General features: G+C 57.2%; 105 protein-coding genes and 3 tRNA genes (2 of these 108 only partly in view). 60 read left to right on the top strand and 48 right to left on the bottom strand.

The genetic code is table 11. The features are described from left to right. Positions 1-785: the 3' portion of a YncE family protein gene (locus ACNY69_RS15200; protein ID WP_418799060.1), read on the top strand. It extends 310 nt beyond the left edge of the window; 785 of the gene's 1,095 nt are visible here — the last part of the coding sequence; the start codon falls outside the window, past its left edge; the stop codon is at positions 783-785. 30 nt (positions 786-815) lie between these two features. Here ACNY69_RS15200 and ACNY69_RS15205 read toward each other — a convergent pair whose 3' ends face one another. The 3 genes from ACNY69_RS15205 to ACNY69_RS15215 all read right to left on the bottom strand — a co-directional run bounded on the left by ACNY69_RS15205 (position 816) and on the right by ACNY69_RS15215 (position 3,070). Continuing rightward, positions 816-1,109, bottom strand: a complete 294-nt coding sequence (locus tag ACNY69_RS15205; protein ID WP_111141339.1) for a DUF1330 domain-containing protein — start codon at positions 1,107-1,109, stop codon at positions 816-818. 10 nt (positions 1,110-1,119) lie between these two features. Next, complete coding sequence (yghU, locus tag ACNY69_RS15210; protein WP_111141340.1) at positions 1,120-1,983, bottom strand: glutathione-dependent disulfide-bond oxidoreductase; 864 nt, start codon at positions 1,981-1,983, stop codon at positions 1,120-1,122. Positions 1,984-2,191: 208 nt separating this feature from the next. Beyond that, positions 2,192-3,070, bottom strand: coding sequence for a sugar phosphate isomerase/epimerase family protein (locus ACNY69_RS15215; RefSeq protein WP_418799063.1), 879 nt, complete (start codon positions 3,068-3,070; stop codon positions 2,192-2,194). 341 nt (positions 3,071-3,411) lie between these two features. On the opposite strand from ACNY69_RS15215, the gene ACNY69_RS15220 reads away from it, so the two are divergent. Then, positions 3,412-4,437: a LacI family DNA-binding transcriptional regulator gene (locus ACNY69_RS15220; RefSeq protein WP_111141342.1), complete on the top strand. Its 1,026-nt coding sequence runs from the start codon at positions 3,412-3,414 to the stop codon at positions 4,435-4,437. 296 nt (positions 4,438-4,733) lie between these two features. Here ACNY69_RS15220 and ACNY69_RS15225 read toward each other — a convergent pair. The 6 genes from ACNY69_RS15225 to aspA all read right to left on the bottom strand — a co-directional run bounded on the left by ACNY69_RS15225 (position 4,734) and on the right by aspA (position 10,485). Beyond that, a tRNA-Phe gene (locus ACNY69_RS15225) sits at positions 4,734-4,809 on the bottom strand. A gap of 107 nt (positions 4,810-4,916) precedes the next feature. Then, positions 4,917-5,492 (bottom strand): division control transcriptional repressor DicD, encoded by a 576-nt coding sequence (dicD, locus tag ACNY69_RS15230; RefSeq protein ID WP_111141343.1) that lies wholly within the window; start codon positions 5,490-5,492, stop codon positions 4,917-4,919. A 63-nt stretch (positions 5,493-5,555) separates the two neighbouring features. Then, entirely contained in the window at positions 5,556-7,283 is a 1,728-nt protein-coding gene (locus tag ACNY69_RS15235; protein ID WP_418799065.1) for a protein-disulfide reductase DsbD, read from the bottom strand. Next, complete coding sequence (cutA, locus tag ACNY69_RS15240; protein ID WP_293774240.1) at positions 7,259-7,573, bottom strand: divalent cation tolerance protein CutA; 315 nt, start codon at positions 7,571-7,573, stop codon at positions 7,259-7,261. The genes ACNY69_RS15235 and cutA overlap by 25 nt, the downstream gene beginning before the upstream one ends. 64 nt (positions 7,574-7,637) lie before the next feature. Further along, positions 7,638-8,939 carry an anaerobic C4-dicarboxylate transporter gene (locus ACNY69_RS15245; RefSeq protein WP_111142143.1) on the bottom strand — a complete coding sequence of 434 codons (1,302 nt, stop codon included), beginning with the start codon at positions 8,937-8,939 and terminating at the stop codon, positions 7,638-7,640. A 109-nt stretch (positions 8,940-9,048) separates the two neighbouring features. Further along, positions 9,049-10,485, bottom strand: a complete 1,437-nt coding sequence (gene aspA, locus ACNY69_RS15250; protein WP_293774236.1) for an aspartate ammonia-lyase — start codon at positions 10,483-10,485, stop codon at positions 9,049-9,051. Positions 10,486-10,813: 328 nt separating this feature from the next. Between aspA and ACNY69_RS15255 the strand changes: the two genes are divergently transcribed. The 4 genes from ACNY69_RS15255 to ACNY69_RS15270 all read left to right on the top strand — a co-directional run bounded on the left by ACNY69_RS15255 (position 10,814) and on the right by ACNY69_RS15270 (position 14,164). Further along, entirely contained in the window at positions 10,814-11,275 is a 462-nt protein-coding gene (locus tag ACNY69_RS15255) for an FxsA family protein (protein WP_111142142.1), read from the top strand. 226 nt (positions 11,276-11,501) lie between these two features. Next, positions 11,502-11,795 (top strand): co-chaperone GroES, encoded by a 294-nt coding sequence (locus ACNY69_RS15260; RefSeq protein ID WP_009092502.1) that lies wholly within the window; start codon positions 11,502-11,504, stop codon positions 11,793-11,795. A 49-nt stretch (positions 11,796-11,844) separates the two neighbouring features. Then, positions 11,845-13,494 carry a chaperonin GroEL gene (gene groL / locus ACNY69_RS15265; protein WP_293774233.1) on the top strand — a complete coding sequence of 550 codons (1,650 nt, stop codon included), beginning with the start codon at positions 11,845-11,847 and terminating at the stop codon, positions 13,492-13,494. 322 nt (positions 13,495-13,816) lie between these two features. Further along, positions 13,817-14,164: a DUF4156 domain-containing protein gene (locus tag ACNY69_RS15270; RefSeq protein ID WP_111142265.1), complete on the top strand. Its 348-nt coding sequence runs from the start codon at positions 13,817-13,819 to the stop codon at positions 14,162-14,164. Between the two features lie 48 nt (positions 14,165-14,212). On the opposite strand, the gene epmB is transcribed toward ACNY69_RS15270, so the two are convergent. Beyond that, positions 14,213-15,241 carry an EF-P beta-lysylation protein EpmB gene (gene epmB, locus ACNY69_RS15275; protein ID WP_111142264.1) on the bottom strand — a complete coding sequence of 343 codons (1,029 nt, stop codon included), beginning with the start codon at positions 15,239-15,241 and terminating at the stop codon, positions 14,213-14,215. 43 nt (positions 15,242-15,284) lie between these two features. On the opposite strand from epmB, the gene efp reads away from it, so the two are divergent. From efp to ACNY69_RS15290, 3 genes are all read left to right on the top strand, one after another. Further along, complete coding sequence (efp, locus tag ACNY69_RS15280) at positions 15,285-15,851, top strand: elongation factor P (protein WP_111142263.1); 567 nt, start codon at positions 15,285-15,287, stop codon at positions 15,849-15,851. Between the two features lie 51 nt (positions 15,852-15,902). Next, positions 15,903-16,034, top strand: a complete 132-nt coding sequence (locus tag ACNY69_RS15285) for an entericidin A/B family lipoprotein (protein ID WP_111142262.1) — start codon at positions 15,903-15,905, stop codon at positions 16,032-16,034. A gap of 102 nt (positions 16,035-16,136) precedes the next feature. After that, positions 16,137-16,271: an entericidin A/B family lipoprotein gene (locus tag ACNY69_RS15290; RefSeq protein ID WP_003848302.1), complete on the top strand. Its 135-nt coding sequence runs from the start codon at positions 16,137-16,139 to the stop codon at positions 16,269-16,271. Between the two features lie 52 nt (positions 16,272-16,323). Here ACNY69_RS15290 and ACNY69_RS15295 read toward each other — a convergent pair whose 3' ends face one another. Further along, positions 16,324-16,851: a lipocalin family protein gene (locus ACNY69_RS15295; protein WP_111142161.1), complete on the bottom strand. Its 528-nt coding sequence runs from the start codon at positions 16,849-16,851 to the stop codon at positions 16,324-16,326. A 135-nt stretch (positions 16,852-16,986) separates the two neighbouring features. Between ACNY69_RS15295 and epmA the strand changes: the two genes are divergently transcribed. Then, a complete protein-coding gene (gene epmA / locus ACNY69_RS15300) occupies positions 16,987-17,964 on the top strand; it encodes an elongation factor P--(R)-beta-lysine ligase (RefSeq protein WP_111142162.1) in 978 nt (325 codons plus the stop codon). A gap of 180 nt (positions 17,965-18,144) precedes the next feature. Here epmA and degS read toward each other — a convergent pair whose 3' ends face one another. The 3 genes from degS to zapG form a co-directional block, all read right to left on the bottom strand. Then, positions 18,145-19,206: an outer membrane-stress sensor serine endopeptidase DegS gene (gene degS / locus ACNY69_RS15305; protein ID WP_111142163.1), complete on the bottom strand. Its 1,062-nt coding sequence runs from the start codon at positions 19,204-19,206 to the stop codon at positions 18,145-18,147. 89 nt (positions 19,207-19,295) lie between these two features. Beyond that, positions 19,296-20,669, bottom strand: a complete 1,374-nt coding sequence (gene degQ, locus ACNY69_RS15310) for a serine endoprotease DegQ (protein ID WP_111142164.1) — start codon at positions 20,667-20,669, stop codon at positions 19,296-19,298. A gap of 110 nt (positions 20,670-20,779) precedes the next feature. Beyond that, positions 20,780-21,181 (bottom strand): Z-ring associated protein ZapG, encoded by a 402-nt coding sequence (zapG, locus tag ACNY69_RS15315; protein ID WP_111142165.1) that lies wholly within the window; start codon positions 21,179-21,181, stop codon positions 20,780-20,782. Between the two features lie 178 nt (positions 21,182-21,359). On the opposite strand from zapG, the gene zapE reads away from it, so the two are divergent. The 5 genes from zapE to sspB all read left to right on the top strand — a co-directional run bounded on the left by zapE (position 21,360) and on the right by sspB (position 25,013). Next, on the top strand, positions 21,360-22,487 hold the full coding sequence (gene zapE, locus ACNY69_RS15320; RefSeq protein ID WP_111142166.1) for a cell division protein ZapE: 1,128 nt from the start codon (positions 21,360-21,362) through the stop codon (positions 22,485-22,487). A gap of 227 nt (positions 22,488-22,714) precedes the next feature. Beyond that, entirely contained in the window at positions 22,715-23,143 is a 429-nt protein-coding gene (rplM, locus tag ACNY69_RS15325; protein ID WP_111142167.1) for a 50S ribosomal protein L13, read from the top strand. Between the two features lie 15 nt (positions 23,144-23,158). Next, the gene (gene rpsI, locus ACNY69_RS15330; RefSeq protein ID WP_008925401.1) at positions 23,159-23,551 is read left to right on the top strand and encodes a 30S ribosomal protein S9; all 393 of its coding nucleotides are present in this window, start codon (positions 23,159-23,161) and stop codon (positions 23,549-23,551) included. Positions 23,552-23,882: 331 nt separating this feature from the next. After that, positions 23,883-24,524: a stringent starvation protein SspA gene (gene sspA, locus ACNY69_RS15335; RefSeq protein ID WP_009092481.1), complete on the top strand. Its 642-nt coding sequence runs from the start codon at positions 23,883-23,885 to the stop codon at positions 24,522-24,524. A gap of 3 nt (positions 24,525-24,527) precedes the next feature. Further along, complete coding sequence (gene sspB / locus ACNY69_RS15340; protein WP_293774222.1) at positions 24,528-25,013, top strand: ClpXP protease specificity-enhancing factor; 486 nt, start codon at positions 24,528-24,530, stop codon at positions 25,011-25,013. A 110-nt stretch (positions 25,014-25,123) separates the two neighbouring features. Here the strand turns inward: sspB and ACNY69_RS15345 are convergent, their stop codons facing one another. Continuing rightward, positions 25,124-26,881: a sulfite reductase subunit alpha gene (locus ACNY69_RS15345; protein ID WP_293774220.1), complete on the bottom strand. Its 1,758-nt coding sequence runs from the start codon at positions 26,879-26,881 to the stop codon at positions 25,124-25,126. Between the two features lie 184 nt (positions 26,882-27,065). Next, positions 27,066-32,597, bottom strand: coding sequence for a glutamate synthase-related protein (locus ACNY69_RS15350; RefSeq protein WP_293774218.1), 5,532 nt, complete (start codon positions 32,595-32,597; stop codon positions 27,066-27,068). 890 nt (positions 32,598-33,487) lie between these two features. On the opposite strand from ACNY69_RS15350, the gene arcB reads away from it, so the two are divergent. Both arcB and mtgA read left to right on the top strand, forming a co-directional pair. Further along, complete coding sequence (gene arcB, locus ACNY69_RS15355) at positions 33,488-35,821, top strand: aerobic respiration two-component sensor histidine kinase ArcB (protein ID WP_367396018.1); 2,334 nt, start codon at positions 33,488-33,490, stop codon at positions 35,819-35,821. Between the two features lie 887 nt (positions 35,822-36,708). Next, positions 36,709-37,428, top strand: a complete 720-nt coding sequence (gene mtgA / locus ACNY69_RS15360; protein WP_111142245.1) for a monofunctional biosynthetic peptidoglycan transglycosylase — start codon at positions 36,709-36,711, stop codon at positions 37,426-37,428. A 3-nt stretch (positions 37,429-37,431) separates the two neighbouring features. Here the strand turns inward: mtgA and npr are convergent, their stop codons facing one another. From npr to ACNY69_RS15415, 11 genes are all read right to left on the bottom strand, one after another. Further along, positions 37,432-37,704, bottom strand: coding sequence for a PTS phosphocarrier protein NPr (gene npr, locus ACNY69_RS15365; RefSeq protein ID WP_003851116.1), 273 nt, complete (start codon positions 37,702-37,704; stop codon positions 37,432-37,434). Beyond that, a complete protein-coding gene (gene rapZ / locus ACNY69_RS15370) occupies positions 37,701-38,555 on the bottom strand; it encodes an RNase adapter RapZ (RefSeq protein WP_111142246.1) in 855 nt (284 codons plus the stop codon). Before rapZ ends, npr begins: the two co-directional genes overlap by 4 nt. Before the next feature lie 47 nt (positions 38,556-38,602). After that, positions 38,603-39,082, bottom strand: coding sequence for a PTS IIA-like nitrogen regulatory protein PtsN (ptsN, locus tag ACNY69_RS15375; protein WP_418799074.1), 480 nt, complete (start codon positions 39,080-39,082; stop codon positions 38,603-38,605). 154 nt (positions 39,083-39,236) lie between these two features. Then, positions 39,237-39,524 (bottom strand): ribosome hibernation promoting factor, encoded by a 288-nt coding sequence (hpf, locus tag ACNY69_RS15380; RefSeq protein ID WP_013359877.1) that lies wholly within the window; start codon positions 39,522-39,524, stop codon positions 39,237-39,239. A 21-nt stretch (positions 39,525-39,545) separates the two neighbouring features. Next, positions 39,546-40,979 (bottom strand): RNA polymerase factor sigma-54, encoded by a 1,434-nt coding sequence (gene rpoN / locus ACNY69_RS15385; protein ID WP_111139602.1) that lies wholly within the window; start codon positions 40,977-40,979, stop codon positions 39,546-39,548. A gap of 48 nt (positions 40,980-41,027) precedes the next feature. Continuing rightward, entirely contained in the window at positions 41,028-41,753 is a 726-nt protein-coding gene (gene lptB, locus ACNY69_RS15390; protein ID WP_009092467.1) for an LPS export ABC transporter ATP-binding protein, read from the bottom strand. A 5-nt stretch (positions 41,754-41,758) separates the two neighbouring features. After that, positions 41,759-42,310 (bottom strand): lipopolysaccharide ABC transporter substrate-binding protein LptA, encoded by a 552-nt coding sequence (lptA, locus tag ACNY69_RS15395; protein WP_111139601.1) that lies wholly within the window; start codon positions 42,308-42,310, stop codon positions 41,759-41,761. After that, on the bottom strand, positions 42,285-42,857 hold the full coding sequence (gene lptC / locus ACNY69_RS15400) for an LPS export ABC transporter periplasmic protein LptC (RefSeq protein WP_111139600.1): 573 nt from the start codon (positions 42,855-42,857) through the stop codon (positions 42,285-42,287). Before lptC ends, lptA begins: the two co-directional genes overlap by 26 nt. Then, positions 42,854-43,420: a 3-deoxy-manno-octulosonate-8-phosphatase KdsC gene (kdsC, locus tag ACNY69_RS15405; RefSeq protein WP_111139599.1), complete on the bottom strand. Its 567-nt coding sequence runs from the start codon at positions 43,418-43,420 to the stop codon at positions 42,854-42,856. Before kdsC ends, lptC begins: the two co-directional genes overlap by 4 nt. Before the next feature lie 13 nt (positions 43,421-43,433). Further along, a complete protein-coding gene (gene kdsD, locus ACNY69_RS15410) occupies positions 43,434-44,417 on the bottom strand; it encodes an arabinose-5-phosphate isomerase KdsD (protein WP_111139598.1) in 984 nt (327 codons plus the stop codon). A 16-nt stretch (positions 44,418-44,433) separates the two neighbouring features. Next, entirely contained in the window at positions 44,434-45,414 is a 981-nt protein-coding gene (locus tag ACNY69_RS15415) for a calcium/sodium antiporter (RefSeq protein ID WP_293774208.1), read from the bottom strand. A 226-nt stretch (positions 45,415-45,640) separates the two neighbouring features. Between ACNY69_RS15415 and mlaF the strand changes: the two genes are divergently transcribed. From mlaF to murA, 7 genes are all read left to right on the top strand, one after another. Next, a complete protein-coding gene (mlaF, locus tag ACNY69_RS15420; RefSeq protein ID WP_111139597.1) occupies positions 45,641-46,456 on the top strand; it encodes a phospholipid ABC transporter ATP-binding protein MlaF in 816 nt (271 codons plus the stop codon). Positions 46,457-46,460: 4 nt separating this feature from the next. Further along, the gene (gene mlaE / locus ACNY69_RS15425) at positions 46,461-47,243 is read left to right on the top strand and encodes a lipid asymmetry maintenance ABC transporter permease subunit MlaE (protein ID WP_111139596.1); all 783 of its coding nucleotides are present in this window, start codon (positions 46,461-46,463) and stop codon (positions 47,241-47,243) included. A 4-nt stretch (positions 47,244-47,247) separates the two neighbouring features. Further along, positions 47,248-47,793 carry an outer membrane lipid asymmetry maintenance protein MlaD gene (mlaD, locus tag ACNY69_RS15430; RefSeq protein WP_111139595.1) on the top strand — a complete coding sequence of 182 codons (546 nt, stop codon included), beginning with the start codon at positions 47,248-47,250 and terminating at the stop codon, positions 47,791-47,793. A 15-nt stretch (positions 47,794-47,808) separates the two neighbouring features. Then, entirely contained in the window at positions 47,809-48,444 is a 636-nt protein-coding gene (mlaC, locus tag ACNY69_RS15435) for a phospholipid-binding protein MlaC (RefSeq protein ID WP_111139594.1), read from the top strand. Further along, positions 48,444-48,749, top strand: a complete 306-nt coding sequence (gene mlaB / locus ACNY69_RS15440; RefSeq protein WP_111139593.1) for a lipid asymmetry maintenance protein MlaB — start codon at positions 48,444-48,446, stop codon at positions 48,747-48,749. Before mlaC ends, mlaB begins: the two co-directional genes overlap by 1 nt. A 113-nt stretch (positions 48,750-48,862) precedes the next feature. Continuing rightward, positions 48,863-49,120: a BolA family iron metabolism protein IbaG gene (gene ibaG, locus ACNY69_RS15445; protein ID WP_003851098.1), complete on the top strand. Its 258-nt coding sequence runs from the start codon at positions 48,863-48,865 to the stop codon at positions 49,118-49,120. A gap of 66 nt (positions 49,121-49,186) precedes the next feature. After that, positions 49,187-50,446, top strand: a complete 1,260-nt coding sequence (murA, locus tag ACNY69_RS15450; RefSeq protein ID WP_111139592.1) for a UDP-N-acetylglucosamine 1-carboxyvinyltransferase — start codon at positions 49,187-49,189, stop codon at positions 50,444-50,446. Between the two features lie 67 nt (positions 50,447-50,513). On the opposite strand, the gene ACNY69_RS15455 is transcribed toward murA, so the two are convergent. Further along, entirely contained in the window at positions 50,514-50,798 is a 285-nt protein-coding gene (locus tag ACNY69_RS15455; protein WP_111139591.1) for a helix-turn-helix domain-containing protein, read from the bottom strand. Between the two features lie 235 nt (positions 50,799-51,033). After that, positions 51,034-52,005 (bottom strand): octaprenyl diphosphate synthase, encoded by a 972-nt coding sequence (ispB, locus tag ACNY69_RS15460; protein WP_293774202.1) that lies wholly within the window; start codon positions 52,003-52,005, stop codon positions 51,034-51,036. A 258-nt stretch (positions 52,006-52,263) separates the two neighbouring features. Here ispB and rplU point away from each other — a divergent pair, with 258 nt between their 5' ends. The 3 genes from rplU to cgtA all read left to right on the top strand — a co-directional run bounded on the left by rplU (position 52,264) and on the right by cgtA (position 54,262). Continuing rightward, entirely contained in the window at positions 52,264-52,575 is a 312-nt protein-coding gene (rplU, locus tag ACNY69_RS15465) for a 50S ribosomal protein L21 (protein WP_008925416.1), read from the top strand. Positions 52,576-52,590: 15 nt separating this feature from the next. Continuing rightward, complete coding sequence (gene rpmA / locus ACNY69_RS15470) at positions 52,591-52,848, top strand: 50S ribosomal protein L27 (protein WP_111139589.1); 258 nt, start codon at positions 52,591-52,593, stop codon at positions 52,846-52,848. 241 nt (positions 52,849-53,089) lie between these two features. Further along, complete coding sequence (cgtA, locus tag ACNY69_RS15475) at positions 53,090-54,262, top strand: Obg family GTPase CgtA (RefSeq protein WP_111139588.1); 1,173 nt, start codon at positions 53,090-53,092, stop codon at positions 54,260-54,262. Positions 54,263-54,441: 179 nt separating this feature from the next. Here cgtA and dacB read toward each other — a convergent pair whose 3' ends face one another. Beyond that, positions 54,442-55,875, bottom strand: coding sequence for a serine-type D-Ala-D-Ala carboxypeptidase (gene dacB, locus ACNY69_RS15480; RefSeq protein WP_111139607.1), 1,434 nt, complete (start codon positions 55,873-55,875; stop codon positions 54,442-54,444). 246 nt (positions 55,876-56,121) lie between these two features. On the opposite strand from dacB, the gene greA reads away from it, so the two are divergent. After that, positions 56,122-56,598, top strand: a complete 477-nt coding sequence (greA, locus tag ACNY69_RS15485; protein WP_128083995.1) for a transcription elongation factor GreA — start codon at positions 56,122-56,124, stop codon at positions 56,596-56,598. Positions 56,599-56,704: 106 nt separating this feature from the next. Here greA and yhbY read toward each other — a convergent pair whose 3' ends face one another. Beyond that, positions 56,705-56,998 (bottom strand): ribosome assembly RNA-binding protein YhbY, encoded by a 294-nt coding sequence (gene yhbY, locus ACNY69_RS15490; protein ID WP_010251809.1) that lies wholly within the window; start codon positions 56,996-56,998, stop codon positions 56,705-56,707. A 127-nt stretch (positions 56,999-57,125) separates the two neighbouring features. Between yhbY and rlmE the strand changes: the two genes are divergently transcribed. The 17 genes from rlmE (at position 57,126) to ACNY69_RS15575 (ending at position 75,095) form a co-directional block, all read left to right on the top strand. Further along, positions 57,126-57,755 (top strand): 23S rRNA (uridine(2552)-2'-O)-methyltransferase RlmE, encoded by a 630-nt coding sequence (rlmE, locus tag ACNY69_RS15495; protein WP_111139606.1) that lies wholly within the window; start codon positions 57,126-57,128, stop codon positions 57,753-57,755. A 113-nt stretch (positions 57,756-57,868) separates the two neighbouring features. Beyond that, on the top strand, positions 57,869-59,794 hold the full coding sequence (gene ftsH / locus ACNY69_RS15500) for an ATP-dependent zinc metalloprotease FtsH (RefSeq protein WP_111139586.1): 1,926 nt from the start codon (positions 57,869-57,871) through the stop codon (positions 59,792-59,794). Between the two features lie 78 nt (positions 59,795-59,872). Then, positions 59,873-60,706 (top strand): dihydropteroate synthase, encoded by an 834-nt coding sequence (folP, locus tag ACNY69_RS15505; protein ID WP_293774196.1) that lies wholly within the window; start codon positions 59,873-59,875, stop codon positions 60,704-60,706. 2 nt (positions 60,707-60,708) lie between these two features. After that, positions 60,709-62,043 carry a phosphoglucosamine mutase gene (gene glmM / locus ACNY69_RS15510; protein ID WP_418799083.1) on the top strand — a complete coding sequence of 445 codons (1,335 nt, stop codon included), beginning with the start codon at positions 60,709-60,711 and terminating at the stop codon, positions 62,041-62,043. A gap of 217 nt (positions 62,044-62,260) precedes the next feature. Continuing rightward, positions 62,261-62,599, top strand: coding sequence for a preprotein translocase subunit SecG (gene secG / locus ACNY69_RS15515; protein ID WP_128083998.1), 339 nt, complete (start codon positions 62,261-62,263; stop codon positions 62,597-62,599). A gap of 37 nt (positions 62,600-62,636) precedes the next feature. After that, positions 62,637-62,723, top strand: a tRNA-Leu gene (locus ACNY69_RS15520). A 59-nt stretch (positions 62,724-62,782) separates the two neighbouring features. Then, positions 62,783-62,859: transfer RNA gene (locus tag ACNY69_RS15525), tRNA-Met, on the top strand. A gap of 211 nt (positions 62,860-63,070) precedes the next feature. Beyond that, positions 63,071-63,523: a ribosome maturation factor RimP gene (rimP, locus tag ACNY69_RS15530; protein WP_146240840.1), complete on the top strand. Its 453-nt coding sequence runs from the start codon at positions 63,071-63,073 to the stop codon at positions 63,521-63,523. A gap of 24 nt (positions 63,524-63,547) precedes the next feature. Beyond that, complete coding sequence (nusA, locus tag ACNY69_RS15535; RefSeq protein WP_111139581.1) at positions 63,548-65,035, top strand: transcription termination factor NusA; 1,488 nt, start codon at positions 63,548-63,550, stop codon at positions 65,033-65,035. 17 nt (positions 65,036-65,052) lie between these two features. Then, positions 65,053-67,746, top strand: a complete 2,694-nt coding sequence (gene infB / locus ACNY69_RS15540) for a translation initiation factor IF-2 (RefSeq protein WP_111139580.1) — start codon at positions 65,053-65,055, stop codon at positions 67,744-67,746. 65 nt (positions 67,747-67,811) lie between these two features. Further along, a complete protein-coding gene (gene rbfA / locus ACNY69_RS15545; protein WP_111139579.1) occupies positions 67,812-68,219 on the top strand; it encodes a 30S ribosome-binding factor RbfA in 408 nt (135 codons plus the stop codon). Next, positions 68,219-69,163, top strand: coding sequence for a tRNA pseudouridine(55) synthase TruB (gene truB / locus ACNY69_RS15550; RefSeq protein WP_111139578.1), 945 nt, complete (start codon positions 68,219-68,221; stop codon positions 69,161-69,163). Before rbfA ends, truB begins: the two co-directional genes overlap by 1 nt. A gap of 131 nt (positions 69,164-69,294) precedes the next feature. Further along, positions 69,295-69,564, top strand: coding sequence for a 30S ribosomal protein S15 (gene rpsO, locus ACNY69_RS15555; RefSeq protein ID WP_003851063.1), 270 nt, complete (start codon positions 69,295-69,297; stop codon positions 69,562-69,564). 310 nt (positions 69,565-69,874) lie between these two features. Next, entirely contained in the window at positions 69,875-72,010 is a 2,136-nt protein-coding gene (pnp, locus tag ACNY69_RS15560; protein WP_111139577.1) for a polyribonucleotide nucleotidyltransferase, read from the top strand. Positions 72,011-72,139: 129 nt separating this feature from the next. Then, positions 72,140-73,024, top strand: coding sequence for a lipoprotein NlpI (gene nlpI / locus ACNY69_RS15565; RefSeq protein WP_111139576.1), 885 nt, complete (start codon positions 72,140-72,142; stop codon positions 73,022-73,024). Positions 73,025-73,129: 105 nt separating this feature from the next. After that, complete coding sequence (gene yrbN, locus ACNY69_RS15570) at positions 73,130-73,186, top strand: protein YrbN (RefSeq protein WP_111139605.1); 57 nt, start codon at positions 73,130-73,132, stop codon at positions 73,184-73,186. 16 nt (positions 73,187-73,202) lie between these two features. Next, positions 73,203-75,095, top strand: coding sequence for a DEAD/DEAH family ATP-dependent RNA helicase (locus ACNY69_RS15575; RefSeq protein ID WP_111139575.1), 1,893 nt, complete (start codon positions 73,203-73,205; stop codon positions 75,093-75,095). Positions 75,096-75,150: 55 nt separating this feature from the next. Here ACNY69_RS15575 and ACNY69_RS15580 read toward each other — a convergent pair whose 3' ends face one another. Continuing rightward, positions 75,151-75,897: an SDR family NAD(P)-dependent oxidoreductase gene (locus tag ACNY69_RS15580; RefSeq protein WP_111139574.1), complete on the bottom strand. Its 747-nt coding sequence runs from the start codon at positions 75,895-75,897 to the stop codon at positions 75,151-75,153. Between the two features lie 174 nt (positions 75,898-76,071). On the opposite strand from ACNY69_RS15580, the gene ACNY69_RS15585 reads away from it, so the two are divergent. Then, complete coding sequence (locus tag ACNY69_RS15585; protein ID WP_293774187.1) at positions 76,072-76,992, top strand: AraC family transcriptional regulator; 921 nt, start codon at positions 76,072-76,074, stop codon at positions 76,990-76,992. Here ACNY69_RS15585 and ACNY69_RS15590 read toward each other — a convergent pair whose 3' ends face one another. The 3 genes from ACNY69_RS15590 to ubiU all read right to left on the bottom strand — a co-directional run bounded on the left by ACNY69_RS15590 (position 76,993) and on the right by ubiU (position 80,002). After that, positions 76,993-78,003 carry a luciferase-like monooxygenase gene (locus ACNY69_RS15590; RefSeq protein ID WP_367396028.1) on the bottom strand — a complete coding sequence of 337 codons (1,011 nt, stop codon included), beginning with the start codon at positions 78,001-78,003 and terminating at the stop codon, positions 76,993-76,995. A 115-nt stretch (positions 78,004-78,118) separates the two neighbouring features. Beyond that, positions 78,119-78,997: a U32 family peptidase gene (locus tag ACNY69_RS15595; RefSeq protein ID WP_111139571.1), complete on the bottom strand. Its 879-nt coding sequence runs from the start codon at positions 78,995-78,997 to the stop codon at positions 78,119-78,121. Between the two features lie 9 nt (positions 78,998-79,006). Continuing rightward, positions 79,007-80,002: a ubiquinone anaerobic biosynthesis protein UbiU gene (gene ubiU, locus ACNY69_RS15600; protein ID WP_111139570.1), complete on the bottom strand. Its 996-nt coding sequence runs from the start codon at positions 80,000-80,002 to the stop codon at positions 79,007-79,009. A 200-nt stretch (positions 80,003-80,202) separates the two neighbouring features. Here ubiU and ubiT point away from each other — a divergent pair, with 200 nt between their 5' ends. Both ubiT and ACNY69_RS15610 read left to right on the top strand, forming a co-directional pair. Beyond that, the gene (ubiT, locus tag ACNY69_RS15605) at positions 80,203-80,733 is read left to right on the top strand and encodes a ubiquinone anaerobic biosynthesis accessory factor UbiT (protein ID WP_418799089.1); all 531 of its coding nucleotides are present in this window, start codon (positions 80,203-80,205) and stop codon (positions 80,731-80,733) included. After that, a complete protein-coding gene (locus ACNY69_RS15610) occupies positions 80,727-81,233 on the top strand; it encodes a GNAT family N-acetyltransferase (protein WP_293774181.1) in 507 nt (168 codons plus the stop codon). Before ubiT ends, ACNY69_RS15610 begins: the two co-directional genes overlap by 7 nt. On the opposite strand, the gene ACNY69_RS15615 is transcribed toward ACNY69_RS15610, so the two are convergent. Then, entirely contained in the window at positions 81,217-81,510 is a 294-nt protein-coding gene (locus ACNY69_RS15615; protein WP_199559997.1) for a GIY-YIG nuclease family protein, read from the bottom strand. The two genes, ACNY69_RS15610 and ACNY69_RS15615, sit on opposite strands and share 17 nt — an antisense overlap. Before the next feature lie 75 nt (positions 81,511-81,585). Here ACNY69_RS15615 and ACNY69_RS15620 point away from each other — a divergent pair, with 75 nt between their 5' ends. Then, positions 81,586-82,014 (top strand): YhbP family protein, encoded by a 429-nt coding sequence (locus tag ACNY69_RS15620; protein WP_293774178.1) that lies wholly within the window; start codon positions 81,586-81,588, stop codon positions 82,012-82,014. Between the two features lie 34 nt (positions 82,015-82,048). On the opposite strand, the gene ACNY69_RS15625 is transcribed toward ACNY69_RS15620, so the two are convergent. Next, on the bottom strand, positions 82,049-82,570 hold the full coding sequence (locus tag ACNY69_RS15625) for a type 1 glutamine amidotransferase domain-containing protein (protein WP_111139567.1): 522 nt from the start codon (positions 82,568-82,570) through the stop codon (positions 82,049-82,051). Between the two features lie 145 nt (positions 82,571-82,715). On the opposite strand from ACNY69_RS15625, the gene ACNY69_RS15630 reads away from it, so the two are divergent. Then, positions 82,716-83,351 carry an NAD-dependent epimerase/dehydratase family protein gene (locus ACNY69_RS15630; RefSeq protein WP_111139566.1) on the top strand — a complete coding sequence of 212 codons (636 nt, stop codon included), beginning with the start codon at positions 82,716-82,718 and terminating at the stop codon, positions 83,349-83,351. Here the strand turns inward: ACNY69_RS15630 and nrdG are convergent. From nrdG to galR, 3 genes are all read right to left on the bottom strand, one after another. Further along, complete coding sequence (gene nrdG / locus ACNY69_RS15635; protein ID WP_418799138.1) at positions 83,343-83,807, bottom strand: anaerobic ribonucleoside-triphosphate reductase-activating protein; 465 nt, start codon at positions 83,805-83,807, stop codon at positions 83,343-83,345. The genes ACNY69_RS15630 and nrdG overlap by 9 nt on opposite strands. Beyond that, positions 83,807-85,945 (bottom strand): anaerobic ribonucleoside-triphosphate reductase, encoded by a 2,139-nt coding sequence (gene nrdD / locus ACNY69_RS15640; protein WP_293774175.1) that lies wholly within the window; start codon positions 85,943-85,945, stop codon positions 83,807-83,809. The genes nrdG and nrdD overlap by 1 nt, the downstream gene beginning before the upstream one ends. Before the next feature lie 256 nt (positions 85,946-86,201). Beyond that, positions 86,202-87,203, bottom strand: a complete 1,002-nt coding sequence (galR, locus tag ACNY69_RS15645; RefSeq protein WP_111138561.1) for an HTH-type transcriptional regulator GalR — start codon at positions 87,201-87,203, stop codon at positions 86,202-86,204. A 190-nt stretch (positions 87,204-87,393) separates the two neighbouring features. Here galR and ACNY69_RS15650 point away from each other — a divergent pair, with 190 nt between their 5' ends. From ACNY69_RS15650 to lplT, 8 genes are all read left to right on the top strand, one after another. Then, the gene (locus ACNY69_RS15650; protein WP_418799092.1) at positions 87,394-89,667 is read left to right on the top strand and encodes a molybdopterin guanine dinucleotide-containing S/N-oxide reductase; all 2,274 of its coding nucleotides are present in this window, start codon (positions 87,394-87,396) and stop codon (positions 89,665-89,667) included. 278 nt (positions 89,668-89,945) lie between these two features. Continuing rightward, complete coding sequence (locus tag ACNY69_RS15655) at positions 89,946-91,685, top strand: penicillin-binding transpeptidase domain-containing protein (RefSeq protein ID WP_111138552.1); 1,740 nt, start codon at positions 89,946-89,948, stop codon at positions 91,683-91,685. Positions 91,686-92,110: 425 nt separating this feature from the next. Further along, the gene (locus ACNY69_RS15660) at positions 92,111-93,319 is read left to right on the top strand and encodes an efflux RND transporter periplasmic adaptor subunit (protein ID WP_293774170.1); all 1,209 of its coding nucleotides are present in this window, start codon (positions 92,111-92,113) and stop codon (positions 93,317-93,319) included. After that, positions 93,316-96,540: an efflux RND transporter permease subunit gene (locus ACNY69_RS15665; RefSeq protein WP_293774168.1), complete on the top strand. Its 3,225-nt coding sequence runs from the start codon at positions 93,316-93,318 to the stop codon at positions 96,538-96,540. The genes ACNY69_RS15660 and ACNY69_RS15665 overlap by 4 nt, the downstream gene beginning before the upstream one ends. After that, positions 96,537-99,638 (top strand): efflux RND transporter permease subunit, encoded by a 3,102-nt coding sequence (locus tag ACNY69_RS15670; protein ID WP_418799095.1) that lies wholly within the window; start codon positions 96,537-96,539, stop codon positions 99,636-99,638. The genes ACNY69_RS15665 and ACNY69_RS15670 overlap by 4 nt, the downstream gene beginning before the upstream one ends. 3 nt (positions 99,639-99,641) lie before the next feature. Beyond that, positions 99,642-101,009 (top strand): efflux transporter outer membrane subunit, encoded by a 1,368-nt coding sequence (locus ACNY69_RS15675; RefSeq protein WP_111138549.1) that lies wholly within the window; start codon positions 99,642-99,644, stop codon positions 101,007-101,009. Positions 101,010-101,098: 89 nt separating this feature from the next. Further along, the gene (aas, locus tag ACNY69_RS15680; RefSeq protein WP_367396034.1) at positions 101,099-103,246 is read left to right on the top strand and encodes a bifunctional acyl-ACP--phospholipid O-acyltransferase/long-chain-fatty-acid--ACP ligase; all 2,148 of its coding nucleotides are present in this window, start codon (positions 101,099-101,101) and stop codon (positions 103,244-103,246) included. Then, on the top strand, positions 103,246-104,436 hold the full coding sequence (gene lplT / locus ACNY69_RS15685; protein ID WP_111138547.1) for a lysophospholipid transporter LplT: 1,191 nt from the start codon (positions 103,246-103,248) through the stop codon (positions 104,434-104,436). Before aas ends, lplT begins: the two co-directional genes overlap by 1 nt. 49 nt (positions 104,437-104,485) lie before the next feature. On the opposite strand, the gene ridA is transcribed toward lplT, so the two are convergent. The 4 genes from ridA to argF form a co-directional block, all read right to left on the bottom strand. Beyond that, positions 104,486-104,872: a 2-iminobutanoate/2-iminopropanoate deaminase gene (ridA, locus tag ACNY69_RS15690; protein WP_111138546.1), complete on the bottom strand. Its 387-nt coding sequence runs from the start codon at positions 104,870-104,872 to the stop codon at positions 104,486-104,488. Positions 104,873-104,944: 72 nt separating this feature from the next. Then, the gene (gene pyrI / locus ACNY69_RS15695; RefSeq protein ID WP_010251684.1) at positions 104,945-105,409 is read right to left on the bottom strand and encodes an aspartate carbamoyltransferase regulatory subunit; all 465 of its coding nucleotides are present in this window, start codon (positions 105,407-105,409) and stop codon (positions 104,945-104,947) included. An 11-nt stretch (positions 105,410-105,420) separates the two neighbouring features. Beyond that, positions 105,421-106,356 (bottom strand): aspartate carbamoyltransferase, encoded by a 936-nt coding sequence (pyrB, locus tag ACNY69_RS15700; RefSeq protein WP_418799098.1) that lies wholly within the window; start codon positions 106,354-106,356, stop codon positions 105,421-105,423. A 304-nt stretch (positions 106,357-106,660) separates the two neighbouring features. Beyond that, positions 106,661-107,668 (bottom strand): ornithine carbamoyltransferase, encoded by a 1,008-nt coding sequence (gene argF, locus ACNY69_RS15705; protein ID WP_111138544.1) that lies wholly within the window; start codon positions 107,666-107,668, stop codon positions 106,661-106,663. Between the two features lie 161 nt (positions 107,669-107,829). Between argF and rraB the strand changes: the two genes are divergently transcribed. Next, positions 107,830-108,252 (top strand): ribonuclease E inhibitor RraB, encoded by a 423-nt coding sequence (gene rraB / locus ACNY69_RS15710; protein WP_111138543.1) that lies wholly within the window; start codon positions 107,830-107,832, stop codon positions 108,250-108,252. Positions 108,253-108,306: 54 nt separating this feature from the next. Next, complete coding sequence (gene miaE, locus ACNY69_RS15715; protein WP_111138542.1) at positions 108,307-109,068, top strand: tRNA isopentenyl-2-thiomethyl-A-37 hydroxylase MiaE; 762 nt, start codon at positions 108,307-108,309, stop codon at positions 109,066-109,068. Between the two features lie 34 nt (positions 109,069-109,102). On the opposite strand, the gene ACNY69_RS15720 is transcribed toward miaE, so the two are convergent. The 4 genes from ACNY69_RS15720 to pepA form a co-directional block, all read right to left on the bottom strand. Then, complete coding sequence (locus ACNY69_RS15720) at positions 109,103-109,612, bottom strand: GNAT family N-acetyltransferase (protein ID WP_111138541.1); 510 nt, start codon at positions 109,610-109,612, stop codon at positions 109,103-109,105. Positions 109,613-109,691: 79 nt separating this feature from the next. Beyond that, the gene (locus ACNY69_RS15725; protein WP_418799100.1) at positions 109,692-112,547 is read right to left on the bottom strand and encodes a valine--tRNA ligase; all 2,856 of its coding nucleotides are present in this window, start codon (positions 112,545-112,547) and stop codon (positions 109,692-109,694) included. A gap of 5 nt (positions 112,548-112,552) precedes the next feature. After that, entirely contained in the window at positions 112,553-113,011 is a 459-nt protein-coding gene (locus tag ACNY69_RS15730) for a DNA polymerase III subunit chi (RefSeq protein ID WP_111138539.1), read from the bottom strand. A 65-nt stretch (positions 113,012-113,076) separates the two neighbouring features. After that, positions 113,077-113,941, bottom strand: partial view of a leucyl aminopeptidase gene (gene pepA, locus ACNY69_RS15735; protein ID WP_111138538.1) — the 3' portion only. 647 nt of this gene lie beyond the right edge of the window; 865 of the gene's 1,512 nt are visible here — the last part of the coding sequence; the start codon falls outside the window, past its right edge; its stop codon occupies positions 113,077-113,079.

Raw genomic sequence — 113,941 nt, forward strand, 5'->3', positions numbered from 1 at the left:
AAAACGTGGGTCTGATCGGTGAGCCGGACGGCAGCGCGCTCTACGCTACCAACGCCTTCGATGGTGCAATCACTGAGATCGATCCGGAAAACGGCAGGGTGCTGAAACGGCTGATCCTGAATGAGAAAGATCAGAGTGGCCAGCCCGCTCATCCGCATGAAATCCTGCTGCATGACGGCCTGCTCTATGTGGGCGATGCCGGTGATTCGGGTGTGATCTGGGTCGTGCAGGCGAAAACCCTGAAGCTGAAAGCCCGGATGACCGGAGCCGGAAAAGCGATCGGCGGCCTGCTTTTCTCACCGGTCAGCGATCGGATTTATGCAACGAATGGCAGTGGCGAGATCCTGGTCATCAATCCGCGTAATCACAGGATCGAGCAGCGTCTGACCGCGGGAGACGGACAGAGCGATCCGTTGCTGAACATGGCGGAAGATCCGGCGACGGGTCGGTTGTTTGTCACGGCGCGTTCCCGGACGGGGCAGGCGTGGGTGTTTGATGAGCGGAGCGGCCGGGTGATCCAGAGTCTGGTGCCGGGCGATTCGCAGGGCATTAAATTCAATGGCAAGCGTAATGAAATCTACCTCAGCCAGCGCGAGTCAAAGAAGGTGCTGCAGCTGGATGGCACGACTTATGACGTTAAAAACAGCTGGTCATTTGGGGGGCATCCCGAAAATCTGCTGGTAACGCCGGATGGGCAGACGCTGTTTGTCACCCTGAAGCAGGGGAGCAAAGAGGATAGCAGCGGCCAGTCGCAGGATGGCGTGGCGCGCATCAATCTGCAGTAAAAAAAGGCGGCACGGCTGCCGCCCCGGGATTTATTTGCTGACACCCTCAACCAGCACCACGCGGTAGCTGGCACCTTTCAGGCGGTGCGCTTTGGCCGCCTGATATTCCGGGCTGTCATACCAGGCATGAGCGGCTTCGCGGCTCGCGAACTCCAGAATTACCACTCCTTCCGCTTCCTGACCTTCCAGCGTTTCCAGCTCACCATAAAAGGCGAGCGGGTTGATCTGATGATCGCCGCGTGCCTGGCCCGCTTTCTCGGCGTAGATCGCCATTTCATCCTGATTCAGGGTGTTATCACGAATAAAAACAACGTATGCACTCACAGGTTTCTCCTTAAGCTTTTTTATCCTGAGTCTGGGTATCGAAGTCAGCGGCATCATGACGCTCATGCAGCTGATCGGCCGGATCACCCATTACGCGGTTGACCTTGCGACCACGAATCACGGCCGGCCGCTGCGCGATCTCTTTCGCCCAGCGCACCACATTTTTATAGGACTGCACATCCAGGAATTCCGCCGCGCCATACTGATCGTTCAGCACCATATTGCCGTACCACGGCCAGGTGGCGATGTCGGCGATGGTGTAATCGTCACCGGCCAGATAGCGGTTATCGGCCAGCTGGCGATCCAGCACGTCGAGCTGACGCTTCGCTTCCAGCGTGAAGCGGTTGATGGCGTACTCAATTTTTTCCGGCGCATAGTGATAGAAATGGCCGAAACCGCCGCCCAGATAAGGCGCGGAGCCCTGCAGCCAGAACAGCCAGTTCAGGGTTTCGGTGCGGGTGGCGATATCTTTTGGCAGGAAGTAGCCATATTTTTCTGCCAGATAGAGCAGGATATTGCCCGACTCAAACACCCGGATCGGCGGCGTGGCCGAGTGGTCGCTCAGCGCCGGAATTTTCGAATTCGGATTCACGTCAACAAATCCGCTGGAGAACTGATCGCCGTCGCCGATACGAATCAGCCAGGCATCATATTCCGCATCCTGAACGTTCAGCGCCAGCAGCTCTTCCAGCAGGATGGTCACTTTCTGGCCGTTAGGCGTGCCCAGGGAGTAGAGCTGCAGAGGGTGTTTGCCGACCGGTAGCGCTTTTTCATGGGTAGGACCCGCAAATGGACGGTTCGTCTTCGCACCGTTGCCTTTGGCTTCAGGATCCCAGGTCCAGACTTTTGCAGGCTGATATGCATTTTCCGACATAATAAACGTTCGCCTTGTGATGTGATGTTCGTCAGGAGTGTAGCAGGTGCTGCGAAGGCGGTTTAACTCTGCTGGCTGCGCAAAGGCGTGCTGCCCCGCGCGGAGGTCAGGCGGGCTGCGGCGTCGGAGAAAAGTGCATAAAAGTGTGTCAGGCGGGGCGTTGGTGGTTTATACCGTGCAGCAGGCGACCACTGCACGGCAGGCAGGTTTACAGCAGTTCGCGCTCAATCCGTTCGCGGGTTTCGATAGCCTGAACCTTCATTTTTTCCGGGTAGCCAAACAGAGAGGTGGCGATAATCGATTCACCGCCCACTTTATGTGTCCGGGTGGCAAAGCCGGTGTCGCGCAGCGTTTTAAACAGGGTGTCGAAGTCCACTTCGCCTTCACCGACGCCAACGTGCTGGTGAATGGTGGCATCCACTCCCGGCGGGTTAACGATGTAGCGACAGTGTCTGGTGTGATTCATGGTGTCGGCGATCAGTACGTGGGAGAGATCGTCTCCGGCATACTCCAGCATCGGCTTCACATCGCCTTTACCTTTGTCATAAAAGAAGGTGTGAGGGGTGCTGTAAACATATTTGACGTTGTCGCTGCGGAACGATTTGACGATATCGACCGTTTCGTTGTTCTCTTCGCAAAAATCCCAGGGGTGAGCCTGGATTTCGACGCGGATGCCTTCACGTTCGATGATTGGCAGCAGCTCCTCCATCGAGCGATAGAACATCTCTTCGCAGATTTCCGGCTCGTTTGGCGTGCCGGAGAGTTCGGTGTTGATCACTGGCACCCCCATCTCAACCGCGATCTCAATCATCCGCTTCCAGTTTTTTACCGCCGCCTGACGGCGCAGCTCATCCGGGCCGGACCAGCGATAGACAGCGATAAACGAAGAGACCGCCAGCCCGGTGGCGCGCAGGGCATTTTTATACTCAGTGATGATTTCACGGCTGGCTTTAGGGTGCTTATAAAAGGGGTTGATCTGTGGATGCGGTGACTGTTCGATATATTTGTATCCCCACTCCGCCACCTGATGAACCATTCGGGTGATGCCCATATCTTTAATCACATCCACATCAAAAGCGATTTTCATCTTTCTGCTCCGGCGTTACTAAAGGGCTGTTGTTCATGGCCGACCGCATCAGGCTGCTGCGAGCTTAACGGCGCGGCGGACGGAGCGGGTCAGCAAGCCGGCCCGCTTCTGCCGCCGGACACGCTCTGGAATCGGGCCGGCAGCAGGATTTTCCCCTGTTTTATCAAATGAACGTTTTAAAAGGAATGAAGATAGAAATGAATGTTTCATTCTGAGAGGAGCGTCAAGGTTGTCGCATTTTTTCTATCAAAAAAATGAGAGGATTTTCCGGGCCACGTTAGAGTGAGAGGCGCAAAACCCGCAGAACAGGTCGTTTATCGATCCGAAAGAAGAGGGGCAGGATGGCAAAAGTAACGATGATCGCCATAGCACAGGCGGCGGGTGTAGGCGTAGCCACCGTAGACCGGGTGCTTAACCGTCGTGCGCCGGTGCGCAGCGTGACCACGCAGAAGGTGCTGAGTGCGGCCCGTGAGCTGGGCTACCGTCTGCCGGATGCGCATAGCCAGGCAATGGCATCGTTCGCTGCGGCCCCGATTCGCGTGAGTTTCATCCTGCTGCCTGCCCGTTACTCCTGTTACCAGCAACTGGGCGAGGCACTGAAACAGCAGCTTAAGATGCAGCAGCCCGCAGGCAATGAACCCGAATTCTGCTGGCATGATATTCATGAGGTGGAGGCAGTGGCGCGATCGTTACGTCAGCTGGCACAACGCAGCGAGGTGATTGCGCTGGTGGCACTGGATCATCCGCTGATTCGGCACGCTGTCCGCGACGTGTCGCGGCTGGGCGTGCGGGTCTACGCGCTGTTCTCCGACTTCTCGCCCTGTGAACATGCCGGTTTTATCGGCATCGATAACCAGAAAGCGGGCCGGACGGCGGCCTGGATGGCGCAGCATCTGCTCCGACAGCCGGGATCGGTCGGCGTGCTGCTCGGCGATCATCGCTTTACCTGTCAGGAGCGCAGCGAAATCAGTTTTCGATCCTGCCTGCGTGAAGCGGGCGTCAGCCAGCGGGTGCTGGAGCCGCTGAAAACGCATGAGTCCGCAGAAGGGGGCTATCAGGCGGCCCGGCAGTTGCTGGAGACACATAGGGATCTGGTGATGATTTATGCGCCCTGCGGCGGTATTGAAGGCGTGGTGCAGGCGCTGCGCGAGAGTGGCCGCCCCCGGATTGATCTGCTGTGCCACGGTCCGCTGCCGGGCGATGACCTGGCGCTGATTGACGGCACCATTACGCTGATGCTGCGCAACCGAATTGATGCGCTGGCCGCGGCTGCGATCGCAACATGCCTCAGCAGCCCGGCAGATCAGCATGATCATTTTGCTCAGGTCACTGTGCCGTTCGATATCGTCACGCGTGAAAACCTGTAGAGAGATCCGCTTAGTTATTTTTGACAGGAATCTCTCATTTACAGCGAGGTGCTGACAGGATCGCCTGGATAAAATTGAAAGTTTTCACGATTGTCCGGGATGAAACATATCGTTTGATATCACCTTTCAGAAACGGGCTACTGCCAGAAGGCAAAAACCCCCGCCGAAGCGAGGGTTTCAAATTCTGGTGCGCGACCCAGAGGGCAAGCCACAGGACGTGGCGAGTGAATCGAACCTGTCGATAACGGGTTTGCCTCAGAACGCAAAAACCCGCCAGAGGCGGGTTCTTTAAATTTTGGTGCCCGAACCCGGAATCGAACCAGGGACACGGGGATTTTCAATCCCCTGCTCTACCGACTGAGCTATTCGGGCAACGGGGCGCATTAAACCGTAAAGGCCGCGGGTCGTCAACGGCTTTCACTAAAAAACCCCTGAAAACGTGACTGATTGCCTGATTTTCAGTCAGGATCGATAAAACCTCAGGCCAGGGCACCCTGTTTGCGGCACAGCGCGATGCTGTAAACATCTTCCGCCAGGCGCTGAGCGGTGGCGACATCCTGTACATTACGTTTCACCAGCAGCTTACTGAGACAGCCCTCCAGAATCAGCTCCATCTGATCGGCTACCATGGAGGGGTTATCCAGCGCCTGATCCAGCAGAATGTCATGCGTGAACTGCCAGGAGCCACGTTTCTGTTGCTCGGCCAGTTGATGAATGGGCTGGTCAGGCTGCGGATAGAAGCTGCAGGCGGCAATAAACAGGCAGCCAGGGAAGCGGCCTTTACTGACCTGCTCAGCCAGGACGTCATAGCGTGCCATCAGCTTCTGCGCCGCTGACAGCGTTTCATCGAGCAGGATCTGACGTCGCCAGGTTTCAATCTGCTGCCCGTGATAGCGCAGCGCATCGTAGAGCAGGGCGTCACGGTCGGGCCAGAACAGCTGAAGCTGTTCTGAGGGTAATCCGGAACCCGCCAGGGTCTCCAGTGAGAGGGTGGCGGCGAGGCCGTTCTGTTCAAGCACATTCAAGGCATGCTCGAGTATCTGTTCACGCTGCAAGTGACTCTCCTCTGGTCTTCAGGCCCGGCTGATTACCGGGCAACAATCTGACTCCAGTGTTGTTTATGGGGTAAGTTTCTGCAAATGCGCCCGGAAGTCGGCGGCATTGAGAAACCCGGTGATACGCGATCCGGGGATTTCGCGGCCCTGCGCATCAAAGAACAATATGGTCGGTAATCCCAGCACCCGAAGATGTTGCAACAGCGCATTGTCGCAGGCGCTGTTGGCCGTGACATTGGCCTGCAGCAACTGAACCCGACTCAGGCTATCGCGCACGGTGCTATCGCTAAAGGTGTATTTTTCAAACTCCTTGCAGGCCACGCACCAGTCAGCATAGAGATCGACCAGGGTAATGCGGCCGTCGGCCTTCTGCAGCGCGCTGTCGAGCTGTTGCGGCGTCTGCACAGGCTGAAACGGCAGCGCGGTTACGGCCTGCTGCTCGGCAGAATGCCCGAAAGCCCACTCCTGCAACGGGCGGGCGCTGATCAGCGCGGCGGCCAGCATGACGATCTGCACCACCCGCCACCCGCCGCTGCGGGTATGCAGGCTGACACAGAACGCCCAGCCGAAAAAGGCCACACCCAGCAGGCTCCAGAGGCGTAATCCCCAGAGATCGCCGGTTATCCGCTCCAGCAGAAACACCGGCAGCGCCAGAATGACAAACCCAAAGCCCTCTTTAACGGTCTGCATCCACGGGCCGCTTTTCGGCAGCAGGCGATTCCCAAAGAGCGTCACGGCGATCAGAGGTAATCCCATGCCGACGGCATAAAGCCACAGCGTGCCCGCGCCAGCCCACAGATTTCCGCTCTGCGCGATATAAAGCAGAATGGCGCTGAGCGGGGCAGTGGTGCAGGGCGAGCAGATTAATCCGGCCAGTGCCCCCATCAGGAAGACACCAGGCAGCGATCCGCCCTGCTGGCGATTGCTCCACAGGGTCAGGCGCGTTTGCAGGCTGGCGGGCAGCTGCAGCGTAAAGAGGCCAAACATCGACAGGGCCAGCACGATAAACAGCACGGAGAGCGTCACCAGCACATAAGGGTGCTGGAGCACGGCCTGGAAACGCAGACCGGCGGCCGCGACGATCAGCCCCAGCAGCGTGTAGGTGAGCGCCATCCCCTGCACATAGACCATCGCCAGCGCAAACAGCCGGCCCAGCGAAGAGTGGCGCTGTCCGCCAAGAATAATGCCGGAGATCAGCGGATACATCGGCAGCACGCAGGGCGTAAACGCCACACCGATGCCGATCAGCAGCGCCCAGAGCGGGGAAAAGGGCAGCGGGCTGGCGGGGGCAGGCTGAGCGTCAGATCTGTTGGTGGCCGTCGCCGCCTGTGCGGGCGCGGACGCACTGCTGGCGGCCACCGCGTTCAGCGGAACGGTGCGGGTTTCCGGCGGATAACAGAACCCGGCGGCGGCACAGCCCTGATAGGTGACGCTGAGCGAGGCGCCGCGGGTGGCCTGCTGCAGCGTCACCGGCAGCGTCAGATTTTCAGGATAGATCTCACTTTTGCCAAAGAACTCATCTTCATGCGGCTGACCCGCAGGCAGCGTCAGCGGCGCAATCGTCGCGTTCTGGGGCGTGATGTGGATCTGCTGGCGATAGAGGTAATAACCCGATTTCACCTTCCAGTGCAGGTTGAGTTGCGCGCCCTGCTGGTCGAAGTCAAACGTAAACGCCTGGTCGACCGGCACGAAGCGGCGGGTCGATGGGTCTGAGAAAAGGGATGCGTGCGCCTGCAGGCAGATAAACAGCGCCAGCAGGATCGTTATTAAGCGAGAGATGCGTGCAGCCATGACAAGTATTCACTGTCTCCATATTGAACCGGCAGAGCCAGCAGTTCGGGTACGTCGTAAGGATGAGCCGCTTTGAGCAGGTCACACAGCGCCTGCTGGCGATCGCTGTCGCACTTCAGCAGCATCTGCACTTCGCTACTCTGCTCGATTTTCCCCTGCCAGCGATACCAGGAGGTCGCCCCCGGCAGCAGAGTCACGCAGGCCGCCAGTCTGGCTTCCAGCGCCAGAGCAGCGAGCTGCTGCGCTGTAGTCTGATCGGGCGCCGTACAGAGAATAACAACAGCCTTCATCCTGACACTCCTGTTTAAAAGAGCGCCGATGATAGCACGCTCCCCCGGTAAGATGATGCGGGCGCTACAGCAGCAGCCCGCCAAAGAGAAAGCCCGCCAGCACCGACAGCGCAATGGCGATCACGCCTGGAATAATAAAGGCGTGGTTGAAGACAAACTTGCCAATCCGGGTGGAGCCGGTGTCATCCATCTCCACCGCGGCCAGCAGAGTCGGGTAGGTGGGCAGGACGAACAGCGCCGACACGGCGGCGAAGGAGGCAATCGCCGTCAGCGGGCTGACACCCAGCAGCAGCGCGGCGGGCATGAGTGCTTTGGTGGTGGCAGCCTGCGAGTAGAGCAGCATGGAGGCGAAAAACAGAATCAGCGCCAGCATCCACGGGTAGGTTTTCAGCGTGTCGCCAGCCAGGGTCTGAATATCGGCCAGATGCGCTTTTACAAAGGTATCGCCCAGCCAGGCAACGCCCATTACGCAGATACAGGCACTCATACCCGATTTAAAGGTACTGGCACTGAGGATGTCGCCGGTGTCGAGTCTGCAGGTCAGGCTGATCAGCGTGGCGATGGTCAGCATAAACACGACAATAGCCTCATTGCGCGGCAGAGGTGGATTGACGATCAGGCCAACGCTGGCGCTGGTCGCGGTGGCATAGAGCACCACGGCCACAATCCCCGCCAGGAACAGCAGCACCGATCTTTTCGCGCCCGGTTTTGCCTGGTAGTGTGTGGCACCGCGCAGGGTGGTTTCCCCTTTGGCAAGACGGGCCTGATAAACCTCATCATCTTTTAACTCTTTGCCAAGAAAGTTCGTTACCAGCGCCGCCAGGAACAGGCCTGCCATCGTGGCGGGGATGGTGATCGCCAGCAGGGTGATGTAGCTGACGCCGCGCGGTTCAAGCAGCGTCGCGAAGAAGACCACTGCCGCAGAAATCGGTGAGGCGGTAATCGCAATCTGTGATGCCACGACCGCAATCGACAGCGGCCGGGAGGGGCGGACGCCTTGCTCTTTTGCCACTTCAGCAATCACCGGCAGCGTCGAAAATGCAGTGTGTCCGGTGCCGGCCAGCAGCGTCATCAGGTAGGTCACCAGCGGGGCCAGCAGGGTGACGTGACGCGGATGGCGACGCAGCAGGCGTTCCGCCAGGCTCACCAGATAATCCATTCCGCCCGCCACCTGCATGGCCGCTATCGCCGCGATCACCGCCATGATGATTTCGATAACGTCAAAGGGGATCGCGCCAGGTGCCATGCCAAATCCCAGCGTCAGGATCAGCACGCCCATTCCGCCTGCGAATCCGATCCCTATACCGCCAAGGCGGGCACCCAACCAGATCGCCATGAAGACGATCAGCAGCTCAACCACAAACATGAATCACTCCTAAAAGTAAACCGGCCATTACTGAGACGCTGTGTATCAAAAAAAAAGGCACACCGTGTTGATCGCGGTGTGCCTTTTGTTAACCAGCGCAGGTCAGGCCCTACTGCTCGTTTTCATCGGTATACCGTTTCGCTTTATAGACCGGATACATCAGGTTCTGCACTGAGAAGATATCGTCCAGCTCACTCTCCGTCAGCAGGCCACGCTCCAGCACCACTTCGCGCACGCTCTTGCCGGTTTCGGCACAGATTTTACCGACGATGTCGCCGTTGTGATGGCCGATGTAGGGGTTGAGGTAAGTCACGATACCAATGGAGTTGAAGACGTAGGCTTCGCACACTGCGCGGTTAGCGGTGATGCCGTTGACACACTTCTCCAGCAGGTTGTAGCAGGCGTTGGTCAGGATGCTGATCGACTCAAACAGCGCCTGGCCAATGACCGGCTCCATCACGTTAAGCTGCAACTGACCGGCTTCAGAGGCCATGGTGACCGTGATGTCGTTGCCAATAACTTTAAAGCAGACCTGGTTGACCACCTCCGGCACCACCGGATTGACCTTGGCGGGCATGATGGAGGAACCCGCCTGCAGCTCTGGCAGGTTGATTTCGTTCAGACCCGCGCGCGGACCGGAGGAGAGCAGCCGCAGATCGTTACAGATTTTAGAGAGCTTCACCGCCAGGCGTTTCAGCGAGGAGTGAACCATCACGTAGGCACCACAGTCAGAGGTCGCTTCGATCAGATCTTCTGCTGGCACCACCGGCAGGTTACTCACTTCCGCCAGACGCTGAACCGCCAGGTGCTGGTAGCCTTCCGGCGTATTGAGGCGGGTGCCGATGGCGGTCGCCCCCAGGTTCACTTCCAACAGCAGTTCGGCGGTGCGCAGAATGCTTTTCGTCTCTTCATTCAGCAGCACGCTGAAGGCGTGAAACTCCTGGCCGAGCGTCATCGGCACGGCATCCTGCAGCTGGGTGCGGCCCATCTTCAGGATGGTCTGAAACTCATCGGCCTTGTTCTGGAACCCTTCAGAGAGCTGGCTGATGCCATCCAGCAGCTTCAGCAGTGAGCTGTAGACCGCGATGCGGAAACCGGTCGGGTAGGCATCATTGGTGGACTGGCACTTATTCACATGATCGTTGGGATTGAGGTACTGATATTCCCCTTTCTGGTGGCCCATCAGCTCCAGGCCGATGTTCGCCAGCACCTCATTGGTGTTCATGTTGACCGAGGTTCCCGCACCGCCCTGATAGACATCCACGGGGAACTGGTCCATACAGCGGCCCTTGTTCAGCACTTCATCGCAGGCCTTAATGATGGTATCGGCAATGTTGCGCGGGATGGTCTGCAGCTCTTTGTTGGCCATCGCGGCCGCTTTTTTCACCATCACCATACCGCGGACAAACTCAGGTATGTCGCTGATTTTACTGTTGCTGATATAGAAATTCTCAATCGCACGCAGAGTATGAACGCCATAATAGGCATCCGCCGGAACTTCGCGCATACCTAACAGGTCTTCTTCGATACGAATGTTGTTCGCCATGATAACCTTCTTGTTGTTGCCGCTAACCATCACAAAGGATGTGTTTATTTTGTCGTGGTGTACCCGTGCCGACATATTATCCGTCTTCACAGGGGCGTGTGCGATCATATTCTGATGCCAGTGAAAATCATGCATGCAGATCACTTAATGCTGCAGCCTGGTTAACGATATGTGAAGTAGGTTACAAAATTAACCCCGCAGGATAAATTTGACAGAATCGGTTGAAAATGGCGGCGCGGGTGCCCATCTCTTTTCTTATCATCTGTAGGATGAACGCTTTCTGCTGAGCGGCACGCTGCCGTTCAGCCCCTAAATACAGGAGAGTTCGGTGCGCTGGATACCGTTATTAGTCTTTTTTGTTCTGGCCTGGATTGAGATTTCCCTCTTCATTCAGGTTGCACACGTCATGGGCGTGCTGCTGACCATGCTGCTGGTGATCTTCACCTCCTGCATCGGGGTCTCGCTGGTGAAAAACCAGGGCATGAAAAACTTTATGCTGATGCAGGAGAAGCTGGCGCGTAACGAAAGCCCGGCCAGCGAGATGATCAAAAGCGTGTCGCTAATCATCGCGGGCTTTCTGCTGTTGCTGCCGGGCTTCTTTACCGACCTGCTCGGCCTGCTGCTGCTGCTCCCCCCCGTTCAGAAGCATCTGACGCTGAAACTGATGCCTCACCTGCGCGTCTGGCGCGGGCCCGGAGCCGGGCCAGACAGCGGTTACACCGTGGATGGTGAGTTCGAGCGCAAAAACAGCGATCGCCTTGAGCACCATGACGATCACCAGGATCGTTAATCGCAATGCCTGCCTCTGAAGCGCAACCTCCGGGTTGCGTTTTTATTTGCCCCTGCTCCTGTTTAAAAAGTCGTCAGTTGTCCTGGCCGGATAAAAAATTTGTTGTTCGCCCCCTTGAAAGTGGATGGGCGTGGCCCTATCTCTCAGGTCACGAGGCCGGAAGCCATGCAGCCCGGTGTTCAACCCCAAAACTGAATGATTGGACTTCTCAAAGGAGAGCTATCAAATGAAAATTCGTCCATTGCACGATCGCGTTATCGTCAAGCGTAAAGAAGTTGAAGCTAAATCAGCTGGCGGCATCGTACTGACCGGTTCCGCAGCTGGTAAATCCACTCGTGGTGAAGTACTGGCTGTCGGCAATGGCCGCATCCTTGAGAGTGGCGACGTTAAGCCGCTGGACGTGAAGGTTGGTGACGTCGTGATCTTCAATGAAGGTTATGGTGCTAAAACCGAAAAGATCGACAACGAAGAAGTGCTGATCATCTCTGAAAGCGACATTCTGGCGATTGTTGAAGCGTAATTTTTTTCGCGTAACTCACTGAACGAAACGAATTTAAGGGACAATTGAAATGGCAGCTAAAGACGTAAAATTCGGTAATGACGCTCGCGTAAAAATGCTGCGTGGCGTGAACGTACTGGCAGATGCAGTAAAAGTTACCCTGGGCCCGAAAGGCCGTAATGTGGTTCTGGATAAATCTTTTGGTGCACCGACCATCACTAAAGATGGTGTTTCAGTCGCGCGTGAAATCGAGCTGGAAGACAAGTTCGAGAACATGGGCGCGCAGATGGTTAAAGAAGTAGCCTCTAAAGCGAATGACGCAGCAGGCGACGGTACCACCACTGCCACTGTCCTGGCACAATCTATCATCACCGAAGGCCTTAAAGCGGTTGCAGCGGGCATGAACCCGATGGACCTGAAGCGCGGTATCGACCAGGCTGTTCTCTCTGCCGTTGAGAAACTGAAAGCGCTGTCTGTGCCATGCTCAGACTCTAAAGCGATCGCGCAGGTAGGTACTATCTCCGCTAACTCCGACGAAACCGTGGGCCAGCTGATTGCTCAGGCGATGGAGAAAGTGGGCAAAGAGGGCGTGATCACCGTTGAAGAAGGCACCGGCCTGCAGGACGAGCTGGATGTGGTTGAAGGTATGCAGTTCGATCGCGGCTACCTGTCACCTTACTTCATCAACAAGCCAGAAACCGGCGCTGTTGAACTGGAATCTCCGTTCATCCTGCTGGCTGACAAGAAAATTTCTAACATCCGCGAAATGCTGCCAGTACTGGAAGCCGTTGCGAAAGCAGGCAAACCACTGCTGATCATCGCAGAAGATGTGGAAGGCGAAGCGCTGGCGACGCTGGTGGTCAACACCATGCGCGGCATCGTTAAAGTGGCTGCGGTTAAAGCACCAGGCTTCGGCGACCGTCGTAAAGCGATGCTGCAGGATATCGCTATCCTGACCGGCGGTACCGTGATCTCTGAAGAGATCGGTATGGAGCTGGAAAAAGCCGCGCTGGAAGATCTGGGTCAGGCAAAACGCGTTGTGATCAACAAAGACACCACCACCATCATTGACGGTGTGGGTGAAGAGGCGACCATTCAGGGCCGTGTGACCCAGATTCGTCAGCAGATCGAAGAAGCAACCTCTGACTACGACAAAGAAAAACTGCAGGAGCGCGTAGCGAAACTGGCAGGCGGCGTGGCCGTTCTGAAAGTGGGCGCAGCGACTGAAGTTGAAATGAAAGAGAAGAAAGCCCGCGTTGAAGATGCGCTGCACGCAACCCGTGCTGCCGTCGAAGAAGGTGTGGTTGCAGGTGGTGGTGTGGCGCTGGTTCGCGTTGCTGCTCAGCTGTCCGAACTGCGTGGTCAGAACGAAGATCAGAACGTCGGTATCAAAGTTGCGCTGCGCGCAATGGAAGCACCACTGCGTCAGATCGTCTCTAACGCCGGTGAAGAGCCATCTGTTGTCGCTAACAACGTGAAAGCGGGCGACGGTAACTACGGTTACAACGCACAGACTGAAGAGTACGGCAACATGATCGACTTCGGTATCCTGGACCCAACCAAAGTGACCCGTTCTGCACTGCAGTACGCGGCCTCTGTTGCGGGTCTGATGATCACCACCGAATGTATGGTCACTGACCTGCCAAAAGGCGATGCACCTGATTTAGGCGCAGGCGCTGGCGGTATGGGTGGCATGGGCGGTATGGGCGGCATGATGTAATTGCCGTTGACGCCTTAGTCACGATAAAACCCCCGACCGGAAACGGTCGGGGGTTTTTCTTTTGGGCAGGAAAATAGTATAAGTAGTGGCGCAATCGCTCGTCTTTTCTCTTGATATCTCCCGCTGTCTGCATGCTGGCTGTTGCGGCCTCACCAGATGACCTGCTGTGGTAAGTTCATCGGAATGCGCAAACCTGCCAGACTGAGCACCGCAGGAGATATCAAGGTGATATAACGGGATTAAGGCAATGAATGTGCAGAAAAAAACGATCTTTTTTTGCTACGCTGCCACCCGACTCTGATGATAATAAATGGGGATTACAATGCGGATTAACCTCTTGCCTGGACTGATCGCTGGCGCGTTATTGCTGGCAGGCTGCAGCAGCTCTACGCAACTCTCTTCAGCCGGACAGCGCGTGACCTTTACCGATCAGCAGCCTGCCAGCACCTGTCAGCTTCTGGGTAACATCACTGGCTCACAGAGCAACTGGCTGAGCGGTGCAGGCGGCGAAACCAGCGCTCTGCGCGGTGCGGCCAATGACCTGCGCAATCGCGCAGCGGAAATGGGTGGCAACGTGATTTACGGCGCGACCAGCCCGACGCAGAATCTGCTGTCCGCGTTTGCGCCACTCGACAGTAAAATGAGCGGCCAGGTCTATAAGTGCCCGTAATCTGAACCGGACGTCCTGTCCCATCGGCCAGCCTGTTGCTGGCCGTTTTTACTCCTGACGCAACTGCAAATCCAGCGGCGTTTTGCTGGGCTCCCCGCCAATCTCACGCGCCAGCTTCGGCACCAGATAGCCGGACACCTGCGCCAGAAGGGTCCGCACCAGCTGGCGAGCCTCGTCATCGGAGACAAAGAAGTGCGCGGCGCCCTGAACCTTATCCAGCACATGCAGATAGTAGGGCAGAATGCCGGCATCAAATAAGGCGTTACTGAGCGTGGCCAGCGTCTGCGCATTATCATTAATGCCACGCAGCAACACGCTCTGATTCAGCAGGGTGACACCCGCCCGCTTCAGGCTGCGCATCGCCGCACGCAACTCTTCATCGATTTCCTGCGCATGGTTGATGTGCGTCACCATCACGACCTGAAGACGCGTCTCGCCCAGCATCTGACAGAGCGGGTCGGTGATACGTGCCGGAATCACCACCGGTAAGCGGCTGTGAATACGCAGGCGTTTCAGATGCGGGATCTGCTCCAGCGCGGCGATGAGCCAGGCCAGCTCATGATCTTTCGCCATCAGCGGATCGCCGCCGGAAAAGATGATCTCATCCAGCTCAGGATGAGCGGCGATATAGTCCAGCGCCGCCTGCCAGCTGCGCTTATTGCCGGGGTTATCCTGATAGGGAAAATGGCGGCGGAAGCAGTAGCGGCAGTTGACGGCGCAGCCGCCTTTGACCAGCAACAGAGCCCGGTTCCGGTATTTATGTAGCAGTCCAGGCACAACGTTGCTTTGTTCATCGAGCGGATCGGTGCTATAACCGGGCGCATCGATGAATTCCTGGCGTCGGGTTAACACCTGAAGCAGCAGCGGATCGTGCGCATCGCCCTTTTTCATCCGGCGGATGAAGGCATGCGGAACACGCAGGGCGAAAAGCCGCCGCGCATCCGCGCCTTCAGCCAGCTCTGTGTGCTGATCAAGGGCTAAAATTCGCAGTAATTCATCAGGTTCGGTGACAACATCCGCAAGTTGCTGCAACCAATCTTCTCTGGAAGGTGTTTTTAGGGTTACAATGTGTGCCATTTTTTTGGCTTAGTACCAGTGTCAATTTTCGTAGAGGGCCTTCATGGCGACTTATTCTAGCAACGATTTCCGTCCCGGTCTTAAAATCATGTTCGAAGGCGAACCTTATGCCATCGAATCCAGTGAGTTCGTTAAACCGGGTAAAGGCCAGGCATTTGCGCGTGTTAAAATGCGTCGCCTGCTGACGGGTTCTCGCGTTGAGAAAACCTTTAAATCTACCGACTCCGCCGAAGGCGCAGACGTGGTCGATACTAACCTGAACTACCTGTACAACGACGGTGAGTTCTACCACTTCATGCACCCGGAGAGCTTTGAGCAGTTCCCGGTTGAAGAGAAGACCGTAAGCGATGCAGCAAAATGGCTGCAGGATAACGCGGAGTGTATCGTTACGCTGTGGAACGGTCGTCCAATCGCCGTTCAGCCGCCAAACTTTATCGAAGCTGAAGTGGTTGAAACCGATCCAGGCCTGAAAGGTGATACCGCTGGTACCGGCGGCAAGCCCGCTAAACTCTCTACCGGCGCGGTCGTGAAAGTGCCACTGTTCGTACAAGAGGGCGAAGTGGTGAAAGTTGACACCCGCTCTGGCGAATACGTGTCACGCGTAAAATAAGTTTCGCAGGCGCATCTTCGGGTGCGCCTTTTTCTTGTCTGAGAGAAAAAAATGTTCAAGCTGGCAAAATTAATCGCGTTCGCGTTGCTGGTCTCCTCTGCATTAAGTGCCTGCAACACATTCCACGGTTTTGGCGAAGATGTCTCCCACCTGGGCGGTGCCATTTCGCGTGCGGCAAAATGACCTTAACGGATTGTCCTTTTTAGTGTTCTGACGGCAGCAACCGGTGGAAATCCGGCTATGCTTAAAACGCTGTACTTTACATCCATCAAAAAGGACATTGTCATGTTAAAGAAAAGTATCGCCGCAATCTTCTCTGTACTGGTGCTCTCTTCTCTGCTGACGGCGTGTAACACCACGCGTGGCGTTGGTGAAGATGTTGAAGCGGGCGGCCAGGCCATTCAGAACAGCACGAAGTAACCTGTTATCCCAACCGGTACGAAAGGCTTTTCGTACCGGCTTGTCAGCTCGCTTACTCTTTCTGTTTTACCCAGATCAGCTCTTCTACCGGGAAGCCATCCCGACGCGCCTGTTCAACCAGCTTCTCTTTGACGCCCGGTGCCAGCTGAGGTGTGCGTGACAGTATCCAGAGATAGTGGCGGTTCGGGCCGCACACCATCGCGTAGCGATAGTCGGGATCGAGGGCGATAACGTTATAGCCACCGTAGAAGGGGCCAAAGAACGAGACTTTCAGCGAGGCGCGTTGTGGCTCACCGGTAAAGTAGGCTTTACCCACGCTCTCCTGCCAGCGCTGCTTTTTGACGTTAAACCCGCGATTGATGACTTTCAGACCGCCATCCTCGCGCGGGCTGTAGTTTGCTGTGACCTGTTCCAGGCCGCGCTCAAAAGGGTGATTGAGGCGGGCAATCTCATACCACTGACCGAGGTAACGCTGGCTGTCAAAGTTATCCACCACCGTCACGTTCTTAGGGGGTGTGGTGCTACAGGCGACAGAAAGAAAAGCACTCAGGCTGGCAACAACGGTTTTCCATGGAGACATAGCAGGATTCCTTTGTGATTTAACCGCTTAAGTATAGAAGCCGAAACGCGGTTTTTGGCTGTGCAGGCACGAGATTGTTTGCCGCAGACATTGCAGGTAGACTGCCTCCCCTCATTTGCATCAGGAGTCATCACCATGAGCGAAACGGCAAGCTGGCAACCAAGCGCATCCATCGCCAATTTGTTAAAACGCGCCGCTATTTTAGCAGAAGTGCGTCGTTTCTTTGCCGATCGCGGCGTGCTGGAAGTGGACACGCCGGCGATGAGCCAGGCCACCATTACCGATATCCATCTGGTGCCTTTTCAGACACGATTTGTCGGGCCTGGCGCGGCGCAGGGGCGCGATCTCTGGCTGATGACCAGCCCCGAATACCATATGAAACGACTGCTGGCGGCGGGCAGTGGCCCGATCTATCAGATGGGGCGCAGCTTCCGTAATGAAGAGGCGGGACGTCACCACAATCCGGAATTCACTATGCTGGAGTGGTATCGGCCGCACTACGACATGTATCGTCTGATGAATGAAGTCGACGACCTGATGCAGCAGGTGCTGGAGTGCGACAGCGCAGAGTCGCTCTCCTATCAGCAGGCGTTTATCCGCCATCTGGAGCTGGATCCTCTCTCTGCGGATAAAGCGCAGCTGCGTGAAGCAGCAGAGAAGCTGGGCGAAGGTGAGCTGGCGCGTACAGAAGAGGATCGCGATACGCTGCTGATGCTGCTGTTTATGCTGGGCGTCGAACCGAAGATTGGTCAGGATAAGCCGTGCTTTGTTTACCATTTCCCGGCCAGTCAGGCCGCTCTGGCCGAGATCAGCACCGAGGATCATCGGGTGGCCGAGCGATTTGAGGTCTATTACAAGGGCATCGAGCTGGCCAACGGTTTCCGTGAACTGACCGATAGCCGCGAGCAGCGGCAGCGCTTTGAGCAGGATAACCGTCGCCGTGCGGCGCGGGGTCTGCCTGTCCATCCTATCGATACCTATCTGCTGGATGCGCTGGCGCACGGGATGCCCGCCTGTTCCGGCGTGGCGCTGGGCGTTGACCGCCTGATTATGCTGGCGCTGAAAGCGGAGTCATTGAGTGAGGTAATCGCGTTTCCGGTGGATCGCTGCTAATCCGTTATCTGCAGACGATGACGGATGACGGATGACGGATGACGGATGACGGATGACGGGGGAAGGGATGACCCGGCTGAAGAGCAAAGTATCCGAGCCAGGATGGCGAGGCCGAACGCCAGGGATAGCGGCTTTCTTTGCGACCGGCCGGGCCATCCCTGACCCGGCACAGATGTTCAGCTAGCTGCTGCTATCCGGAAACTCCTGAATGGTCACCGGCAGCGTCAGCTTCTGGTCGTTGCGCAGTACCTGCACATCAATCACCGAACCCGGGCGAATCTCTGCCACCTGGTCCATTGTCTCCTGTGCGGAGATGGCCGGTTTGCCGTTCACGCTGAGCAGAACATCGTTGGTCTGGATCCCGGCTTTGTCCGCAGGCCCGTCAGGCGTCACCCCACTGACAATAATGCCCTGAACCCGGTCCAGATTGCTGCCCTGTCCATGCAGCGGCGGCAGTTCGCGTCCGGTAATGCCGATATAGCCACGGATCACCCGGCCATCGCGGATCAGCTTATCCATGATTTTCGAGGCCAGTACGGTAGGAATGGCGAAACCTATCCCTTCCGGCGTTTCGCCGTCGTTACTTTTATCGAAGGTCAGGGTGTTGATGCCCATCAGCTCGCCCAGCGAGTTAATCAGCGCGCCGCCGGAGTTACCCTGATTGATTGACGCATCCGTCTGCAGGAAATTCTGCCGGCCTGAAGAACTGAGTCCCACCCGGCCCGTCGCACTGATAATGCCCTGCGTCACCGTCTGACCGAGGTTGTAGGGGTTGCCAATCGCCATCACCACATCCCCGATATGCGCCTGGCGGTTTGGATTGATGGGAATCACGGGCAGGCCGGAAGCGGTAATTTTCAGCACCGCCAGATCGGTCATGCCATCGGAACCGACCAGCGTTGCCTCAAAGAAACGGCCATCCTGCAGCGCCACGATAATCTGGTCGGCATTATTGATGACGTGCTTATTGGTGAGGATGTAGCCTTTTGCATTCATGATCACCCCGGAGCCCAGGGTGGTGATGCCACGATTGTTGTTGCCGTGCGCGCTGCGATTGTAGACGTTGACAACGGCGGGCACGGCGCGGCGCACCCCCTGATTGAAGCTAAAGGGTGTTTCGTCGTTGATGTTATCGTGGTTATAGAGGGCGTCGCTGCCCATACGCAGTGCAGGCAGTGCTGCGAGTAAGATACCCGCCACAATCAGGCCCAGCACCACGGAACGCAAAAGTTTAAGAAACATGGTGTTAAATCACGCCAGGGGAGATCGCAGGGGAGAATAGCATGAGAGCGGCGGACACACACGCGCTTGTATCCGCCGTAATGCGAGGTTTATCTCAACAACAGATAGATACTTTCATCGCCGCGTACTACATTGAGTGCCAGGACCGGTGGTTTACCTTCCAGGATTTTGCGCATTTCAGCAATTGTCTGCACCCGGGTGCGGTTAACGCCGATAATCACATCATCTTTCTGCAGGCCAACCTGTTCCGCCGGCGTGCCTTTTTCGATGGTGTCGACCTTCACGCCTTTATCGCCGGTTTTGGTCTGTCCGTCACTCAGCGTGGCGCCCTGAAGGGCCGGTGACATCAGCTGTGCGCTGGCGGTGGTCTGCGCGCTCTGCTCCAGCGTCACGGTCACGGTTAAGGGTTTGCCTTCACGCAGCAGGCCGAGCTTCACCTGTTCGCCTGGTGGCGTAGTGCCCACTTTGACGCGCAGTTCCGCAAAGCTGGTGATCGGCTTGTCGTTGATCGAGGTAATGATATCGCCAGACTTCACGCCCGCTTTCTGTGCGGCAGACTGCGGCAACACTTCCGAGACGAACGCGCCGCGCTGTGCATCGACATTGAACGCTTTGGCCATGTCCGCCGTCATTTCTGTGCCTTTGATGCCCAGCTGACCGCGCTTCACTTCACCAAATTTGATCAGCTGCTGCGCGAGGTTCATCGCCATATCGCTCGGAATCGCAAAGCCGATGCCGATGTTACCGCCGCTGGAGGCGAGAATAGCCGTGTTGATGCCGATCAGTTCGCCGTTAAGGTTCACCAGCGCACCGCCTGAGTTACCGCGGTTAATCGCAGCATCGGTCTGGATAAAGTTTTCCAGGCCTTCCAGGTTGAGGCCGCTGCGACCCAGCGCCGAGATAATCCCGGAGGTCGCCGTCTGACCCAGCCCAAACGGGTTGCCGATCGCCACCGCGAAATCGCCGACTTTCAGCTGGTCAGAGTCCGCGACTTTCACCTGCGTGAGGTTTTTCGCGCCCTGAATCTGGATCAGTGCAATGTCGGTCTGCTCGTCATGCCCGATGAGTCTGGCTTCATATTCACTGCCGTCGCCCAACTGGACGTTGATCTTATCTGCGCCATTCACCACATGGTTATTGGTCAGCACATAGCCTTTGGCGGCATCAATGATCACGCCAGAACCCAGCCCCTCGAAAGGCTGTGGCTGGCTGTTGCCGCCAGGCATCTGACCAAAGAAACGTTTCAGCGGCTCAGGAATATCCTGCGCCTGCGCACCTGCATCGGTGCCTTCAACGTGAACGCTGACCACGGCAGGTAACACTTTTTCCAGCATCGGTGCCAGACTCGGCAGCGGCTGATCCGCGACCTGTGCCGGCAGCGTGGCCATCGCGCCCGGCGCGGCGGCAAGGCTCATCCCGATACTCAAGGCTAATGCGCTAAACAGGCGTGCTTGTTTTTTCATTGCTACAACGCTCTCGCTGTAAAATGTGGGAGGAAGTAATGAGTGTGACAGTCGTTTGTGGTCAGGGTTCGCAAACAGAGCGGGCGCAGACAGGCTGCGCCCCAAAAAGATTAATCGCGGGCAGGACGTTCGCCACGCAGTAAACCGGATGCGCCTTCAGAGTAGTCACGCGGCATCTGCACTGGTGCCTGATCGTTGTCCGCCTCGGCCTCAGTGAGCTGATAGGCAAACGGATTTTTCTCGCCAGGCAGATTCGGCAGCAGGTCATTTGAGCCTTTTGCCATGTGCTGATAGAGCTGACGATAGTCACGCGCCATGTTATCCAGCAGCTCTGCGCTCTGCGCAAAGTGGTTGGTCAGCTCTTCGCGATAATCGGCCAGCTCTGCCTTCGATTTTTCCAGTTCGTACTGCATGCTGCGCTGCTCACGCAGCTTTCTGTTGCCAAAACGCATGGCGACTGCGCCGACAATAATACCTACCACTAAACCAATTAGCCCGTATTCCCAGGTCATAATGACTCCCGTGTTATTTCCATTGTTCCGTAGGGCGTTGCACCATTTCAATAATAGTCACTATACCCGTTAATCTTATGGTTGTGGAACTCCGGAGCAGCATGGCTTAGTGTAGAACGGCCTTTTTTTCAGCAACCGTAGTATGAACCAGACACCATTCAGGGACTTTGAAACAACAATGCAAACCTCAACTCCGCTTGCACGCTATGAGCAGGCGCTGTCGCAGGGCGAATTCAGGCCCGATGACGTACAACGCGAAGCCATTACCCGTTTAGACGCGCTGCAGCAGGCGCTGGTCGCCCGACAGCAATCTGCCGCGCCAGCTGCCTCCGGTCTGCTGGGGCGTCTGTCAAAATTGATCGGCAAAGAGAAAAACGAGACGCCAGAGCCGGTGCGTGGACTCTATATGTGGGGCGGTGTCGGCCGCGGAAAAACCTGGGTCATGGATCTCTTTTTTCAGTCTATTCCTGGCGATCGCAAACTGCGCCTGCACTTCCACCGCTTTATGCTGCGGGTGCATGAAGAGCTGACCCAGCTTCAGGGGCAGAGTGACCCGTTACTGATCATCGCGGACAGGTTCAAAGCCGAAACGGACATCCTCTGTTTTGATGAATTTTTTGTCTCGGATATCACCGATGCAATGCTGCTCGGCACGCTGATGGAAGCCCTGTTCGAACGTGGCATCGCCCTGGTCGCGACGTCGAATATCCCGCCTGACGATCTCTATCGCAATGGCCTGCAGCGCGCGCGCTTTCTGCCAGCGATTGAACAGATCAAACGGCACTGTGATGTGATGAATGTCGATGCCGGAATCGACTACCGTCTGCGCACGCTGACCTCCGCGCATCTCTGGAACTATCCGCTGAACAGTGAAACCCACGCCGAAATGACCCGGATGTTTAACGCGCTGTCCGGCAGTGAGCCTGAGGCGGCACCGGTGCTGGAAATCAATCACCGCCAGATGCCAACCCTGGGCGTCAGCGACGGCGTGCTGGCGATTAAATTCACAACGTTGTGCGGGGAAGGGCGTAGCCAGCATGACTACATCGCATTGTCGCGCCGTTTTCACAGCGTGCTGCTCTATGATGTCCCGGTGATGATTTACAAAACAGAGGATCAGGCGCGCCGCTTCCTGGCGCTGGTCGATGAGTTCTATGAGCGGCATGTGAAGCTGGTCGTGGCGGCAGAGACCTCCCTCACCGAGATCTATCAGGGGACGCGGCTGAAGTTTGAGTACCAGCGCTGCCTGTCCCGGCTTCAGGAGATGCAGAGCGAAGAGTATCTGCGTTTACCGCACCTGCCGTGAGAATAATCAGGATAAATACCGAAATAGGGTTCGATTTTTGTAATCGACTTCTCTATAATCTTGCGACCCCACGTTACAGCAAAGGATTTTTTTCCCAAATCCTCTGTGTTCCAGTAACTCTATCCGAAGGGGTGGCTTGCTGGTCAAAATGGTCGTGTGAGCCTCATTCGTTTACTTAAGCGTTTGGGATTTCACCAACGTGTAACTTAATTTGGGTAAGCTTTTCGATGAAAACTTTTACAGCTAAACCAGAAACCGTCCAACGTGACTGGTTTGTAGTTGACGCAACAGGCAAAACTTTGGGTCGCCTGGCGACTGAACTGGCGCGCCGTCTGCGTGGTAAGCATAAAGCGGAGTACACTCCGCATGTTGATACCGGTGATTACATCATCGTCCTGAACGCAGACAAAGTTGCTGTTACCGGCAACAAGCGTACTGACAAGATCTACTATCACCACACCGGCCACATCGGTGGTATCAAACAGGCGACCTTTGAAGAGATGATTGCTCGCCGTCCTGAGCGTGTGATTGAGATCGCGGTTAAAGGCATGCTGCCGAAGGGCCCGCTGGGTCGTGCTATGTACCGTAAACTGAAAGTTTACGCAGGCAACGAGCACAACCATGCGGCACAGCAACCGCAAGTTCTTGACATTTAATCGGGATTAAAGGCAATGGCTGAAACTCAAAACTACGGCACTGGTCGCCGCAAAAGCTCTACCGCTCGCGTATTCATTAAGCCGGGTAGCGGTAACATCGTAATTAACCAACGTTCTCTGGAACAGTACTTCGGCCGCGAAACTGCCCGCATGGTAGTTCGTCAGCCGCTTGAGCTGCTGGACCTGGTTGGTAAATTCGATCTGTATGTCACTGTTAAAGGTGGCGGTATTTCTGGTCAGGCTGGTGCGATCCGTCACGGTATCACCCGCGCTCTGATGGAATACGACGAATCACTGCGTGGCGAGCTGCGTAAAGCTGGCTTCGTAACGCGTGATGCGCGTCAGGTTGAACGTAAGAAAGTCGGCCTGCGTAAAGCACGTCGTCGTCCTCAGTTCTCCAAGCGTTAATTGTTTGCAGCTCCGGCTGCATCAGTTGGCACAAAAAACCCGCTTCGGCGGGTTTTTTATTTTCTGTTCTCCGCCTGCGTTACCGCAAAAACCGTAACCCCACGCTCAATTTACCTGCAAAGATTCATTCCACGCCCACAAGCAGCCTAAAATCTGGTAGACTCTGTGTCACTTTGCGCCCGCAGGCCGGTGCGTTATGCGCCTCCCCACTGTCGGGGCATCAGTATCTGTGGCGCAGCTAACCAGGTTGCGTGCGAGTTCGATGGGCAAGTGAGTCGCCGTGTGGTTGGCTATTCGCAGTATCTTTTTGTGAACAAACTTGGAGGTTTTCATGGCTGTCGCTGCCAACAAACGTTCGGTAATGACGCTGTTTTCTGGTCCTACTGACATTTTCAGCCACCAGGTTCGTATCGTCCTGGCGGAAAAGGGTGTCAGCGTAGAGATCGAGCAGGTCGAAATGGACAACCTGCCGCAGGATCTGATTGACCTCAATCCGTATCGCACGGTACCAACGCTGGTAGATCGTGAGCTGACGCTGTATGAATCACGCATCATCATGGAATATCTGGACGAGCGTTTTCCGCATCCACCTCTGATGCCGGTTTATCCGGTTGCCCGTGGTGACAGCCGCCTGATGATGCACCGCATCGAGCAGGACTGGTACAGCCTGATGCGTAAAGTTGAGAACAGCAGCGGTCAGGAAGCGGAAGCCGCACGCAAGCAACTGCGTGAAGAGCTGCTGGCCATCGCGCCCCTGTTTGGTCGTACGCCTTACTTCATGAGCGAAGAGTTCAGCCTGGTGGATTGCTACCTGGCTCCGCTGTTATGGCGTCTGCCTTCGATGGGCATCGATCTGATCGGCTCCGGTTCGAAAGAGCTGAAAGGTTACATGAACCGCGTATTTGAGCGTGACTCTTTCCTCGCTTCACTGACTGAAGCTGAACGTGAAATGCGCCTGCAAGCCCGGGCTTAACGTATGGAAATGTCGCAACTTACTGCACGTCGTCCCTATCTGCTGCGCGCCTTCTATGACTGGTTGCTCGACAACCAGCTGACGCCGCATCTGGTGGTCGACATCAATCTGCCGGGTGTGCAGGTGCCGCTGGAGTATGCGCGTGATGGACAGATCGTTCTGAACATCGCGCCACGCGCCGTGGGCAACCTCGACCTGGCCAACGATCAGGTGTCGTTTAACGCCCGCTTCGGCGGCGTTCCGCGCCAGGTTAATGTGCCGATGGCGGCGATTCTGGCTATCTATGCGCGTGAAAACGGCGCCGGAACGATGTTTGAACCGGAACCGGCTTACGAGCTGGGTACGCAGGAGACGTCAGAAGGGCAGGAAGAGACCATGATGTCCGTGATTGATGGCGATCGTCCTGACGATGCCAGCGATGACGAGACACCGCCTGATGACGATCCACCGCCGCGTGGCGGACGACCTTCACTGCGCGTCGTGAAATAGTCATATTCGCATCGTGAATACCCGCTGACCGGCGGGTATTTTTTTGCCTGCCAGCCATAAAAAAATCCGGCTGCCTGCGCAAGCCGGATTTTCTCCACAAACCGCTACGATTAATAGACGTCGCGCAGGTAGCGTTTTTCCTTTTTCAGCTGATCGACATAGTCCGCCGCACGCTCGGTAGAGAGCCCGCCAAACTGCCGGACCACTTCATACAGTGCGTTATCCACATCCTTCGCCATGCGCGAGGCATCGCCACAGACATAGAAGTATGCCCCTTCCTGCAGCCAGGCGTAGAGCTCGGCACCCTGCTCCAGCATCCGGCTCTGCACATAGATCTTCTTCTCCTGATCGCGTGAGAACGCCAGGTCCAGGCGGGTCAGCAGGCCGCTGTCGCGCCAGGCCAGTAACTCATCCTGATAGATAAAGTCATGTTCCTGATGCTGATCGCCAAAGAACAGCCAGTTTTTACCCTGCGCGCCGGTGGCCTGGCGCTCCTGCAGGAAGGCGCGGAATGGCGCGATGCCGGTACCCGGTCCCACCATGATCAGCGGCGCACTGTTGTTAGCCGGCACGCGGAAGGCTTTGTTGGGAGAGATAAAGATGGCAGGCTTCTCACCGCGACGTACGCGCTCGGCCAGATAGGTTGAGCAGACGCCACCGCGATTACGGCCACCGCTGTGATAACGCACCGAGGCCACCGTCAGGTGAACCTGATCAGGATGCGCTTTCGAGCTGGAGGAGATTGAATAGGCGCGATGCTGCAGCGGACGCAGCAGGGCCACAAACTCAGGCACCGACAGCGTGCGTGTCAGCTCCAGCTGCAGCAGATCCAGGGTATCTTTGCCCCACAGCCAGACGCCCAGCGCATCTTTATCATCATGCTGCAACACATGACGCAGCTCCTGGTTTGTGGTGTTCTGACCGACCCATTCGATTAACTTGCGCGACGGCTCGGAGATCTCGAACTGATAGGTCAGCAGGTCACCCAGGCTGCGGTCAAAGCCCGGCACCGGCGTCTGGTAGTCAGCGTTAAGCTGCGTCAGCAGCAGGCTGACCAGCGACGGCTCGTTGACCGGGATGACACCCAGCGCATCGCCCGCTTCATATTTCAGGCCGCTGCCAGCGAGGTCAAACTCGAAATGACGGATATCTTTGGCCGACTGCTCACCTGACAGGCGTTTGTTGGTGATCAGCGCCGCGGCATACGGATTCGATTTGTTGCTGCCCGGGATCACCGGCGCTTCCGGCGCGCTTTCCAGCACGGTGCCGCTGCTGCCCGCGCTGGCGGCGAACTGTGGCATGGAGCTGTTCAGCCACTCGCTGGAAGGCTCTTCGTAGTCGATGTCGCAGTCGATACGATCGACCACGCGTTTCGCGCCCAGCTGCTCCAGGCGCATATCGATAAACTTACCCGCCTGGCAGAAGCCGTCGTAGCCGGTGTCACCAATCGCCAGCACGGCGAAGTGCATCTGCTCCAGACGCGGTGCGGTACTGGCCGAGATCGCATCCCAGAACAGCTGCGCGTTGTCCGGCATTTCGCCCTCGCCATAGGTTGAGGTAACGATCAGGACGTGACGCATGGTGGCGAACACGTCGAGGTCGACATCGCCCAGCGCCTGAACCACCGGCACCAGACCTTTCGCGCGAGCAGATTTCGCTGCGGTCTGCGCCAGCGCCTCAGCGTTACCGGTCTGTGAACCGTAAAGGATATGCAGTTGCGTGGTAGCAGCGGCGCCCGTTCCTGCGGCAGGTTGCTGTTTGTCTTCTAACACCAGCAGACGGGAGTGAAGGCCGGCAAGAAAGCCAGCCAGCCAGTACTTCTGATCGCCATTGAAAGGTGCATCTTCTGGAATATAAGGAATTTTCATGGGTACTTTTACTCAATCCCGTTCTCGCCCGTTATCAGTGGCGTTATCCGGTGTGAAAGCGGTTCCGCTTTCCCGCGCTGCAGCATTTACAGCAGGGGAGAGCGGTTCTGCTTCTGTCCGGTACAACGATTAACCCGGGCAATGACCATTAATAATATTCAGTTCCGCCTGAACCCTGTCAGGGTCAGGAGAGTTTACCCACTGCCGCTGCGATTTCCGGCAGTGCCGCACGCGCAAACAGCTCTTCAAAGTCCGGCAGGTGGCCCAGCACCTCCCGGTTACAGGCATCCTGATACATGATCCAGCCATAGGTCGCCAGGCTGTCCATCGAACGGATGTTACGCTGTGTCAGGGCTGCTTTGTAATCTGACATACGCTTGGAGCCGATCAGGCTGGCCAGTTCATCATCGCTGTAACTTTCGATGGCGGAACGGGCATGACGCTGCAGCTTGCTGACCAGCGCAAAGTCTTCAGTCATCAGCAGATTGCGCACCGCCTTTTCGACCGCGGGATCTTCAACCGGCGTGCCTTTTGGCAGCTTCGCCAGGGCCAGCTGCTGGGCAAAGCTCAGCACGGTATAGTTATTCAGCAGGACAAACATCTCCAGCGTGTCGGTCGCGCCATAGGCTGGCACGGCGCCGTTAGCGATGGTTTTACCCTGACGCCAGGCCGCTTTGAATTTCGCAACCTGATGAGCCGCCAGCGCCGTTGACAGCTCTTCGAGAAGGTCTTTGCGGCTTTTGGCCTTCAGGATCTCGCCGCCATCCTGGTAGAGCAGCAGTGAGCGCGGCATCACGTAAACAAAGTGGTGACATTCGGTTTCCCAGTTTTCCAGCAGCCAGGCGGCCCGTGGTGAGCCGGTAGCCGCCAGATGCCAGTTCAGCATGGTCAGCACCGCCTGCTTGTGTACCTGGGCCATCTCGTCCTGATCGGCAATTGAGCCGAACTGCACGGAATCACCGGCTGCATGGCTGGCCAGCGTGCCGTAGGGATCGTACTGGTAGGCAAAGCCACCGCTCATGCCGTTACCAAATCCTTTACCGAAGGTTCCCAGGTTGAGGATGGCACCGTTGGTCATATATTCGCAGCAGAAGTCACCGACGCCTTCAACAACCGCCGTGGCACCAGAGTTACGCACCGCGAAACGGTCTCCCGCCTGGCCCTGCACGAACAGACGTCCGCCGGTCGCGCCGAACAGCGCAAAGTTACCGATCAGCACGTTGCCATCGCTATCCTGTGCGCCGCCGCCAGGTGACATCACGATCAGCTCACCGCCACACTGTCCTTTGCCGACGCCATCGTTACAGGTGCCATAATGCGTCATCTGCATGCCATCGTTGCAGAAGGCGCCAAATGACTGACCGGCAGATCCGGTGGTCGCGATTTTCACGCTCTCAGGCGCCAGATAGCGGCGGCCGCGATCGTCGGTGAGAACGGCAGGCATCGCCTGCAACTGCGCCGGTGTCAGCTGATGATTCAGCATGCGTTCGATATCGATCGCCAGCTGACCACCCACGCTTTTGTTACGGTTATTCAGCACGATGTTGTCACCCAGGGCGACGTCAGGATTACCCTGTTCCACCAGCGACAGCTTCAGCTGCTCAATCCAGCCATCATCCAGCTCAAAATCTTTTTCCAGGTAGACCGGCTTGTCGATTTTCAGCTCTGGTACCACAGTGAGCATGGCGCGCAGGTCGAGTTTACCCACCTCCAGCGGGTGATCCATCAGGTGCAGCAGGTCGGCGCGGCCGCGTGCTTCACGCAGCGAACGCAGGCCCATGCGCGCCAGGATCTCACGCACTTCATGCGCCACGTTGAGGAAATATTGCGCCAGCTGACGGGGATCGCCATCAAAGGCTTCGGCATTGGTGGTTAACCCGGCCGGGCATTTCACGTTGCAGTTTTTTGCCATCACGCATTTCAGCATCATCAGCGCGGTGGTGCCGAACTCGAAGCTGTCGCCGCCCAGCAGCGCCGATTTCACTACGTCGCTGCCGGTCTGTTGCGCGCCTGAGCAGCGCAGCTGTACTTTCTCGCGCAGCCCGTTTGCACATAGCGCCTGGTGGACTTCGGCGATGCCGATTTCCGCCACACGTCCGGTATATTTCAGGCTGGTCACCGAGGCAGCGCCGGTGCCGCCGGTGTTACCCGCGACGTTGATTACGTCAGCGCCCGCTTTCGCCACGCCGACCGCGATGGTGCCGATCCCTTCTGACGAAACCAGCTTCACGATCACGCGCACCCGCGCGGCCTTGCAGTCGTGGATCAGCTGCGCCAGATCTTCGATCGAATAGGTATCGTGATGCGGCGGCGGCGAGACCAGCTCGACGCCAGGCGTGCCGCCACGCGCCGCTGCAATCTCGACGGTGACTTTGGCGGCCGGTAACTGGCCGCCTTCGCCAGGCTTCGCGCCCTGACCGATTTTGATCTCCAGCTCTTCCAGCATCGGATCGGCCAGATAGGCGGCCCAGACGCCGAAACGGCCCGACGCCAGCTGCTTGATGCGTGAGGCGCGGATGGTGCCGTGACGCGAGTAGTGTTCACCCCCTTCACCGCAGTTACTCATGCCACCAACCATGTTGGTGCCGTGGGCGACTGCTTCATGCGCCGGTGCGACCAGCGCGCCGTGGCTCATTGCCCCGGAAGCAAAGGTACGGGTAATTTCACAGGCTGGCTGCACTTCGCTCAGCGGCAGTGAGGGCAGGGTCGTGAAAATACGGGACAGATAATCTGCTGCTTTGCCATAGGCGGTGACTTTCAGACCGCCGCTGACCACCTCGCTGCTCTCGATGTCGTCGCCGAAGCGCGATTTCAGGGCGCGGGAGAGATTCTGCAGACGTTCGCTTTCAGGTTTCAGCCCCTCAATGGCGTCGGTCAGACGCAGCATAAAGTGGTTCAGGCTGCCATCCACCGCCTCACACTCCATGCCACGAATGGCAAAGCCATTATTCGTCAGTGAGTAGCGACCCAGCTTGCGGCGGAACTCCGCTTCGCTGTCGATATGGGTCAGGTCAGCCGGGAAGGTCAGGATGTCGCGCAGCGCCGCCGGGCGACGTTTACGCTCTTCATACATCAGGCTTGAGAACTGACGGTAATCGGCCGTGATGGCAAAATTGTTGATGACCTCATCCGGGATGCGCTCGAAGCTGCTGTCTTTAAACGTCTCTGGCTTGATGCCAAATGCGTTATCGAGTTTGGCCAGCGTCATCAGACGGATGAAGTTATCCTCTTCGCGGGCTTTGTCGGCAAAGCGAATCGGCTCTTCGGTCATGTCGATAAAGGTCCGCACGGCGATGGTGCCGTAAGAGTGACCGGCTCCCTCCGCGCGCTCTTTAAACAGGCCCAGCAGCGGCACATCTGATTCACCCTGAATTCTGAGTGCGCTCTGATGCCAGTCAACCGCCATCTGGGCGATGGTGGCGAAACCTGCGCCGCCCACCGGGGTTTTAATGTTCGGGAAATACTTTTTCAGCACCGGATCGTCGGTGTTGAGGAAGTTAGGCTCAAAGAATTCGCCGCAGCTGTAGCTCTCCACGGTGCAGAGCCCCACTTTGCCCATGGTTTTCATCAGCGCTTTTTCGGCGGCTTTGGCATAGCGTTTAAAGGCTTTGTTGCCTTCCTCGCCTTCACCATATTTCTCCTCTGCGCGCATCTGAACGCCCAGCGGATAGATCGCGGAGGCACCGAAGCCAAGGGTCGCGGCGATATGGTGCGAGGAGATGCTCTGACCGCTTTCTACTACCAGCGAGACATCCAGACGCAGCCCTTCCTGTACCAGACGCTGGTTGATGGCAGAGACCACCAGCAGCATCGGAATGGCGGCCTGTTTCGAGGAGATGTGGCGGTCGGTCAGTACGGCGATGCCGCCCTGGGAACGGGCAAAATCCACCACCTGCTGCGCCAGGTCATCGATCGCTTTTTCCAGCGCGTTGGCGTTCGCCGTCATGCTCAGCAGATCTTTGCCGACGACCGGCTCGTAAAGCATCTCAAAACGGGCATAAGGCGCAATGGTCTGCTCGCGTAAGCGCAGCATATCCAGATGGCTGAGGATCGGGGTAGGCACCACGATCTGACGGCCTTTGCTGCGACCCAGATGCGGTTTTGCGCCCAGCGCGACCCGCAGCGTCATGCCATCCGCTTCGCGGATGGAGTCCAGCGGCGGGTTGGTGACCTGTGCAAAACGCTGCGAGAAGTAGTGCGCCATGCCGCCTTCGTGGTCGGATAAGCCATTGATGGCGTTGCCGTAACCCATTGCAGAGATCTTCTCTGCACCGGTATTCAGCATCGGGTCCATCATGAACTTGAAGCTTTCCTGGTTGTAGTAATAGGCCACAAAACGCTGATAGGTTTTCAGATCGCCACGATAGCGCAGCGGTGACCCCTGCTGCTCCGCCGGGATCTCGGGCAGGTCATCCAGCCCGACGCGGGCTTCACGCAGCAGCGCCAGATAATCTTTTTCCGCAGCCAGTTTTTCCAGCGCCTGCAGCGTGGTGTAGCTGCGTTTTTCACGATGATCGAAATAGAGCATCCCGCCCGCTTCAATACGGCCACGACGCAGTACGCTTTCCGGTGGAAAGGCGATCTGGCCCGCTTCCGACATCGCACCAATATACTCAGCCGTTTCGACGGAACGCAGAGGACGCAGACCCAGGCGGTCAAGGCGTGCGCCAATCACTTCGCCGTTGCCGAAGATTAATGCAGCAGGGCCGTCGTTCTTCTCTTCGTACAGAGAGAAATACTCCAGCATGGCGCGCACTTCCGGCGACAGCTCGCTGTCATTCTCCCAGGCGGGCGGCATCATGGAGACCACGGCGGTGATCAGATCGAGGTTGTCCTCCATCAGGCGGCTGTGGATGCTCTGATCCAGCCGTGAGCTGTCGGACTGGCCTTTTGGTCGCACGATTTTTTTACCACGGGCCAGCGCCAGCGCGGCTTCCGCGATGCGGTTTTTACGGTCCGTGTTCAGCTCGCCGTTGTGCGCCATCAGACGGAAGGGCTGTGCCATCGTGGTGTGGGGGTCGGTGTTGGTGGAGAAGCGGGTATGGAAAAACAGTCCGCGCACCTGATGATCGGGATCGGTCAGATCTTTGAAGTAAGGGATGACTTCATTGGAATTCAGACGCGCCTTAAACACCTGCGTGCGTGAGGAGAGCGACAGCGGGTAGAGTCCGCCAAATTCGCTTTCGGTAAATGCACGGGCCTCAATCGTTAACAGGGCGCGATAGATGCGTTGTTCGAAGTCATTCTGATCGACCACGTCCTGCGGGGCAGTGAAGATCCACTGCAGAATCGGTAACTGGAACTGCACGGCGGCCGGGCGCGTCACGCTGCTGTCCAGCGGCATATCACGCTTCATGATGACCGGCAGGCCAAAGCTGCTCAGCGTCTCATCTACCAGGCGCTCGGCATTTGCCCGCAGCTCTGCATCTTTCGGGACAAAGAAGTTGCCGACGCCAAAGCGACCCGCTTCCAGCGGCTCTCCGGTAATTTTGCGGAAGAAATGCAGCGACAGGTCGACGTTGACCCCCGCGCCGTCACCCACGCCTTCTGCTGACATTCCGCCGCGGTGAGGCACCGTACACAGGGCGCTGTGCGCCATCTGCAGGATCTCGTGGGTCTGCTCGCCGTCCTTACGCGTAATGAAACCTACACCACAGCTGTCACTGCCTGCTGTCGGATCATACAAGCCATAGGATTGAGGTTTTTTAGTGGACATTGAGGGTCTCCTTAAACTGCTTTGACATTACCTGCACTGTTTCAGGGTCTGAGCGCAACCAGGGCGCAGCTTCTTTTTTCTCGCCATGATCTGTCGAGCACGCGTCATAGCCCTGAGCATTTCTCTCCAGACATCGGTAAAACGTCTTTTAATGAGCTGCTCTGATTTCCGGTCTCGTAAAGGAGATGACTTAAACCACGCGGGAGTCTTCTTGTTGCATAGATATGCCGAGACAATGACCCGTCTGGAAAGCTTTCAGCGGATTTCCAACTTATCGGGAAAGCGTAATCAGGTCAAATAGGGCGGTCAGGCGGGCTAATCAGACGTTTTATGGGTTTAAGTTAATGAATAATATGATTTTTAAGGTTTAAAATGTGTCACTCTGGCACCCGGCGATCGGCCGATAAATGTGAACTGACTCACTGTAGGGCAGGCATCAGATCTCTGCACAATGCTGGTGAGAGTGGGATAAACAGCATTAAATGCTGTTCAGCACAGATGATACATAGCATGTATCTGTTTTTCTTATGTCCGCCTTTTTGAATGAAACTGCGCCGGGTTATAAGAAAAATTAATCAGCATAGATGTGCTTAAAACATCACTAAAGATGAATGGGTATTCATATAAACGGGATGGGCCTGCGCAACAGAACGTTGCCAGGATATTGAAAAAAGGCCGTACAGAGAAATCTGAGATTCGCTGGCGGCTTTACAGATTATTCATTTGGCACAATCAGTCAAGGGTTTTAACCGTTTTGTCCTTAACGTCGCCGAACGGTCGTGCGGATGCACCATAATGGCGCATCTGCGTCCGGATCTTCGCGTGACGGGCTGCGACGTTGTCGGGCCATCTGCGTTATAGTGAGGCGGTTTCTCTTTCAGGGAGTGGGTATGAAGCAAATTCGTCTGTTGGCGCAGTACTACGTTGATTTGATGGTCAAGCTGGGACTGGTGCGGTTCTCGCTGCTGCTGGCGTCGGCGCTGGTGGTGCTGGCGATGATTGTCCAGATGGCGGTCACGATGGTACTGCGGGGTCATGTTGAGAGCATCGACGTGGTGCGTTCGGTCTTCTTCGGGCTGCTGATCACGCCCTGGGCGGTCTATTTCCTGTCAGTGGTGGTCGACCAGCTGGAGGAGTCGCGGCAGCGGCTGGCCCGGCTGGTGGATAAGCTGGAGGAGATGCGTACCCGCGATCTGGAACTCAACCAGCAGATGAAAGAGACCATCACGCAGCTGAATCAGGAGATCAGCGACCGTAAAAAAGCGGAGCTGGCGCGCGAACAGGTGATGGATAAGCTGCGTGAGGAGGTGACGCGCCGTGAACAGGCGCAGATCGAGCTGGAACAGCAATCCTCTTTTCTGCGCTCCTTCCTGGATGCCTCGCCAGACCTGGTGTTCTATCGCAACATCGATAAACAGTTCTCTGGCTGTAATCGGGCGATGGAGCTGCTGACCGGCAAAAGCGAAAAACAGCTGATTGGCCTGACGCCGCGTGACATCTACGATGATGAAGCGGCGACCAAGGTCCTGGAGACGGATGAGAAAGTGTTCCGCCACAACGTCTCGCTGACCTATGAACAGTGGCTGCAATATCCCGACGGCCGCAAAGCCTGTTTTGAGATCCGTAAAGTGCCCTATTATGACCGCGTCGGTAAGCGCAGCGGGCTGATGGGCTTTGGTCGCGATATAACCGAGCGTAAGCGCTATCAGGACGCGTTAGAGAACGCCAGCCGGGAAAAGACCACCTTTATCTCAACGATCAGCCACGAGCTTCGTACGCCGCTTAATGGCATTGTCGGCCTGAGCCGGATTCTGCTGGACACCGATCTGAATCAGGAGCAGCTGAAATACCTGAAAACCATCCATGTCTCGGCCATCACGCTGGGCAACATCTTCAACGATGTGATTGAGGTGGACAAGATCGAACGGCGTAAGGTGCAGCTGGATAATCAGCCGCTCGATTTTACCGGCTTCCTCGCCGATTTAGAGAATCTCTCCGGCCTGCTGGCACAGCCTAAAGGGCTGAAGTTTGTGCTCGCGCCGCAGCTGCCGCTGCCACACATGATCGCTACCGACGGCACCCGTCTTCGTCAGATTCTGTGGAACCTGATTGGCAACGCGGTGAAGTTTACCCAGCAGGGGGAGATCCTTGTGCGGGTCACCTATGAGCAGGATGAGACGCTGCGCTTCGAGGTTCAGGACTCCGGCATGGGGATCCCGCAGGATGAGCAGGACAAGATCTTTGCAATGTACTATCAGGTTAAAGATCAGCATGGCGGTAAACCGGCGACCGGCACCGGCATCGGGCTGGCGGTGTCCCGCCGTCTGGCGCAGGCGATGGGCGGCGATATCCGTGTTCACAGCGCGCCAGGGCAGGGCTCCTGCTTTACCGTCGAGATCCACGCGCCGCGCATTGCGGAAGAGGTGGAAAACGAAGGCGTGGAGGACAGCCTGCCGCTACCGGCCCTGCACGTCCTGCTGGTTGAAGATATTGAGCTGAATGTGATTGTGGCACGTTCGGTTCTGGAGAAGCTGGGCTGCAGCGTCGAGGTCGCCATGACCGGCCAGGCGGCGCTGGCGATGTTTGACCCGCTGGAGTTTGATCTGGTGCTGCTGGACATTCAGCTGCCGGATATGACCGGGCTGGATGTCTCGCGGGCCATTCGCCAGCAGTATCAGGGAACCCATCTGCCTCCGCTGGTGGCGCTCACCGCCAACGTCCTCAAAGACAAAAAAGAGTATTTCGACGCGGGCATGGATGATGTGCTCAGCAAGCCTCTGGCGGTTCCGGCACTGACGGCGATGATCAAAAAGTACTGGGATTATCAGTCTGAACCGGAAGAGGAGACCTCTGCCGGGCGCGATGATAAAACCCTGATGCTGCTGGATGTCGCGATGCTTGAACAGTATATCGAGCTGGTTGGCCCTGGCCTGATCACCCAGAGCCTGACGATGTTCGAAAAAATGATGCCGGATTACCTGGCCGTGCTGGAATCCAACCTGATGGCGCGGGATCAGAAAGGGATTGCTGAAGAGGGGCATAAAATCAAAGGCGCGGCGGGTTCAGTGGGGCTGCAGCGTTTACAGATGCTGGCGAAACAGATTCAGAGTCCGGAGCTGCCGGCGTGGTGGGACAACGTGACGGAGTGGATTGATGAGCTGAAGCACGAGTGGCGACACGATGTGCAGGTATTGCGCGACTGGGTGGCAGAACAGGAACGCTGATACGCCAGAAAAAAATGACCCCAGCCGAGGCCGGGGTGCGCGAATACTGCGCCAACACCAGGGAAATCATTGCGGCCGCTATGATCTGAATAATTAATGCAGCCGCAGGGTATTGGTTAACACTGTCATCACCTTAGCAAATCCCTCTTCACATGCGACAAGATTCATTAAAAATTGTGATATTGAGCAGCGTTTAAATACAGAAAACATTAATTTGGCAACACAGTCAAGTAAGGAATCAATTTACGTGCTGCATTGCTGAAAAAATAGCCATTTCTGCCCTTTTTCGGGTAGTTTTAACGCGCCTGTGAGAGGGGAGTGGGGCGCGGATGCTGCCGGTGACGTCGCCGTTAACAGCGATGCCACCGGTACGGCTAAGACGCTGATATTGCAAGCAAGCACCCTGAAATGACACGAATAATCCAAAACAATCCGGAATGGTAAATATGAATCTGCCGCTTTCTCTTTTTATCCGCATGGCTTAAGTACAATTACTGAGCGAAACCAGGGCCAGCGCAAAGATGACTCCTTCCGTTTAGTGCTGTTTATTTAAACGTTATAACGATAATTCTGATTAATATATAGACCGTGATGGAATCGGAAAAAAATAAAAGTTAAGAGGATTGAATGATTTTAACCGGCGCTTATTACCCATTATTAACTGTTTATCTGGAAAGCTGGTGCCGGGTCAGGATGAATGGAACCGATTCCTTTTTGCCGGAAGTCCTTGAACTATTTCGAACTGTTGCAGCATTTTGATGCAAAATGACTGAATAAAGTCTGGAAACTGTCGGCTGAATTCTAACAAAATTCGTAAAAAGCCCGTCTCCGGGGTAGTGATTACATGTGTGATTGATTAACGTCTGAAACAGGTATGGGAAGATTGCATGAAGAAGCATAAAGGAAGCGTCGGGCAGCGTATCAGGCGGATCGCGGGCCGAATTGCGCTGGTCTGGCTGGGGCTCTGGCTGGCGGGAATATTACTCTTTGCCTTCCTGCCGGTTCCGTTCTCCGCAGTGATGGCGGAACGGCAGATCGGGGCCTGGCTGCGCGGTGATTTTAGCTATGTCGCTCATTCAGACTGGGTCGGCCATGATGAGATCTCGCCCTGGATGGGGCTGGCCGTCATCGCCTCTGAAGATCAGAAGTTCCCCACTCACTGGGGTTTTGATGTGGCAGCGATTGAGTCGGTGCTGGATAAGAAGGAGAGCCAGATGCGCGGTGCCTCCACGCTGTCACAACAGACGGCGAAAAACCTCTTCCTGTGGGATGGACGCAGCTGGATACGAAAAGGTCTGGAAGCGGGTCTGACGGTGGGGCTGGAAACGGTCTGGACGAAACGGCGCATTCTGACCGTCTATCTCAACATTGCCGAGTTCGGGCCAGGGATTTTTGGCGTTGAGGCGGCGGCGCAGCGCTACTTCCACAAGCCAGCCAGCCGGCTGACTGCGGCAGACGCAGCGTTACTGGCGGCGGTGTTGCCTAATCCGATTCGCTATCGTGCGGCGGCCCCCTCCGGCTATATCAGGGAGCGCCAGCAGTGGATCCTGCGCCAGATGCGCCAGCTGGGCGGAGAGGGCTTTTTACAGCGTAATCAGCTCAACTGAGCCTTAATCTTCATCGAAGCCCGCTTCGAACAGTTCGATGACCGCCGCCAGCGCCGGAACCTCTTCCGGGCCGCTGGCTTCGATCTCAATGTGCCCGCCTTTTGCTGAATCGAGCATCAGCAGCGCGATCACGCTGCTGGCTTCGGCTTCGGTGCCCGCTTCGTTGCGCAGCAGGACTTCGGCGTCAAAGCTCTGCACCAGCTCAAAGAGCTTCATTGCCGGACGGGCGTGCATACCCAGCTTATTTTTGATTTCTACAGTTTGTCTGACGGTCATGATTTGCGCTTTTCCAGCGTGCGATGGCGTGACTGTACATTCTTACCGCGTGAACGGAAGTAATCGGCCAGCTGCTCGGCGATATAGACGGAGCGATGTTTGCCGCCGGTACAGCCAATCGCCACGGTAAGATAGCTACGGTTATTGGTTTCCAGCATCGGCAGCCAGAGTTCTAAATAGCTGCGCGTCTGGTAGATAAAATTGTGCACTTCGGTATGGCGATCGAGGAAGGCCGCCACCGGACGGTCGAGGCCCGTCATTGGCCGCAGCTTGGGATCCCAGTGGGGATTGGGCAGAAAGCGCACGTCAAACACGTAGTCCGCATCAATAGGGATGCCATGTTTGAAGCCAAAGGATTCGAACACCATGGTCAGCTCACGTTCACGCTTGCCCAGCAGACGGGTACGCAGCATCTCGGCCAGCTCATGCACCGACATCTCAGAGGTGTCGATAATCAGATCAGCCCGGGAACGCAGCGGCTCCAGCAGATCGCTCTCTTCGTCAATCGCGCTCTCCAGCGACAGGTTCTTGCTGGAGAGTGGGTGCAGACGGCGTGTATCGCTGTAACGACGAATCAGGGTATTGCGATCGGCGTCGAGAAACAGCAGCTGCGGTGAAAAGGAGTCAGGCAGATTATTCAGCGCGGTTTCGAAAATTTCAGGGGATTCAGGCATGTTGCGGACATCGATACTGACCGCCGCCGAAATATTGCGATCGGCCAGCGAGTTCGCTAACTCCGGCAGCAGCACGACCGGCAGGTTATCGACGCAGTAGAATCCCATATCTTCCAGCGCACGGAGCGCCACTGACTTCCCCGAGCCTGAACGACCGCTAACGATCATCAGCACCATGACCTTCTCTCCCGTTTTAAAACCGGCAACCGGCCGGTAAAGACGCGTTACTGCTCTGTCTGGATTTCCGTAATAATGGCATAGAGCTCTTCATCACACTGCGCCGCGCGCAGACGGCGGCAGACCGTTTTATCTGCCAGACGTTTTGCCACCAGTGAAAGGGTGTGCAGATGCGTTTTGCACTGGTCAGCCGGCACCAGCAGGGCAAACAGCAGATCGACCGGCTGGTTATCGACAGCATCAAACGCAATCGGCTGTTCGAGGCTGATAAAGACCCCGACCGCGCGCAGCGTATCCTCTTCCAGCTTGCCGTGAGGAATAGCGATGCCGTTGCCGATACCGGTACTGCCCATGCGTTCACGGGTCAGGATCGCTTCGAAAAGCGTCTGGTGCGGCAGGTTGAGCTGCTTAGCGGCCAGTTCGCTGATGATTTCCAGCGCACGTTTTTTGCTCTGGCAGTGTACGCCGCTGCGGGTGCAGTCTGGCGAAAGCACCGTGCTCAATTCCAGTGTAAGATCGTTGTTCATTAGCGTTTCACTTGCGAGTTCACCAGGCCATTCACCGCCAGCGCGTCCTGACGCGGGAGACAAACGGGGCCTCTGCTCAGATGACAAAACGGGGCGGATTATCCGCCCCATCCTGTCGGCTCTGCGCGGCAGGCGCGCGTAGCTGGCGTGAAGGTTAGTGTTTTTTCAGTTTATCTTTGTGTTTGGTCAGCTGACGGGCGAGCTTATCGATAAGCCCGTCAATGGCCGCATACATATCTTCTGCTTCCGAAGTGGCGTGCAGCTCGCCACCATTTACGTGAAGTGTTGCGTCAGCCACCTGAGTGACTTTCTCAACTTTCAGGACAATATAGACCTGATTGATATGTTCAAAATAGTGTTCCAGTTTGGCAAATTTACCGCTGACAAACTCACGCAGAGGCGGAGTGATTTCAACGTGTTGCCCGGTCAGGTTCAGCTGCATAGGTCTTCCTTCTCATGTCTTTCAAACCAGCTGTTTACGCTGGTTCGATGGCGGGATGGATAAAGACTCACGATATTTGGCGACGGTTCGCCGTGCCACCATAATCCCCTGATCAGATAACATGGAGGTCAGTTTACTGTCGCTCAAGGGTTTGGCTGGATTTTCCGCCGAAATTAATTTTTTCACCAGCGCGCGGATCGCCGTCGAAGAGGCTTCACCGCCACCCTCGGTATTCACATGGCTGGAGAAAAAGTACTTCAGTTCGAAAATGCCCCGCGGGCTGTGCAGATACTTCTGCGTTGTCACGCGGGAAATGGTCGACTCGTGCATCTCAACAGCCTGGGCGATATCGGCCAGTACCATCGGACGCATAAACTCTTCACCCTGCTCGAAAAACGCCTGCTGCTGTTCAACAATACAGCGCGTCACTTTCAGCAGCGTATCGTTACGGCTTTCCAGACTCTTAATCAGCCAGCGCGCCTCCTGCAGATTACTGCGAATAAACTGGCTGTCGCTCTCATTGCGCGTGGTGCCGCCCATTGCGGCGTAGTGCTGGTTGATCCTGAGGCGCGGCACACTGTCGGCGTTAAGTTCAACCGTCCAGCGGCTGCCGACCTTGCGCACCAGTACATCGGGAATCACATATTCCGGTTCGCCGGTATTGATCGACTGGCCCGGGCGCGGGTCCAGCGACTGAATCAGCAGCATCGCCTCTTTCAGCACCTCTTCTTTAAGGCGCGTGACCCGCATCAGGCTGCGGAAATCGTGATTAGCCAGCAGGTCGAGATGTTCGCTGACGATCAGACGCGCCTCTGCCAGCATCGGGGTTTCGGGCGCATACTGCGAAAGCTGTACCAGCAGGCAGTCACGCAGGTCGCGCGCGCCGACGCCGATCGGATCGAAGCGCTGGATGCGTTTCAGCACCGCTTCCACTTCGTCCACTTCCAGTTCGTCGTTACCGATGCCGTCGAGGATCTCCTCAAGCGAAACGGTAAGATACCCGGTGTCATCGATAGCGTCGACGATAGAGGTCGCAATCGCGCGATCGGTGTCACTGAATGGCGTCAGTCCGACCTGCCACATCAGATAATCCTGCAGAGACTGAGTGGTTTCGCCCTGATAAACCGGTAACTCATCATCCTGATAATCGGTGCCGGTACCAGACGGCGTGCCAGCCGTGTAGATCTCATCCCAGGTGGCATCCAGCGGCAGCTCATCGGGCATCTCTTTCTGCTCAAGGGCTTCGCGGGTGTCCAGCGCCTCGGCCTCAGACGATTCCCGGGCGTCGATCTCTTCGTGCAGTTCGGTCTGCTCAAGCAGCGGGTTGCTTTCCAGTGCAAGCTGTAACTCCTGCTGGAGTTCAAGCGTAGAGAGCTGCAGCAGACGAATGGCCTGCTGCAGTTGTGGCGTCATTGCCAGCTGTTGGCTGAACCTGAGTTGTAAACCTTGCTTCATAGACAGGATGATAGTTCCCAGGTAAACATCACAATTAACGACACCTTATCAGAGTCTGAACTCTTCACCCAAATAAACCCGCTTCACCTGCTCATCGGCCAGGATCTCGTTCGGCGTGCCGTGCGCAATCAGGTGACCCTGGCTGACGATGTAAGCCCGCTCACAGACCGCTAAGGTTTCACGCACGTTGTGGTCGGTGATCAGCACGCCCAGGCCACTGTCACGCAGATGCTCGATGATCTTTTTGATGTCGATAACGGAGATCGGGTCAACACCGGCAAAAGGCTCATCCAGCAGGATAAACTTAGGATTGGCCGCCAGCGCACGCGCGATCTCGACACGACGGCGTTCACCGCCCGACAGTGCCTGACCCATGCTGTCGCGCAGGTGTTCGATGTGGAACTCTTCCATCAGTTCGCGGGCGCGATCCTGACGCTGCTCTTCCGTCAGATCGTCGCGGATCTGCAGGACGGCCATCAGGTTATCGTAGACGCTGAGGCGACGGAAAATAGAGGCTTCCTGCGGCAGATAGCCGATGCCGCGACGTGCGCGGGCATGCAGTGGCAGGATGCTGATATCTTCATCATCAATGACAATGCGACCCGCGTCGCGGGGCACGATCCCCACCACCATGTAAAAAGTGGTGGTCTTACCGGCACCGTTCGGGCCCAGCAGGCCGACAATCTCGCCGGACTTGACCTGCAGACTGACATCTTCTACCACGCGACGGCCCTTATATGCCTTCGCCAGGTTTTCTGCAATTAATGTGGCCATAGCTATCAGTTACTCTTCTTTCCGCTGGTGGACGAACCTTTATCCTGAAGCTGCGACGGCACCAGAACGGTGGTCACGCGCTTGTTCTGGCCCTGGCTGTAAGCCTGCATTTTCTGCTCTTTCACCAGGTAGGTAATACGGTCGCCTTTGATGTTGCTGTCCTGCTGCTCGATAAACGCATTGCCGGTCAGTTCAACGAAATCGTTCGCCAGTTCGTAGTGCAGTTTAGCGGCGTGGCCCTGCACCGGCTTGCCGCTGTCCTGCATCTGATAAAAGGTGGCGGGGTTGCCGTAGGCGTCAACGATGGTTTTCTTGCTGTCGCCGCCCGGACGGGTCACCACGACTTTATCAGCCGTGATTTTGATTGATCCCTGGGTCACGATGACATTGCCGGTAAAGGTCGCAACGTTGCCCTGCAAATCCAGCGCCTGATTCTGCGAGTCAATGTTTACGGGCTTGTCCGAGTCACCGGTCAGGGCCAGCGCCGGCACGCTGGTTGCCAGCAGTACCGAGGCCAGCAGGAGCTTCAAACTATTTTTGTTCATTTTGAATTTCATAAGAGGTTTTGACCTTCTCGATTAACTCGGCGTTTTTCGTCCGTAAATTGCCGCGCATTTTCATGCCAGTGGAGTTAAAGCTGCGGCCATACAATGTCACCTGATCATCAGAGGTAACATCCTGAGTGACAAGATTGATCTGCGCATTATCGGTTTTGATGCGCTCAAGCTGAGAGTCCTGCGTCAGGGTATTCAGCTCAACATGGCCATAAAGATAAAGCATACGATCTTTGGTGAGCTTTGCTTTATCTGCCCGTAGCGACCAGGTCGGAATTTTGTTCTCATCAAAGGTGGTCATCACCGGGTTCTCGAACCAGCTCAGTTCGTCGTCCGAAAAATAGGTCACTTTGTCCGAGGTCAGTTTATAGGAGAGCGCGCCCTGCGGGTTATAAACCACAGTGTGCGAATCGGCACTGGTATAGGTCGGCGACTGTGTGCCATTGCCGACAGGCGTGCCATCGTCATCCTGGTTAGTAAGATTCCAGCCGATCAAAACCAGTGCAATCAAGGTCAGAATCAGCGTTATCCAACGCCTGCTTTTACTCATACTGATTGCCCTTTGGCATCCTCAAATTTGTTCTGCGCCATTAAGATCAGATCACATACTTCACGCACCGCGCCGCGTCCGCCAGCGATCCGCGTGACATAGTGCGCGCGCGGCAGCAGAATCGGATGAGCATCCGCGACTGCCACGCTTAATCCCACTTTCGCCATAACCGGCCAGTCAATCAGATCGTCACCTATGTAGGCGACCTGGTCGTCGGAAAGGGACAGTTTATCCAGAAGTTCACGATAGGCCAAAAGCTTATCCGATTGTCCCTGATAAAGATGGCGAATGCCGAGCGTTTTACAGCGATCTTCCATCAGTCGGGCATTGCGGCCGGTAATAATAGCCACTTCCACATCGGAGGTCAGCAGGCAGCGGACGCCGTAACCATCCCGCACGTTGAATGCCTTCAGCTCTTCGCCATTGTTCCCCATGTAGATCACGCCGTCGGACATCACGCCATCGACGTCGCAGATCAGCAGACGGATCCGGCTGGCGCGCGCCATCACGTCGGCGCTGACCGGGCCATAGCAGGTCTCTATCGGGGGAGTTGCCAGTTGCATTTTCTCTTCCTGTTCAGACTACGCCAGCGCGCAGCATGTCATGCATATGTACCACGCCGAGCAGATGGTCGTCATCGGCCACCAGAATCGAAGTGATGTTTTTCGTCTGCATCAGATTCAGGGCTTCAACCGCCAGCATGTTCGGCCGGACGCGGATGCCGCCTGGCGTCATCACTTCGCCGATTGTGGCGCGCTGAAAGTCGATGCCCATGTCAAAGATGCGGCGCAGGTCACCATCGGTAAAGATCCCCTCAATTTTCATCAGGTCGTCGACGATAACTGTCAGACCCAGATTCTTGCGGGTGATCTCCAGCAGCGCATCGCGCAGGGAGGCGTCACGGGTGACGTGCGGCAGTTCATCGCCGCTGTGCATGATATCCGCCACATGCAGCAGCAGCTTGCGGCCCAGCGCGCCGCCGGGGTGGGAGAGGGCAAAATCTTCTGCCGTGAATCCGCGCGCTTCCAGCAGCGACACGGCCAGCGCGTCGCCCATCACCAGGGTCGCCGTGGTGCTGGTGGTCGGGGCCAGACCCAGCGGACAGGCTTCCTGGGGGACGTGCACGCAAAGATGCACATCCGCCACGCGGCCCATGGCGCTTTCGGGACGTCCGGTTATGCAGATCAGCGCGATGTGCTGACGCTTTAAGACCGGGATCAGCGCGAGGATCTCGTTCGACTCTCCGCTGTTGGAGATGGCGATCACCACATCATTTCTGCTCACCATGCCCAGATCGCCGTGGCTGGCTTCGGCAGGATGGACAAAGAAGGCGGGCGTGCCGGTGCTGGCGAAGGTCGCCGCCATTTTTTTACCGATATGGCCAGACTTCCCCATGCCCATCACCACCACTTTACCCTGGCAGCCGTAGATCAGGGCGCAGGCGCGGGCGAAATCGTCATTGATATATTGATCGAGCTGTTCCAGTCCTTCACGCTCAATGCGGAGCACGGTCTTGCCCGCTTGCTGAAAATCAAAGGCAGTTGGTTGCTGATATGACATAGTGAGTCTGTCCTTGTTAACCGTTCATGAATGCCGGCTGTAACCACAGCAGCGTCACCCAGACGAAGAAACCACAGAGTAAAATCAGGCCCGCCGTACGGCCAACACGTCGGCGACGAAGCAGGCAGAGCAGGGCAAACAGGGCGCTGACGCCCAGCATGACCCAGTAATCACGGGCAAAGGCATGATAATCGACGCTGCCCGGATGAATCAGTGCCGGAAGTCCCAGCACGATGGCAATATTATAAATGTTGGCGCCGATGAGATTGCCGATCGCAATATCATCTTCGCCTTTCAGTGCCCCGGCAAGCACCGTTGCCAGCTCGGGCAGGCTGGTGCCAACGGCGATCAGGGTCAGACCCATCACCAGTTCGCTGACGCCAAAGTAGTCGGCAAAGGCGGTGGCATTGTCGATCACCATCCGTGTCGACATCGGCAGAATAATCAGCGCGACAGCCAGCCAGAGAAAGGCCACCGTATTTCCACTCTCTTCACGCGGCAGTTCAGCCAGCTGCTCGCGGGTCAGGGTGTCATTGTTGTCCTGTTCCGCCTTACGCGCGATGCGAATCACCACCATCAGATAAATAGCGGCAATGGCAATCAGGCCAATGCCATCAAGTCGGCTAAGCTGATTATCAAACAGCATGAAACCGCTGAGCAGGGTGACCAGTAACATCAACGGGAGCTCACGCCGAATCAGATTGGAGTGAACAGTTAACGGATGTATTAGCGCAGCGGCACCCAGAATCAGTAGAATGTTGGTAATGTTCGAGCCCAGGGCGGTGCCCACAGCCAGATCCATCTGGCCATGCTGCGCCGCAGAAAAGGAGAGGATCATCTCTGGCAGCGAGGTGCCGATGCTGACAACGGTCATGCCGATAATCAGTGGCGGAATGCCAAATGATCGACACAATATAGAGGCGCTAAACACCAGACGATCGGCACCATAAGCCAGTAAAAGCAAACCGATAATCAGCAGTGCAGAAGCTACGAACATGAAAAATCCTTGCATAAAAACCCGGGCGGCTATGCCTTTCCCGACCGGTTTACGGTTCTGTTTGGCGAGACAGGCGCTGATTTTGACCGTCTGAACGGCAAAAGTAAATTTAATGACCATTTTCGGCAAATCTTAGCGGTAAGTTTCTGTAAAGCTATCGTGAATCATGACCGAACAGGCTACCATCGTACCCCATGTTTACGCCCGATCCTGACAAGAGGTGACAATGATCCAGCAGCAAACGAATCTGGTTGAGGTTCGTGGCGTGAGTTTTTCGCGCGGAGATCGCACAATCTTCGATGACATTTCGCTGACCGTGCCAAAAGGCAAAGTGACGGCGATAATGGGACCGTCGGGGATAGGAAAAACCACTCTGCTACGCTTGATTGGGGGGCAGCTTCAGCCGACCCAGGGTGAAATCCTGTTTCGCGGCGAAAACATTCCGTCATTATCCCGCGCTAAATTGTACGAAGCGCGTAAAAAAATGAGCATGCTGTTCCAGTCTGGCGCGCTGTTCACTGACTTAACGGTCTATGAAAATGTGGCCTGGCCACTGCGGGAGCATACGCAGCTGCCTGCGCCGCTGCTGCACAGCACCGTGCTGATGAAGCTGGAGGCGGTGGGCCTGCGTGGCGCCGCGCAGCTGAAACCGGCTGAGCTGTCGGGCGGGATGGCGCGTCGCGTGGCTCTGGCGCGCGCTATCGCGCTTGAACCCGAACTGATCATGTTTGACGAGCCTTTCGTCGGCCAGGATCCGATCACCATGGGGGTGCTGGTTAAGCTTATTGACGAACTGAACCATGCCCTGGGCCTGACCTGTATTGTGGTCTCGCACGACGTACCGGAAGTACTGAGTATCGCGGACTACGCCTATATCGTGGCCGGACAAAAAATTATCGCACAGGGCACCACCCCCGCACTGCGAGAGAATAACGACCCGCGTGTTCGCCAGTTTATCGATGGCGATGCGGATGGTCCGGTTCCTTTCCGTTTTCCTGCCGGCGACTATCTCGCAGATTTAACCGGCTCAGGGAGTAATTAAACCGATGGTCTTGAAGGCGCTGGCGTCATTTGGTCGTCAGGGAATTGAAACGTGCGCCAGTTTTGGACGCGCAGGCTTAATGCTGTTTCACGCGCTGGTCGGCAAACCAGCATTTCGCAAACATGCGCCGCTGCTGGTTAAGCAGCTCTATAGCGTGGGTGTATTGTCATTACTGATTATTGTCGTGTCGGGCCTGTTTATTGGCATGGTGCTGGGACTGCAGGGGTATCTGGTACTGACCACTTACGGGGCCGAAACCAGTCTGGGTATGCTGGTGGCGCTGTCGCTGCTGCGCGAGCTGGGGCCGGTGGTGACCGCGCTGCTGTTTGCCGGACGGGCAGGATCGGCGCTGACGGCCGAAATCGGCCTGATGAAAGCGACCGAGCAGCTCTCCAGTATGGAGATGATGGCGGTCGATCCGTTGCGCCGCGTCGTTTCGCCACGCTTCTGGGCGGGATTTATCAGCATGCCGCTGCTGGCACTGATCTTTACTGCAGTCGGCATCGCCGGTGGGGCGCTGGTTGGCGTGAGCTGGAAGGGGATCGATCCTGGCTTCTTCTGGTCTGCCATGCAGAACGCGGTCGATTTCCGGGCTGATGTGGTGAACTGTCTTATCAAAAGTGCCGTATTTGCCGTTACGGTGACCTGGATTGCCCTCTTTAATGGCTATGACGCGATTCCCACTTCTGAAGGGATCAGTCGCGCGACGACGCGTACCGTAGTACATGCTTCACTGGCGGTGCTCGGATTGGATTTTGTGCTGACAGCACTGATGTTTGGGAATTGATGCAATGCAAAGCAAAAAAAGCGAAATCTGGGTTGGCATTTTTATGATCATGGCGTTGATCGCCGCATTGTTTCTCTGTCTGCGCGTCGCCGATCTGAAGTCGATGGGCACCGAGCCGACATGGAAACTCTACGCCACCTTCGACAACATCGGCGGCCTGAAAGTCAGTTCGCCGGTTAAAATTGGTGGCGTCGTGATTGGCCGGGTGACAGAGATCGAACTGGAGCCGAAAACGCTGCTGCCACGGGTCACGATGGACATCAGCGATCAGTATGCCAATAAAATTTCCGACACCAGCTCGCTGGCGATCCGTACTCAGGGCCTGCTGGGTGAGCAGTTCCTGTCGCTCAACTTAGGATTTGACGATCCTGAGCTGGGTTCGGCGATGCTGAAAGATGGCGATACGCTGCGCGATACGAAATCAGCCATGGTGCTTGAAGATTTGATCGGCCAGTTCCTTTATAAGAGCGGCGATAACAAGCAAAACAGCGATAACAAGGATGCGCAGGAAGGCAGCAGTGCTGCACCTGCGGCACCCGCCCAACCTTAAAGAAGAGGGTATACCATGTTTAAACGTTTACTGATGATTGCCATGCTGGTGGTGGCCGTGCCGCTGACGGCAACCGCCGCCGACCAGAGCAATCCTTACAAACTGATGAACCAGGCGGCGGAGAAGACGTTTACCCGCCTGAAAAACGAGCAGCCAAAGATTAAGCAGAATCCTGACTATCTGCGTGAGATTGTGCGTCAGGAACTGCTGCCTTATGTGCAGATCAAATATGCCGGCGCGTTAGTGCTGGGTCGCTACTATCGCGATTCGACGCCGGCTCAGCGCGAAGCCTACTTCAGCGCCTTTGCTGATTATCTGGCACAGGCTTATGGCCAGGCCCTGGCTCTTTATAACGGTCAGAGCTACCAGGTGCAGCCTGAACAGCCGCTGGGCGATGCTAACATTGTCGCCATCCGCGTCTCCATCATCGATCCTAATGGCCGTCCACCGGTTCGTCTCGACTTCCAGTGGCGTAAAAACAGCCAGAGCGGCAACTGGCAGGCTTATGACATGATCGCCGAAGGTGTCAGCATGATCACCACCAAGCAGAATGAGTGGAGCGACCTGTTACGCACCAAAGGTATCGATGGTCTGACGGCGCAGCTGAAATCCTCCGCCGCTCAGCACATTACGCTGGATAAACAACAATAATGCACGAATCGTTACGCTGGGAGCGGCAAGCCAGCACGCTATTGCTGAAAGGCGAACTGGATCGCGACACGCTGATGAGCCTCTGGCAGCAGCGTGAGACGTTAATCAGGGATGTCGATACCATTGACGTTGCGGCGCTGGAGCGTGTTGACTCTTCCGGGCTGGCTCTGCTGGTGCACCTGCGGGAAATTGCGCGTGCACAGGGAATGACCCCGAGCTTTACGGGCATCAGCGACAAACTGCAGTCGCTGATTACGCTTTACAATCTGCAACAGATTATTGTTTCTGCGGATAAAAGCGCCTGATTTCCGCCTGTTATGCTAAGCCCCTGTTTTTGACAGGGGCTTTTGCGTATTTAAGAGTCAGCCGCTTTCCTCTACTATGTCAGCCTTATTATTATTAAGCGAAGTTAAGACCAATGGAAAACAGTGAAATTCAGGCCGTGCTGATGGCAGCACTGCCTTTAGACGAAGTGCATGTGATGAGCAATGACGGCAGCCACTTTCAGGTCATCGCCGTTGGCGAACTGTTTGGCGAGCTGAGCCGCGTGAAAAAGCAGCAGGCTGTCTATGCGCCGCTGATGGAATTCATCGCAGATAACCGCATGCATGCTGTCTCTATCAAAACCTATACTCCCGCTGAATGGGCGCGTGACCGTAAACTTAACGGTTTCTGATCCCCGGCGTGGTGAACTCGCGGTGAGCGAGTCTAATCTTTAGCTAGTTAATTGAGAGCCGTGTTAATGGACAAATTTCGTGTGCAAGGCCCCACCCGCTTAAGTGGTGAAGTAACCATTTCCGGGGCGAAGAACGCCGCGCTTCCTATTCTGTTTGCTGCCCTGCTGGCCGAAGAGCCGGTAGAGATTCAGAATGTACCAAAACTGCGCGACATCGATACCACCATGAAGCTGCTGAGCCAGCTGGGTGCAAAGGTGGAACGCAACGGTTCTGTGCACGTTGACGCCAGCGCGGTAGATGTTTTCTGTGCGCCGTACGATCTGGTTAAAACAATGCGTGCCTCTATCTGGGCGCTGGGGCCGCTGGTGGCACGTTTTGGTCAGGGTCAGGTTTCCCTGCCGGGGGGCTGTGCTATTGGCGCGCGTCCGGTTGACCTGCACATTACCGGTCTTGAACAACTGGGTGCAGAGATCAAGCTGGAAGAGGGCTACGTTAAAGCTTCCGTCAATGGTCGCCTGAAGGGCGCGCTGATCGTCATGGATAAGATCAGCGTTGGCGCCACCGTCACTATCATGAGTGCGGCAACACTGGCGACCGGCACGACCGTGATTGAGAATGCGGCACGCGAGCCGGAAATTGTTGATACGGCGAATTTCCTGAATACCCTGGGTGCGAAAATTAGTGGCGCAGGCAGCGACAAAATCACCATCGAAGGGGTAGAGCGTCTGGGCGGCGGGGTCTATCGCGTACTGCCCGATCGTATCGAAACCGGCACCTTCCTGATTGCGGCGGCCATCTCAGGCGGCAAAGTAGTGTGTCACAAGACCCAGCCGGATACGCTGGATGCAGTGCTGGCTAAGCTGCGTGATGCCGGTGCCGACATTGAAACCGGTGAAGACTGGATCAGTCTGGATATGCACGGTAAGCGGCCAAAAGCGGTCAACGTGCGCACTGCGCCGCATCCAGGTTTCCCGACCGACATGCAGGCGCAGTTCACCCTGCTGAACATGGTGGCGGAAGGCACAGGTGTCATCACTGAAACCATCTTCGAAAACCGTTTCATGCATATCCCGGAACTGATTCGTATGGGCGGACATGCTGAGATCGAGAGCAACACGGCGATCTGCCACGGCGTTGAAACGCTGTCGGGTGCGCAGGTGATGGCGACCGATCTGCGTGCATCAGCCAGCCTGGTCCTGGCGGGCTGTATTGCAGAAGGCACGACGTTTGTTGACCGCATTTATCATATCGATCGCGGCTATGAGCACATCGAAGATAAACTGAAAGCGATGGGTGCGAACATCGAGCGCGTCAGCGAAGAGTAACTCCGCCGAAACGCGCAAGAGCCAGCCTTCGGGCTGGTTTTTTTTCGTCTGACGATCGCCTGCGATCTCAGGCGTTGTCGGCACGATCGACAGGGGCCCGGATACGCTTTTTGCGATCCAGCAGGCAGTGGGTCACGGGATCGTAATAGCGGCTGGGCCAGATCTCGCCGGGATGGACGTTGAGGGCGTCGGCGATCAACCATTCCCCCTTGGGCCAGGGGCGCGTGAGCGCATTAGCCAGCGTGGATGAACTCAGACCCGCTGAGCGTGACAGCGCCGCCAGCGTCATTCCCCGCTTATGCAGTGCCGCGATAACGTCTGCCGAATGCCAGTCTTCCTTCCTTTTTTGCATAACCTGTTCTCCTTTTCCCTGTTATGACGTTATCCCGCAACGCGCAGGATAACCTTTTCCTGTTATCTGGAAAGATGACATTTATATAGCAGATAGTTTCCGGTTGTTTCCAGTAATATTTGCCTCTGTTGTCCGGTCTGTATGACCGTACGCAAAAGACGTGCAACCGCAGAAGGGCGACAGAAAAAAGTGAGAGAAGGGATGTAAGAACGGAGCCGGGCGGCTCCGTAGAGGATTAAAAGTCGCGCTGAACGGACATGTGCGCCAGCGACTCCAGCGCACTGCGCCAGGGCGACTCAGGCAGGATGCGCAACGCCGCAATCGCTTTATCCGCCTCCTGTTCCGCGCGGCTGCGGGTCCACTCCAGCGAACCGCACTGATGCATCGCTTCCAGTACCGGCTCCAGCAGATGACGACCATTCCCCTGTTCGATGGCCTCACGAATCATCTTCGCCTGCTCAGGCGTACCGTGCTGCATCGCGTGCAGCAAAGGCAGCGTCGGTTTACCTTCGCTCAGGTCGTCGCCGGTGTTTTTACCGAGCGTCTCACCGTCTGCGCTGTAATCCAGTAAATCGTCGATTAACTGGAAAGCCGTACCCAGATAGCGCCCATAATCCTGCAGCGCCTTCTCCTCTTCCGGAGTGGCATCAGCCAGGATCGCAGAAGCCTGAGAGGCCGCTTCAAACAGACGCGCCGTCTTGCTGTAGATGACGCGCATGTAGCTCTCTTCGGTGATATCGGGGTCGTTCACGTTCATTAGCTGCAGAACTTCGCCCTCAGCGATCACATTCACCGCTTCTGACATCAGCGCCAGGATACGCAGCGAACCCATGCTGGTCATCATCTGGAAGGCGCGGGTGTAAATAAAGTCACCGACCAGCACGCTTGCCGCATTGCCAAACGCCGCGTTCGCGGTCGCTTTGCCACGACGCATATCGGATTCATCCACGACATCGTCATGCAGCAGCGTGGCGGTGTGGATAAATTCGATCAGCGCCGCATTGGTTACGTGCAGATCGCCCTTGTAGCCCATGGCGCGTGCAGATAGCACGGCAATCATGGGACGGATACGCTTGCCTCCACCACTGATGATGTAGTAGCCCAACTGGTTGATGAGCGAGACATCTGAATTCAGCTGGTCGAGGATGGTCTGGTTAACGGCAGCCATATCCTGTGCGGTTAATTCATTAATCTGTTCTAAGTTCATTCGTCTTTTCAGCTATGACTCGTTATCTCTGCCATGGTAAGTGGTTTACCCAGCCAGCGTTCAGGTAATCTGTTACTGATTGTACTTGAATTTTGAGGCTGAGAAACGGTTGCATTTACCCTGTGTTTTTTTTCTGCAAGAGTGTGCAAAGTGCTCTTGTCTTCTTCTGGAGTTTTGCGTAGAATTCGCGCCCTATTGTGAATATTTAGCGCGCCGCCTGATGAACTAAAAAAGGCAAGCGCAGAAGCGGAGTTTTATATGTACGCGGTTTTCCAAAGTGGTGGTAAACAACACCGAGTAAGCGAAGGTCAGACCGTTCGCCTGGAAAAGCTGGACATCGCAACCGGTGAAACCATCGAGTTCGACCAGGTTCTGATGATTGCTAATGGCGAAGACGTGAAAATCGGCGCGCCACTGGTTTCAGGCGGTATGATCAAGGCAGAAGTTGTTGCTCACGGTCGTGGCGAGAAAATTAAGATCGTTAAGTTTCGTCGTCGTAAGCACTACCGTAAGCAGGCTGGCCATCGCCAGTGGTTCACTGATGTGAAAATCACTGGCATCACGGCTTAAGAGGAGATCTGACAAATGGCACATAAAAAGGCTGGTGGTTCGACTCGAAATGGTCGTGACTCCAATGCAAAACGTCTGGGTGTGAAGCGTTTCGGTGGTGAATCTGTCCTGGCAGGTAGCATCATCGTTCGTCAGCGTGGCACCAAATTCCACGCAGGTAACAACGTAGGCTGTGGTCGCGACCACACTCTGTTTGCTACCATCGACGGTAAAGTAAAATTCGAAGTTAAAGGTCCGAACAACCGTAAATACATCAGCATCGTTGCTGAGTAAGGTTGTCGTGACGCAGACGTTTAACGTCTGAACGCACGAATTGAAGGCCCCGCAGCTCCTGCGGGGCTTTTTACATTCTGCGCTCTGTTGCGGTTACGCAACGCATCACAAAAGATTGCTGTACACTTTGTGTACGCAGTGGCGAAAGCCAGTTCTGATTTATCCGCCGCTGGTCAGCGCAGAAGACCCTGGCGGACCCGTCTGCAGAGTGCTGCAGGCGATTGTGTGACGGAGAGTTAAAATGAAGTTTGTTGATGAAGCGACAATTCTGGTCGTCGCCGGCGATGGCGGTAATGGTTGCGTCAGCTTCCGCCGCGAGAAATATATCCCGAAAGGCGGCCCTGACGGGGGTGATGGTGGTGACGGCGGTGACGTTTATCTGGTCGCCGACGAAAACCTCAATACCCTTATCGATTATCGTTTCGAAAAATCTTTCCGCGCCGAGCGTGGGCAGAACGGCCAGAGCCGTGACTGTACCGGCAAACGCGGTAAAGATATCGAAGTTAAAGTGCCGGTCGGCACCCGTGTTATCGATCAGGGAACCGGCGAAACACTGGGCGACATGACCCGCCACGGCCAGAAACTGATGGTCGGCAAAGGCGGCTGGCATGGCCTGGGCAACACCCGTTTTAAATCGTCAGTAAACCGCAGCCCGCGTCAGAAAACGATGGGTACGCCAGGTGAGAAGCGCGATCTGCAGCTGGAGCTGATGCTGCTGGCGGATGTCGGTATGCTGGGTCTGCCGAATGCCGGTAAATCGACCTTTATCCGTGCCGTTTCGGCCGCCAAACCCAAAGTGGCGGACTATCCCTTTACGACGCTGGTGCCAAGCCTCGGCGTGGTGCGTATGGACAGCGAGCAGAGCTTTGTCGTGGCCGATATCCCCGGCCTGATCGAAGGCGCTGCAGAGGGCGCTGGCCTGGGCATTCGCTTCCTGAAACATCTGGAACGCTGCCGCGTGTTACTGCACCTGATCGATATCGATCCTGTCGATGAGAGCGATCCGGTTGAAAATGCCCGCATCATTCTTGGTGAGCTGGAAAAGTACAGCGAGAAGTTGTTCAACAAACCACGCTGGCTGGTCTTCAATAAAGTAGACCTGATCGGTGAAGAAGAGGCGCAGGCACGGGCGAAAGCGGTGGCTGAAGCGCTGGGCTGGGAAGATAAGTATTACCTGATCTCTGCCGCAAGCCGCACCGGTGTCAACGAACTCTGCTGGGACGTGATGAGCTTTATCAACGCTAACCCGAAAGAAGCGGAGCTTGAAGAGAAGCAGCCGGAGAAAGTGGAATTCATGTGGGATGATTACCACAAGGAGACCCTTGAAAACGCGGTGGAAGCTGAAGACGAAGAGTGGGATGACGACTGGGATGATGAAGACGACGAAGGCGTTGAAATTATCTATCAGCGTTAATCTGACCGCGGTGATAACGTGATATCCGAAGCCCCCTTTCAGCCTGAAAGGGGGCTTCGTTGTTTCCGGGGCCGCTCATCAGCGCGCAGAGAAGAGGTTTCCGGCTGAGCGGCGTGCGCTGCTACAGGAGCGCGCTTAAAACGCAGCAGGGCACTCGCCCGCTGCGTAGGTCAGCGCCATCAGTTGTTCTGATTGATATCGCGATAGAGCCGGCTCTCGAATCGTACCAGCGGAATGCGACGGGTCCGTTGATCTTCCGGTGGAACCGCATAGCCGGAGAGGAACTGGACAAAGGCGACCCGGGCACCACTGGAGGTCGTGATAAAGCCTGCCAGGTTATAGACGCCCTGCAGCGAACCGGTTTTTGCCGAGACTTTGCCATCCAGTCCCGCCTCGTGCAGTCCGCCACGGTACTGCAGCGTGCCGTTATAGCCCGCCAGCGGCAGCATCGAAATGTAATCCAGCGTATTGTCATTCTTCGCAATAAACTGCAAAACCTGCATCATCGTCTGCGGCGAAATCAGATCGTGGCGCGACAGACCGGATCCATCCACCTGAATGCTGTTGCCCATGTCGATATTGGCTTTGGTTTTCAGGATGCGACGAACGGCATCCTGCCCGGCGCGGAACGTACCTGGCACGTTGAAGTAGTGATGGCCGATAGTGCGAAACACGGTATCGGCAATCATGTTGTCTGACTTCTTCAGCATGGTATGCAGCAGCGCATGCAGCGGCGCAGACTGCGTCGAGGCCAGTACGGTGCCCGGTTCGGTCACCTGGGTCTGGCGGACCAGATGGCCGCTGTAGTCGATCTCAGACGAGCGCAGTTCTGCTTTGAGTATCTCGCCCGCCCAGGCGGCGCCATCCTGCACGGCAAAGGCCAGCGGCAGTGGTTCGGCACGCTGGCGCATACAGCCGGTCAGGGTGTAGCGGTTCAGTTCGCCTGGTACCACATCCAGCTCACAATATTGCCCTTCACCACTGTTGCGCCCGATAGTGCGCACCTGGCTGTACATGTGGGCCGGATAATAGGAGGCGATGCGCACAAAGGCATTTTCGCCCGGGGTATTCGCGCTGTAGAGCGACACCGAAAAGCAGTTTTTATCCACGATAGCTGCGCCCGGTGGGGCGCTGAAGCACTGGGTCATATCATTCCACGGCCAGCCTGGTGCCATGTCGTGACTGGCAAAGACCGAGGTATCAACAACCAGATTGCCTTTGATATGGTTGATGCCCTGCTTTTTAAGTGCTGCCACCATATTGCGCAGATCCTGACGGCTCAGGGTAGGATCGCCGCCAAAGCGCGCCACTAAATCGCCATTCAGAGTGCCATCAATAATCGCACCGCGGGTCTCAAACGTGGTCTGAAAACGGTAGTCGCCACCCAGTTCCAGCAGCGCCGCCAGCGCCGTGACCACTTTCATCGTACTGGCGGGCAGGGCCATCTGTTTGCCGTGATAATCAATGATCGGTGTGGAAGCCCCCACTTTCTGCACCATCAACGCCAGATTGGCGCCGTCTGGCAGGTACTGCATGTATTCATCAACTGGCGCTGCGTGCGCCTGCAGCATAAATGCGCAGCTTAATCCGGTAACAAGTCGTGAAAATCGCATAATCTCGCGGTAACTGGCAGGTGAGGGCGTCAATACTACGTTGCCGGACGGGTCAAAGTAAACGATGACCCGCAGGGAACTCTGGGGTAAAATACGTATCAAATTGCAAAACTCTTTTCTGGCCTGGAAGCATCTCCGGGTCAGGTTTCTTTTATTTGCAAAACGGGCTAATGCGCTGCAGAAGGCTTTTCTGCAGTCACCGGTCAGGATGACATCGTAAAACAGGAAAGATGGCGAGGAGCTTAAATGAATCAGATTCCGATGACGTTAAGAGGCGCTGAAAGATTGCGCGAAGAGCTGAACGAGCTGAAAACCGTGAAGCGCCCGCGCATTATCGCCTCTATCGCTGAAGCACGCGAACATGGCGATTTGAAAGAGAATGCGGAATATCACGCAGCACGCGAAGAACAGGGCTTTTGTGAAGGCCGTATTCAGGAGATCGAAGCCAAACTCTCCAATGCGCAGGTCATTGACGTGACGCAGATGCCGAAAACCGGCCGGGTGATCTTCGGTGCCACGGTCACGGTGCTGAACGTCGAAACCGACGAAGAGGCGACCTATCGTATTGTGGGCGACGACGAAGCGGACTTTAAGCAAAATCTGATTTCGGTCAATTCGCCAATGGCGCGTGGCCTGGTGGGTAAAGAAGTTGACGATGTGACCGTCGTGAAAACCCCGGGCGGCGACGTGGAGTATGAGATCCTGAAGGTGGAATACCTTTAAGATGTTGCTACGCTTTGAAAAGCGTTAAAGCACAATGTAAAGAAAGGAAAAAGGCCGCATTGCGGCCTTTTATCTGAGGTAAGAGCATGTCACTTTCTTTGCCCGCCTAGCGTGGCAGAGAAATCTTGCTCTCTTTAGACGGGCGATACAGCACCAGCGTTTTGCCGATCACCTGTACGTTGCTGGCACCGGTCTCACGCACGATAGCCTCAACGATCAGCTGCTTCGTTTCACGATCTTCTGAGGCGATTTTTACCTTGATCAGTTCGTGATGTGACAGAGCCTGCTCGATTTCGGCCAGCACGCCTTCAGTCAGGCCATTACCGCCCAGCATAACGACAGGTTTGAGCGGATGGGCGAGGCCCTTGAGGTGCTGTTTTTGTTTGGTACTTAGATTCATCGTAGTTTTTTACTTACTCAGGGATTGAAAACGGTTCATTCTACCGCCATCTCGGGTATATCACCAAATCGACGCAACCCATTGCGTGCAGGTTTATCGCTACGATGACGATTTAGTTGGAAATATTATGACGGGTAAAAAGCGTTCGGCCAGCTCCAGCCGCTGGCTTCAGGAACACTTTAGCGATAAATATGTGCTTCAGGCGCAGAAAAAAGGGTTGCGTTCGCGCGCCTGGTTTAAACTTGATGAAATACAACAGGGTGACAAGCTTTTCAAACCCGGTATGACCGTGGTAGATCTGGGTGCTGCGCCCGGTGGCTGGTCGCAATATGTGGTACAGCAAATCGGGAACAAAGGGCGCGTCATTGCCTGTGATATCCTGCCAATGGATCCGATTGTCGGTGTCGATTTCCTTCAGGGCGATTTTCGTGAAGAATCGGTGATCAATGCGCTGCTTGAGCGTGTTGGTGATCAACAGGTTCAGGTTGTCATGTCTGACATGGCACCGAATATGAGTGGTACACCTGCCGTAGATATTCCCCGGTCGATGTATTTGGTCGAACTGGCGCTGGATATGTGTCGGGATATTCTGGCACCCGGCGGTAGTTTTGTAGTGAAAGTGTTTCAGGGAGATGGCTTCGATGAATACCTGCGGGAAATTCGCTCCCTGTTTACGAAAGTGAAAATTCGTAAGCCGGACGCTTCACGTTCACGTTCACGTGAAGTGTACATTGTGGCGACTGGGCGCAAACTATAACCAAATTGCTGGAGAGGTCCGCAGCGTTGCTGCGATTCCATGTATGCAGGATCTATAGTACCCTACGCTATCTGTTAACACCGTTGTAATATGAGGTTAATCCCTTGAGTGACATGGCGAAAAACCTGATTCTCTGGTTAGTCATCGCGGTCGTGCTGATGTCAGTATTCCAGAGCTTTGGGCCCAGCGAGTCGAATGGCCGTCGGGTTGATTATTCAACCTTCCTGTCGGAAGTGAACCAGGATCAGGTCCGCGAGGCACGTATTAACGGGCGTGAAATTAACGTTATTAAAAAAGACAGCAATAAATACACCACCTACATTCCTGTCAACGATCCTAAGTTGCTCGATAACCTCTTGACCAAAAACGTCAAAGTGGTGGGCGAACCGCCTGAAGAACCAAGCCTGCTGGCCTCCATCTTCATTTCGTGGTTCCCGATGCTGCTGCTGATTGGCGTGTGGATCTTCTTTATGCGTCAGATGCAGGGCGGCGGCGGCAAGGGCGCGATGTCCTTCGGCAAAAGCAAAGCCCGCATGCTGACGGAAGATCAGATCAAAACCACCTTTGCTGACGTAGCTGGCTGTGACGAAGCGAAAGAAGAAGTCGGCGAGCTGGTTGAATATCTGCGTGAGCCGAGCCGTTTCCAGAAGCTGGGCGGCAAGATTCCAAAAGGCGTGCTGATGGTGGGGCCGCCGGGTACCGGTAAAACCCTGCTGGCAAAAGCGATTGCCGGTGAAGCAAAGGTGCCGTTCTTTACCATCTCCGGTTCTGACTTCGTGGAAATGTTTGTGGGTGTCGGTGCATCCCGTGTGCGTGACATGTTCGAACAGGCGAAAAAAGCCGCGCCCTGCATCATCTTTATCGATGAGATCGACGCCGTCGGTCGTCAGCGTGGTGCCGGTTTAGGCGGTGGTCACGATGAGCGTGAGCAGACCCTGAACCAGATGCTGGTTGAGATGGACGGTTTCGAAGGCAACGAAGGCATTATCGTTATCGCCGCCACCAACCGTCCTGACGTACTGGACCCTGCGCTGCTGCGTCCGGGCCGCTTTGACCGTCAGGTCGTGGTCGGCCTGCCAGATGTTCGCGGTCGTGAGCAGATCCTGAAAGTCCATATGCGCCGTGTACCACTGGCCACCGATATCGATGCTGCAATCATTGCGCGCGGTACGCCGGGCTTCTCTGGTGCAGACCTGGCTAACCTGGTCAACGAAGCTGCACTGTTCGCCGCCCGCTCGAACAAGCGTGTGGTTTCTATGGTGGAGTTCGAGAAAGCGAAAGACAAAATCATGATGGGTGCGGAACGTCGCTCCATGGTGATGACGGAAGCGCAGAAAGAGTCCACCGCCTATCATGAAGCAGGCCACGCCATTATCGGTCGTCTGGTTCCTGAGCATGATCCGGTGCATAAAGTGACCATTATTCCGCGCGGTCGTGCGCTGGGTGTGACCTTCTTCCTGCCTGAAGGCGACGCGATCAGCGCCAGCCGTCAGAAACTGGAAAGCCAGATCTCTACCCTCTACGGCGGTCGTCTGGCGGAAGAGATCATCTACGGTGCTGAACATGTTTCTACCGGCGCGTCGAACGACATCAAAGTCGCGACCAACCTGGCACGTAACATGGTGACGCAGTGGGGCTTCTCTGAAAAACTGGGTCCGTTGCTCTATGCAGAAGAAGAGGGTGAAGTCTTCCTCGGCCGTTCTGTCGCGAAAGCGAAACATATGTCTGATGAAACGGCCCGCATCATCGACCAGGAAGTTAAACACCTGATCGACAGCAACTACCAGCGCGCACGTCGCATTCTGGGTGAGAACATGGACATCCTTCACGCGATGAAAGACGCGCTGATGAAGTATGAAACCATCGATGCTCCGCAGATCGATGACCTGATGGCCCGTCGCGAAGTGCGTCCGCCAGCAGGCTGGGAAGACCCAGGCAGCAACTCAGACAACAACGGCACGCCAAAGGCGCCACGTCCGGTCGATGAACCGCGTACGCCAAACCCAGGCAACACCATGTCTGAGCAGTACAACAAATAAGACGCAACATCGTCAGACAAAACCCCGGCTGGTCCGGGGTTTTTTACATCCGGATAGTGACCCAAAGGAGTTTTCGCCATGAAGTTGTTCGCCCGTGATTCCCATCTCGATCTATCGTTTCCGCATGTGATGGGCATTCTGAATGTCACGCCGGACTCCTTCTCAGATGGCGGGAGGCATAACGCGCTGGTCGATGCGCTGACGCACACCAACGAGATGGTTAATGCCGGTGCCACCATCATCGACGTGGGCGGTGAATCGACCCGTCCTGGCGCGGATGAGGTGAGCGAGGAAGAGGAGCTGGAGCGGGTCATCCCGGTGATCGACGCCATTGCCCAGCGTTTTGAAGTCTGGATTTCAGTCGATACCTCCAAGGCGGCGGTGATCCGGGAAGCGGCGCGAGTGGGCGCTCACATTATTAACGACGTCCGGTCACTCTCTGAGCCGGGTGCACTGGAAGCCGCGGCCGCAACCGACCTGCCCGTCTGTCTGATGCACATGCAGGGCGAACCGCGCACCATGCAGCAGGCTCCGCATTATGAAAATATCCTGACCGAAGTGGACACTTACTTCGCTCAGCAGATCGCGCGCTGCGAGGCGGCAGGGATCAAAAAAGCGCGACTGATACTCGACCCGGGCTTCGGTTTCGGTAAAAATCTCAGCCACAACTATGAACTGCTGGCGCATCTCGGCGATTTTCATCACTTTGGCCTGCCACTTCTGGTAGGAATGTCGCGAAAATCGATGATTGGCCAGCTGTTAAATGTCGGTCCGTCGCAGCGTTTAACCGGCAGCCTGAGTTGCGCGGTGATTGCTGCCATGCAGGGCGCACAGATTATTCGCGCGCATGATGTTAAAGAGACGGCCGAAGCGATGCGCGTGGTCGAAGCGACCCGAAGAGCAAAAGGATAATCATGAGTAATCGTAAATATTTTGGTACAGACGGTATTCGCGGCAAAGTCGGTGAAGCCCCTATCACGCCCGACTTCGTCCTGAAACTGGGCTGGGCCGCAGGTAAAGTGCTGGCGCGTCACGGTTCGAAAAAGATCATCATCGGCAAAGATACACGTATCTCTGGCTATATGCTGGAGTCTGCGCTGGAAGCGGGCCTTGCCGCCGCAGGCCTGACCGCCGCGTTTACCGGCCCGATGCCGACGCCTGCCATCGCTTATCTGACCCGCACCTTCCGTGCAGAGGCGGGAATTGTTATCTCAGCCTCACACAACCCGTTCGATGACAACGGCATTAAGTTCTTCTCATCCGAGGGCACCAAACTGCCTGATGATGTTGAGGAAGCGATTGAGCTGGAGATGGAGAAGCCGATTACCTGCGTTGAATCCGCGCAGCTCGGTCGTGCCAGCCGCATCGTGGATGCTGCGGGACGCTATATCGAATTCTGTAAAGGCACCTTTCCCAGCGAACTGAGCCTGAATGGGCTGAAGATAGTGGTGGACTGCGCCAATGGTGCCACCTACCACATCGCCCCGAATGTCCTGCGTGAACTGGGCGCGACCGTGATTGCTATCGGCGTTCAGCCGGATGGCATGAACATCAACAAGGCGTGCGGTGCCACCGATCTGGAACTGCTGCAGCAGCGTGTTCTGGCTGAGAAGGCCGATATCGGTCTGGCCTATGACGGCGACGGCGACCGCATCATGATGATTGATCATCTGGGCGACAAAGTGGATGGCGACCAGATCCTCTACATCATTGCACGCGAAGCACTGCGCCAGGGGCAGCTGCGGGGCGGGGTAGTCGGAACGCTGATGAGCAATATGGGTCTGGAGCTTGCGCTGAAACAGCTCGGCATTCCGTTCACCCGCGCCAAAGTGGGCGACCGCTATGTGCTGGAGAAGATGCAGGAGAAGGGCTGGCGCCTTGGCGCGGAGAACTCCGGTCATGTCATCCTGCTGGATAAAACCACCACGGGCGACGGCATCGTCGCAAGTCTGCAGGTACTCACTGCCATGGTTCGTAACCACATGAGCCTGCACGATCTCTGCAGCGGCATGAAGATGCTGCCTCAGGTACTGGTCAACGTGCGCTTTGCGGGTGAACACGATCCCCTGCAGAGTGATGCCGTAAAAAGTGTCACGGCCGAGGTCGAAAAAGCGCTGGCGGGACGCGGACGTGTGCTGCTGCGCAAATCGGGCACGGAGCCGTTGATTCGCGTGATGGTTGAGGGCGAAAATGAGGCGCAGGTGACCGAACTGGCCAATCGCATCGCCGATCAGGTCAAAGCGGTTTAATGCGCTAACGGGCAGTTCGCTGCGTGCAGAACTGCCTGTAAAATCACCGGGATGGCGCTTTTTTCTGCAATCAGTACAGGCAGTGAAAATTGCACTTGCAGAGATATGCGCCTTTGGTTAGTATTCACACCCGCTTCTGATGGGTGATGACGAGACTCCCCATCAATACTGGCTGAAGCTTTAACTGTACGATTATCGTGCAAGGAACAGGTTGAATATGTACGAAGCTCTTTTAGTTGTTTTCCTTATTGTAGCGATCGCCCTCGTGGCCATGATCATGCTGCAGCAAGGCAAAGGCGCTGATATGGGAGCCTCATTCGGTGCAGGCGCATCCGGTACAGTGTTTGGTTCTTCGGGTTCAGGTAACTTCCTGACACGTACAACCGGCATTTTAGCGGCACTGTTCTTCATCATCAGCCTGGTTCTCGGTAACCTGAACAGCAATAAGTCTTCGAAAGGAAGCGAGTGGGAAAATCTTTCTGCGCCGGCGCAGTCTTCTCAACAGACTGAAAAGCCAGCTCAACCGGTTACGCCGGGCAGCGATATTCCTAAGTAAGGTCGTCAGCACAACGCATCGTTGTGGTCAGTGTAGTGCCGTGGTGGTGGAATTGGTAGACACGCTACCTTGAGGTGGTAGTGCCCGATTGGGCTTACGGGTTCAAGTCCCGTCCTCGGTACCAAATCGTAGTATCCCTTGCATTTTATGCAGGTCTGGCGTATTATTCGCCACGTTTTCGGACGCGGGGTGGAGCAGCCTGGTAGCTCGTCGGGCTCATAACCCGAAGGTCGTCGGTTCAAATCCGGCCCCCGCAACCACTTTCCCTTTGAGTTCTTTTTCAAATATACTGTATGCATCGACGGACGCATTCACGGCTATTTTTTGAAAGAAAATTCTTTGGATGGAGTCCGGGCCGCTTAGCGGCATACAGGGTCCAGTGATTAAAAGCCCCGACTATTCGGGGTTTTTTGTTATTAGCGAATCGTAATACTGGGCTATAGGCCCTTTTTTTATGTCTTGGGGGTGGGCTTGTCCACATTAGAGCAAAAATTGACAGAGTTGGTATCGGCTCCCGTAGAAGCGCTGGGTTACGAACTGGTTGGAATTGAATTCGTTCGTAGTCGCACATCTATCCTGCGCATCTATATTGATAGTGAAGATGGCATCAATGTCGATGATTGCGCCGATGTCAGCCACCAGGTAAGCGCCGTAATGGATGTAGAAGATCCTATTACCGTGCCTTACAACCTTGAAGTCTCTTCACCGGGACTCGATCGTCCTCTGTTCACCGCAGAACACTACACCCGTTTCATGGGAGAAGAAGTGAGTCTGGTGTTGCGTATGGCCGTTCAGAACCGCCGCAAATGGCAGGGAATCATCAAGTCAGTTGATGGCGAGATGATCACGGTGCACGTAGAGGGTAACGATGAAGTGTTCGCGCTGAGTAATATTCAGAAAGCGAACCTGGTCCCCCACTTTTAAAAGTCCGGATTGAGGCTAACCAGGATGAACAAAGAGATCTTAGCTGTTGTAGAAGCCGTTTCTAACGAAAAAGCCCTGCCGCGTGAGAAAATCTTCGAAGCGCTGGAGAGCGCGCTGGCGACTGCGACCAAGAAAAAGTATGAGCAGGAAATTGAGGTACGCGTCAGCATTGATCGCCGCAGTGGCGACTTCGATACTTTCCGCCGCTGGGAAATCGTTGAAGAGGTAACTCAGCCGACGCGCGAGATCACGCTGGATGCGGCCCGTTACGAAGATGAAGCACTCAATCTGGGCGATTTCGTTGAAGATCAGATTGAATCGGTCACCTTTGACCGTATCACCACTCAGACCGCGAAACAGGTTATCGTGCAGAAAGTGCGTGAAGCCGAGCGCGCGATGGTGGTTGATCAGTTCCGTGAGCAGGAAGGCGAAATTATCACGGGCGTGGTGAAGAAAGTTAACCGCGACAACATTTCTCTCGACTTAGGCAACAACGCTGAAGCGGTAATTCTGCGCGAAGATATGCTGCCGCGCGAAAACTTCCGCCCGGGCGACCGTATCCGCGGCGTTCTCTACTCTGTCCGCCCGGAAGCCCGTGGCGCGCAGCTGTTTGTGACGCGTTCCAAACCCGAAATGCTGGTTGAACTGTTCCGCATTGAGGTGCCGGAAATCGGTGAAGAACTGATTGAAATTAAAGCCGCCGCTCGTGATCCGGGCTCGCGCGCTAAGATTGCAGTCAAAACCAACGACAAACGTATCGATCCGGTCGGTGCCTGTGTGGGCATGCGCGGCGCGCGTGTTCAGGCTGTTTCCAGCGAACTGGGCGGCGAGCGTATCGATATCGTGCTGTGGGACGATAACCCGGCGCAGTTTGTTATTAACGCCATGGCGCCGGCTGATGTGGCGTCAATCGTGGTTGATGAAGATAACCACACGATGGATATCGCCGTAGAAGCTGGCAATCTGGCTCAGGCGATCGGCCGTAACGGCCAAAACGTGCGTCTCGCTTCGCAGCTCAGCGGCTGGGAGCTGAACGTGATGACCGTCGATGATCTGCAGGCTAAGCATCAGGCTGAAGCGCATGCGGCGATCGATATGTTCACTAAACATCTCGACATCGACGAAGAGTTCGCCACCGTACTGGTGGAAGAGGGCTTCTCCTCGCTGGAAGAGCTGGCATACGTGCCAATCAACGAGCTGCTGGAAGTCGACGGCCTCGACGAAGAGACCATTGAAGCCCTGCGTGAACGAGCAAAAAATGCGTTAACCACCCTGGCACTGGCGAAAGAAGAGAGCTTTGGAAATCAGGAGCCCGCTCCGGATCTTCTGAATCTTGAAGGCCTCGATCGTGCGCTGGCGTTCCGCCTGGCGTCGAAAGGCGTCTGCACGCTGGAAGATCTCGCTGAGCAAGGTGTTGACGATCTGACGGATATTGAAGGCCTGTCTGATGAACAAGCCGGCGCGCTGATTATGGCCGCACGTAATATCTGCTGGTTCGGCGATGACGCGTAATAACAGGAAGGAACAGCATGACAGATGTAACCGTAAAATCGCTGGCCGCAGAAATTCAGACTCCGGTCGATCGCCTGGTACAGCAATTTGCTGATGCGGGGATCCCGAAGTCTGAAAATGACGCCGTGACCCAGCAAGAGAAAGAAACCTTACTATCTCACCTGAACCGTGAACACGGTCAGGTCGGTTCAGCTAAGCTGACGCTGCAGCGTAAAACGCGCAGCACCTTGAATATTCCAGGCACCGGGGGTAAAAGTAAGTCGGTGCAAATTGAAGTCCGCAAAAAGCGTACCTATGTGAAGGGTGATGCAGAGGCTGAGCAAGCTCAGGCAGAAGCTGAAGCCGAGGCGCAGCGTGAAGCGGAAGAGCAGGCGCAACGCGAGGCTGAAGAAAAAGCCCGTCGCGAAGCTGAACAGAAAGCGCAACGTGAAGCCGAAGACAAAGCCAGGCGCGAAGCCGCTGATAAGGCCAAACGTGCAGCAGCGGAAAATGACAAAGTGACAAATCAACCTACCGACGAAGTGACCAGGGCTGCGCAGTCAGACAAAGCCCGTCGCGAAGCTGAAGCCGCTGAACTGAAGCGTAAAGCTGAAGAAGAAGCCCGCCGTAAGCTCGAAGAGGCTGCCCGCCTTGTGGCAGAAGAAGCCCGCCGTCTGGCTGAAGAGAAATCAGCTGAGTGGGAAAAACCGGAAGAAGAGGATAAAGGCGACTATCACGTCACCACTTCGACCCACGCCCGTCAGGCAGAAGACGAAAACGATCGTCAGGTTGAAGCCGGTCGTGCGCGTGCGCGTACCTCCGCCAAAGCTACTCGTCCGGCGAAAAAAGGTAACAAGCATTCTGAAGCCAAAACTGACCGTGAAGAAGCGCGTGCGCAGGTTCGTGGCGGTAAAGGCGGCAAGCATCGCAAACCAAGCGCACTGCAGCAGGGCTTTAACAAGCCCGCGCAGGCCGTTAACCGCGATGTGGTGATTGGTGAAACCATCACTGTTGCTGAACTGGCAAACAAAATGGCCGTGAAAGGGTCTCTGGTCATCAAAGCGATGATGAAGATGGGCGCAATGGCGACTATCAACCAGGTCATCGATCAGGAAACTGCACAGCTCGTCGCCGAAGAGATGGGCCACAAAGTGACCCTGCGTCGTGAAAACGAGCTGGAAGAGGCGGTAATGGACGATCGTGACACCGACGCTGCGCAGGAATCCCGCGCGCCGGTTGTGACTATCATGGGCCACGTCGACCACGGTAAAACTTCTCTGCTGGATTATATCCGCTCCACCAAAATCGCCTCGGGCGAAGCGGGCGGGATTACACAGCACATCGGTGCTTACCACGTTGAAACCGACAACGGTATGATCACCTTCCTGGATACCCCGGGCCACGCCGCGTTTACCGCGATGCGTGCGCGTGGTGCACAGGCGACGGATATCGTTATCCTGGTGGTTGCGGCGGATGATGGCGTGATGCCACAGACCATCGAAGCTATTCAGCATGCCAAAGCGGCGAAAGTGCCGGTTGTGGTTGCAGTGAACAAGTGTGACAAGCCAGAAGCGGATCCGGATCGTGTTAAAAACGAACTGACTCAGTACGGTATCATTCCGGAAGAGTGGGGCGGCGAAAACATGTTCGTCAGCGTCTCTGCGAAAGCAGGTACCGGCATTGATGACCTGTTAAACGCTATCCTGCTGCAGGCAGAAGTCCTGGAGCTGACCGCTATCCGTGCAGGTATGGCGAGCGGCGTGGTTATCGAATCGTTCCTCGACAAAGGTCGTGGTCCGGTTGCAACCGTGCTGGTACGCGAAGGTACGCTGAACAAGGGCGACATCGTTCTTTGTGGCTTCGAATATGGCCGCGTTCGTGCAATGCGCGACGAGCTGGGCCGTGAAGTCATGGAAGCGGGTCCTTCCATCCCGGTTGAGATTCTGGGCCTGTCCGGTGTGCCGGCTGCGGGTGATGAAGCAACCGTGGTGCGTGACGAGAAGAAAGCCCGTGAAGTGGCGCTCTATCGTCAGGGCAAATTCCGTGAAGTGAAACTGGCTCGCCAGCAGAAATCTAAGCTTGAGAACATGTTTGCTAACATGACCGAAGGCGAAGTGTCTGAACTGAACATCGTTCTGAAAGCGGATGTTCAGGGTTCTGTGGAAGCGATCTCTGACTCCCTGCAGAAACTCTCCACCGACGAAGTGAAGGTGAAGATTGTCGGTTCAGGCGTGGGCGGTATCACCGAAACCGACGCAACCCTGGCTGCAGCATCCAACGCCATCCTGATTGGCTTCAACGTGCGTGCCGATGCCTCTGCGCGTCGCGTCATCGACTCAGAAAGCCTGGATCTGCGCTACTACTCCGTCATCTATAACCTGATTGACGAAGTGAAAGCGGCAATGAGCGGTATGCTGGCACCAGAGTACAAACAGCAGATCATCGGTCTGGCTGCGGTGCGTGACGTGTTCAAATCACCGAAGTTTGGCGCGATTGCCGGTTGTATGGTGACGGAAGGTAACATCAAACGTCACAATCCAATCCGCGTTCTGCGTGACAACGTGGTGATTTACGAAGGCGAGCTGGAATCTCTGCGTCGCTTTAAAGATGACGTCAACGAAGTGCGTAACGGCATGGAGTGCGGTATCGGCGTGAAGAACTACAACGACGTTCGCGTTGGCGATATGATCGAAGTGTTTGAAATCATCGAAATTAAACGCACCATCGAGTAATAGACTGCTGATGTGTTGCAATTTGGGAGGCCTCTGGCCTCCCGAATTATTTGGGAGAAATAATGATGGCGAAAGAATTTGGTCGCCCGCAGCGCGTGTCACAAGAGCTGCAGAAAGAGATTGCGATGATCCTGCAGCGTGAGATCAAAGATCCCCGCCTGGGCATGATGGTCACCGTGTCAGGCGTAGAAGTGTCGCGCGATCTCGCCTATGCAAAAGTGTTTGTCACTTTCCTCAACGATCAGGATGAAGACGCGGTTAAGCAGGGTCTGAAAGCCCTGAAAGAGGCGTCCGGCTATATCCGTATTCTGCTGGGCAAAGCGATGCGTCTGCGTATCGTGCCTGAGCTGACCTTCTTCTACGACAACTCACTGGTTGAAGGGATGCGCATGTCCAATCTCGTGACCAGCGTCGTGAAGAACGATGAAGAGCGCCGTGGCCCGGACGCCACTGGCGATGACGAGGAGGCGTAATGAGTCGTCCGCGTCGTCGCGGCCGCGACGTCCATGGCGTGTTGTTGCTGGATAAGCCACAAGGCGTCTCGTCGAATGATGTCCTGCAGAAAGTGAAGCGTATCTTCAATGCGAATCGCGCAGGACACACCGGCGCGCTGGATCCGCTGGCGACCGGCATGCTGCCGATCTGCCTGGGTGAAGCGACCAAGTTTTCGCAGTATCTGCTCGACTCCGACAAACGCTACCGCGTGATCGCCCGGCTGGGTGAGCGGACCGATACCTCTGATGCCGATGGCAACATTGTGCAGACGCGTCCGGTCAGCTTCACGCAGGCCGAACTGGACAACGCGCTGGAGAGCTTCCGCGGCGATACGCTGCAGGTGCCTTCCATGTTTTCAGCGCTGAAGCATCAGGGGCGTCCGCTGTATGAGTATGCACGTCAGGGCATTGAGATTACCCGCGAGCCACGTCCGATCACGGTCTATGAATTGCAGTTTATTCGCTGGCAGGATAACGAGCTGGAGCTGGAGATTCACTGCTCCAAAGGCACCTATATCCGTACCATCATCGATGATCTGGGCGAAAAGCTGGGATGTGGCGCGCATGTCATTATGCTGCGTCGCGTTCAGGTCGCGCGTTATCCCTTTGAACGGATGGTGACGCTGGAGCAGCTCAATAGGCTGCTGACAGAAGCAACCGAAGCCGGTATCCCGCTGGAGACGCAGCTCGATCCGCTGCTGCTGCCGATGGACAGTCCCGCTTCTGATTTTCCTGAAGTGAACATCCCTTCGGCGGTGGCAGACTTCTTCCGTCAGGGGCAGCCGGTGCAGGCCACTAATGCGCCTGCGCAGGGGCTGGTCAGAGTATCAGAAGGCGAAGCCCGCAGGTTTATCGGTATGGCAGAAATTGCGGCCGATGGCCGGCTGGCACCACGCCGTTTAGTGGTCGAATATCAGGATTAAGCGGCGCCTTCACTTTTCGCTGATGGGGCATTTGCGTTGCTATCAGGCGCAGAGTAGAATAGCGCGGCTTTAAAGCGGGATGCTGAATTAGAGATCGGCACCCATACATTCATTTATTACTGGAGTTTATTATGTCTCTAAGCGTAGAAGCTAAAGCAGAGATCGTTGCTAAATATGGTCGTGGTGCTAACGACAGCGGTTCAACCGAAGTTCAGGTTGCCCTGCTGACCGCGCAGATCACCCATCTGCAGGGTCACTTCTCTGAGCACAAAAAAGACCACCACAGCCGCCGCGGTCTGCTGCGCATGGTATCTCAGCGTCGTAAGCTGCTGGACTACCTGAAGCGTAAAGACGTTGCACGCTACAGCAGCCTGATCGAGAGCCTCGGTCTGCGTCGCTAAGTCTGAAAAATCTGATCGTCGGGGCGTTATGCGGGCATTTGCACGGTGTGCAGCTTACGATCAGATTTGTGCGAGTTTCGTGAAGAGGGGGCCTTTATGGCCCCTTTTTTCGAGCAAGCGGCAGCAATCCGGGCCAAACTGATGTATTGTTGCTTAGTGTGATCTTGAGTTTGCAGAATTTCGCGCGGCTAATGAGAGGCTTTACCGCAGGGGCGGTCGAGGGTTGTCATTAGTCGCGAGGATGCAACTGAAGATTGGTAATCAATGGCGGGCTACAGATAGCCCTGCCCCGAAGTTAAGGACTTTGATTTTGCTGAATCCGATTGTACGCAAATTCCAATATGGTCAACATACCGTCACGCTGGAAACCGGCATGATGGCTCGCCAGGCGACTGCCGCTGTGATGGTGAGCATGGACGATACTGCCGTGTTCGTCACCGTAGTCGGCCAGAAAAAAACCAAACCAGGTCAGGATTTCTTCCCGCTGACCGTAAACTATCAGGAGCGTACCTACGCTGCTGGTCGTATCCCGGGCAGCTTCTTCCGTCGTGAAGGCCGTCCAAGCGAAGGCGAAACCCTGATTGCGCGTCTGATTGACCGTCCGATTCGCCCGCTGTTCCCGGAAGGTTTCATCAATGAAGTGCAGGTTATTGCCACCGTTGTGTCGGTGAACCCACAGGTTCATCCGGACATCGTTGCGATGATCGGTGCTTCAGCTGCGCTGTCTCTGTCTGGTCTGCCCTTCAACGGCCCAATTGGTTCTGCACGCGTCGGTTATATCAATGACCAGTACGTCCTGAACCCGACTGCCGATGAGCTGAAACAGTCTCGTCTGGATCTGGTTGTTGCCGGTACACAGAATGCCGTTCTGATGGTGGAATCTGAAGCTGAGATCCTGTCAGAAGAGCAGATGCTGGGCGCCGTGGTATTTGGTCACGAGCAGCAGCAGGTTGTTATCGAAAACATCAATGCTCTGGTTGCAGAAGCGGGTAAACCGCGCTGGGACTGGCAGCCAGAAGCCGCCAACACGCCACTGATCTCGCGCGTTGCTGCCCTGGCCGAAGCGCGCATCAGCGACGCTTACCGCATCACGGATAAGCAGGAGCGTTACACCCAGGTTGGCGTCATCAAAGACGAAACCATTGCTGCGCTGCTGGCTGAAGACGAAACGCTGGATAGCGCTGAAATCAGCGATATCGTTCACAGCCTTGAGAAGAACGTCGTTCGTACCCGTATCCTGAACGGCGAGCCACGTATCGATGGCCGCGAAAAAGATATGATCCGCGGTCTGGACGTGCGCACTGGCGTTCTGCCACGTACCCACGGTTCATCACTGTTCACCCGTGGTGAAACCCAGGCACTGGTTACCGCAACGCTGGGTACAACCCGCGATGCGCAGAACCTGGATGAGCTGATGGGCGAACGTACCGACAGCTTCCTGTTCCATTACAACTTCCCTCCATACTCTGTCGGTGAAACCGGCATGGTAGGTTCGCCGAAGCGTCGTGAGATTGGTCACGGTCGTCTGGCGAAGCGCGGTGTGTTAGCGGTAATGCCAAAAGCGGAAGATTTCCCTTACACCGTGCGTGTGGTTTCTGAAATCACCGAGTCGAACGGCTCCTCTTCAATGGCTTCTGTCTGCGGTGCCTCTCTGGCGCTGATGGATGCAGGTGTGCCGATCAAAGCCGCCGTTGCGGGTATCGCAATGGGCCTGGTGAAAGAAGATGAGAAGTTTGTTGTTCTGTCAGACATTCTGGGTGACGAAGATCACCTGGGCGACATGGACTTCAAAGTAGCCGGTAGCCGTGAAGGTATCACCGCGCTGCAGATGGACATCAAAATCGAAGGCATTACGCGTGAAATCATGCAGGAAGCGCTGAACCAGGCCAAGGGTGCGCGTCTGCACATTCTGGGCGTGATGGAACAGGCTATCAGCACACCACGCACTGAGATTTCTGAATTTGCACCACGCATTTACACCATCAAAATCAGCTCAGACAAGATCAAAGATGTGATCGGTAAAGGCGGCTCAGTGATTCGTGCGCTGACCGAAGAGACCGGCACAACGATCGAAATCGAAGATGACGGCACCGTGAAAATCGCTGCGACCGACGGTCTGAAAGCGAAAGAAGCGATTCGTCGTATTGAAGAGATTACGGCTGAGATCGAAGTTGGCCGCATCTACAGCGGTAAAGTGACCCGTATCGTTGACTTCGGTGCCTTCGTGGCCATCGGTGGCGGTAAAGAAGGTCTGGTTCACATTTCACAAATCGCAGATAAGCGCGTTGAGAAAGTGACTGACTACCTGCAGATGGGTCAGGAAGTACCGGTTAAGGTGATGGAAGTTGACCGTCAGGGCCGTGTACGTCTGAGCATCAAAGAAGCGACAGAATCTAAGCCGCAGACTGAAGAAGCTGCAGCGGTGACAACGCCTGACGCGGAATAAATCGTTGCTGATTTGCCCCTCTTTGCCTGGCAGAGAGGGGCGTTTGTATCATCGCGAGGGCGGGAATCCTTGTGCAGGGCAGGCGGATGACAGGATGGTTATCCCAATGTTTGTATTCGGGAGTGGGAAATGAAGCCTTTTCTGCGCTGGTGTTTTGTTGCGACAGCTCTGACGCTGGCAGGATGCAGCAACTCCAATTGGCGTAAGAACGAAGTTCTTGCAGTGCCTTTACAGCCCACACTGCAGCAGGAAGTGATACTGGCGCGCATGGAACAAATTCTTGCCAGTCGCGCTCTCACCGATGATGAACGCGCACAGCTGTTATATGAGCGCGGAGTGTTGTATGATAGTTTAGGTCTGCGGGCATTAGCGCGGAACGATTTTTCGCAAGCGCTGTCTATAAGACCAGATATGCCCGAAGTGTTTAACTACTTAGGCATATACTTAACGCAGGCGGGCAACTTTGATGCCGCCTATGAAGCGTTTGATTCTGTACTTGAGCTTGAACCAACTTACAACTATGCGCATTTAAATCGTGGTATCGCCCTCTATTACGGCGGTCGATACAAGTTAGCGCAAGATGATCTGCTGGCGTTTTATCAAGACGATCCTAACGATCCTTTCCGCAGTCTGTGGCTCTATCTCGTTGAACGTGAGATGGATGCTGATAAGGCAAAAGTCGCGCTTCAACAGCGTCACGACAAAGCGGTCAGAGACCAATGGGGATGGAATATTGTCGAGTTCTACCTTGGAGATATCAACGAAAAAGCGTTGATGGAAAGTCTCAAGGCGGACGCAACGGATAACACCTCGCTCGCTGAACATCTCAGTGAAACCAACTTCTATTTAGGTAAGTATTACCTAAGTCTGGGGGAGAAGGACGACGCGAAAGCGTTGTTCAAACTGGCGGTGGCCAACAACGTCAATAACTTTGTTGAACACCGATACGCATTGTTGGAACTGGCGCAACTCGGCCAGGCACAAGACGATTTATCAGAATCTGACCAGCAATAGCTGACGAACTTAATTTGCCTGTAAAACCTGTTAAGTCATCATCTTAAAGGATGAGGGCTTTTCTGTTCGTCAAAACTTCTAATTTGAGCCGGTTCACACTTTTTGATGAAAATGACTGAAAGTTTTCACGACGAGTTATGTAGACTGGCCGCCGAAATCTAAGAGGCACGTGTACTACATGACTGATATTCAAACCACTTTTGCTGACCTTGGCCTGAACGCCGACATCCTTGAATCACTGAATGGCATGGGCTACGTTAAGCCATCCCCAATCCAGGCTGAGTGTATTCCTCACCTGCTGGCGGGCCGTGACGTGTTAGGCATGGCGCAGACCGGGAGTGGTAAAACTGCGGCGTTCTCTCTGCCGCTGTTAAACAACATCGACCCTGCTGTTAAAGCACCTCAGATCCTGGTGCTGGCACCGACCCGCGAACTGGCGGTACAGGTAGCTGAAGCAGTGACTGAATTCTCTAAACATATGCGCGGCCTGAACGTGGTTGCCCTGTACGGCGGCCAGCGTTATGACGTGCAGCTGCGCGCACTGCGTCAGGGACCACAGGTTGTTGTGGGTACGCCTGGCCGTCTGCTTGACCACCTGAAACGCGGCACGTTAGATCTCTCTAACCTGCGCGGCCTGGTGCTTGACGAAGCGGACGAAATGCTGCGTATGGGCTTCATCGAAGACGTTGAAACCATCATGGCGCAGATCCCGGAAGGTCATCAGACCGCACTGTTCTCTGCAACTATGCCGGAAGCGATTCGTCGCATCACTAAGCGCTTCATGAAAGATCCACAGGAAGTGCGTATTCAGTCAAGCCTGACCACGCGTCCTGACATCAGCCAGAGCTACTGGACCGCTTACGGTCGTAAAACAGATGCACTGGTTCGCTTCCTGGAAGCGGAAGACTTCGATGCTGCCATCATCTTCGTGCGTACTAAAAACGCCACGCTGGAAGTAGCCGAAGCCCTGGAGCGTAGCGGCTACAACAGCGCGGCTCTGAACGGTGACATGAACCAGGCACTGCGTGAGCAGACGCTGGAGCGCCTGAAAGATGGTCGTCTGGACATCCTGATTGCAACCGACGTTGCGGCCCGTGGCCTGGACGTTGAGCGCATCAGCCTGGTGGTGAACTACGATATCCCGATGGATGCAGAGTCTTACGTTCACCGTATCGGCCGTACCGGTCGTGCGGGTCGTGCCGGCCGCGCGCTGCTGTTCGTTGAGAACCGTGAGCGTCGCCTGCTGCGCAACATCGAACGTACGATGAAGCTGACGATCCCTGAAGTAGAACTGCCTAACGCAGAACTGCTGGGTCAGCGTCGTCTGGCTAAGTTTGCGGCTAAAGTCCAGCAGCAGCTGGAGAGCAGCGATCTGGATCAGTACCGTGCTCTGCTGACCAAAATGCAGCCAGAAGATGAGCTGGATCTGGAAACACTGGCAGCCGCACTGCTGAAGATGGCACAGGGCGAACGTCCTCTGATTCTGCCACCAGAAGCACCACGTCCGCCACGTCGCGAATACCGCGATCGTGATGACCGTGATGGCCGTCGTGACAGCCGTGAAGCTCGTGGTCCGCGTGACAGCCGTGATGGCGATCGTCCTCGTCGCGAACGTCGTGACGTTGGCGAGATGCAGCTCTACCGCATCGAAGTCGGTCGCGATGATGGTGTTGAAGTGCGTCACATCGTTGGCGCTATCGCTAACGAAGGCGACATCAGCAGCCGTTACATCGGTAACATCAAGCTGTTCGGCAACCACTCGACTATCGAGCTGCCGAAAGGCATGCCAGGCGATGTGCTGCAGCACTTCACCCGTACGCGTATTCTGAACAAGCCGATGAATATGCAGCTGCTGGGTGATGCACAGCCAAACGAAGGCCGTGGTGATCGTCGTCCTGCGGGCGGTGATCGTCGCAATGGTCCTGGCGCGGGCAACCGCGAAGGCGGTCGTCGTTTCTCTTCTGAGCGCCGTGAAGGTGGTCGTGAAGGCGGACGCAGCTTCAACCGTGAAGGTGGCCGCGGTCCGCGTCGTGAAGATGGCGCAGCCGCTCCACGTCGTCGCGATGCATAACGACATTCTGTTGTAACAAAAAGGGAAGCCACTGGCTTCCCTTTTTTTATGCCTGTCAGGCTCCGCCGCTGATCATCACGCGCTCGCCGCTGACCCAGGCGGACTCTTCCGAGGCCAGAAACAGCGCCACCTGCGCCACATCCTCCGGCAGGCCAAAACGCCCCAGCGGCGTCGCAGCCAGCAGCTGCGCCTTGAGCTGCGGGCTCATTCTCTTCGCAGCCAGTAATCCCTCTGTGAGTATCATTCCCGGCGCCAGCGCGTTGACCCGGATATGCCTGGGGCCCAGTTCGCGCGCCAGTCCCTGAGTCAGCGTATCCACCGCACCTTTGGTCGCCGCCCAGAGGACGGAGCCGGGCGTGCTGTTTTTACTGTTCAGAGCGCTGAGGTTAATAATGGTGCCGCCGTGGGCGGGAAAGTGATGGATCGCCTGCTGACAGACCAGCAGCGTGCCCAGCAGGTTAACGTTGATTTGCTGCTGCATCTCCTCCTGCGTCAGCGCCTCAAACTCGCCATGATGAAAGCAGCCCGCGTTGTTCACGACAATATCGGGTGCGCCAAAACAGGAGAGGGTGGTGGCGAAGAGCTGTTCCACCTCCCGATGCTGAGTGACATCCGCCCGAACCGCCACGGCGTCACTGCCCAGATCCAGGATATCGCTGACCACATCCGCAGCGCCAGCCTCATCCTGACGATAGTTCACCACGACCCGGGCGCCGGCCGTGGCAAAGGCGATGGCGATCGCCGCGCCAATGCCTTTCGATGCACCGGTTACCAGTGCGACTTTATTCTGCAGTGCCTTCATTATGTTGTTCTCCGCCGTAATGATTGCGTCGACAGACTATGCGCGCTGGCGCAGAAAACCAGGTAACGCAATCCTGCAAGCTTTTTGCACGATCCTGCAAATCTGTTCCTGCGGGACAGGTATTCTGCCCGGCGTCAGGTACTATCAGCACAGGGTGCGTCAGAGGAGAGCGGAATGAGTGAGAGTGATAAGTGGCAGGTGCTGGCTGAGTTGATCGCCCGTCATGCACCGGAAGATGGCCGGCACGCCAGTGCTATAGATTGCCTGTTCTTTGGCCGGGTTTCCGCACCGACCGAGCCGATGCACTTTGCCCAATGGGCCAGTTTTGCACTGGTGGCGCAGGGCGGCAAAGCCCTGCATATCGGGGATGAGGTGCTGCATTACGGCCCGGGCGATCTGCTGCTGGTAACGCTGGATATGCCGGTGCGCGCCTGTGTCACCCGCGCCACGCCGGACAAGCCGAATCTGGGAATTGGCATCGCGATTAATGAGTCGCGACTGATGCGCTACCTTGAACAGTTCCCACCGACGCTGCCGCTGGCGACCACGGACAATGAGCGTGGCGTCACCGTGCATAAAGTGTCGCCATTACTGGTGGATGCGGTGATCCGGCTGGTGCGCCTGCTGGATCATCCCGGCGATATTGAGGCGCTGGCCCCGCTCATCGAGCAGGAGATCTTTTACCGGTTGCTGACGGGACCGGAAGGATCGCGAATTCTGAATATGGCGCTGGCCGAACGGCCCGGCAACCGGGTGGCGCAGGCGGCCCGCTGGCTGCGGGAAAATTTTCATCAGCCGCTGAGAATCGATCGGCTCGCCAGTCGCGTCGGGATGAGTATCTCTTCGCTGCATCATCACTTCAAAGCCGTTACGGCGATGACGCCGATGCAGTATCAGAAACAGCTGCGGCTGAACGAGGCGCGGCGTCTGATGCTGGTGGAAAAGCTGGATGCCGGCACGGCAGGCTATCGGGTGGGATATCAGAGCGCGTCACAGTTCAGCCGGGAGTATCGCCGCCTGTATGGGCAATCCCCGGCCAGAGACAGTCGTCAGCAGGCGGTGAGTCAGGAGAGCCTGCGCCCACCGCAAAACTGATTACAGGCTGTTCGCCGCCTCCATCGCAATGGCAAAGGAGCGCAGACGGGCCTCCGTGTCAAAGATCTGTCCATTGACCATGATTTCATCCGCCTGAGTTTCACGCATCAGAGAGGCCAGACCGTGGCGCACCTTGTCCATATCGCCGACCAGCGACATGCTCAGCGCCTGCTGAACACCATACTGCTCGGACGGTGACCAGAGGTTATCCATGTTTTCAACAGGTGCCGGTAGCGGACCCGGTTTGCCGCGACGCAGATTGATAAACTGCTGCTGCTGGGAGGTAAACAGGAAGCGCGCATCACGCTCGCTGTCAGCCGCGATCACGTTAATGCAGACGGTGGCATAAGGTTTGTCGAGGCGCGCCGACGGCTGGAAATTCTCGCGGTAAACGTGCAGCGCCTGGAACAGCTGATCGGGCGCAAAATGGGAGGCAAACGCGAACGGCAGGCCCATTTTTGCCGACAGCTGCGCGCTGTAGAGGCTGGAACCGAGCAGCCAGACCGGGATCTTCAGACCCAGCCCAGGTACGGGCTGAACGGGTAGCTGCGCACCCGGTTCGGCATCAAACCAGCTGATCAGTTCGGCCACATCTTCGGGAAAGGTGTCGGCGTGCAGATTGGCCTGATGACGACGCAGCGCCATCATCGTGCGCTGGTCAGAGCCTGGCGCTCTGCCCAGACCGAGGTCGATACGGCCAGGATAGAGAGAGGCCAGCGTGCCAAACTGCTCGGCGACCACCAGCGGGGCGTGGTTCGGCAGCATGATCCCGCCCGACCCCAGCTTCAGCGTTTCGGTGTTGGCCGCCAGATAGCCAATCAGCACCGCCGTTGCGGCGCTGGCGATCCCTGTCATGTTGTGATGTTCAGCCAGCCAGTAGCGTTGGTAGCCCAGTTTTTCGGCCTGACGCGCCAGCGCCAGCGAATTGTGGAACGCATCGCGTGCGGTTGCGCCCTGAGGGATCGGGGCAAGATCCAGCACGGACAGGCGAAGAGGTTTTTTATCAGACATGACTACTCCCGTTGTATGGCACAGGCGTTAAAACCTGCACCATTTAGTATTACGCATCATGCCTTATATTAAAACTGCTAACCTCAGCAGGAATATAGCCGGTATGTGCTTTTACTCAGGATAGCAGCGTCATGCCTGCCAGTTTGCGCCAGTAACCGTTACAATCGCTACCTTTCGCCACCATTAACGGCGCCTCGCCGTTTTCATTGGCGCGGAAACGATCGATTTCGGCCAGCGTCGACGTATCCTGCGGAGAGAGCCGCACACAATCGACATGGCTGCGCATACCGGCCAGATCGTTGCCCAGGTTATAGCAGTAGCCACTCATGGTCTGGATGCCATTGAGGACAAACACCTGCTGCCCCTCCTGAGAGTTGACGCGGCGGCCTGTGGGATAGCGGATGCAGCAGGTTTCGCACTCATCCCTGGCGAGATTTTCCGAGCGGGCGGTGAAGCAGCGCGCGGAGAGTGCCAGAGGCAGATGACCGTAGCCCAGCACCTCGACGTCGAACTGCTGGCGGATCCCCCGCGCCTCACACTGCGCCAGCAGCTGCAGCAGCCAGTCACGCGACATCTCAACCGGCATGCACCAGCGCGTCATTCCCTCTTTGACCAGCAGTTGCAGCGTGTCGGCGTTATAGACATTCAGCGTCGGCCCCGCGACAAACGGCAGATGGCGCTCAGCGGCCATGTTGACCGTGCCGATATCATTAGCCTCAATCAGAAATTCGCCGTTTTCCACGTAGCGCTGCAGCTCTTTCAGCTCGGAGGGTGACTGCAGCAGCGCCAGCGTGCTCAGCACCACCTGTTTGCCGCTGGCCGCGACCGCGCGCGCCAGTTCCATCCAGCGTGCATAGGATGTGGCACGGCGTTTACTGCACACTGCTTCGCCAAGGTAGATAATATCCGCGCTGCTTCGGGCGGCCTGTTGATAAAAGTCGTCCAGCGTATCGGTTGGCCAGTACCAGAGCACCGGCCCAAGGGCATATTGCATCATCATTCCTTATTGCCATTCACGGTGATAAGCACCCAGCGTGGTTTGCGTGCCTTCGGAGAGATCGCCCAGCGTCTGCATCCACTGCGGCGCGATTGCAAACTGGTCCGGCTGCGCCTTGCAGCGATCGATCGCCTGACGCCAGACGCGCGCCACATCCGCGACATAGGCGGGGCTGCGCTGACGGCCTTCGATCTTCACCGAGGCGATGCCCGCCCGCAGCAGCTCCGGCAGCAGCTCCAGCGTGTTCAGGCTGGTGGGCTCCTCCAGGACGTGATAGCGCTGGTCGTTAACCTCATACCGTCCTTTGCACAGCGTCGGATACCCGGCGCTTTCATCCGGGGCGTAGCGGTCGATTAAGACCTCATTCAGACGCGACTCCATACCCTGCGGCGTCTGCTGCCAGCGCACAAACTTCGCCGGTGAGCAGGCGCCTGCGCTGTTAGGGGATTCGCCGGTGAGCCAGGAAGAGAGAAAGCAGCGGCCTTCCGCCATGATGCACAGGCTGCCAAAGGCGAACACCTCCAGCGGCACCGGCGTACTGCGCGCCAGCTGTTTCACCTGATGAATCGACAGCACGCGCGGCAGCACCACGCGCTGCAGGTTAAAGTGGCGATGATAGAAGCGAATCGCCTCCAGATTGGTGGCGGACGCCTGCACTGACAGATGGCGTTCAACCTCCGGATAACGCGTTGCGGCGTACTCCAGCGTGGCGATATCCGCCAGGATCAGTGCATCGGCTCCGTTCTGCACGGCGACATCAATCGCCCGTTGCCAGCGTCCCATGCCATCCGGGTGGGCAAAGGTATTGATTGCAACGTGCAGTTTGCGGCGATGCTGATGCAGATAGCGCGCCGCTTCCGCCAGCTTTTTGTCGGTAAAATTCAGGCCCGCAAAGTGGCGGGCGTTGGTGTCATCTTTCAGCCCCACATACACCGCATCCGCGCCATTCTCTACGGCGGTGCGTACTGCGGGTAAGTTTCCTGCCGGGCAGAGCAGTTCCATAGGTGTTCCTCTCAACATGCAGACGGGCGTCGAGTCTAGGCATCCGGCCTGATGCGCATGTTGATTTAAGGCAGTGAAATGCCAGTTCATCCCCCCGGATGGCGCTTTTTTTTCCGCTGATGACGGCGGTTTTTATTGATCCCGGCCGAGGCGCGCAGAAAAGGATATGGCAATATACGTAAAATTTTCTGAAGGGAGTGATGAAAGTGTTAGAGCGGTTACATGCCCATTTTGTGAAAAACGGTCCTAAAATCTTAGGCTTACCCGCAGCGCTTACCCCCTTTCCGCTCAGGAAGCGGCTTCTGCAACAACTCTTAAACTGGCAATTTCGTCATGCTTTGGCTGAAGGTGAGTTAGACTTTCTGAACGGTCGCCTGCTGGGTATCGGGATTGCCGATCTTAATCTGCAATGGATAACCACGCTGGAGGATGGCCGACTGGCGGTATTGCAACAGTCCGAAGCGGATGTCTGGTTTCGGGGCAATGCCAATGATCTGTTGCTTGTGGCAGCACGTAAAGCAGATCCCGATATGCTGTTCTTTCAACGCCGGCTGGTGATTGAAGGGGACACTGAACTGGGACTTGAGGTGAAAAACGTAATGGATGCTATTGAACCCGAGGCTATGCCCACCGCGTTACGCACGGCGATTCAGCAGATGGCGGCGTTTGTTGAAGCCGGGATGAAACAGGACGCGAAGGCCATTCAGGCGCGCGCAGGTGCCGCATGTTGATCCGTAGCGAAATTGGTATGGATGCGGCTGGTATCGATGCGCTGCTGAAGCGCTGCTTCGCCACGTCCGCCGAGGCGGAACTGACGCAGGCGCTGCGTGAAGATGGCCTGCTGACCTTAGGCGTGGTCGCCACGGATGATGAAGGGCAGGTGCTGGGCTACGCCGCCTTCAGCCCGGTCAGCGTTCAGGGTGACGATCGCGGCTGGGTCGGACTGGCTCCGCTGGCCGTCGACGAGACGCTGCGCGGTCAGGGTATCGCCAGCAAACTCATTTATGAGGGGCTGGACACGCTCAACGAGTTTGGCTACAGCGCCGTTGTCGTGCTGGGCGATCCGGCGCTGTTCGGCCGTTTTGGCTTTGAACCGGCGGCCCGTCACGGTCTGCTCAGCCGCTGGCCTGGCACGGAGGCGGCGTTCCAGGTTTACCGTCTGGCGGATAACGCCTTCGATGGGGCAGAAGGGCAGATCGACTACGCCGAACCCTTTAATCGTCTGCCGTAAGCCCCAGCCAGTGCGCCAGATGAGCAGGCTGACCCGCAACCAGCTGTAATTTCTGCTGACGGGTCAGCTGCTTAACCTGATACTCCAGTCGGGAGGCGCTGGCACGATCGCCTGCCTCGCAGTGAAACATCAGCTCCAGCGGACCTTTGCCGCGCAGCGCACGGGCACCGCGCCCGCTCTGATGCTGAGCGACCCGGCGTGCCACATCGGTGGTGATGCCGGTATAGAGACTCCCTTTCGCCGTCCGGACGATGTAGAGTTGCCACTGCTGACTCATCGTAATTACGTTCCCAGAAAAGATGCCGGCCAGTGTAACGCGCTTGACGCGGCTGTGCCCAGCCAGGAGTTTATCTTGTCCGATCATGCCCATCTGGTTCGCTACCTCAGAAAGCAGCATGTGCTGTCACTCTGCTGCACCGCTGACAATCAGCTATGGTGCGCGAACTGCTACTACGTTTTTGATGAAACACGCATGGCCTTCTGGATCATGACGGAACCCGATACCCGCCACGGTGTGTTAATGGCGCAGAATCCGCAGGTGGCGGGCACCGTTAACGGCCAGCCCAGAAGTGTGCTGCTGATCAAAGGCGTACAGTATCGCGGCCGGGTCGTCCGGCTGGAAGAGGAGGCGGAGAGGGTCGCCAGAACCGCGTATCAGAAACGTTTTCCGGTCGCGCGAAAAGTGTCGGCACCGTTGTGGGAGATCACACTGGATGAGGTGAAGATGACCGATAACGCACTGGGATTTGGCAGGAAAATCGGCTGGCAGAGAGAGGGATAAAACGCCCTTTTCAGCGGAAAAGGGCGTCGCAGGCTTACAGCGCTTCGAGGATCCGCAGGGATTCGCGATTAAAGGCTGGCAGATCGGCCGGGGTGCGGCTGGTGACCAGCTTATCGCCATCGACGACCACTTCTTTGTCGTGGAAGTCAGCGCCTGCGTTGATCAGGTCAATGGCAACGGCCTTGACCGTCGTCATCTTGCGACCGCGCACGCCATTGGCGCTGATCAGCAGCTGTGGGCCGTGGCAGATAGCAAAGATAGGCTTACCGCTGGCAACAAACTCTTTGGTAAAGGCGACGAAACGATCGTCACCGCGCAGGGCATCGGGCGAATGGCCGCCTGGCAGTAACAAGGCATCGAACTCCGCCGGGCTGACATCATCAATGCTGCGATCGATGGTCACTTCCGCTTCGCCTTTTTTGCCCTTCACCACATTACCCGCTTGTTTCTCAATGGTAACCACGTCGAAACCGGCGCGTTTGTACACCTCAGCGGGTGAGGTAAACTCTGAGTCTTCAAATTCATCGGTAATCAAAACCGCAACTTTCTTGCTCATTTTTTTCCTCCTAAGACATGCAGAGCGCAGGGCGCGCTTTCCGTTAACGCTTGTAAGCCTGGTCGCTGAGCGTGAGAACGCAAGCCAGCCCGTTAAGATCAGCTATCTTTTAACCTGTGAGCAGCGAAATAAGGACGAATCTGAGATGAATCGCGTATTACTGACCGGTGCCACCGGTTTAGTCGGGTCGCATCTGCTGCGCTTACTGATTGAGGATCCGCGTGTCGATGAGATCATCGCACCTACCCGCCGGCCACTGCCCGCGATGCGCAAAGTGGTGAATCTGGTTGAGGCCGATCTGACCGATGTCCTGGGGCCGCTGCAGGGAGCACTGGATACGGTATTCTGCTGTCTCGGCACCACCCGTAAAGCGGCGGGCAGCAAACAGGCCTTCATTCACGTTGATTACACCCTGGTGGTGGATACCGGCTTAAGTGGATTACGCCTGGGGGCGAAGCAGATGCTGGTGGTCAGCGCACATGGCGCTAACCGGCACTCGCCGTTTTTATACAATCGCGTCAAAGGCGAGATGGAGAATGCGCTGCGTCATCAGGGCTGGCCGCGCCTGACGCTGGTACGGCCCTCTCTGCTGCTGGGCGATCGCGCGCAGAAGCGCGGCGGCGAGAGCCTGATGGCACCGATCTTTTCGCTGCTGCCAGGGAACTGGCAGGCGGTGCAGGCGCGCGACGTGGCGCGCTGTCTGCACCAGCAGGCTTTTGCGCCAGGTGAAGAGCGCGTCACAATCATTGAATCGGGCGCGATCCCGCGTCACTCAGCGTAGCTGCCAGATAATCTGATTACGGCTGCCGCGCCATTGCAGCGTGGCATCCTTCTCCTCCTCAATAAAACGGCCATCAACCAGCACGTCCAGAAAGTCCAGCACTGCGCGCTGCGCCGCGTCCAGCTCCTGCATCCGGTAACCGGTCCAGAGCCAGATATCTTTATCCGGACAGGTCTGCCGCACCCGTTTAACCAGACGACGAATGTACGGGACGTTGTGCGGATGCAGCGGATCGCCACCGCTCAGCGACAATCCCTGGCGCGGAATGCGCGTGTCCTGCAGATCGGCCAGCAGCTGCTCCTCCATCGCCAGCGTAAAGGGAATACCGGAGTCGATGCGCCAGGTGCTCTGGTTGTAGCAGCCACGGCATTGATGTTCGCAGCCGGCGACAAACAGCGTGCAGCGGGTGCCGGGGCCGTTCACGATATCCACATCATAGTAGCGGTGGATATGCATCATCCCAGCGGCCCCTCTGCCATATGTTTCACCCGACGCTGAACCTCCTGCTGTTTGCCGGCGTTGAAAGGCCGCGCATCCGGGCTGCCCAGATAGCCGCAGACCCGCCGGGTCACCGAGACGCGCGCCGGATCGTGGTTGCCGCAGTTGGGGCAGGTAAAGCCGCGACTGGTGCAGGCGAACTCGCCGTGGAAGCCGCAGTCGTAGCACTCATCGATGGGCGTATTGGTGCCGTAGTAGGGCACGCGGTCATAGCTGTAATCCCAGACATCCTCCAGCGCCCGGAGGTTGTGCTGCACGTTCGGATATTCGCCGTAACAGATGAACCCGCCGTTCGCCAGCGGTGGATAGGGCGCTTCAAAGTCGATTTTGTCGTAGGGATTGACCTTTTTCCCGACGTCGAGATGGAAGCTGTTGGTGTAGTAGCCTTTGTCGGTCACGCCCGGCACTACGCCGAACTGCGCAGCATCAAGACGGCAGAAGCGGTCGCACAGGTTCTCGCTCGGGGTACTGTAGAGGCTGAAGCCGTAGCCGGTCTCCGCTTTCCAGCGGTCGGCCGCCTCGCGCATCCGGGCGATGATCTCCACCCCTTTGGCGCGCAATGCCACATCATCATAGGGGTGTCGCTGACCGCCGCTGAGCGCATTCAGGGTTTCATGCAGGCCGATAAAGCCCAGCGACAGTGACGCGCGGCCATTGCGGAAGATCGGACCGACCTCATCATCGGCGTTCAGCCGGACGCCGCAGGCGCCCTCCATGTAGAGGATCGGGGCGACGCGCGCTTTGGTTTTCTCCAGCCGCGCCACCCGGGTCATCAGCGCCCGCTTAGCCAGCAGCAGCCGCGCATCGAGCAGCGCCCAGAAACGCGCCTCGTCACCCTCCGCTTCCAGCGCGATACGCGGCAGATTCACGCTGATGACGCCAATATTGTTGCGGCCCTCATGAATCTGCTCGCCGTTCTCTTCATATACGCCCAGGAAGCTGCGGCAGCCCATCGGCGTTTTAAAAGAGCCGGTCACTTTAACCACCTGATCGTAATTGAGGATGTCGGGATACATCCGCTTGCTGGCGCACTCCAGCGCCAGCTGCTTAATGTCGTAATTCACGTCGCCCGCCCGGCGGTTCACGCCTTCACGAATCGTGAACACCAGTTTGGGGAACACGGCGGTTTTATGATTTTTACCCAGTCCGGCCAGCCGGTTGCGCAGAATGGACTGCTGAATCAGCCGGGCTGGCCAGCTGGTGCCCAGGCCGAAACCAAAGGTGACAAACGGCGTCTGCCCGTTGGCGGTGTGCAGGGTATTGACCTCATACTCCAGGGACTGGAAAGCGTCGTAGCACTCTTTCTCTGTCCGCTGGCGCGCATACTGTTCAGCCTGCGGGATCTGCCACTCTTCGGCGATCGCCAGATGGCGGGCATAGCTCAGCTCAACAAAAGGGGCGAGCACTTCATCGATGCGGTTGATGGTGGTGCCGCCATAGATGTGGCTGGCGACCTGGGCGATGATCTGCGCCGTCACCGCAGTGGCGGTGGCGATCGATTTCGGCGGCTCGATCCCGGCGTTGCCCATTTTGAAGCCGTTGGTCAGCATACCTTTCAGATCGATCAGCATACAGTTGAACATCGGGAAGAAAGGAGCGTAATCCAGATCGTGATAGTGGATCTCGCCGCGTTCATGCGCCAGCACCAGATCGCGGGGCAGCATCTGCTGCTGCGCATAGTGCTTCGCGACGATCCCGGCCAGCAGATCGCGCTGAGTCGGGATCACTTTGCTGTCTTTGTTGGCATTCTCATTCAGCAGCGCCGGATTGGTCTGATCGACCAGGCCGCGAATGGCGTGATGTAACCGGCTCTGACGATCGCGGGCGACATCGCGATCGTGGCGATATTCAATCCAGATGCGGGCCAGCTGCGGATAAGGGCCGGCCATCAGTGTCTCTTCGACCGCGCACTGAATCTCATGGATAGCCACTTCCGGGCGATCGGCCAGCTGCCGGGCCACATGCTCTGCGACCTGAGCGCACCAGGCCTTGTCACTGACCTCTGCTGCCCGCGCCGCGGCCGCCACGGCCTGTTCGATACGCTGTGCATCAAAGGCCGTCCGGCATCCATCACGCTTGATTACCACCGTTGCCATTTTTCTCTCCGTAAACTACATATGGGGTTTGCAGAGATTCTATTATCTACATGTAGTGATTGCTGCGAATTAATACGCGCTGATTTGACCTGAAACAAGGAAGCCGCAACCGGGCAGAAAAGGGCGACTGAGGCCAGAACCGGTGCCTGGTTGTGGTGACGGGCGGGCGTCAGGGCGCTGCGGCAGGGGAGGCTGCCGCAGGGAAAAAGGGGATGACGTGCTTACACGAAGGCCGACAGAACCGGTCCCGGCCGCATCAGGCCGGACCGCTGACGGAGTGGCGACGAACCAGCGTCGGGCTGAACATATGGGTCACTTCCGGCAGCGGCAGATCGTTGGCCAGCGCCAGTGCCAGCTGGGCCGCCTGCTGCGCCATCGTGACAATCGGATAGCGGACGGTGGTCAGGCGCGGTCGCACATAGCGGGAGACCAGCACATCATCGAAGCCAATCAGCGACATCTCCTCCGGCACGCGGACGCCGTTATCGCTCAGCACCGCCAGCGCACCCGCCGCCATTGAGTCGTTGTAGCAGGCGACGGCGGTAAAATTCCTGCCGCGTCCCAGCAGTTCGGTCATCGCCTGCTCACCGCCCACCTCATCCGGTTCGCCCCAGGTGACCAGCCGGTCGCTGCACGGCAGACCATGCTCTTTCAGCGCGTCGTAATAGCCCTGCAGGCGATCTTCGGCGTCGGAGATGGTGTGGGTCGAGCAGATAAAGGCGATATTCTGATGGCCGAGCTGGATCAGGTGGCGGGTTGCGAGCCAGGCACCGTAGCGGTCGTCGAGGGCGATGCAGCGCTTTTCAAAGCCTTTGATCAGCCGGTTCAGCAGCACCATACCCGGCACCTGCTTCATCAGCACTTCCAGTTCGGCGTCGGGGATTTTCTTGGCGTGAACCACCAGCGCCGCGCAGCGATGCCGCATCAGCTGTTCAATCGCCTGCCGCTCTTTTTGCTCATTATGGTAACCGTTACCAATCAGCAGGAAGTTACCGGTGTCGCCGGCGACCTCATCCACGGCTTTTACCATGGCACCAAAAAAGGGATCGGAAACGTCACCGACAATCAGGCCGAGCGTTTCGGTCGATTGCTGCGCCAGCGCGCGTGCGTTGGCGTTCGGGTGGTACTGAAGCTGCTCCATCGCCTCACCTACGGCCTGTCGGGAGCTGTCGCTGGCTTTGGGAGAATTATTGATTACACGGGAGACTGTGGCGACAGAAACGCCAGCCAGTCGCGCAACATCCTTTATGGTAGCCATGCGTTGACCTGCTTTGGGGAAAACGTTTACACATCGCATCAGTGTTACGGAAAAGGGCGGACACATCAACCCGACAGAATGCCAGCGTCGTCGCAAAAAGGGGCAAAAACGGCCGCGCCCGCGCATCTTCTGTTGAGGCGCTGCGCCATGTTATGCTCAATCTCTCACCTGGCAACCGTGAAAAATCATAATGAAAACCAAAGTGCCACATCTGGCGCACTGGGGCGCGTTTACCGCCGTCACTGAAAACGATCGCCTGACGGGCTGTGAACCCTTCTTTGCCGATGCCGATCCATCACCGATGATCCATACCCTTCCTGAGCTGGTCTATTCCGACCGTCGTATCCGCCAGCCGATGGTGCGGCGCTCGTGGCTGAAGTCACGCGAGAAGAGTGACCGCTCGCTGCGTGGCCGGGAAGATTTTGTCGCCGTCGACTGGGAAACTGCGCTGGATCTGGTGGCGGAGGAGAATCGCCGCGTGCGCGATCGCTACGGCGCGTCGGGCATCTTTAACGGCTCCTACGGCTGGTCATCAGCCGGTCGCGTCAACCACGCCCGCACACTCGTGCGCCGCTTCTACTTCCAGGGCGGCGGCGGCGTCGATCAGCAGGGTAACTACAGCTGGGGCGCCGCGCAGTTCTTCCTGCCCTATGTGATCGGCACCTATATGCCGCTGACCGGGCGCGTCACGGAATGGCCGCAGGTGGTGGAGCATGCCGAAATTTTTGTCGCCTTCGGCGGACTGGCGCTGAAAAACGCCCAGGTCGCGTCGGGTGGGGCCGGACAGCACAGCCTGAAACCGGCGCTGATGCAGCTGGCCGCCAAAGGCACTCCGGTGATCAACATCAGCCCGATGCGGGATGACTGCCCGGAATTTGTTAACGCTGAATGGATCCCGATTCGCCCGAATACCGATGTGGCGCTGATGCTGGCGCTGGGGCATGAGATCACCCGGTGCGGCGCAGTGGACGAGGCGTTTCTCGCCAGCCACTGCACCGGCTGGCCGCAGCTGCGCGCCTATCTGCTGGGCGAGAGCGATGGGGTGGCCAAAACCGCAGGCTGGGCCAGCCGCATCACCGGCATTCCGGCCGACCGCATTGTCCGGCTGGCGCAGCAGCTTACCGGCAGGCGCAGCTTTATCACCTGCTCCTATTCGGTTCAGCGCGCCCATCGCGGCGAACAGCCTTACTGGATGATGATCGCGCTGTCGTCGATGCTTGGTCAGCCGGGGCTGCCGGGCGCGGGATTTTCGTTCGGACACGGCTCGATGAACAGCGTCGGCAACCCGCGTCAGGAGGGACCTGCGCCGATGATGAGCACCGGCCCGAACCCCAGCGGGCTGTCGATTCCGGTCGCACGCATCAGCGATATGCTGCTTAATCCCGGTCAGCCTTACCGGTTCCAGGGGGAAACGCTGCACTATCCCGACATTCACCTGGTCCACTGGGCAGGCGGTAATCCGTTCCACCATCACCAGCAGCTGAACCGGCTGGTGGAGGGCTGGCAGCGGCCCGACACGGTGGTGGTGCAGGATATCGTCTGGACGCCTGCGGCGCAGATGGCTGACATTGTGCTGCCGGCCACGACCACGCTGGAGCGTAACGACATCGGCGGCTCCTCCCGTGACCGCTTTGTGCTGGCTATGCATCAGGCGATTAAACCGCAGCATCAGGCGCGCAACGACTTCGATATTTTTGCCGATCTGGCCGAGCGCCTGGGCTATCGCGACACCTTCACCGAAGGGCGCAACGAGATGCAGTGGATTGAACATCTCTATCAGCAGTGCGCCACGGCGCATCAGCGTAAAGGCATCGATTTTCCGGAATTTGACGCGTTCTGGCAGCGCGGCTTCGTGGAAATCCCGGAAGGCGGCAAGCCCTATCAGTTTATGGATGCATTCCGGGCCGATCCGCAGGCGCATCCGATCAAGACCGCCAGCGGCAAAATCGAGCTTTTCAGCCAGACCATCGCGGACTATCAGCTGGACGACTTCGCCGGCCATCCGGAATGGCGTGAGCCGCAGGAGTGGCTGGGATCGCCGGTCAGCCGCGACTATCCGCTGCACATGATCTCGATTCAGCCCGCCGACCGGCTGCACAGCCAGCTGGATGCCACCGACACCGTGCAGGGCAATAAAACCGCCGGCCACGAGACGCTCTATATGCATCCAGAGGATGCGGCAGCGCGCGGGCTGGCAGAGGGCGATGAGATTGAGGTGAGTAATGCCCGTGGCGTGATGCTGGCAGGCGTGCGGATCACCGACGGCGTCACACAGGGCGTAGTGATTATCGCGACCGGGGCCTGGTTCGATCCGGGATTCGGCAAAGCCTGGCAACCCTGGGACCGGGCGGGTAACCCGAATGTGCTGACGCTCGACATTGGCACCTCGTCGCTGACGCAGGGACCCAACGCCATGAGTTGCCTGGTGGAAATCAAAAAACATCAGGATTGCACAATAGCGTAAGGATCTCATGGCTGGTTACATTTTGCGGGTAACTGTTGCGTTTGAGTGATGGCAGCCGATCAATCGCCCTTGCTACATTCAGGGTCCCAGAGGTATTGATGGGTGAACATCAATAGATTTTCTTGATTACACCAACCTGCGCAGATGCGCAGGTTTTTTTTGCCCGTCATCTGGCTGCCGATAACGAACTGATACACAGTTTTCCTGTTATACGGCCAGCGCTTTCTTTATAACTGCTGGCACCAGCCCCTTTCTCTTTTTTTGCGCAGCGGAATGCCATGCCCCGGATTAAAAAACTACTGGGAAAAGACCAGATAAAAGCTCCGTTTAACCCTTTTCGTTTTCGGCTGATCTGCCTGGGTGTAATGACCTGCCTGGTGGTACTGCTGGCGCGCGTCGCGGACCTGCAGTTCCTGAATCAGCCGATGCTGGAGCACGAAGCGGATCAGCGTTCACTGCGAACCGTGACGCTGCCCACCAGCCGCGGTACGCTGCTGGATCGCAACGGTGAAGCGCTGGCACTCAGCGTGCCATCGCGCGATATCATCGCCGATCCGCAGCGCGTGCTGGAGAGCAACCCCGATTTTACCAGTGCCAAATGGGCCTATCTGGCTGCCGCGCTGAACACCCGTCCTGAAGAGCTGGCGGCGCAGATCACCGCCAACCCGAAACGTCGCTTCCTCTATCTGGGGCGCAAAGTCGAACTGGGCATCGCCAAAGATATTAAAGAGCTGAAGCTGAAAGGCATCAGCGAAGTCTATGACGACAGCCGCTTCTATCCGATGAGCGAAGCCTCTGCGCCGCTGATTGGCATCGTTGGCGCGGACAATGTGGGCCTGAACGGACTGGAAAAAGGGTTCGATAAGGTACTGCAGGGGGAGCCGGGCAAAGAGGTCTATCGTCAGGATGCGGCAGGCAACATCATCGCGATGATTAACTATCAGCCGCCAACGCAGCCGCCCACTGTTCAGCTCAGCATCGACAAATATGATCAGTACACGCTCTACAGCAAACTGCGCGACGGCGTGCTGCTCAACAAGGCGGACTCCGGTGCCGCGGTGCTGGTGAAAATCGACACCGGTGAGATTCTGGCGATGGCCTCCTATCCGTCGTTCAACCCCAACAACTATGAAGGGGCCACCCCGGCGCAGATGCGTAACTCCGCCATCAACGACAGCTATGAACCGGGTTCGACCGTTAAGCCGCTGGTGGTGATGGAGGCGCTGGAGCGTCACCTGGTGCGGCCGGATTCAGTGATCGACACCACGCCCTACAGCGTCAACGGCCATCTGATCCGTGACGTCGGCCACTGGCCGCGTCTGACCATGACCGGGATCCTGCAGAAGTCGAGTGACATCGGCGTTTCGCACATGGCGCTGGCGATGCCTGCTGAAGCGCTGGTGAATACCTATCACGCCTTTGGGCTGGGCAAGCCGACCGGCCTGGGACTGACCGGTGAAAGCGTCGGTTATTTTCCACTGCACCGCGCCCGCTGGGCGGATATCGAACGGGCCACCTTCTCGTTTGGCTATGGGCTGCGCGTAACGCCGCTGCAGATCGCCCGTGAATACGCCACGCTCGGTTCGTATGGTATCTACCGTCCGCTGTCGATCACCCGCGTGACGCCGCCGGTGCTGGGCAAGCAGGTTGCTAATCCGGAAACGGTGAAAGAGGTGGTGCACATGCTGGAGAGCGACGTGCTGCCGGGCGGAACCGGGCTGAAAGCCGCCGTGCCAGGCTACCGTCTGGCGACCAAAACCGGTACGGCCGAAAAGATGGGCGCCAGCGGCAAATATGATGGCGGCTACGTCAACTACACGGCGGGCCTTGCGCCAGCCAGCCACCCGGAAGTGGCGCTGGTGGTCATGATTAACCATCCGACCGCGGGCGACCACTTCGGTGGCTCGGTTGCGGCGCCGGTGTTCGGGAATATCATGGGGCCAGTGCTGAAGCATATGAACATTGCGCCGGATGCCATCTACACCAAACCGGCGGCCAGTCCTTCGGATAAATCTTAGTTAAATCAGAGTGTAAGCGGGGTGTGAAAGATATACACACCTCGTTGCACTTCCCCGAATTCGGTTGCGTTTTCCCGCTGTCTCTGCGCGGTCGATCAGTGCGAAGATAGCGGTCCCAGAGGTATTGATGGGTGTGAAAACAACACTGCTTCGGCAGTGAGATCCCTGTTATTACACCAACCCACGCAGAAGCGTGGGTTCTTTTTTATCTCTCTGCCTGCCCCGCCTTCTACGCTGCTTCAGCTGCCGTTAAATCATCATCGTTCTTAACAAAACCCTGACTATTTGCCGATAGAAAGGCGCGTCGCCTTTCACTGATAATGGCCGCCGTGAAACCTGGCGCTTTTGCGCACCACCGCCGGTTTTCACTGCCGCATTCCGCACGTTCCGGGATTTCTTTTTCTGCTTATCTGAAGAGTTCGACGATGACTCACCTTTCTCGCCCCGCGCGTTCCACCGGGCTTAAATGGCTGCTTCTGTTGCTGGTGATCGCGATTGTCGCTGGCGTTATCTGGCGTCTGCTGTCGGCAGGGCACGGGCCGGATGAGAGAATGCCGTCGGGCAGACCGGGTGCGGCTGGCATGATGGGCGGCGGTGCCACGCTGGTTCACAGCGGTGTCGCCAGCACGGCGGATGTGCCGGTGTGGCTGAATGCGCTCGGCACGGTGATCCCCAACGCCAGCGTGACGGTGACCAGCCGCGTTGACGGTCAGCTGGAACAGGTGTTCTTTACCGAAGGGCAGAAGGTCAGCGCCGGGCAGCTGCTGGCACAGATCGATCCGCGCAGCTATCAGGCGACGCTGAACCAGTATCAGGCTGAACTCAGCGAAAACCAGGCGCTGCTGAAAAGTGCCGAGCTGACGCTGGCGCGCTACCGCAAACTGGCGGCACAGGATGCGCTCGCGCGGCAGGATCTGGATAGCCAGATTGCCACCGTCGGGCAATATCGTGGCGCTGTTGCCGCCGATCAGGCGCAGATCGCCAGTGCGAAGCTGAGCATAGAGTATGCCCGCATCACCGCTCCGGTCAGCGGGCGCGTCGGTCTGCGTCAGGTCGATCCCGGCAACATGGTGCAGAGCGCCAGCAGCACCGGCCTGGTGACCATCACCCAGATGCAGCCCGCCGCCGTGACGTTCAGCGTGCCGCAGAGTGACATTCCGGCGCTGGTCAATGCACTGCATCAGGGGCAGAGCCTGCCCGCCACGCTGTTCGATCAGGACAACCAGCATCAGCTCGCCCAGGGGGAAGTGAAGTTCATCAGTAACCAGATCGATACCGCTACCGGCACCGTGGCGCTAAAAGCGGTGTTCGCCAACCGGGATGAGTCACTGTTTGCTAACCAGTTTGTGAATATCAGGCTGCAGACCCGGATACTGAAAGGCGCAACGGTGATCCCGGCGCAGGCGCTGCAGCTCAGCAGCGACGGTAGCTTTGTCTTTGTGATCAATCAGGACAACCGCGTGACGCGCAAAGCGGTCACCACCGGCCCGGCGTTCGGAGACGATCAGCAGGCGATCCTCAGCGGCGTTTCACCGGGGGATCGGCTGGTGACCGAAGGGATCGATCGTCTGACCAGCGGCAGTAAGGTGTCACTGGCCGATGAGGCTCCCGCTGCCGGTACTGAGCCGAAATGAATCCGTCACGCCTGTTTATTCTGCGTCCGGTCGCGACCATTCTGCTGATGGTCGGCGTGCTGATCGCGGGCATCTTTGCCTGTAAATTCCTCTCGACCTCGGCGCTGCCGCAGGTGGACTATCCCACGATTCAGGTCACCACACTCTATCCGGGTGCCAGCCCGGATGTGATGGCGTCGTCGGTCACATCACCGCTGGAGCGCCAGTTAGGGCAGATGGCGGGGCTGAGCCAGATGAGCTCGACCAGCGCCAGCGGCGCGTCGATCATTACCCTGAAATTCAGCCTGGAGCTGTCGCTGGATGTCGCCGAGCAGGAGGTGCAGGCGGCGATCAATGCGGCAAATAACCTGCTGCCTGACGATCTGCCCAATCCGCCGACCTACAAAAAGGTCAATCCGGCGGACAGCGCGGTCGTGACGCTGGCAGCCAGCTCCGGCACGCTGCCGCTGACCGAGGTGCAGGACCTGGTGAATACCCGGGTGGCGCTGAAGCTGTCGCAGATTTCCGGTGTCGGGATGGTGACACTGGCGGGCGGCCATCAGCCTGCGATTCGGGTGCAGATGAACCCGCAGGCGCTGGCGGCGCATCATCTGACGCTGGAGGCGGTGAATACGCTGATCGGCAACAGCAACGTCAATGGCTCCAAAGGCGGCTTTGACGGCAAATATCATTCGGTCACTATCGACGCCAACGATCAGCTGCGTACCGCCGACGCGTACGGCAACCTGATCCTGACTTACGAAAATGGTGCGGCGCTGCGCCTGAAAGATATCGCCCATATCGAACAGGGGCCGGAGAACAGCTTCCAGTCGGCATGGGCTGATAACCAGCCTGCGATTGTGATCGGTGTACAGCGTCAACCCGGCGCGAACGTGATTCAGGTGGTAGACAACATCAGGGCGCAGCTTCCTGCACTGCAGGCAGCGCTGCCGGATGGGGTTAAGATGACCATTCTCTCCGACCGCACCCAGACCATTCGCGCCTCAATCAGCGACGTGCAGTTTGAGCTGATGCTGTCGATTGCGCTGGTAGTGATGGTGACCTTCCTGTTCCTGCGGAACGTTGCCGCCACGCTGATCCCCAGCGTTGCGGTGCCGCTGTCGCTGGTCGGCACCTTTGGCGTGATGTATCTGGCGGGCTTCAGCCTGAATAATCTGTCGCTGATGGCGCTGACTATCGCCATCGGTTTTGTCATTGATGACGCCATTGTGGTGGTGGAGAACATCTCCCGGCGTCTGGAGCTGGGCGAGTCACCGATGGAGGCGGCGCTGAAAGGCTCACAGCAGATTGGCTTCACCATTATCTCGCTGACCTTTTCACTGATTGCCGTGCTGATCCCGCTGCTGTTTATGGGCGATGTGGTGGGGCGACTGTTCAGAGAGTTCGCGATTACGCTGGCGGTGGCGATTCTGGTATCGATGGGGGTCTCGCTGACGCTGACCCCGATGCTGTGCGCGTATCTGCTGCGCCACATTCCGCCTGAGCAGCAGTCCGGATTTTCCCGTAAGGGCGGCGCGTTGTTTGACCGCCTGGTGCGCGGTTATGACCGTCTGCTGACCGTGGTGCTGAATCATCAGAAACTGACGCTGCTAGTGGCGCTGGCGACCTTCGGGCTGACGGCACTGCTCTATCTGATGGTGCCGAAAGGCTTCTTTCCGACTCAGGATACCGGGCTGATTCAGGGTGTCACCGTTGCCTCACAGGATGTCTCGTTTAACGCGATGGCGACGCGACAGCAGGCGCTCTCGGCACTGATCCTGAAGAATCCGGCGGTGGAGAGTGTTTCATCGACCATCGGGATCGACGGCACCAACACCAGCCTTAACAGCGGACGGTTACAGATCAACCTGAAGCCGTTTGGTGACCGCGACCTCAGCGCCAGTGACGTCATCAGCCAGCTGAACCAGGCGAGCGCTGATGTGCCGGGTATCCGGCTCTATCTGCAGCCCGCGCAGGATCTCACGGTCAACGATCAGGTCTCGCCGAGTCGGTATCAGTTCACCCTCGACGACGCTGACAGTGAAAATCTGGTCCGCGAGTCGCCTAAACTGATGGCGGCACTGCAGCAGCGGCCCGAGTTTAATGGCGTGGTGAGTAACCTGCAGGATCAGGGGCGCATCGCTTACGTGGCGCTGAACCGGGACAAAGCGGCGCGTTTCGGCATCACGGCGTCGGACGTGGACACCGCGCTCTATAACGCATTTGGTCAGCGCCTGGTTTCGACCATTTTTACCCAGTCGAATCAGTATCGGGTTGTGCTGGAAGTGGCACCGGCCTGGCAGCAGGGGCCGGCGTCATTTGATAATGTCTGGCTGCAGCCCTCCACCAGCAGTAGCAGCATGACGTCATCCAGCAGCACCGCTTCGTCATCAACATCTTCATCTTCATCAACGTCGACGTCGACGTCGACGTCCGCTTCGGCTTCTGACACGACATCCGCCCGCAGCGGCATGGTGAAGCTCACCGCCATCGCCACGATTCATCAGCGCACGGGCTCGCTGATGCACATGCGCCTGAATCAGTTTCCAGCGGTGATGATCTCCTTCAACCTCAACCCGGGCTATTCGCTGGAGGATGCGCAGCGGGCAATCGCCGACGTGCGGCAGCAGCTTCAGCTCCCGGAGAGCACCACGCTGCGCTATCAGGGTGAAACCTCGGCATTTCAGAACGCGACCGGCAACACGCTGTGGCTGATTCTGGCCGCGCTGATCACCATGTATGTGGTGCTCGGCATCCTCTACGAAAGTTTTATTCACCCGGTCACGATTCTCTCAACGCTGCCCTCAGCCGCAGTAGGGGCGCTGCTGACGCTGTTGCTGGCGGGCAGCGAGTTCAGCCTGATTGCGCTGATTGGCGTCATCCTGCTGATAGGTATCGTGAAAAAGAACGCCATCATGATGATTGACTTCGCGCTGGAGGCGGAGCAAAAGCAGCACCTCAGCGCGCGTGAGGCCATTCACCAGGCCTGTCTGCTGCGTTTCCGTCCCATCCTGATGACGACGATGGCGGCGATGCTCGGCGCGCTACCGCTGATGCTCGCCTCCGGCTCGGGTGCCGAACTGCGGCAGCCGCTGGGGCTGGTGATCGTCGGCGGGCTGATTGTCAGTCAGGTGCTGACACTCTTCTCCACGCCGGTGATCTACCTCTGGTTTGACGGACTGGCGCAGCGCGGAAATGCCTGGGTGAAACGCCGTCAGCAGCAGGCACGGAGCGGGCAATGAATCTGACCCGGTTGTTTATCTTTCGCCCGGTAGCGACGCTGCTGCTGACGCTGGCGATCCTGCTGGCCGGCGCGCTGGGCTACCGGCTGCTGCCGGTGGCACCGCTGCCACAGGTTGATTTCCCGACTATCATGGTCAGCGCCAGCCTGGCGGGGGCCAGTCCGGAAACCATGGCGGCAACGGTCGCTACGCCACTGGAACGTGCGCTGGGGCAGATTGCCGGTATCAGCGAGATGACCTCCAGCAGCTCGCAGGGTTCCAGCAGCATCATCCTGCAGTTTGAGCTGGACCGCGACATCAATGGCGCGGCGCGCGACGTGCAGGCCGCGATCAACGCGGCACGCAGCCTGCTGCCGAGCGCGATGGCCTCGCTGCCGACCTATCGCAAGGCAAACCCCTCGGACGCGCCGATCGTCATGCTGGCGCTGACCTCCGCCACCCGCACGCCTGGCGAGCTTTACGATCTGGCAGAGAGCAAGATCGAACAGGCGATGGGGCAGGTGCAGGGCGTTGGCGAAGTGTCGCTGATGGGCAGCGCCTTACCGGCGGTGCGGATTGATCTGCAGCCGCGGAAGCTGATCCATTACGGCATCTCGCTGGAGACGGTGCGTACTGCCGTCGCCAGCAGCACCACTAATCTGCCCAAAGGGATCTTACAGGGCAGTGGTCAGTCGTGGCTGGTGGACAGCAATGGTCAGCTGGAGAAGGCGGCCAGCTATCGCGATCTGATCGTTACCTGGCAGCAGGGCAAGGCGGTGCGGCTTCGCGATGTCGCGACCGTCTACGATTCGGTAGAAGATCGCTATCAGGCGGGATTTCTGAATGCCACGCCTGCCGTGATGATCGGCATCAAACGTCAGGCGGGCGCTAACATGCTCGAAACCATCGACGCGATCAAAGCGCAGTTGCCGCTGCTGGAGAATAGCCTGCCTGCGGACAGCCAGCTGAAGGTGGTGATTGACCGCTCGCCTGGCGTGCGCGCCTCGCTCTATGACACCGAAGAGACGCTGCTGATTGCGGTGCTGCTGGTCATCGCGGTGGTGTTTATCTTCCTGCGCAACATGCAGGCGGTGATCGTTCCGGCACTGGCGTTGCCGGTGTCGCTGATCGGCACCTGTGCGGTGATGTATCTGCTGGGGTACAGCCTGGATAATCTGTCGCTGATGGCGCTGATTATCTCTACCGGCTTCGTGGTGGATGATGCGATCGTGGTGCTGGAGAACATCACCCGTCACATTGAACGCGGGCTAAGCCCGCTGCGGGCGGCGCTGCGTGGGGCGCAGGAGGTGAGTTTCACCGTGCTGTCGATGACCGTGTCGCTGATCGCAGTGTACATCCCGATCCTGCTGATGGGCAGCCTTGTCGGGCGGCTGTTCCGTGAGTTTGCCGTCACGCTCACGGTGTCGCTGCTGATCTCGCTGTTTGTCTCGCTCAGCCTGACGCCGATGCTTTGCGCGCGCCTGCTTAAACCCAGGCCGCCTGTCAGCCAGCGGCCGCATCCACTCTGGCAGTTTATTGAAAACCCGCTGAGTCGCCTGCTGGCCGCCTACGGGCGCGGGCTGGCCTGGGTGATGCGCCATCAGAAACTGACGCTGCTCAGTCTGCTGCTGACAGTGCTGCTGAATGTTTTTCTGTTTACCGTGGTGCAGAAGGGCTTTTTCCCGAACCAGGACACCGGGCTGCTGATGGGCGCGTTGCGTGCCGATCAGAACATTTCGTTTCAGGCGATGAAGCCAAAAATGCTGATGTTTACCCGAATCATTCAGGCGGATCCGGCGGTCCAGAGCGTGATGTCGTCAATGGGCAGCGGGATGTTCGGCTCCCGCAACAGCGCCAACTTCTTTGTGCGGCTGAAGGACTTTGATCAGCACGACGCCACGGCCAGCGACGTGGCAAACCGGCTGACGCGCAAAACCAGCCATATCGCCGGGGCACAGATGTTCCTGATGGCGGCACAGGATCTGCACATTGGCGGGCGCAGCGCTAATGCAACCTATCAGTACAGCCTGCAGGCTGACGATCTTGATCTGCTGCGGGTCTGGACGCCGAAGGTGCAGACGGCGCTGGCGGCCATCCCTCAGCTCAACAGCGTGGACTCTGATTCCCAGACCGGCGGGCAGGAGGTGGTGCTGATAATTGACCGTGACCGCGCCACCCGGCTGGGCGTCAACGTGAAAATGCTCGATACGCTGCTGAACAATGCCTTCAGCCAGCGACAGATCGCGACGCTTTACCACACGCTGAATCAGTATCATGTCGTGATGTCACTGCAGGACAGCGACACCGCAAATCCGGAGACGCTGCAGCAGCTCTATGTGATTAACGACAGCGGTGACCGGGTGCCGCTCGCCGCGTTTGCCCGCTTTAGCGGCGGCAATGCGCCGCTGTCGGTGGCGCATCAGGGCCAGTCTGCCACCAGCACGGTAGCGTTCAATCTCAACGAGGGCGTCTCGCTGGAACAGGCGCAGGAACGGATTAAACAGGCAATGGCGAAGCTGGGCCTGCCATCGACCATTCATGCCGGTTTCGCCGGTACCGCCGCCGCGTTTTCACAGCTGACTGCCACCATGCCGTGGCTGATTCTGGCGGCGCTGGCGGCGGTCTATATCGTGCTCGGCGTCCTCTATGAGAGCTATATCCACCCGCTGACCATTCTCTCAACCCTGCCGTCAGCGGGCGTCGGGGCGCTGTTACTCCTGCTGCTGACCAACACACAACTCACGCTGATTGCGCTGATTGGCATCATCCTGCTGATCGGCATCGTGAAAAAGAACGCCATCATGATGATCGATTTTGCCATCGACGCAGAACGGCGGCAGGGGCTGTCGCCGCAGCAGGCGATCACGCAGGCGTGTCTGATGCGCTTCCGGCCCATCATGATGACCACGCTGGCCGCCTTTTTCGGTGCCTTGCCGCTGGCGCTGGGCAGCGGCGGTGACGCCGATCTGCGCAGTCCGCTGGGAATCGCTATCGCGGGCGGACTGGCGCTCAGCCAGCTGCTGACGCTGTTTACCACGCCGGTTGTTTATCTGTGGCTCGATCGTCTGGGTCGCGCCACTCAACGTCAATGGCGTCGTCTGCGCCATGCGGAATCCTGAACCATGAAACCTTATCTCCCGTTTATTGTGCTGCTGCTGGCTGGCTGCAGCGTTGGCCCCGACTATCAGCGCCCATCGATGGCGATGCCGGTTCACTATAAAGAGGCACGGGGCTGGCAGCCGGCGACGCCGCGTGATGCGCAAAGCAAAGGCGAATGGTGGTTGGTGTACCATGACGCCACGCTGAGCGGGCTGCTGAGTCAGGTCAGTGTGTCGAATCAGAACGTAGCGACCTACAGTGCGCAGTACCGGCAGGCGCAGGCGCTGGCGGCAGAGTCACGCGCGGCGCTGTTTCCCTCGCTGGGCTATGACGGCAGCGTAACGCGCAGCGGCAGTCAAATCACTACCAGCAGCAGCCATCAGGCGGCGCTGAGCGCCAGCTGGGAACTGGATCTGTGGGGCAAACTGCGGCGTACGCTGGAGGAGGATCGCGCCAGCGCCTCGGCCAGCGCGGCGGAACTGGCTAATATCACCCTGAGCGCCCAGTCAGAGCTGGCGCAGGACTATTTCCAGCTGCGGATCATGGATCAGAAAATCGCACGCTATCAGCAGAGCGTTGACGCCTATCAGCGCTACCTGAACGTGATCGGCCGCCAGTATCAGGCGGGCACCGCATCGCGTGCCACTCTGGCACAGGCGCAGCTGCAACTGGAGAGTGCCCGCGCCTCGGCGCAGGATGAGCAGTGGCAGCGTGCGCAGATGGAGCATGCCATTGCGCTGCTGGTCGGCAAAGCCCCCGCCGACTTCAGTCTGGCCGCCGCGCCGCTGACCGCTACGCCGCCCGCGATTCCGGCCGCCCTGCCGGGCGAGCTGTTGCAGCGCCGTCCTGACATTGCGTACGCTGAACGCAATATGGCCGCCGCCAATGCGGCCGTGGGTGTGGCGGTGGCCGGGTACTATCCCGATCTTACCCTGAGCGCCAGCGCGGGTGTCAGTTCGTCGGTGCTGCACTCGCTGTTCTCGCTGCCGAGCCGCGTCTGGTCGCTGGGGCCGGAACTCAGCGGCACGCTGTTCGACGCGGGCGCGACCTCAGCGAAGGTCGATCAGGCGCGGGCGGGCTGGGAGGCCAGCGTCGCAACCTATCGTCAGACGGTGCTGACGGCCATGCAGGAGGTGGAGGACAAGCTGGTAGAGCTGAATACGCTGCAGGGCGAGATCGCAGCACAGCAGCGCGCCACCGACGCGGCGCAGACCTCGGCGCGGGTGACGCGTCTGCAGTATGACGCGGGCATGATTAACTACCTGGATGTGGCAACCACGGAGAACAGTAGCCTGAGTGCGCAGCAGAGTTTGCTGACGCTGCAGAGCACGCAGTGGGTCAGCAGCGTGGCGCTGATTGCCGCGCTGGGCGGCAGCTGGCAGGCGCCCTGAGGTCGCGCCGTAACGCCGATAATTCTGTTGTCGAACCGCGTTAAATCCTGCATCGTGAGGGGCTATTTTCATGATGCTAAGGAGCCGGCATGGTTTTCACACTTTTGCGCCTGATATTTCGCCTGTTGTGGCGGGTCGAACTGCGGGGCGATGTCACCGAACTGAACAAACAGAAGGTATTGATCACGCCGAACCATATGTCGTTTCTCGACGGCATATTGCTGGCGCTATTTTTGCCGATCAAGCCGGTCTTCGCTATCTATAGCACCATCAGCGAAAGCTGGTTTATGCGCCTGGTGAAACCCTTTATCGATTTTGTGCCGCTGGACCCGACGCGTCCGATGGCGCTGAAGCAGCTGGTCCGACTGATCGACACCGGCCGTCCGGTGGTGATCTTCCCCGAAGGCCGGATTACGGTGACCGGCTCGCTGATGAAGATCTACAGCGGCGCAGGCTTTGTCGCGGCGCGTTCCGGCGCCAGCGTGGTGCCTGTGCGCATCGAAGGCGCGGAGTTTACGCCCTTTGGTCGTCTGGCGGGGGTGTTTAAGCGTCGTCTCTTCCCGCGCATCACCCTGAGCATTCTGCCCGCCACCCGCATTCCGATGCCGGAGGCGAAACGGGCGCGCGATCGGCGCGTGCTGGCCGGTGAGCACCTGCACCATGTGATGATGGAAGCGCGCATGGCGGTGCGTCCGCGTGAAACGCTGTTCGAGGCGTTTCTGGCGGCACGAACGCGTTACGGCGCGTTTAAGCGCTGCATCGAAGATGTCAATTTCAAACCCGACAGCTACAACGGCCTGCTGAAGAAGTCGCTGGGCGTGGGGCGCATTCTGGAGCGCTACAGTCAGCCGCGTGAGGTGGTGGGGCTGCTGCTGCCCAATACCACCGTCACGGCGGCGGCGATTTTCGGTGCCACGCTGCGCGGGCGCGTGCCAGCGATGCTCAACTACACCGCGGGCGTTAACGGCATGCGGGCGGCGCTGACCGCCGCGCAGATCAAAACGATCTTTACCTCGCGTCAGTTCCTGGAGAAGGGCAATCTGTGGCATCTGCCGCAGGGGCTGGATGAGGTGCAGTGGATCTATCTGGAAGATCTGAAAGAGACCGTTACCGGCAAGGACAAGCTGTGGATCCTCGCCCATCTGCTGATGCCGCGCCGTGCGCAGCTGCCCCAGCAGCCGGAAGACGCGGCGATGGTGCTCTTCACTTCCGGTTCGGAAGGGCACCCTAAAGGGGTGGTGCATTCGCATAAAAGCCTGCTGGCCAACGTCGAACAGATCCGAACCGTGGCAGACTTCACGCCGCGTGACCGTTTTATGTCGGCGCTGCCGCTGTTTCATGCGTTTGGCCTGACCGTGGGGCTATTCACGCCGCTGATGACCGGCGCGCAGGTCTTTCTCTATCCCAGCCCGCTGCACTACCGCATCGTGCCGGAGCTGGTGTATGACCGTAACTGCACCGTGCTGTTTGGCACCTCCACCTTCCTGGGTAACTACGCACGCTTTGCCGCGCCCTACGATTTTGCCCGTCTGCGCTACGTGGTTGCGGGTGCGGAGAAACTGCAGGAGCAGACCCGCCAGACTTATATGGAGAAGTATGGCATTCGCATCCTCGAAGGCTACGGCGTCACCGAGTGTGCGCCGGTGGTGGCGATCAACGTGCCGATGGCGACAAAAGCGCACACCGTGGGACGGATTCTGCCGGGCATGGATTCACGCCTGATGTCGGTGCCGGGCATTGAGCAGGGCGGACGACTGCAACTGCGCGGACCAAACGTGATGAAGGGCTACCTGCGGGTAGAAAACCCTGGCGTGCTGGAGACGCCGGTTGCCGACGATGGCGAAGGCAATATGGAAGCGGGCTGGTATGACACCGGCGATATCGTCAGCTTCGACGAGGGCGGTTTCTGCCAGATTCAGGGGCGGGCCAAACGCTTTGCCAAGATCGCCGGGGAGATGGTATCGCTGGAGATCGTGGAACAGATCGCCCTTAAAGCGTCGCCGGACCGACAGCATGCCGCCTCGCTGCGCCCGGATGGTCAGCGTGGTGAGGCGCTGGTGCTGTTCACCACCGATGCTGAGCTGGCGCGCGACAGCCTGCAGAAAGCGGCGCGTGAGCTGGGCGCGCCGGAGCTGGCGCTACCGCGCGATATCCGGGTCGTGAAACAGTTACCGCTGCTCGGCAGCGGCAAACCCGATTACGTGACGCTGAAGAAAATGGCGGAAGAGGAGAAGTAATGCGCCTGGATCCCAATGCGCCGCTGATGTCGCGCGGCATGATCGCCGTGATTATCGCCCAGTTCTTTTCGGCCTTTGGCGACAACGCGCTGCTGTTTGCCACGCTGGCGGTACTGAAAAGTCAGTTCTATCCCGACTGGAGCCAGCCGGTATTACAGATGCTGTTTGTTGCCGCCTATATTCTGCTGGCGCCGTTTGTTGGTCAGGTGGCGGACAGCATGGCAAAAGGGCGTGTGATGATGCTCGCCAACAGCCTGAAACTGCTGGGTGCGCTGGTGATCTGTTTCGGCTTCAATCCCTTCGTCGGCTATACCCTGGTGGGCGCGGGTGCCGCAGCCTACTCACCGGCCAAATATGGCATCCTGGGGGAGATCACGCACGGCGATAAGCTGGTAAAAGCCAACGGGCTGATGGAGGCGTCTACCATCGCCGCCATCCTGCTCGGCTCGGTAGCGGGCGGGATGCTGGCCGACTGGCATATCCTGGCGGCACTGGGGATCTGTGCGCTGACCTACGGCATCGCTGTCATCGCGAACCTGTTTATCCCGAAGCTGCAGGCTGCCCGTCCCGGTCAGAACTGGCAGCCTGGCATGATGGTGCGCCGCTTCTTCGCTGCCGTCATGCTGTTGTGGCGTGACGCGGAGACGCGCTTCTCGCTGCTCGGCACCAGTCTGTTCTGGGGCGCAGGCGTGACGCTGCGTTTCCTGCTGGTGCTCTGGGTGCCGGTGGCGCTGGGCATCAATGACAACACCACGCCAACCACCCTGAATGCCATGGTCGCGATCGGGATTGTGATTGGCGCGGCGGCGGCGGCGAAGCTGGTGACGCTGGAGACCGTGCGTCGCTGTATGCCGGCCGGGGTGCTGATTGGCGTCATGGTCGTGCTCTTCTCGCTGCAGCACGCTCTGCTGAATGCTTATCTGATACTGATGCTGGTTGGTGCGCTGGGCGGGTTCTTTGTGGTGCCGCTGAATGCGCTGCTGCAGGCGCGGGGCAAAGAGAGCGTCGGCTCCGGTAATGCCATTGCGGTGCAGAATCTGGGTGAGAACAGCGCCATGCTGATCATGCTGGGACTCTATACGCTGGCGATCAGGGCGGGTGCGCCTGCGGTGGCGACGGGCATCGGCTTCGGTGTGCTGTTTGCGCTGGCGATAGCGCTGCTGTGGCTGTGGCGTCCGGCTAAGCGGTAAAACGGCTTCGCCGCCTGCCAGCGTTCGCGGCAGGCGGCGGCATACGCGCTTAGCGGCGGACGGCAATCGCTTCGATTTCGATCTTCACATCTTTTGGCAGACGCGCCACTTCAACGCAGGAACGCGCCGGGAAGTGAGCCTGATGTTCGGTGAAAAACGCTTCATAGGTCGCATTGACCGTAGCGAAATCATTTAAATCCTTGACGAAAACCGTGGTCTTCACGATATCGCCCACCTTCAGACCCGCTGCTTCTACAATCGCCTTCACGTTTTCCAGCGACTGACGCGCCTGTGCGGCAACGTCATCGGCAACCTGGCCGGTCGCCGGATCCACCGGGATCTGCCCGGACGTGATGATCATGCTGCCCAGATCGACACCCTGAACATAGGGACCGATAGCGGCAGGGGCTTTTTCAGTACTGATTTCACGAGACATCATGGCTCCTTTGATTATGTCGTCAGGCGGCGATGCCGCCGCTCAGGCCCATTATAAGGTCGGGCAGGACGATTACCAGTGACCCAGCACCACATGGCGGGCGAACTCTTTCTCGCAATATTTGCACTTCAGGTGCACATCATCGGCGCGCTGCTTGACGGCAAAGCTGGAGAAGACCGGCTCGCTGCGGCTGATACAGTTGCTGTTGGGGCAGGTCAGCACGCGCTCAACGTGATCCGGCAGCGTCGGGGCGATCTTCGCCACCACTTCATAGTCATCGATGCGGTTGACCGTGGCATGAGGGGCATAGACCGCCAGCTGATTGACCTGATCGTCAGTGAGAAAGGTGTTCTCGATCTTGATCAGATCCTTGCGGCCCATCTCACCGGATGGCAGGTTCAGGCCGATGGTAATGCGCTGATCCGTTTCGGTCAGCCGGAACAGAGAGAGCAGTTTAAAGCCGATCTGCGCCGGGATATGGTCGATAACCGTGCCGCGCTTGATCGCTTCGACCTGCAATTTGTTGTCCTGAGTCATGGGGTCTCTCCTTACAGGGCGGGTTCGCTGTTTAAAACCAGTGCCAGCAGAGCCTGGCGCGCATAGATGCCGTTACCCGCCTGCTGGAAATACCAGGCGTAGGGGGTCTTATCGACATCGGTGGTGATCTCATCGATACGCGGCAGCGGGTGCAGCACTTTCATGTTGTCGCGCGCCGTCCCGAGATCGGTCGCCCGCAGGATGAACTGCGCTTTGACGTTGGCATACTCTGAGGGGTCGAGCCGCTCTTTCTGTACCCGCGTCATGTAGAGGATGTCGAGCTGCGGCATCACCTCTTCGAAGCTGTCGTGGCGTGACCAGGGGATCTGCTTCTCATCCAGCATATCGGTAATGTAGGCGGGCATCGCCAGCGCATCGGGCGCAATAAAGAAGAAGCGGTTGCCTTCAAACTTCGCCAGCGCCTGGGTCAGGGAGTGGACAGTACGGCCATATTTCAGGTCGCCGACCATCGCCACATTCAGCTGATTCAGACGGCCCTGGGTCTCCTGGATAGTGAAGAGATCCAGCAGCGTCTGGGTCGGATGCTGGTTCGCACCGTCACCAGCGTTGAGGATTGGGATGCCGCCAGAAAACTCGGTCGCCAGCCGGGCCGCGCCTTCCTGCGGATGACGCATTACAATCGCATCCACATAGGTGCTGATGACCGAAATGGTGTCGGCCAGGGTTTCCCCTTTCTTGCCCAGCGAGGTATTGCTGCCGTCAGCAAAGCCGACCGCCGACGCGCCGAGCCTATGGATCGCGGTTTCAAACGACAGGCGGGTGCGGGTGGACGCCTCAAAGAAGCAGCTGGCGATCACCTTGTGCTTCAGCAGTTCCGGCTGCGGATGGGCCTTGAGCTGCGCCGCCATCTGCAGCGCCAGTTCCAGCTCTTCGCGACTGAGGTCGTTAATTGAAATAATGTGCTTGCGATATAGCGGGTTAGCCATAGCTCTCTCCTCTGCGCGGCCGGATTGCGGACAAAAAAAAGCCCCTGCTTAAGGGGCTTTTTTAAGATCGGGTCGATGACCGAAAGAAACAGCAGCACCGCCTGCGGTCAGGCGTGATTGAGCATCAAATTGTCCGCTGTGCTGTCGCATATTTCCTCCGGCAAATTGGGCCGCATTATACCCGTTCGTCGCAGGGCAGCAAGAGGAAAACGTTTGCGGGGCGGTTGCCGGCGCGTGTCCGGCAGCGGGGCATGGCGAGTGCGGCGGACGCTGTCCGGTGGAGACAGCGCCCTGCGGCGTCCTGTCAGCGCTGGCCCAGCGTTGCCACCATCACCGCTTTGATGGTGTGCATGCGGTTTTCGGCCTGATCGAAGACGATGCTGTGCGGCGACTCAAAGACCTCGTCGCTGACTTCCATACCGTTGGGCAGATCGTACTGTTCCGCCATCTGCTGGCCCAGCGTGGTCTGATCGTCATGGAAAGCGGGCAGGCAGTGCAGGAATTTCACCTGCGGGTTGCCGGTCAGGTCGAGCATCGCCCGGTTGACCTGATAGTCACGCAGGAGGGCAATCCGCCCGGCCCAGACCTCTTTAGCTTCGCCCATCGACACCCAGACATCGGTGTAGATGAAATCCGCGCCTTTCACGCCACTGGCAATGTCGTCGGTGAGGGTAATCTTTCCGCCGGTCTGCTGTGCCACTTCGCGGCACTGCGCCACCAGTTCATCCTCCGGCCAGCAGCTCTTCGGGGCCACCAGACGCAGATCAAGACCAACCAGAGCGGCGGCTTCCAGCATGGTATTTCCCATGTTGTTGCGCGCATCACCGACATAAACCAGCGTCATCTCGCTGAGTTTTTTACCCGGCAGATGTTCCTGCATCGTCAGCAGGTCGGCCAGCAGCTGGGTCGGATGAAACTCGGTAGTCAGACCGTTCCACACCGGCACGCCGGCATGTTCAGCCAGCGTTTCCACCAGTGCCTGACCGTAGCCGCGATACTGGATGCCATCGTACATCCGGCCCAGGACGCGGGCGGTGTCGCGCATCGACTCTTTATGGCCGATCTGACTGCCGCTCGGGCCAAGATAGGTGACGTTAGCACCCTGATCGTAAGCGGCAACTTCGAAAGAGCAACGGGTACGGGTCGAGTCTTTTTCGAAGATGAGCGCGATGTTTTTGCCTTTCAGATACTGCACTTCGCTGGCGCTTTTTTTCGCCTGTTTTAATTCAGCGGAAAGAGAGAGCAGGTGATCGATTTCGGCGGGGGTAAAATCCAGAAGTCTGAGAAAATGACGCTGATACAGCTGACTCATACAACGCTCCGGTAAGCATTAAAGTGAATTAAAATTCAATCTAACCGTATGAATATTCATTTTCAAGTGCGGGGGCGAATAAACTTTTCGTTTTGTGTAGTGGCGCGACAGGCAGTGTGGGAAAATAATTGTTTATTGCCGAACTCAGAGAGGACATCGTCATGGCATATGAAGCATTACTGGAAGAGCAGCAGGAAGAGACACGGCAGATCATCGAAGAGCTGCTGGAGGATGGCAGCGATCCTGATGCGCTCTATACCATCGAGCATCATCTCTCCTGCAATAACTTTGACTCACTGGAAAAAGCCGCCGTCGACGCGTTCAAGCTGGGTTATGAAGTGACCGAGCCGGAAGAGCTGGAGCTGGAAGATGGCACCACGGTAATGTGCGTGGACATCATCAGCGAATCCGCGCTGAATCCGGAACTGATCGATGCGCAGGTTGAGCAGCTGGTCAACCTGATCGGCAAGTACAACGTCGATTATGACGGCTGGGGCACCTATTTCGAAGATCCCGATGCCGAAGATGAAGATGACGAAGACGACGCCATTGAAGATGAAGATGATAATGGTGTTCGCCACTAAGTAGCCGGGGCGGAGATTTCTCCGCCTGTCACCTCTGCCACGCCATTTAACATCATGAACTACGCACCTTTATTAGAACCTATCTATCAGTTTCTGCACTGCCGCACGCCCCAGGCCTGGATTGATGAGGCGCGCAAGCCGGAAAATCTGACCCTGCTGTTAACTGATCATCTGGTCTGCGAGCTGAAAGCCGCCCAGACCGCGGTCTGGCTGATCCGCAAATATGTGGCTGACAAACCCAGCGGCGACGCGATTCTGGCGTGGCTGAAGCCCTATGAAGATTTTATCTTTCGCGAAGATGGCGACAGCGACTTTATCAACGCCCACAGAAACCTGACCAAACGCATCATCGTGCGTAACGCGCTGCCGTGGGCGGATGATCTGGTTGAGAAGATGGTGCTGCTGATTAAAGAGGAGCTGCATCACTTCTATCAGGTGTGGGAAATTATGCAGTCGCGCGGGCTGGTCTATCAGAAGATCACCTCCAGCCGCTACGCCAAATCGCTGCTGCGTGAAGTCACCACCCATGAGCCGGAAACGCTGGTGGATAAACTGATTTGTGGCGCCTATATTGAGGCGCGCTCCTGCGAGCGTTTCGCCAGTCTGGCTCCTTATCTTGATGATGAGCTGGCGAAATTCTATCTGTCGCTGCTGCGCTCTGAGGCGCGGCACTATCAGGACTATCTGACCCTGGCGGCGCAGATCGCGGCGAAAGATATCACGCCACGGGTGCAGGCGATTGGCATCACAGAAGGGCGGTTAATCAGCGAGCCGGACAACGAGCTGCGCTTTCACAGCGGCGTACCGGCATTCTGACTCTGCGACATCAGCGGGGCGTTCAGCTCCTGTTTCACAACACTTTCAGCATCCGTACTTCGCAGTCGACATGGCCGGTGCAGCCCATCGCGCCGTCGATATGCTCAAAGCCCAGCGACTCATAAAGTTTAATCGCCCGCGTCAGGCTGGCGGTGGTTTCCAGATAGCAGCGGCGGAAGCCGTGACGGCGTGCATGTTCCATCGCCCGCAGCGCCAGCTCGCGCGCCAGACCCTGACCGCGCACGGCAGGCAGAAAATACATCTTCTGCAGTTCGCAGATGTCGGGCGCGCTGCAGGCGAGAGGCGCCACGCCACCGCCGCCAACGACGTTACCCTGATACTCAATAATCCAGTAGGCGCTCTGTTCGGCACTGTAAAGCTCGAACAGCTGGTCGAGCTGGGGATCGGAGACGGTATAGCCTTTGTCCGCCGTCAGGCCGAACTCGGCGGACACATCGCGGATCACCTGAGCAATATGCGGATTATCGGCGGCAGTAATCGGCCGCACCTGGAGGTCAGAAAGCGGGTTGGCGCTGGTCGTCATCATCTCTTCCGGATTTGTACGAGGTCAATAAAAAAGCCGGGCAAGCCCGGCTTTATGAATAAGCTGTCAGCTAAGACGCTTACAATGCCGCAATGACCGCCTGCTGTTCAATCAGTTTTGCTTTTGACTGCTGCAGTTCGGCTACGCGCTCGCGCTCTTTCGCGACCACCGCTTCCGGGGCGCGCGAAACAAAGCCTTCGTTCGCCAGCTTGGTCTCGATCTTCTCAATCTCCACCTCCAGCTTGACCAGCTCTTTCGCCAGACGCTCCAGCTCGGCGGTTTTATCCACCAGATCCGCCATCGGGATCAGCAGTTCTGCGCCTTCGACCAGCTTGGTCACCGACACCGGGCCTTTCTCGCCCGCAGGCAGAATGGTCAGGCTTTCCAGACGCGCCAGGCGCGACAGGAAGTTGCGGTTCGCTTCGACGCGACGCAGCGCGGCAGGGGAGCAGTCACGCAGCAGCACATCCAGCGGTTTGCTCAGCGCGATGTTCATTTCAGCACGGATATTACGCACCGCCACGATCGCCTGCTTCATCCACTCGATATCCGCTTTCGCTTCGGCATCCTCTTTCGCCGCATCGTACTGCGGGAACGGCTGCAGCATGATGGTGTCGTCGCTGATGTTTTTCAGCACTTTCACACGCTGCCAGATGGTTTCGGTGATAAACGGAATGATCGGGTGCGCCAGGCGCAGCAGCGCTTCCAGCACATGCACCAGCGTATGACGAGTGCCGCGCAGTTCCGCTTCGCTGCCGCTGTTCATCACCGGCTTGGTCAGCTCCAGATACCAGTCACAGAACTGGTTCCAGGTGAAGTCATACAGGATGTTGGCGGCGATATCGAAGCGATAGCTGTCCAGCGCTTCGCGGTACGCTTTAACCGTGTTGTTGAACTCGGTCAGGATCCAGCGATCGGCCAGCGACAGCGTCATCTCACCGCCATTCTGTCCGCAATCCTGATCTTCGGTGTTCATCAGCACAAAGCGGCTGGCGTTCCACAGCTTGTTACAGAAGTTGCGATACCCTTCCAGGCGCTTCATGTCCCAGTTGATGTCGCGGCCGGTAGAGGCCAGCGCCGCCAGGGTGAAACGCAGCGCATCGGTGCCTGATGGCTCGATGCCGTCCGGGAACTGCTTCTCGGTACGTTTGCGGATCTTCTCTGCCAGCTGCGGCTGCATCATGTTGCCGGTGCGTTTTTCCAGCAGCGCCTCCAGCGAGATGCCGTCAACCATATCCAGCGGGTCAATCACATTGCCCTTGGATTTCGACATCTTCTGACCCTCTTCATCACGGATCAGACCGGTCATGTAGACGGTTTTGAAAGGCACCTGCGGTTTGCCGTTTTCATCTTTGATGAAGTGCATGGTCAGCATGATCATGCGGGCAATCCAGAAGAAGATGATGTCGAAGCCGCTGACCAGCACGCTGGTCGGGTGGAAGGTGCGCAGTGCTTCGGTGTTTTCCGGCCAGCCCAGGGTGGAGAAGGTCCACAGGCCTGAGGAGAACCAGGTATCCAGCACGTCATCATCCTGACGCAGCGCCACATCGGCGGCCAGGTTGTTCTCTGCACGGACTTCCTCTTCGGTGCGGCCAACATAGACGTTGCCGTTCTCGTCATACCACGCCGGGATGCGATGACCCCACCAGAGCTGACGGGAGATACACCAGTCCTGAATATCGCGCATCCAGGAGAAGTACATGTTTTCATACTGCTTCGGCACGAACTGGATGTCGCCGTTCTCAACCGCTTCAACCGCGACTTTCGCCAGCGGGGCAGTGCGCACATACCACTGGTCGGTCAGCATCGGTTCGATGACCACGCCGCCACGATCGCCGTAAGGCACGGTCAGGTCGTGAGGCTTGATCTCATCCAGCAGGCCCAGCGCATCGACGGCGGCGACAATCGCTTTCCGCGCGGCGAAGCGTTCCATTTTCTGGAAGGCGGCCGGGATCTCGTCAGAGCAGGCGTCGCTTGCTTCACCGTTGGTGTCATAGACCTGCGCGCGTTCGCGGATATCACCGTCGAAGGTCAGGATGTTGATCATCGGTAAGCGATGACGACGGCCTACTTCGTAGTCGTTGAAGTCATGGGCCGGGGTGATCTTGACGCAGCCGGTGCCTTTTTCCATGTCGGCGTGTTCGTCACCGACGATCGGGATCAGACGGCCCACCAGCGGCAGCATCACAAATTTACCAATCAGATCTTTGTAGCGCGGATCTTCCGGGTTAACGGCCACGCCGGTATCGCCCAGCAGGGTTTCCGGGCGAGTTGTGGCGACGACCAGATAATCTTTGCCATCGGCCGTTTTTGCGCCGTCAGCCAGCGGGTAGCGGATGTGCCACATTGAGCCTTTGCTCTCGCGGTTTTCCACTTCCAGATCGGAGATCGCCGTGCGCAGTTTCGGATCCCAGTTCACCAGGCGTTTGCCACGGTAGATCAGGTTCTCTTTATAGAGGCGGACAAACACCTCTTTAACCGCATTGGAGAGCCCTTCGTCCATTGTGAAGCGTTCGCGCTCCCAGTCGACGGAGTTACCCAGACGGCGCATCTGACGGGTGATGGTGCCGCCAGACTCGGCTTTCCACTGCCAGATTTTGTCGATGAAGGCGTCGCGGCCATAATCCTGGCGCATTTTACCCTCTTCAGCCGCAATTTTGCGCTCAACCACCATCTGCGTGGCGATGCCCGCGTGGTCGGTACCCGCCTGCCACAGGGTATTTTTCCCCTGCATGCGCTGGTAACGGATCATGGTGTCCATGATGGTTTGCTGGAAGGCGTGACCCATGTGCAAGCTACCGGTGACGTTCGGCGGCGGGATCATGATGCAAAAGCTTTCCTGGCTGGTATCGCCATTCGGTTTGAAGTAGCCCTGCTTTTCCCAATGCTCGTAAAGCGGCTGCTCGATATCTTGCGGGTTATATGTCTTTTCCATTTCTGCTATGTCGTTTGCGGCTGTGGTGGCGCTGCCGTATTCAATTGGAATCCAACGCTGCGATACGCTTTGTAGCGGTCGCGCGCCAGTTGTTTGAGAGCGTCCTCGTGAGGAACGAAGTCTATCACTTCATGGAAAGCAGTAGCAAAATCTGCGAAGTGGGGCAGCAGGCTAATCAGCAGGTCGCGCGGGGAACTGCCACGACGCTGAGGCCAGGCCAGTTCGACGGGCGCGCCATAGCGCGGGCCTTCACCCGCCAGGTTGTGTGGCACGAAGGCGTTCGCCGGTCGTTGCCACAGCGCTTCATCCAGACGAATGGCCTGCTGCTCATCTTCGCAGGCGATCAACACCCGCTTTCCGGCCCGCCAGCGTGTTTCCGCCAGATCGCACACCAGGGCTTCAACGGCGCTCAGGCCATCACTGGGGGCATCGGTTTCCAGCACGTAGAAGGTTGCGTTTTTCATCGGTTAGCTCATCAGAAGATCAGGGGCGGAATCAGATCCGCCCCTGCGGTCAGGAAAGAGGGCGCTTAGTCGTCGCCGTTCAATCCTGCCCGATTCAACAGGAACTGCGACAGCATCGGAACCGGGCGTCCGGTCGCGCCTTTGGCCTTGCCGGAGCGCCAGGCGGTGCCGGCGATATCCAGGTGCGCCCAGTTATATTTACGGGCAAAGCGGGCCAGGAAGCAGGCTGCGGTAATCGCGCCGCCAGGACGGCCGCCAATGTTACCCATATCGGCGAAGTTGGACTCCAGCTGCTCCTGGAACTCATCCGCCATCGGCAGACGCCAGGCGCGGTCGCCCGACTGCTCCGAGGCGCTGATCAGCTCATGCGCCAGCGGATTGTGGTTCGACAGCAGGCCGCTGATGTGATGACCCAGCGCGATTACGCAGGCACCGGTCAGCGTTGCCACGTCGATCACCACTTCCGGATCGAAACGTTCGACATAGGTCAGCGCGTCACACAGCACCAGACGGCCTTCGGCATCGGTGTTGAGCACTTCGACCGTCTGGCCCGACATGGTGGTCAGCACATCGCCCGGACGCATTGAGCGGCCATCCGGCATGTTTTCACATCCGGCCAGCACACCCACCACGTTCAGCGGCAGGTTCAGCTCTGCCACCATCCGCATCACACCATAGACGGCCGCCGCGCCGCACATGTCATACTTCATTTCGTCCATGCTGTCGGCAGGCTTGATGGAGATGCCGCCCGAGTCAAAGGTCAGCCCTTTACCCACCAGCACAATCGGGCGCGCATCAGCGTCCGGATGGCCTTTGTATTCGATCACCGACATCAGGGACTCATTCTGCGAACCGGCACCGACGGCGAGATAGGCGTTCATGCCCAGCTCTTTCATCTGCTGTTCGCCAATCACCCGGGTCGTGACATTT

This window comes from Pantoea graminicola, assembly GCF_048452665.1.
Lineage (GTDB): Bacteria > Pseudomonadota > Gammaproteobacteria > Enterobacterales > Enterobacteriaceae > Pantoea.

What these genes read in the sequence shown, in the direction of transcription:
- yghU (WP_111141340.1), bottom strand. Translation starts at nt 1,983, where the DNA reads ATGTCGGAAAATGCATATCAGCCTGCAAAAGTCTGGACCTGGGATCCT.
- ACNY69_RS15215 (WP_418799063.1), bottom strand. Translation starts at nt 3,070, where the DNA reads ATGAAAATCGCTTTTGATGTGGATGTGATTAAAGATATGGGCATCACC.
- ACNY69_RS15220 (WP_111141342.1), top strand. Translation starts at nt 3,412, where the DNA reads ATGGCAAAAGTAACGATGATCGCCATAGCACAGGCGGCGGGTGTAGGC.
- ACNY69_RS15235 (WP_418799065.1), bottom strand. Translation starts at nt 7,283, where the DNA reads ATGGCTGCACGCATCTCTCGCTTAATAACGATCCTGCTGGCGCTGTTT.
- cutA (WP_293774240.1), bottom strand. Translation starts at nt 7,573, where the DNA reads ATGAAGGCTGTTGTTATTCTCTGTACGGCGCCCGATCAGACTACAGCG.
- ACNY69_RS15245 (WP_111142143.1), bottom strand. Translation starts at nt 8,939, where the DNA reads ATGTTTGTGGTTGAGCTGCTGATCGTCTTCATGGCGATCTGGTTGGGT.
- aspA (WP_293774236.1), bottom strand. Translation starts at nt 10,485, where the DNA reads ATGGCGAACAACATTCGTATCGAAGAAGACCTGTTAGGTATGCGCGAA.
- ACNY69_RS15260 (WP_009092502.1), top strand. Translation starts at nt 11,502, where the DNA reads ATGAAAATTCGTCCATTGCACGATCGCGTTATCGTCAAGCGTAAAGAA.
- groL (WP_293774233.1), top strand. Translation starts at nt 11,845, where the DNA reads ATGGCAGCTAAAGACGTAAAATTCGGTAATGACGCTCGCGTAAAAATG.
- ACNY69_RS15270 (WP_111142265.1), top strand. Translation starts at nt 13,817, where the DNA reads ATGCGGATTAACCTCTTGCCTGGACTGATCGCTGGCGCGTTATTGCTG.
- epmB (WP_111142264.1), bottom strand. Translation starts at nt 15,241, where the DNA reads ATGGCACACATTGTAACCCTAAAAACACCTTCCAGAGAAGATTGGTTG.
- efp (WP_111142263.1), top strand. Translation starts at nt 15,285, where the DNA reads ATGGCGACTTATTCTAGCAACGATTTCCGTCCCGGTCTTAAAATCATG.
- ACNY69_RS15285 (WP_111142262.1), top strand. Translation starts at nt 15,903, where the DNA reads ATGTTCAAGCTGGCAAAATTAATCGCGTTCGCGTTGCTGGTCTCCTCT.
- ACNY69_RS15290 (WP_003848302.1), top strand. Translation starts at nt 16,137, where the DNA reads ATGTTAAAGAAAAGTATCGCCGCAATCTTCTCTGTACTGGTGCTCTCT.
- ACNY69_RS15295 (WP_111142161.1), bottom strand. Translation starts at nt 16,851, where the DNA reads ATGTCTCCATGGAAAACCGTTGTTGCCAGCCTGAGTGCTTTTCTTTCT.
- epmA (WP_111142162.1), top strand. Translation starts at nt 16,987, where the DNA reads ATGAGCGAAACGGCAAGCTGGCAACCAAGCGCATCCATCGCCAATTTG.
- degS (WP_111142163.1), bottom strand. Translation starts at nt 19,206, where the DNA reads ATGTTTCTTAAACTTTTGCGTTCCGTGGTGCTGGGCCTGATTGTGGCG.
- degQ (WP_111142164.1), bottom strand. Translation starts at nt 20,669, where the DNA reads ATGAAAAAACAAGCACGCCTGTTTAGCGCATTAGCCTTGAGTATCGGG.
- zapG (WP_111142165.1), bottom strand. Translation starts at nt 21,181, where the DNA reads ATGACCTGGGAATACGGGCTAATTGGTTTAGTGGTAGGTATTATTGTC.
- zapE (WP_111142166.1), top strand. Translation starts at nt 21,360, where the DNA reads ATGCAAACCTCAACTCCGCTTGCACGCTATGAGCAGGCGCTGTCGCAG.
- rplM (WP_111142167.1), top strand. Translation starts at nt 22,715, where the DNA reads ATGAAAACTTTTACAGCTAAACCAGAAACCGTCCAACGTGACTGGTTT.
- rpsI (WP_008925401.1), top strand. Translation starts at nt 23,159, where the DNA reads ATGGCTGAAACTCAAAACTACGGCACTGGTCGCCGCAAAAGCTCTACC.
- sspA (WP_009092481.1), top strand. Translation starts at nt 23,883, where the DNA reads ATGGCTGTCGCTGCCAACAAACGTTCGGTAATGACGCTGTTTTCTGGT.
- sspB (WP_293774222.1), top strand. Translation starts at nt 24,528, where the DNA reads ATGGAAATGTCGCAACTTACTGCACGTCGTCCCTATCTGCTGCGCGCC.
- ACNY69_RS15345 (WP_293774220.1), bottom strand. Translation starts at nt 26,881, where the DNA reads ATGAAAATTCCTTATATTCCAGAAGATGCACCTTTCAATGGCGATCAG.
- ACNY69_RS15350 (WP_293774218.1), bottom strand. Translation starts at nt 32,597, where the DNA reads ATGTCCACTAAAAAACCTCAATCCTATGGCTTGTATGATCCGACAGCA.
- arcB (WP_367396018.1), top strand. Translation starts at nt 33,488, where the DNA reads ATGAAGCAAATTCGTCTGTTGGCGCAGTACTACGTTGATTTGATGGTC.
- mtgA (WP_111142245.1), top strand. Translation starts at nt 36,709, where the DNA reads ATGAAGAAGCATAAAGGAAGCGTCGGGCAGCGTATCAGGCGGATCGCG.
- npr (WP_003851116.1), bottom strand. Translation starts at nt 37,704, where the DNA reads ATGACCGTCAGACAAACTGTAGAAATCAAAAATAAGCTGGGTATGCAC.
- rapZ (WP_111142246.1), bottom strand. Translation starts at nt 38,555, where the DNA reads ATGGTGCTGATGATCGTTAGCGGTCGTTCAGGCTCGGGGAAGTCAGTG.
- ptsN (WP_418799074.1), bottom strand. Translation starts at nt 39,082, where the DNA reads ATGAACAACGATCTTACACTGGAATTGAGCACGGTGCTTTCGCCAGAC.
- hpf (WP_013359877.1), bottom strand. Translation starts at nt 39,524, where the DNA reads ATGCAGCTGAACCTGACCGGGCAACACGTTGAAATCACTCCGCCTCTG.
- rpoN (WP_111139602.1), bottom strand. Translation starts at nt 40,979, where the DNA reads ATGAAGCAAGGTTTACAACTCAGGTTCAGCCAACAGCTGGCAATGACG.
- lptB (WP_009092467.1), bottom strand. Translation starts at nt 41,753, where the DNA reads ATGGCCACATTAATTGCAGAAAACCTGGCGAAGGCATATAAGGGCCGT.
- lptA (WP_111139601.1), bottom strand. Translation starts at nt 42,310, where the DNA reads ATGAAATTCAAAATGAACAAAAATAGTTTGAAGCTCCTGCTGGCCTCG.
- lptC (WP_111139600.1), bottom strand. Translation starts at nt 42,857, where the DNA reads ATGAGTAAAAGCAGGCGTTGGATAACGCTGATTCTGACCTTGATTGCA.
- kdsC (WP_111139599.1), bottom strand. Translation starts at nt 43,420, where the DNA reads ATGCAACTGGCAACTCCCCCGATAGAGACCTGCTATGGCCCGGTCAGC.
- kdsD (WP_111139598.1), bottom strand. Translation starts at nt 44,417, where the DNA reads ATGTCATATCAGCAACCAACTGCCTTTGATTTTCAGCAAGCGGGCAAG.
- ACNY69_RS15415 (WP_293774208.1), bottom strand. Translation starts at nt 45,414, where the DNA reads ATGTTCGTAGCTTCTGCACTGCTGATTATCGGTTTGCTTTTACTGGCT.
- mlaF (WP_111139597.1), top strand. Translation starts at nt 45,641, where the DNA reads ATGATCCAGCAGCAAACGAATCTGGTTGAGGTTCGTGGCGTGAGTTTT.
- mlaE (WP_111139596.1), top strand. Translation starts at nt 46,461, where the DNA reads ATGGTCTTGAAGGCGCTGGCGTCATTTGGTCGTCAGGGAATTGAAACG.
- mlaD (WP_111139595.1), top strand. Translation starts at nt 47,248, where the DNA reads ATGCAAAGCAAAAAAAGCGAAATCTGGGTTGGCATTTTTATGATCATG.
- mlaC (WP_111139594.1), top strand. Translation starts at nt 47,809, where the DNA reads ATGTTTAAACGTTTACTGATGATTGCCATGCTGGTGGTGGCCGTGCCG.
- mlaB (WP_111139593.1), top strand. Translation starts at nt 48,444, where the DNA reads ATGCACGAATCGTTACGCTGGGAGCGGCAAGCCAGCACGCTATTGCTG.
- ibaG (WP_003851098.1), top strand. Translation starts at nt 48,863, where the DNA reads ATGGAAAACAGTGAAATTCAGGCCGTGCTGATGGCAGCACTGCCTTTA.
- murA (WP_111139592.1), top strand. Translation starts at nt 49,187, where the DNA reads ATGGACAAATTTCGTGTGCAAGGCCCCACCCGCTTAAGTGGTGAAGTA.
- ACNY69_RS15455 (WP_111139591.1), bottom strand. Translation starts at nt 50,798, where the DNA reads ATGCAAAAAAGGAAGGAAGACTGGCATTCGGCAGACGTTATCGCGGCA.
- ispB (WP_293774202.1), bottom strand. Translation starts at nt 52,005, where the DNA reads ATGAACTTAGAACAGATTAATGAATTAACCGCACAGGATATGGCTGCC.
- rplU (WP_008925416.1), top strand. Translation starts at nt 52,264, where the DNA reads ATGTACGCGGTTTTCCAAAGTGGTGGTAAACAACACCGAGTAAGCGAA.
- rpmA (WP_111139589.1), top strand. Translation starts at nt 52,591, where the DNA reads ATGGCACATAAAAAGGCTGGTGGTTCGACTCGAAATGGTCGTGACTCC.
- cgtA (WP_111139588.1), top strand. Translation starts at nt 53,090, where the DNA reads ATGAAGTTTGTTGATGAAGCGACAATTCTGGTCGTCGCCGGCGATGGC.
- dacB (WP_111139607.1), bottom strand. Translation starts at nt 55,875, where the DNA reads ATGCGATTTTCACGACTTGTTACCGGATTAAGCTGCGCATTTATGCTG.
- greA (WP_128083995.1), top strand. Translation starts at nt 56,122, where the DNA reads ATGAATCAGATTCCGATGACGTTAAGAGGCGCTGAAAGATTGCGCGAA.
- yhbY (WP_010251809.1), bottom strand. Translation starts at nt 56,998, where the DNA reads ATGAATCTAAGTACCAAACAAAAACAGCACCTCAAGGGCCTCGCCCAT.
- rlmE (WP_111139606.1), top strand. Translation starts at nt 57,126, where the DNA reads ATGACGGGTAAAAAGCGTTCGGCCAGCTCCAGCCGCTGGCTTCAGGAA.
- ftsH (WP_111139586.1), top strand. Translation starts at nt 57,869, where the DNA reads ATGGCGAAAAACCTGATTCTCTGGTTAGTCATCGCGGTCGTGCTGATG.
- folP (WP_293774196.1), top strand. Translation starts at nt 59,873, where the DNA reads ATGAAGTTGTTCGCCCGTGATTCCCATCTCGATCTATCGTTTCCGCAT.
- glmM (WP_418799083.1), top strand. Translation starts at nt 60,709, where the DNA reads ATGAGTAATCGTAAATATTTTGGTACAGACGGTATTCGCGGCAAAGTC.
- secG (WP_128083998.1), top strand. Translation starts at nt 62,261, where the DNA reads ATGTACGAAGCTCTTTTAGTTGTTTTCCTTATTGTAGCGATCGCCCTC.
- nusA (WP_111139581.1), top strand. Translation starts at nt 63,548, where the DNA reads ATGAACAAAGAGATCTTAGCTGTTGTAGAAGCCGTTTCTAACGAAAAA.
- infB (WP_111139580.1), top strand. Translation starts at nt 65,053, where the DNA reads ATGACAGATGTAACCGTAAAATCGCTGGCCGCAGAAATTCAGACTCCG.
- rbfA (WP_111139579.1), top strand. Translation starts at nt 67,812, where the DNA reads ATGGCGAAAGAATTTGGTCGCCCGCAGCGCGTGTCACAAGAGCTGCAG.
- truB (WP_111139578.1), top strand. Translation starts at nt 68,219, where the DNA reads ATGAGTCGTCCGCGTCGTCGCGGCCGCGACGTCCATGGCGTGTTGTTG.
- rpsO (WP_003851063.1), top strand. Translation starts at nt 69,295, where the DNA reads ATGTCTCTAAGCGTAGAAGCTAAAGCAGAGATCGTTGCTAAATATGGT.
- nlpI (WP_111139576.1), top strand. Translation starts at nt 72,140, where the DNA reads ATGAAGCCTTTTCTGCGCTGGTGTTTTGTTGCGACAGCTCTGACGCTG.
- ACNY69_RS15575 (WP_111139575.1), top strand. Translation starts at nt 73,203, where the DNA reads ATGACTGATATTCAAACCACTTTTGCTGACCTTGGCCTGAACGCCGAC.
- ACNY69_RS15580 (WP_111139574.1), bottom strand. Translation starts at nt 75,897, where the DNA reads ATGAAGGCACTGCAGAATAAAGTCGCACTGGTAACCGGTGCATCGAAA.
- ACNY69_RS15585 (WP_293774187.1), top strand. Translation starts at nt 76,072, where the DNA reads ATGAGTGAGAGTGATAAGTGGCAGGTGCTGGCTGAGTTGATCGCCCGT.
- ACNY69_RS15590 (WP_367396028.1), bottom strand. Translation starts at nt 78,003, where the DNA reads ATGTCTGATAAAAAACCTCTTCGCCTGTCCGTGCTGGATCTTGCCCCG.
- ACNY69_RS15595 (WP_111139571.1), bottom strand. Translation starts at nt 78,997, where the DNA reads ATGCAATATGCCCTTGGGCCGGTGCTCTGGTACTGGCCAACCGATACG.
- ubiU (WP_111139570.1), bottom strand. Translation starts at nt 80,002, where the DNA reads ATGGAACTGCTCTGCCCGGCAGGAAACTTACCCGCAGTACGCACCGCC.
- ubiT (WP_418799089.1), top strand. Translation starts at nt 80,203, where the DNA reads ATGAAAGTGTTAGAGCGGTTACATGCCCATTTTGTGAAAAACGGTCCT.
- ACNY69_RS15610 (WP_293774181.1), top strand. Translation starts at nt 80,727, where the DNA reads ATGTTGATCCGTAGCGAAATTGGTATGGATGCGGCTGGTATCGATGCG.
- ACNY69_RS15615 (WP_199559997.1), bottom strand. Translation starts at nt 81,510, where the DNA reads ATGAGTCAGCAGTGGCAACTCTACATCGTCCGGACGGCGAAAGGGAGT.
- ACNY69_RS15625 (WP_111139567.1), bottom strand. Translation starts at nt 82,570, where the DNA reads ATGAGCAAGAAAGTTGCGGTTTTGATTACCGATGAATTTGAAGACTCA.
- ACNY69_RS15630 (WP_111139566.1), top strand. Translation starts at nt 82,716, where the DNA reads ATGAATCGCGTATTACTGACCGGTGCCACCGGTTTAGTCGGGTCGCAT.
- nrdG (WP_418799138.1), bottom strand. Translation starts at nt 83,807, where the DNA reads ATGCATATCCACCGCTACTATGATGTGGATATCGTGAACGGCCCCGGC.
- nrdD (WP_293774175.1), bottom strand. Translation starts at nt 85,945, where the DNA reads ATGGCAACGGTGGTAATCAAGCGTGATGGATGCCGGACGGCCTTTGAT.
- galR (WP_111138561.1), bottom strand. Translation starts at nt 87,203, where the DNA reads ATGGCTACCATAAAGGATGTTGCGCGACTGGCTGGCGTTTCTGTCGCC.
- ACNY69_RS15650 (WP_418799092.1), top strand. Translation starts at nt 87,394, where the DNA reads ATGAAAACCAAAGTGCCACATCTGGCGCACTGGGGCGCGTTTACCGCC.
- ACNY69_RS15655 (WP_111138552.1), top strand. Translation starts at nt 89,946, where the DNA reads ATGCCCCGGATTAAAAAACTACTGGGAAAAGACCAGATAAAAGCTCCG.
- ACNY69_RS15660 (WP_293774170.1), top strand. Translation starts at nt 92,111, where the DNA reads ATGACTCACCTTTCTCGCCCCGCGCGTTCCACCGGGCTTAAATGGCTG.
- ACNY69_RS15665 (WP_293774168.1), top strand. Translation starts at nt 93,316, where the DNA reads ATGAATCCGTCACGCCTGTTTATTCTGCGTCCGGTCGCGACCATTCTG.
- ACNY69_RS15670 (WP_418799095.1), top strand. Translation starts at nt 96,537, where the DNA reads ATGAATCTGACCCGGTTGTTTATCTTTCGCCCGGTAGCGACGCTGCTG.
- ACNY69_RS15675 (WP_111138549.1), top strand. Translation starts at nt 99,642, where the DNA reads ATGAAACCTTATCTCCCGTTTATTGTGCTGCTGCTGGCTGGCTGCAGC.
- aas (WP_367396034.1), top strand. Translation starts at nt 101,099, where the DNA reads ATGGTTTTCACACTTTTGCGCCTGATATTTCGCCTGTTGTGGCGGGTC.
- lplT (WP_111138547.1), top strand. Translation starts at nt 103,246, where the DNA reads ATGCGCCTGGATCCCAATGCGCCGCTGATGTCGCGCGGCATGATCGCC.
- ridA (WP_111138546.1), bottom strand. Translation starts at nt 104,872, where the DNA reads ATGTCTCGTGAAATCAGTACTGAAAAAGCCCCTGCCGCTATCGGTCCC.
- pyrI (WP_010251684.1), bottom strand. Translation starts at nt 105,409, where the DNA reads ATGACTCAGGACAACAAATTGCAGGTCGAAGCGATCAAGCGCGGCACG.
- pyrB (WP_418799098.1), bottom strand. Translation starts at nt 106,356, where the DNA reads ATGGCTAACCCGCTATATCGCAAGCACATTATTTCAATTAACGACCTC.
- argF (WP_111138544.1), bottom strand. Translation starts at nt 107,668, where the DNA reads ATGAGTCAGCTGTATCAGCGTCATTTTCTCAGACTTCTGGATTTTACC.
- rraB (WP_111138543.1), top strand. Translation starts at nt 107,830, where the DNA reads ATGGCATATGAAGCATTACTGGAAGAGCAGCAGGAAGAGACACGGCAG.
- miaE (WP_111138542.1), top strand. Translation starts at nt 108,307, where the DNA reads ATGAACTACGCACCTTTATTAGAACCTATCTATCAGTTTCTGCACTGC.
- ACNY69_RS15720 (WP_111138541.1), bottom strand. Translation starts at nt 109,612, where the DNA reads ATGACGACCAGCGCCAACCCGCTTTCTGACCTCCAGGTGCGGCCGATT.
- ACNY69_RS15725 (WP_418799100.1), bottom strand. Translation starts at nt 112,547, where the DNA reads ATGGAAAAGACATATAACCCGCAAGATATCGAGCAGCCGCTTTACGAG.
- ACNY69_RS15730 (WP_111138539.1), bottom strand. Translation starts at nt 113,011, where the DNA reads ATGAAAAACGCAACCTTCTACGTGCTGGAAACCGATGCCCCCAGTGAT.